The organism is Alteromonas sp. V450 (assembly GCF_001885075.1).
In the GTDB taxonomy this organism is placed as follows: domain Bacteria; phylum Pseudomonadota; class Gammaproteobacteria; order Enterobacterales; family Alteromonadaceae; genus Alteromonas.
Map to the genome: position 1 here is coordinate 2825903 of NZ_MODU01000004.1, position 115343 is coordinate 2941245.

98 protein-coding genes and 2 pseudogenes (2 of these 100 running past the window's edge) are annotated in these 115343 nt (G+C 44.5%); 47 read left to right on the top strand and 53 right to left on the bottom strand.

Annotated features, from left to right (window positions below; translation table 11 throughout):
• The 12 genes from rplR to rnr form a co-directional block, all read right to left on the bottom strand.
• On the bottom strand, positions 1-310 hold the 5' portion of the coding sequence (gene rplR / locus BK026_RS12305) for a 50S ribosomal protein L18 (RefSeq protein ID WP_071817630.1). Its footprint begins 44 nt before the window's first position; only the first 310 of its 354 coding nucleotides appear in the window; its start codon is at positions 308-310; the stop codon falls past the left edge of the window.
• Between the two features lie 12 nt (positions 311-322).
• Positions 323-856, bottom strand: a complete 534-nt coding sequence (gene rplF / locus BK026_RS12310) for a 50S ribosomal protein L6 (RefSeq protein ID WP_071816101.1) — start codon at positions 854-856, stop codon at positions 323-325.
• 13 nt (positions 857-869) lie between these two features.
• On the bottom strand, positions 870-1262 hold the full coding sequence (rpsH, locus tag BK026_RS12315) for a 30S ribosomal protein S8 (protein ID WP_012519224.1): 393 nt from the start codon (positions 1260-1262) through the stop codon (positions 870-872).
• 13 nt (positions 1263-1275) lie between these two features.
• Entirely contained in the window at positions 1276-1581 is a 306-nt protein-coding gene (rpsN, locus tag BK026_RS12320) for a 30S ribosomal protein S14 (protein ID WP_012519225.1), read from the bottom strand.
• Between the two features lie 12 nt (positions 1582-1593).
• On the bottom strand, positions 1594-2133 hold the full coding sequence (gene rplE, locus BK026_RS12325; RefSeq protein ID WP_071816102.1) for a 50S ribosomal protein L5: 540 nt from the start codon (positions 2131-2133) through the stop codon (positions 1594-1596).
• Positions 2134-2150: 17 nt separating this feature from the next.
• The gene (gene rplX, locus BK026_RS12330) at positions 2151-2465 is read right to left on the bottom strand and encodes a 50S ribosomal protein L24 (protein WP_012519227.1); all 315 of its coding nucleotides are present in this window, start codon (positions 2463-2465) and stop codon (positions 2151-2153) included.
• A 12-nt stretch (positions 2466-2477) separates the two neighbouring features.
• The gene (rplN, locus tag BK026_RS12335) at positions 2478-2846 is read right to left on the bottom strand and encodes a 50S ribosomal protein L14 (protein WP_012519228.1); all 369 of its coding nucleotides are present in this window, start codon (positions 2844-2846) and stop codon (positions 2478-2480) included.
• Positions 2847-3068: 222 nt separating this feature from the next.
• On the bottom strand, positions 3069-5165 hold the full coding sequence (locus BK026_RS12340; protein ID WP_071816103.1) for a PAS domain-containing hybrid sensor histidine kinase/response regulator: 2097 nt from the start codon (positions 5163-5165) through the stop codon (positions 3069-3071).
• 143 nt (positions 5166-5308) lie between these two features.
• Positions 5309-6706 carry a DUF4397 domain-containing protein gene (locus BK026_RS12345; protein ID WP_071817631.1) on the bottom strand — a complete coding sequence of 466 codons (1398 nt, stop codon included), beginning with the start codon at positions 6704-6706 and terminating at the stop codon, positions 5309-5311.
• A 223-nt stretch (positions 6707-6929) separates the two neighbouring features.
• Positions 6930-8657 carry a S8 family serine peptidase gene (locus tag BK026_RS12350; protein ID WP_071816104.1) on the bottom strand — a complete coding sequence of 576 codons (1728 nt, stop codon included), beginning with the start codon at positions 8655-8657 and terminating at the stop codon, positions 6930-6932.
• 603 nt (positions 8658-9260) lie between these two features.
• Positions 9261-10001, bottom strand: coding sequence for a 23S rRNA (guanosine(2251)-2'-O)-methyltransferase RlmB (rlmB, locus tag BK026_RS12355; RefSeq protein ID WP_071816105.1), 741 nt, complete (start codon positions 9999-10001; stop codon positions 9261-9263).
• Positions 10002-12419: a ribonuclease R gene (gene rnr / locus BK026_RS12360; RefSeq protein ID WP_071817632.1), complete on the bottom strand. Its 2418-nt coding sequence runs from the start codon at positions 12417-12419 to the stop codon at positions 10002-10004. It abuts the gene before it with no gap.
• Between the two features lie 307 nt (positions 12420-12726).
• Between rnr and BK026_RS12365 the strand changes: the two genes are divergently transcribed.
• Positions 12727-14427 carry an alkaline phosphatase gene (locus BK026_RS12365; RefSeq protein ID WP_071816106.1) on the top strand — a complete coding sequence of 567 codons (1701 nt, stop codon included), beginning with the start codon at positions 12727-12729 and terminating at the stop codon, positions 14425-14427.
• A 121-nt stretch (positions 14428-14548) separates the two neighbouring features.
• Here BK026_RS12365 and BK026_RS12370 read toward each other — a convergent pair whose 3' ends face one another.
• Positions 14549-16912 carry a TonB-dependent receptor gene (locus tag BK026_RS12370; RefSeq protein WP_071816107.1) on the bottom strand — a complete coding sequence of 788 codons (2364 nt, stop codon included), beginning with the start codon at positions 16910-16912 and terminating at the stop codon, positions 14549-14551.
• Positions 16913-17231: 319 nt separating this feature from the next.
• On the opposite strand from BK026_RS12370, the gene BK026_RS12375 reads away from it, so the two are divergent.
• A complete protein-coding gene (locus BK026_RS12375; protein ID WP_014950922.1) occupies positions 17232-17513 on the top strand; it encodes a PepSY domain-containing protein in 282 nt (93 codons plus the stop codon).
• A 100-nt stretch (positions 17514-17613) separates the two neighbouring features.
• Positions 17614-18183 carry a cytochrome b/b6 domain-containing protein gene (locus BK026_RS12380; RefSeq protein ID WP_071816108.1) on the top strand — a complete coding sequence of 190 codons (570 nt, stop codon included), beginning with the start codon at positions 17614-17616 and terminating at the stop codon, positions 18181-18183.
• Between the two features lie 140 nt (positions 18184-18323).
• On the opposite strand, the gene BK026_RS12385 is transcribed toward BK026_RS12380, so the two are convergent.
• Positions 18324-18968 carry a tetratricopeptide repeat protein gene (locus BK026_RS12385; protein ID WP_071816109.1) on the bottom strand — a complete coding sequence of 215 codons (645 nt, stop codon included), beginning with the start codon at positions 18966-18968 and terminating at the stop codon, positions 18324-18326.
• Positions 18969-19131: 163 nt separating this feature from the next.
• Positions 19132-19383, bottom strand: coding sequence for a TIGR02647 family protein (locus BK026_RS12390; RefSeq protein ID WP_071816110.1), 252 nt, complete (start codon positions 19381-19383; stop codon positions 19132-19134).
• A gap of 296 nt (positions 19384-19679) precedes the next feature.
• Here BK026_RS12390 and ubiD point away from each other — a divergent pair, with 296 nt between their 5' ends.
• The 4 genes from ubiD (at position 19680) to BK026_RS12410 (ending at position 24810) form a co-directional block, all read left to right on the top strand.
• Positions 19680-21146: a 4-hydroxy-3-polyprenylbenzoate decarboxylase gene (gene ubiD / locus BK026_RS12395; protein ID WP_071817633.1), complete on the top strand. Its 1467-nt coding sequence runs from the start codon at positions 19680-19682 to the stop codon at positions 21144-21146.
• Between the two features lie 98 nt (positions 21147-21244).
• Positions 21245-21940 (top strand): NAD(P)H-flavin reductase, encoded by a 696-nt coding sequence (gene fre, locus BK026_RS12400; RefSeq protein ID WP_071816111.1) that lies wholly within the window; start codon positions 21245-21247, stop codon positions 21938-21940.
• Positions 21941-22138: 198 nt separating this feature from the next.
• Positions 22139-23551: a M28 family metallopeptidase gene (locus tag BK026_RS12405; RefSeq protein WP_083575082.1), complete on the top strand. Its 1413-nt coding sequence runs from the start codon at positions 22139-22141 to the stop codon at positions 23549-23551.
• A gap of 242 nt (positions 23552-23793) precedes the next feature.
• Complete coding sequence (locus BK026_RS12410) at positions 23794-24810, top strand: transporter substrate-binding domain-containing protein (RefSeq protein ID WP_071816112.1); 1017 nt, start codon at positions 23794-23796, stop codon at positions 24808-24810.
• Between the two features lie 14 nt (positions 24811-24824).
• Here the strand turns inward: BK026_RS12410 and BK026_RS12415 are convergent, their stop codons facing one another.
• Complete coding sequence (locus BK026_RS12415; protein ID WP_071816113.1) at positions 24825-27539, bottom strand: ATP-binding protein; 2715 nt, start codon at positions 27537-27539, stop codon at positions 24825-24827.
• A 238-nt stretch (positions 27540-27777) separates the two neighbouring features.
• Between BK026_RS12415 and BK026_RS12420 the strand changes: the two genes are divergently transcribed.
• From BK026_RS12420 to BK026_RS12430, 3 genes are read left to right on the top strand one after another with little or no spacing between them, the layout of a single operon-like run.
• Complete coding sequence (locus BK026_RS12420) at positions 27778-28335, top strand: GbsR/MarR family transcriptional regulator (protein ID WP_071816114.1); 558 nt, start codon at positions 27778-27780, stop codon at positions 28333-28335.
• An 11-nt stretch (positions 28336-28346) separates the two neighbouring features.
• Positions 28347-29720: a cytochrome ubiquinol oxidase subunit I gene (locus tag BK026_RS12425; protein WP_071816115.1), complete on the top strand. Its 1374-nt coding sequence runs from the start codon at positions 28347-28349 to the stop codon at positions 29718-29720.
• 11 nt (positions 29721-29731) lie between these two features.
• Positions 29732-30739: a cytochrome d ubiquinol oxidase subunit II gene (locus BK026_RS12430; RefSeq protein ID WP_071816116.1), complete on the top strand. Its 1008-nt coding sequence runs from the start codon at positions 29732-29734 to the stop codon at positions 30737-30739.
• A gap of 592 nt (positions 30740-31331) precedes the next feature.
• Here the strand turns inward: BK026_RS12430 and BK026_RS12435 are convergent.
• From BK026_RS12435 to prlC, 8 genes are all read right to left on the bottom strand, one after another.
• Complete coding sequence (locus BK026_RS12435) at positions 31332-31814, bottom strand: Lrp/AsnC family transcriptional regulator (protein WP_083575083.1); 483 nt, start codon at positions 31812-31814, stop codon at positions 31332-31334.
• Positions 31815-31928: 114 nt separating this feature from the next.
• Complete coding sequence (locus BK026_RS12440) at positions 31929-32555, bottom strand: hypothetical protein (RefSeq protein ID WP_071816117.1); 627 nt, start codon at positions 32553-32555, stop codon at positions 31929-31931.
• A gap of 196 nt (positions 32556-32751) precedes the next feature.
• Entirely contained in the window at positions 32752-32961 is a 210-nt protein-coding gene (locus BK026_RS12445) for a cold-shock protein (RefSeq protein WP_012519905.1), read from the bottom strand.
• Positions 32962-33254: 293 nt separating this feature from the next.
• Positions 33255-34883: a ubiquinone biosynthesis regulatory protein kinase UbiB gene (ubiB, locus tag BK026_RS12450; RefSeq protein WP_071816118.1), complete on the bottom strand. Its 1629-nt coding sequence runs from the start codon at positions 34881-34883 to the stop codon at positions 33255-33257.
• A gap of 17 nt (positions 34884-34900) precedes the next feature.
• The gene (locus BK026_RS12455; RefSeq protein ID WP_071816119.1) at positions 34901-35542 is read right to left on the bottom strand and encodes an SCP2 domain-containing protein; all 642 of its coding nucleotides are present in this window, start codon (positions 35540-35542) and stop codon (positions 34901-34903) included.
• On the bottom strand, positions 35542-36339 hold the full coding sequence (gene ubiE / locus BK026_RS12460) for a bifunctional demethylmenaquinone methyltransferase/2-methoxy-6-polyprenyl-1,4-benzoquinol methylase UbiE (protein WP_014950941.1): 798 nt from the start codon (positions 36337-36339) through the stop codon (positions 35542-35544). The genes BK026_RS12455 and ubiE overlap by 1 nt, the downstream gene beginning before the upstream one ends.
• A gap of 161 nt (positions 36340-36500) precedes the next feature.
• Entirely contained in the window at positions 36501-37202 is a 702-nt protein-coding gene (locus tag BK026_RS12465) for a DNA-3-methyladenine glycosylase I (RefSeq protein WP_071816120.1), read from the bottom strand.
• A gap of 6 nt (positions 37203-37208) precedes the next feature.
• Entirely contained in the window at positions 37209-39245 is a 2037-nt protein-coding gene (gene prlC / locus BK026_RS12470; protein ID WP_071816121.1) for an oligopeptidase A, read from the bottom strand.
• Positions 39246-39517: 272 nt separating this feature from the next.
• Here prlC and BK026_RS12475 point away from each other — a divergent pair, with 272 nt between their 5' ends.
• The 5 genes from BK026_RS12475 to gorA all read left to right on the top strand — a co-directional run bounded on the left by BK026_RS12475 (position 39518) and on the right by gorA (position 45546).
• Positions 39518-40078 carry a response regulator gene (locus tag BK026_RS12475; RefSeq protein WP_071816122.1) on the top strand — a complete coding sequence of 187 codons (561 nt, stop codon included), beginning with the start codon at positions 39518-39520 and terminating at the stop codon, positions 40076-40078.
• A 24-nt stretch (positions 40079-40102) separates the two neighbouring features.
• The gene (locus BK026_RS12480) at positions 40103-40927 is read left to right on the top strand and encodes a phosphate/phosphite/phosphonate ABC transporter substrate-binding protein (protein ID WP_071816123.1); all 825 of its coding nucleotides are present in this window, start codon (positions 40103-40105) and stop codon (positions 40925-40927) included.
• 12 nt (positions 40928-40939) lie between these two features.
• A complete protein-coding gene (locus BK026_RS12485; RefSeq protein ID WP_071817636.1) occupies positions 40940-42598 on the top strand; it encodes an ATP-binding protein in 1659 nt (552 codons plus the stop codon).
• 32 nt (positions 42599-42630) lie between these two features.
• Positions 42631-43938 (top strand): response regulator, encoded by a 1308-nt coding sequence (locus BK026_RS12490; protein WP_071816124.1) that lies wholly within the window; start codon positions 42631-42633, stop codon positions 43936-43938.
• Positions 43939-44196: 258 nt separating this feature from the next.
• The gene (gene gorA / locus BK026_RS12495) at positions 44197-45546 is read left to right on the top strand and encodes a glutathione-disulfide reductase (protein ID WP_071816125.1); all 1350 of its coding nucleotides are present in this window, start codon (positions 44197-44199) and stop codon (positions 45544-45546) included.
• An 83-nt stretch (positions 45547-45629) separates the two neighbouring features.
• Here gorA and BK026_RS12500 read toward each other — a convergent pair whose 3' ends face one another.
• Complete coding sequence (locus tag BK026_RS12500; RefSeq protein WP_071817637.1) at positions 45630-47861, bottom strand: molybdopterin oxidoreductase family protein; 2232 nt, start codon at positions 47859-47861, stop codon at positions 45630-45632.
• 257 nt (positions 47862-48118) lie between these two features.
• On the opposite strand from BK026_RS12500, the gene BK026_RS12505 reads away from it, so the two are divergent.
• Entirely contained in the window at positions 48119-51454 is a 3336-nt protein-coding gene (locus tag BK026_RS12505) for an amidohydrolase family protein (protein ID WP_071816126.1), read from the top strand.
• Positions 51455-51530: 76 nt separating this feature from the next.
• Here the strand turns inward: BK026_RS12505 and BK026_RS12510 are convergent, their stop codons facing one another.
• Positions 51531-52670 carry a hydroxymethylglutaryl-CoA reductase gene (locus BK026_RS12510; RefSeq protein WP_256253936.1) on the bottom strand — a complete coding sequence of 380 codons (1140 nt, stop codon included), beginning with the start codon at positions 52668-52670 and terminating at the stop codon, positions 51531-51533.
• Between the two features lie 811 nt (positions 52671-53481).
• On the opposite strand from BK026_RS12510, the gene BK026_RS12515 reads away from it, so the two are divergent.
• The 3 genes from BK026_RS12515 to BK026_RS12525 are packed head-to-tail and all read left to right on the top strand — an operon-like array spanning position 53482 to position 57220.
• Positions 53482-54732, top strand: coding sequence for an HlyD family secretion protein (locus tag BK026_RS12515; RefSeq protein ID WP_071816128.1), 1251 nt, complete (start codon positions 53482-53484; stop codon positions 54730-54732).
• Positions 54729-56918, top strand: a complete 2190-nt coding sequence (locus tag BK026_RS12520) for a peptidase domain-containing ABC transporter (protein WP_071816129.1) — start codon at positions 54729-54731, stop codon at positions 56916-56918. The genes BK026_RS12515 and BK026_RS12520 overlap by 4 nt, the downstream gene beginning before the upstream one ends.
• On the top strand, positions 56915-57220 hold the full coding sequence (locus BK026_RS12525) for a LuxR C-terminal-related transcriptional regulator (RefSeq protein WP_071816130.1): 306 nt from the start codon (positions 56915-56917) through the stop codon (positions 57218-57220). Before BK026_RS12520 ends, BK026_RS12525 begins: the two co-directional genes overlap by 4 nt.
• A gap of 97 nt (positions 57221-57317) precedes the next feature.
• On the opposite strand, the gene hslU is transcribed toward BK026_RS12525, so the two are convergent.
• The 4 genes and pseudogenes from hslU to priA form a co-directional block, all read right to left on the bottom strand.
• Positions 57318-58646 (bottom strand): HslU--HslV peptidase ATPase subunit, encoded by a 1329-nt coding sequence (hslU, locus tag BK026_RS12530; protein WP_071816131.1) that lies wholly within the window; start codon positions 58644-58646, stop codon positions 57318-57320.
• A gap of 82 nt (positions 58647-58728) precedes the next feature.
• Positions 58729-59253: an ATP-dependent protease subunit HslV gene (gene hslV / locus BK026_RS12535; RefSeq protein ID WP_014950969.1), complete on the bottom strand. Its 525-nt coding sequence runs from the start codon at positions 59251-59253 to the stop codon at positions 58729-58731.
• A gap of 496 nt (positions 59254-59749) precedes the next feature.
• The gene (locus BK026_RS12540) at positions 59750-60328 is read right to left on the bottom strand and encodes an SPOR domain-containing protein (RefSeq protein WP_071816132.1); all 579 of its coding nucleotides are present in this window, start codon (positions 60326-60328) and stop codon (positions 59750-59752) included.
• 85 nt (positions 60329-60413) lie between these two features.
• Positions 60414-62583: pseudogene (gene priA / locus BK026_RS12545) on the bottom strand (primosomal protein N').
• Positions 62584-62870: 287 nt separating this feature from the next.
• Between priA and rpmE the strand changes: the two are divergent.
• Positions 62871-63083 carry a 50S ribosomal protein L31 gene (gene rpmE, locus BK026_RS12550; protein ID WP_071816133.1) on the top strand — a complete coding sequence of 71 codons (213 nt, stop codon included), beginning with the start codon at positions 62871-62873 and terminating at the stop codon, positions 63081-63083.
• 64 nt (positions 63084-63147) lie between these two features.
• Here the strand turns inward: rpmE and BK026_RS12555 are convergent, their stop codons facing one another.
• Complete coding sequence (locus BK026_RS12555; RefSeq protein WP_256253796.1) at positions 63148-63531, bottom strand: hypothetical protein; 384 nt, start codon at positions 63529-63531, stop codon at positions 63148-63150.
• Between the two features lie 371 nt (positions 63532-63902).
• On the opposite strand from BK026_RS12555, the gene BK026_RS12560 reads away from it, so the two are divergent.
• Positions 63903-65141: a malic enzyme-like NAD(P)-binding protein gene (locus BK026_RS12560; protein ID WP_071816134.1), complete on the top strand. Its 1239-nt coding sequence runs from the start codon at positions 63903-63905 to the stop codon at positions 65139-65141.
• Between the two features lie 78 nt (positions 65142-65219).
• Here BK026_RS12560 and metJ read toward each other — a convergent pair whose 3' ends face one another.
• The gene (gene metJ / locus BK026_RS12565) at positions 65220-65549 is read right to left on the bottom strand and encodes a met regulon transcriptional regulator MetJ (protein WP_071816135.1); all 330 of its coding nucleotides are present in this window, start codon (positions 65547-65549) and stop codon (positions 65220-65222) included.
• A 167-nt stretch (positions 65550-65716) separates the two neighbouring features.
• Here metJ and metF point away from each other — a divergent pair, with 167 nt between their 5' ends.
• Both metF and BK026_RS12575 read left to right on the top strand, forming a co-directional pair.
• On the top strand, positions 65717-66601 hold the full coding sequence (gene metF, locus BK026_RS12570) for a methylenetetrahydrofolate reductase (protein WP_071816136.1): 885 nt from the start codon (positions 65717-65719) through the stop codon (positions 66599-66601).
• Between the two features lie 232 nt (positions 66602-66833).
• Positions 66834-67718 (top strand): virulence factor BrkB family protein, encoded by an 885-nt coding sequence (locus tag BK026_RS12575; RefSeq protein ID WP_071816137.1) that lies wholly within the window; start codon positions 66834-66836, stop codon positions 67716-67718.
• Between the two features lie 80 nt (positions 67719-67798).
• Here BK026_RS12575 and BK026_RS12580 read toward each other — a convergent pair whose 3' ends face one another.
• Both BK026_RS12580 and BK026_RS12585 read right to left on the bottom strand, forming a co-directional pair.
• The gene (locus tag BK026_RS12580) at positions 67799-68437 is read right to left on the bottom strand and encodes a DUF2959 domain-containing protein (protein WP_071816138.1); all 639 of its coding nucleotides are present in this window, start codon (positions 68435-68437) and stop codon (positions 67799-67801) included.
• Positions 68434-68676, bottom strand: coding sequence for a hypothetical protein (locus BK026_RS12585; RefSeq protein WP_071816139.1), 243 nt, complete (start codon positions 68674-68676; stop codon positions 68434-68436). The genes BK026_RS12580 and BK026_RS12585 overlap by 4 nt, the downstream gene beginning before the upstream one ends.
• Positions 68677-68864: 188 nt before the next feature.
• On the opposite strand from BK026_RS12585, the gene pip reads away from it, so the two are divergent.
• The 3 genes from pip (at position 68865) to BK026_RS12600 (ending at position 71275) form a co-directional block, all read left to right on the top strand.
• Positions 68865-69842 carry a prolyl aminopeptidase gene (gene pip, locus BK026_RS12590; protein ID WP_071816140.1) on the top strand — a complete coding sequence of 326 codons (978 nt, stop codon included), beginning with the start codon at positions 68865-68867 and terminating at the stop codon, positions 69840-69842.
• Positions 69839-70276: a D-aminoacyl-tRNA deacylase gene (gene dtd, locus BK026_RS12595; RefSeq protein WP_071816141.1), complete on the top strand. Its 438-nt coding sequence runs from the start codon at positions 69839-69841 to the stop codon at positions 70274-70276. Before pip ends, dtd begins: the two co-directional genes overlap by 4 nt.
• An 84-nt stretch (positions 70277-70360) precedes the next feature.
• Entirely contained in the window at positions 70361-71275 is a 915-nt protein-coding gene (locus tag BK026_RS12600) for a bifunctional GNAT family N-acetyltransferase/hotdog fold thioesterase (protein WP_071816142.1), read from the top strand.
• Positions 71276-71320: 45 nt separating this feature from the next.
• Here the strand turns inward: BK026_RS12600 and BK026_RS12605 are convergent.
• Both BK026_RS12605 and rpoH read right to left on the bottom strand, forming a co-directional pair.
• A protein-coding gene (locus BK026_RS12605; protein WP_143142110.1) for an IS3 family transposase occupies positions 71321-72525 on the bottom strand; the annotation gives its coding sequence in 2 pieces (ribosomal slippage) (positions 71321-72153 and positions 72153-72525; 1206 coding nt in all).
• Positions 72526-72629: 104 nt separating this feature from the next.
• Positions 72630-73484 carry an RNA polymerase sigma factor RpoH gene (gene rpoH, locus BK026_RS12615; RefSeq protein WP_071816143.1) on the bottom strand — a complete coding sequence of 285 codons (855 nt, stop codon included), beginning with the start codon at positions 73482-73484 and terminating at the stop codon, positions 72630-72632.
• Between the two features lie 458 nt (positions 73485-73942).
• On the opposite strand from rpoH, the gene BK026_RS12620 reads away from it, so the two are divergent.
• Complete coding sequence (locus tag BK026_RS12620) at positions 73943-75166, top strand: EAL and HDOD domain-containing protein (protein ID WP_071816144.1); 1224 nt, start codon at positions 73943-73945, stop codon at positions 75164-75166.
• Positions 75167-75296: 130 nt separating this feature from the next.
• Positions 75297-76532 (top strand): EAL and HDOD domain-containing protein, encoded by a 1236-nt coding sequence (locus BK026_RS12625; protein ID WP_071816145.1) that lies wholly within the window; start codon positions 75297-75299, stop codon positions 76530-76532.
• An 11-nt stretch (positions 76533-76543) separates the two neighbouring features.
• On the opposite strand, the gene ftsX is transcribed toward BK026_RS12625, so the two are convergent.
• The 3 genes and pseudogenes from ftsX to ftsY all read right to left on the bottom strand — a co-directional run.
• Positions 76544-77524, bottom strand: a complete 981-nt coding sequence (gene ftsX / locus BK026_RS12630) for a permease-like cell division protein FtsX (RefSeq protein WP_071816146.1) — start codon at positions 77522-77524, stop codon at positions 76544-76546.
• 2 nt (positions 77525-77526) lie between these two features.
• The gene (ftsE, locus tag BK026_RS12635) at positions 77527-78216 is read right to left on the bottom strand and encodes a cell division ATP-binding protein FtsE (protein ID WP_071816147.1); all 690 of its coding nucleotides are present in this window, start codon (positions 78214-78216) and stop codon (positions 77527-77529) included.
• A gap of 26 nt (positions 78217-78242) precedes the next feature.
• A pseudogene (gene ftsY, locus BK026_RS12640) lies at positions 78243-79436 on the bottom strand (signal recognition particle-docking protein FtsY); the annotation flags it as partial.
• 102 nt (positions 79437-79538) lie between these two features.
• Here ftsY and rsmD point away from each other — a divergent pair.
• Positions 79539-80210 (top strand): 16S rRNA (guanine(966)-N(2))-methyltransferase RsmD, encoded by a 672-nt coding sequence (gene rsmD / locus BK026_RS12645; protein ID WP_083575084.1) that lies wholly within the window; start codon positions 79539-79541, stop codon positions 80208-80210.
• A 154-nt stretch (positions 80211-80364) separates the two neighbouring features.
• On the opposite strand, the gene BK026_RS12650 is transcribed toward rsmD, so the two are convergent.
• Positions 80365-80946: a YjaG family protein gene (locus BK026_RS12650; RefSeq protein WP_071816150.1), complete on the bottom strand. Its 582-nt coding sequence runs from the start codon at positions 80944-80946 to the stop codon at positions 80365-80367.
• Positions 80947-81549, bottom strand: a complete 603-nt coding sequence (locus BK026_RS12655; protein ID WP_025257557.1) for a YhgN family NAAT transporter — start codon at positions 81547-81549, stop codon at positions 80947-80949. It lies immediately after the preceding gene.
• 486 nt (positions 81550-82035) lie between these two features.
• Between BK026_RS12655 and BK026_RS12660 the strand changes: the two genes are divergently transcribed.
• Entirely contained in the window at positions 82036-82218 is a 183-nt protein-coding gene (locus BK026_RS12660) for a helix-turn-helix domain-containing protein (RefSeq protein ID WP_071816151.1), read from the top strand.
• A gap of 91 nt (positions 82219-82309) precedes the next feature.
• Here BK026_RS12660 and pepB read toward each other — a convergent pair whose 3' ends face one another.
• Entirely contained in the window at positions 82310-83593 is a 1284-nt protein-coding gene (gene pepB, locus BK026_RS12665; protein WP_071816152.1) for an aminopeptidase PepB, read from the bottom strand.
• A 202-nt stretch (positions 83594-83795) separates the two neighbouring features.
• On the opposite strand from pepB, the gene sfsA reads away from it, so the two are divergent.
• From sfsA to panC, 7 genes are all read left to right on the top strand, one after another.
• Positions 83796-84512, top strand: coding sequence for a DNA/RNA nuclease SfsA (gene sfsA / locus BK026_RS12670; RefSeq protein ID WP_071816153.1), 717 nt, complete (start codon positions 83796-83798; stop codon positions 84510-84512).
• Between the two features lie 240 nt (positions 84513-84752).
• On the top strand, positions 84753-85202 hold the full coding sequence (gene dksA, locus BK026_RS12675) for an RNA polymerase-binding protein DksA (protein ID WP_025257553.1): 450 nt from the start codon (positions 84753-84755) through the stop codon (positions 85200-85202).
• Positions 85203-85274: 72 nt separating this feature from the next.
• Positions 85275-86198, top strand: a complete 924-nt coding sequence (gene gluQRS, locus BK026_RS12680; RefSeq protein WP_071816154.1) for a tRNA glutamyl-Q(34) synthetase GluQRS — start codon at positions 85275-85277, stop codon at positions 86196-86198.
• Positions 86199-86296: 98 nt separating this feature from the next.
• Positions 86297-87613 carry a polynucleotide adenylyltransferase PcnB gene (gene pcnB / locus BK026_RS12685; RefSeq protein WP_071816155.1) on the top strand — a complete coding sequence of 439 codons (1317 nt, stop codon included), beginning with the start codon at positions 86297-86299 and terminating at the stop codon, positions 87611-87613.
• Entirely contained in the window at positions 87606-88103 is a 498-nt protein-coding gene (gene folK, locus BK026_RS12690) for a 2-amino-4-hydroxy-6-hydroxymethyldihydropteridine diphosphokinase (protein ID WP_014951000.1), read from the top strand. Before pcnB ends, folK begins: the two co-directional genes overlap by 8 nt.
• A 57-nt stretch (positions 88104-88160) precedes the next feature.
• The gene (gene panB / locus BK026_RS12695; RefSeq protein WP_071816156.1) at positions 88161-88955 is read left to right on the top strand and encodes a 3-methyl-2-oxobutanoate hydroxymethyltransferase; all 795 of its coding nucleotides are present in this window, start codon (positions 88161-88163) and stop codon (positions 88953-88955) included.
• Positions 88956-88966: 11 nt separating this feature from the next.
• Entirely contained in the window at positions 88967-89818 is an 852-nt protein-coding gene (gene panC, locus BK026_RS12700) for a pantoate--beta-alanine ligase (RefSeq protein ID WP_071816157.1), read from the top strand.
• 108 nt (positions 89819-89926) lie between these two features.
• Here panC and panP read toward each other — a convergent pair whose 3' ends face one another.
• Positions 89927-91570 carry a pyridoxal-dependent aspartate 1-decarboxylase PanP gene (gene panP / locus BK026_RS12705; RefSeq protein WP_071816158.1) on the bottom strand — a complete coding sequence of 548 codons (1644 nt, stop codon included), beginning with the start codon at positions 91568-91570 and terminating at the stop codon, positions 89927-89929.
• A gap of 524 nt (positions 91571-92094) precedes the next feature.
• Between panP and BK026_RS12710 the strand changes: the two genes are divergently transcribed.
• Positions 92095-92823: an EAL domain-containing protein gene (locus tag BK026_RS12710; protein WP_071816159.1), complete on the top strand. Its 729-nt coding sequence runs from the start codon at positions 92095-92097 to the stop codon at positions 92821-92823.
• A gap of 41 nt (positions 92824-92864) precedes the next feature.
• Here BK026_RS12710 and BK026_RS12715 read toward each other — a convergent pair whose 3' ends face one another.
• The 3 genes from BK026_RS12715 to BK026_RS12725 are packed head-to-tail and all read right to left on the bottom strand — an operon-like array spanning position 92865 to position 95316.
• The gene (locus BK026_RS12715) at positions 92865-93542 is read right to left on the bottom strand and encodes a tRNA (guanosine(46)-N(7))-methyltransferase TrmB (RefSeq protein ID WP_071816160.1); all 678 of its coding nucleotides are present in this window, start codon (positions 93540-93542) and stop codon (positions 92865-92867) included.
• Complete coding sequence (locus BK026_RS12720; RefSeq protein WP_177247912.1) at positions 93542-94357, bottom strand: ABC transporter permease; 816 nt, start codon at positions 94355-94357, stop codon at positions 93542-93544. The genes BK026_RS12715 and BK026_RS12720 overlap by 1 nt, the downstream gene beginning before the upstream one ends.
• A gap of 26 nt (positions 94358-94383) precedes the next feature.
• Positions 94384-95316, bottom strand: a complete 933-nt coding sequence (locus BK026_RS12725) for an ABC transporter ATP-binding protein (protein WP_071816161.1) — start codon at positions 95314-95316, stop codon at positions 94384-94386.
• Positions 95317-96039: 723 nt separating this feature from the next.
• On the opposite strand from BK026_RS12725, the gene pdsR reads away from it, so the two are divergent.
• From pdsR to BK026_RS12755, 6 genes are all read left to right on the top strand, one after another.
• Positions 96040-96729: a proteobacterial dedicated sortase system response regulator gene (pdsR, locus tag BK026_RS12730; protein ID WP_071816162.1), complete on the top strand. Its 690-nt coding sequence runs from the start codon at positions 96040-96042 to the stop codon at positions 96727-96729.
• Positions 96730-96790: 61 nt separating this feature from the next.
• Complete coding sequence (pdsS, locus tag BK026_RS12735; protein ID WP_071816163.1) at positions 96791-98977, top strand: proteobacterial dedicated sortase system histidine kinase; 2187 nt, start codon at positions 96791-96793, stop codon at positions 98975-98977.
• A 116-nt stretch (positions 98978-99093) separates the two neighbouring features.
• Entirely contained in the window at positions 99094-101400 is a 2307-nt protein-coding gene (locus tag BK026_RS12740; RefSeq protein WP_071816164.1) for a TonB-dependent siderophore receptor, read from the top strand.
• Positions 101401-101472: 72 nt separating this feature from the next.
• Positions 101473-102153: a Fe2+-dependent dioxygenase gene (locus BK026_RS12745; protein ID WP_071816165.1), complete on the top strand. Its 681-nt coding sequence runs from the start codon at positions 101473-101475 to the stop codon at positions 102151-102153.
• A 167-nt stretch (positions 102154-102320) separates the two neighbouring features.
• Positions 102321-102977, top strand: a complete 657-nt coding sequence (locus tag BK026_RS12750; protein ID WP_083575085.1) for a methylamine utilization protein — start codon at positions 102321-102323, stop codon at positions 102975-102977.
• Complete coding sequence (locus BK026_RS12755) at positions 102977-104203, top strand: hypothetical protein (protein WP_071816166.1); 1227 nt, start codon at positions 102977-102979, stop codon at positions 104201-104203. Before BK026_RS12750 ends, BK026_RS12755 begins: the two co-directional genes overlap by 1 nt.
• Position 104204: 1 nt before the next feature.
• On the opposite strand, the gene BK026_RS12760 is transcribed toward BK026_RS12755, so the two are convergent.
• The 4 genes from BK026_RS12760 to BK026_RS12775 form a co-directional block, all read right to left on the bottom strand.
• On the bottom strand, positions 104205-105341 hold the full coding sequence (locus BK026_RS12760; RefSeq protein WP_083575086.1) for an energy transducer TonB: 1137 nt from the start codon (positions 105339-105341) through the stop codon (positions 104205-104207).
• Between the two features lie 129 nt (positions 105342-105470).
• Positions 105471-106550: a CNNM domain-containing protein gene (locus BK026_RS12765; protein ID WP_071816167.1), complete on the bottom strand. Its 1080-nt coding sequence runs from the start codon at positions 106548-106550 to the stop codon at positions 105471-105473.
• 148 nt (positions 106551-106698) lie between these two features.
• Positions 106699-107868 (bottom strand): SO_0444 family Cu/Zn efflux transporter, encoded by a 1170-nt coding sequence (locus BK026_RS12770; RefSeq protein ID WP_071816168.1) that lies wholly within the window; start codon positions 107866-107868, stop codon positions 106699-106701.
• 396 nt (positions 107869-108264) lie between these two features.
• Complete coding sequence (locus BK026_RS12775) at positions 108265-109941, bottom strand: carbon starvation protein A (RefSeq protein WP_071816169.1); 1677 nt, start codon at positions 109939-109941, stop codon at positions 108265-108267.
• A gap of 286 nt (positions 109942-110227) precedes the next feature.
• On the opposite strand from BK026_RS12775, the gene BK026_RS12780 reads away from it, so the two are divergent.
• Positions 110228-110746: a hypothetical protein gene (locus BK026_RS12780; protein ID WP_071816170.1), complete on the top strand. Its 519-nt coding sequence runs from the start codon at positions 110228-110230 to the stop codon at positions 110744-110746.
• A 53-nt stretch (positions 110747-110799) separates the two neighbouring features.
• On the opposite strand, the gene BK026_RS12785 is transcribed toward BK026_RS12780, so the two are convergent.
• Positions 110800-111774: an alpha/beta hydrolase fold domain-containing protein gene (locus BK026_RS12785; protein ID WP_071816171.1), complete on the bottom strand. Its 975-nt coding sequence runs from the start codon at positions 111772-111774 to the stop codon at positions 110800-110802.
• A 292-nt stretch (positions 111775-112066) separates the two neighbouring features.
• Between BK026_RS12785 and BK026_RS12790 the strand changes: the two genes are divergently transcribed.
• Together BK026_RS12790 and BK026_RS12795 are read left to right on the top strand one after the other, a co-directional pair.
• Positions 112067-112339 (top strand): hypothetical protein, encoded by a 273-nt coding sequence (locus tag BK026_RS12790; RefSeq protein ID WP_071816172.1) that lies wholly within the window; start codon positions 112067-112069, stop codon positions 112337-112339.
• 27 nt (positions 112340-112366) lie between these two features.
• A complete protein-coding gene (locus BK026_RS12795; protein WP_071816173.1) occupies positions 112367-113257 on the top strand; it encodes a TraB/GumN family protein in 891 nt (296 codons plus the stop codon).
• 474 nt (positions 113258-113731) lie between these two features.
• Here BK026_RS12795 and tuf read toward each other — a convergent pair whose 3' ends face one another.
• Positions 113732-114916 (bottom strand): elongation factor Tu, encoded by a 1185-nt coding sequence (gene tuf / locus BK026_RS12805; protein WP_071816175.1) that lies wholly within the window; start codon positions 114914-114916, stop codon positions 113732-113734.
• Between the two features lie 63 nt (positions 114917-114979).
• A protein-coding gene (gene fusA / locus BK026_RS12810) for an elongation factor G (RefSeq protein WP_071816176.1) crosses the window boundary here: on the bottom strand, positions 114980-115343 show its final stretch. The gene runs 1739 nt beyond the window's last position; 364 of the gene's 2103 nt are visible here — the last part of the coding sequence; the start codon falls outside the window, past its right edge; it ends in the stop codon at positions 114980-114982.

Sequence of the window (115343 nt, forward strand, 5' to 3'; positions counted from 1 at the left end):
TAACGCGACCGTGGTATTGGAAACCACTACGATCGAAAGCCACTGCTTTAATGCCTTTCTCAAGTGCGCGCTCTGCGATTGCTTTACCGACTACCGTCGCTGCTTCAGCGTTACCTGTAGACTTAAGATCTTTTGCAAGATCTTTCTCAACAGTTGAAGCTGCAGCCAACACTTCAGAACCGCAAGGAGCGATTAACTGAGCGTAGATGTGGCGAGGTGTACGGTTTACTACCAAGCGATGCGCGGCCAGTTCACGAATTTTTGCACGTGCGCGAGTAGCGCGACGAATGCGAGCTGTTTTCTTATCCATCGTATCACCCACCTACTTTTTCTTAGCTTCTTTACGACGTACGTTTTCGTCAGCATAACGTACACCTTTGCCTTTGTAAGGCTCTGGTGGACGGTAACCGCGAATGTTCGCCGCAACCTGACCAACCACCTGCTTATCGGCGCCTTTAACGACGATTTCAGTTTGGCTAGGAGTTTCAACCGTAATGCCTTCAGGCATTTCGTATACTACAGGGTGAGAGAAACCTAGTGTAAGGTTTAGTTTGGCACCTTGTGCTTGTGCACGGTAACCAACACCTAACAATGTAAGCTTTTTCTCGAAACCTTGTGAAACACCTTGAACCATTGCATTTAGGATAGAACGAGCAGTACCTGCTTGTGCCCAGTTGTTTGCAAAGCCTTCACGTGGAAGTGCTTTCAACTGGTTATCTTCCTGTGCAATTTCAACAGCGTCATTGAAAACGCGAGTCAAAGTGCCTTTACTACCTTTAACAGTAACTTCTTGACCAGAAATAGAAACTTCTACGCCTGATACAACGTCTACTGGGGCTTTTGCTATACGTGACATTTCAACTCCTCCGTTATGCTACATAACCGATGATCTCACCGCCCATGCCAGCGTTACGCGCTGCACGGTCAGTCATCACACCTTTAGAAGTCGACACGATAGCTACGCCTAAACCACCCATTACTTTTGGAAGCTCATCTTTTTTCTTATAGATGCGCAGACCAGGACGGCTTACACGTTCGATAGTGTCAATTACTTGCTTGCCTTCGAAGTACTTAAGCGTAACTTCTAAAACAGGCTTAACGTCACCAGAAGCAGCGAAGTCAGTAATATAACCTTCAGCTTTCAATACTTCACAGATTGCAACGCGAAGTTTTGAAGAAGGCATAGTTACAGAAACTTTCTGTGCCATCTGGCCGTTACGGATGCGGGTAAACATATCCGCGATAGGATCTTGCATGCTCATTATCAGCTACTCCTTACCAGCTGGCTTTCTTAAGGCCAGGGACTTCACCGCGCATCGCAGCTTCACGAAGCTTGATACGGCTAAGACCGAATTTGCGTAGGTAACCATGTGGACGACCAGTTACACGGCAACGGTTACGTTGACGTGAAGAACTTGAGTCACGTGGCAGTTGTTGTAGCTTCAGAACAGCGTCCCAACGCTCTTCTTCAGAAACGTTAACATCGCTGATAATCGCTTTAAGTGCGGCGCGCTTTTCAGCATACTTAGCTACTAGCTTAGTACGCTTAGCTTCACGTGCCTTCATTGATTCTTTTGCCATAACCCTACACCCTTACTTTTTGAATGGGAAGTTAAACGCGTCCAGCAGAGCACGTGCTTCTTCATTAGAGCTCGCACTGGTAGTGATAGTAATATCCATACCACGAACTTTATCCACTTTATCGAAATCGATTTCAGGGAAAATGATTTGTTCACGCACGCCCATGCTGTAGTTACCACGACCGTCGAATGATTTTGGGTTCAAACCACGGAAATCGCGGATACGCGGGATAGCGATTGAAATCAAACGCTCTAGGAATTCCCACATACGCTCGCCACGTAGGGTTACTTTACAGCCAATCGGATAACCTTCACGGATTTTAAAACCCGCTACTGATTTTCTTGCAACTGTAACAACAGGCTTCTGACCGGCGATAGCCGTCATGTCAGCTTGAGCATTCTCAAGTACCTTTTTGTCAGCAACTGCTTCACCTAAACCCATGTTTAGAGTGATTTTTTCAATCCGAGGGACTTGCATGACGCTTTTGTATCCGAACTGCTTAGCAAGTTCAGCTACTACTGTTTCTTTATAGAAATCATGCAGTTTCGCCATCGTACTCTCCAATATAATTAAACAAGTTCGCCGTTAGACTTGAAGAAACGTACTTTCTTCTCATCTTCGAAACGGAAACCAACGCGATCTGCTTTGCCCGTTGCCGGGTTAACAATCGCAACATTAGAAACGTGAATAGAAGCTTCTTTCTCAACAATGCCACCAGCTACGCCCAATTGTGGGTTTGGCTTAGTGTGCTTCTTGACAAGATTAACACCTTCTACAATTACACGGTTATCAGCAATAAGCACGCGAAGGACTTTACCTTGCTTGCCTTTGTCTTTACCCGCTAATACGACTACTTCATCATCACGACGAATTTTATTAGCCATTATCGTGACTCCTTATAGTACCTCTGGGGCCAATGAGATGATTTTCATGAAGTTTTCACTTCTCAACTCACGGGTAACCGGGCCAAAGATACGCGTACCAATTGGTTGCTTGTTTGCATTAAGCATAACAGCCGCGTTACCGTCAAAACGGATGGTAGAACCATCTGCACGACGAACGCCTTTTCTAGTACGCACCACCACTGCGTTCAGTACGTCACCTTTTTTAACTTTACCGCGAGGAATTGCTTCCTTAACAGTAACTTTGATGATGTCACCGATACCTGCATAACGGCGATGCGAGCCACCAAGAACCTTAATACACTGAACCCTGCGAGCGCCGCTGTTGTCTGCAACGTCCAGGTTAGTTTGCATTTGGATCATGTTAGTGCTCCGCTCTTAAAAATTAAGACTCTCCCGAGTCGTTAGTGCTGCTAAAAACAACTGGATGTCGTTGCTTTTATGTACATACCCCCATAAAAAGGGCGCGAAATAATAACAGAAAACTTTTTGAAGTGATAGCGGTAAATTGAATTATTTTTAAACTATGTGGGTAGTAAAAAAGCCCCGGCTAAATGCCGGGGCTGATAACCACGTCAAAGGTTATCAAGCAGGATCTTTTAGCGCGAAGTTATCATTGCCAAACTGTCTGCTCAGATGTCTAAAAACGCATTCTTTCAAACGACTTACACCAACAGGTTTTGATATGAAGTCATCCATCCCTGATTTCAAGCACTTTTCTTTATCTGAAGACAACGCATTAGCCGTTAGTGCGATAATTGGTGTATTGCGTGCCACCTCTCCCATTTCTCTTATTACCCGTGTGGCCTCGTAGCCATCTCTCACAGGCATATGGCAATCCATCAGGACAAGCGTGTACGGACTTTTACTCGCAAGAGCTTTTTCAAATTTCTCACACGCAGCCAGACCATCTTCAGCTAAATCAGCCTGTAGCCCGATTTCTTTAAGTTGTTCTCGGATCACTACCTGATTGATTTCGTTATCTTCAACTATCAATATCCTACATTTCTGAAGATAAACTGCGTCTAACTCAATGAATTCGTTGTCCCTATCAGCGATCTTTTCATTTTGCACTGCCAAAGCATCATCTAAACTTAACGTAACCGTTAAACGTGTTCCTACGCCTACATGACTGCTTATCTCTATCTTTCCGTTGTAGTGTTCAGCAATCTGGCTAACGATGCTTAAACCAAGTCCCGTTCCATTGTACTTTCGTTCGCTGGAACTTTCGCCTTGCGTAAAGGGAGCGAAAGCATTGCGCTGTTGCGCTTCAGTCATCCCGATTCCTGTATCGGTAACAATAAATTTTACTTTGTAATGATTTTTCCCATAACGCACGTGGCTCGTCTCAACGTTGACTTCACCGTGATCAGTAAACTTTATTGCATTATTCAGCACATTAATTATTAGCTGCCCAAACCTTAACCGGTCCCCCATGTAAAGATGGCCTTCAAGTGGTTTGGTATTTACACTAAACGCTAGTCCTTTTTCGCGCGCGTTACGCTCAAACATGGGGACTTGTTCGTTTATAACATTCGCAATATCAACCGCTTCGCGAGCAAAGCACAGTGTTCCCGCGTCAATTTTGGTAAAGTCTATGATATCATTCACGGTGTTTAGCAGTGTATCGGCACTTAGCATTGCTAAATTGACATGCCTTCGTTGCGCCTCACTAAGACCAGAATTAAGAACCGCTTCCAACATTCCTTGTACACCATGTATTGGCGTACGTATTTCATGACTCATATTAGCCATGAACTCACTTCTGGCTTTTAGTGCACTTTGTGCCTGTTCAGTCTTATGACTGAGTACGGCTTTATCTTTGTGCTGTTGCGTAATATCTACCGTTGCACCTATAACCTTCACGCACCTCCCACCTTCGTATATGGGATGTGCGCGGCTTTCTAGCCACCTGGTTTCTCCTACATCGGTAAGGACCTCTAGCTCGTAAGCAAAGTCATTTCCGTTTTTTATCATGTCTTTGAACTTCGTAATGTATTCAGCTTTTTGCTTCTCAGATACGATGTATTGCGCGACCTCCTCAGGCGTAACACGTTTTTCAGTGTGCAAATGCAACATCCTTTTCAACGCTCCAGACCAAATTAAGGCGCCTGTTTCTACGTCAAGCTCCCACGTGCCAACACCTGCGAGGTTTGTTATTTGCTCGAGTAATAAATTGCGCTCTTCAAGAATTGTTTTCTGTGCATTTAAATTATCGATGGATATTTGTTTTTCTAGTTCTGAACCCACCCAAGTTGATACAAGCAGTAAGTAATCATGTTCTATCTCACTGAAAGGAGACTGTCGGGGAGAAAAGTCGCTAAAACTTACTGTGCCAAAACATTCGCCGTACACATAAATAGGTGCCGCGATATAACTTTTAACAGCTTGGTTGTTAATGCTGAGATGTGGAGTGCCAGAGGCGATATCAATGTTGTGGTAGGCAACCACGCCATTTGCAGCGCAGTAGTTATCTGGTAGCTGCAAGGTGCCACCTACGCTAATGTCGCTAGATACAGGGCTTACCGCGTATATTTCATGTGTATCAGCTTTGATTGAACTGACAATGCCCGATTCTAAATTCAACATGTCCTTGCCAATGTCCAAAAGCTGTTCAAGCTTTTGATCAAAAGGCATCTCGATATCATTTGAAATCGTGTGTAACTGCTTGAATATACTCATGAGGATTTAGGCCCTCCAGAACAACATTGAAAAAAGGTTAGCCGTAAACAACTAACCTTTTAAACTTACTCCAATGCAACAGAGATGAAAGCGATTTTGCCTCATCAATTAGTATAATATTTAAGCTACGCCACTTTTTGTTATCAATAAAGAATATTAATTTTGTAGCCGGTAGAGGTATCTGCAGGCTCGACTGAAACAATGTAGTTTTTCTCTTCTACGAAGCCGAATAGCGTTGTACGGTCTAACAGAACTTGTTCATTGTTGTCATCTTCGTACACCGCAATAACTTCATAGTAATCTGATGGAAGCACAATATCTTCATTTTCAGCAAACTCTAGGTTCTGTAGATCATACTCTGCGGTATCAATCGTCTCGTCATTCCTTACCAAATAAAAATCAACGTCGTCATACTCGCTAACAAGGTTAATGAAGTTTACGGTTTTATCGTAAGCTTGCGGAAGACCACTTTCTACAAATGTTGCTGCACCTATCTTGTTGTTACTATTGTAAATAAGTATCGCTTTACTTTCGCCTTGATTAAGTGTGACAAGCTTATTTGTTAGCGGCAACGCACTCCCTGTCTCGTCCGTCACGGTAACACGGTAGTCACCGTAGCGTATTGCATTGAAACTAGAAAGCTCACCTGCGGCTAAACTGAACGTTACGTCTTCTTCATCGGTATTGCCACCAAACGTTACCTGTAGCGAAGCATCAATATTAGTCGAGTTGTATACACGATATTGGGAATCAGCCTCGACATCGGTGAGGGCTGATACTGTCGAAGAGTTCAATATCGTATCAACAATTAATCCTTCTTGGATCGCACCACTTACATCACGAAGCGCCATCACATATTCGGTTTCATACACAAAATTTAGGGTTTGTGATTCAAAGATAACAGCATCGCTTCCTGGCTCTGTCAGATAAATGGTATATTCACCTTCATCAAAATAGTCGCTATCTTCGTCTGCATCCCAGTAAACCGGCTCGGTCATTTCTCCATTTACGATGGTACCTAAATAATGCGCCGCCTCGAAAGGATCTCCGGCGTCACTCATATAAAAGTCATAAGATGCACCGTCTACCGCCACTGATAATAGAAATAGCCGAAAATGATCTTCTAGCGATGCTCTTTCAAATTGGTAGACAGAAAATTCAGGGTTACTAAAATCACCACTCATGACAACAATTGTTTTGTAGCCCTCTTTTAAATCAACCGTTAGTTCTTCTATGAAAACTTCTTGATCGTTAGCATCTGTGCGAATGAACTCAATCTCTATATCACCATCAACTAGCGAGTACATTGAGGTTGTGTCGCCGAATTGTGCAGCACCAAAACTGTCTCCATCAACCTCACGCATTTCTACATTGGCACCGTTGGGTGACGCATTATAAAATTGTAGGTAGGCGTAGGAGTAGTCCGAACTACTGCTATCATCTGAGTCACTGCACGCAGAAACTCCCATCAATAAAAAGCTGCTCACCACGACCATCTTTAACCCAGATATTACACGTCGAGCCTGTAGAATGTTTTGCATAAGTTGCAAGTCCTTAGTTTTTGTTTTCATTTGCTTGGAAAAGAATGCAAATGCGCACCTGAATGCTATTTTTTCATGCGCATTGCCTCGTTAAGGACGTGTAAATGCAGCCAAGTTCATTGCTTTACAATTTCTTTGCAAAGCTGACATTTCTTGAAGAAATTTGACGATAATGTGACAAAAAAAAGCCTGCGTCAGCAGGCTTTAAAGGGAGGGAGCAATTTTACTCGTAAGAATATGAAAGCGTCACTCGGCTATATGAAGAATAACCGCGCAAGCCAATGTGCCATGTACCAGACGCAGGCGCATCAAACGTACATACCTCGTTGTTTCCATTTTGGTACGGACGACAATCGTAGCTGTTTGTTTCAGGCTGGGATCCAAATTTGACATACAAATCTGCATCACCTGAACCGCCCGATGTTCTAATGGTCATTTGTTTCACGCCTTCAGGGATATTCCAAGTATAACGATCCCAGCTGCGACGCGAACCAGATAATCCTGTTAATTGACCCGACACAGGTTCAACACCAGGTTCTGTTACGCCACCACCATTTCCGCTACCGTCACAACCGTTATTATTTAGGTAGTTATATGCATCAGCTAGCTGCATTAAACCGTAGCCGTAAAAGTTATCACGCCCTGCACTACCTTTGTCCTCTGCAGTTGCATTCAATGCATTACGAATTTGATTGTTCGAACACTGAGGGAAATAACTCCAAACTAACGCTGCACCACCAGCTACGTGGGGCGTAGCCATCGATGTACCGCTCAATGCTGCGTACGTGTTAGTCGGATACGTAGATTGAACCGCGCTTCCTGGTGCAGCTATCTCAACTTGGTCATTGTACTGACTATAACTTGCTCGATTCTCATTTGAATCTACCGCTGCAACTGACATAACAGCGTCATAAGATGCAGGGTAAGACTTCGCGCTGTTGCCGTCGTTACCTGCCGCTGCTACCAACAGCATGCCAGCGTCGGTGAAGCTCTGCATAGCGTTGCGCTCTGTAGTTGAAGAGCTTCCGCCACCCAAACTCATATTCACAACATTAGAACCGGCATCCTGACACTGTGAAATTGCGTCAATTAGATCTGATGCATAGGTCCACTGACCGTTGTCGTTAAAGATTTTCACAATGTGTAAGTCTACACCCGGGTATACACCTACTACACCTTCATTGTTATCGTATGCTGCTATTGTGCCTGCAACGTGTGTTCCGTGACCATTACCGTCATTGTACCAGTTGCCTACCGCTGAATTGTTTGCTTGGCCGGTTACACCGTCATTAATACCGGGTAAATCAGGGTGACCTAAATTATAGCCTGTATCAATGACACACACTTTACGCGCTGTAGTGTCAGACTGGCCAAATTGATTAGCTTGAACCATGGTATAGCCGTATGGCGTCGTTTGCGCCATAGGTTTTCTGATTGCATCTATCTCGATGCTTTCAACATTTGGGTTATTGCGTAATTCGTTGAGCGCAGCTTTGTTCAATCGTGCTGCTACCATGCGTTGCTTTTTCAGCTCTTTCCTGATTTTGCCGTTTACTTTGCGAAGCTCAGCACGCGCAGAATCCATATTAAACGCACGCTTTTTAAGACGTTTTTTCAAACGTTTTTTAAGGCGTTTTTCTGCTTTTCTGTTTCTCTTTTTTTCTTTTCTTAGTGCAGCGCTATTCTCTTCTTCCTCTACTTCTGAGAATACGCCTTCTTCGACCATTTCTTCTTTAAATTTAACGATGTATCTGTCTTCGGCATCATCTGAAGCACGCCCCTGTGCTACGCGTTTACCAAATGCATTAGCAAATGCTACAGAAGGAGCCTCTTCTGCCGCTTTTACCAAACCCTCACTAGCTGCTAATGCTGAACCATTCACTAAGCCAAGTGATACTGCTAATGCTGCAGCAGTTAGACATGTATGTTTCTTATTTAATTTAGAGTTCACTATTTATTTCCTGTTTAACAGTCTTTGTCGTTTTAGTACTGTTTTTTATCCGTACTTTTAAAACGTATAGTTATAATTTGACATACAGGTAACACTATTACCTCATGTGATTTGCCCTCCTTTGCTTCCGGCACAACTTCGTTGCAACGTATCACCCGCTTGTCGGGAGTTGTGCGTATTATTGAATTTTCAATGCAAGCACACTGTCTATATTAATAGGTTATTCAACACGTTAAGTATAAAACCGCAATATTGGTATAAATAAATATACGCTAACTATTTGCGTTAAAATGCTTAGAAAATGAGGATAACCGGTCGTATCAACGTATACAGACCAATTCATGTTAGGAATAAAAATCTATAATTAACAATTATTTCACACGAAACAAATGTAACAAAATATTAAAAGACTTATAAATTTAACTTAAAAAATGCCGTTTTCTGCATACTTCAACGTACACGTGAGCGCCTAAAAACGAGAGCAGAGCAAGATGGGAAGATAGGGATTTTTGTTCATGCGCAATTTAGCTTGCGCTCATCAACAAAGAAGGCAAAGCTTGTCGGCTTAACTTTGCTAACAAGCTTTGGCTGAAATGAAAGCTACTAAAGCCCTCGCTGTCGAACTATTTCATACAAACACACGCCGGTTGCCACCGACACATTCAAGCTTGTCACGCTGCCAGCCATAGGAAGCTTCACCAGCTCGTCACAGGTTTCTTTGGTAAGCCTACGCATGCCTTTGCCTTCAGCCCCCATTACCAGTGCAGTTGGACCTTTTAAGTCAACATCGTAAAGGGTTTTATCGGTTTCACCGGCTGTGCCTACAATCCATAGCCCTTTGTCTTGTAGATGCTTCAAGGTTCTAGCAAGGTTGGTAATTTGAATTAGCGGCATAACTTCAGCTGCGCCACAAGCCACTTTTCTTACCGTGCCGTTTAAACTTGCTGACTTATCTTTAGGAACAACGACAGCGTGCACACCCGCACCATCAGCCGTACGTAAGCACGCGCCTAAGTTATGCGGGTCAGTAATACCGTCTAATACCAAGATTAGCGGCTGCGACTCTCGCTCAAGTATTTTATCAAGGTCAGCTTCATCCAACACACGAGCAGGTTTCGCTCTCGCAACTACCCCTTGATGCTGTTCGCCGTTCACTTTATCGTCTAACGCTTTACGTTGACTGAACTGAACCGAAATTCCAAAACGGCGAGCCTGGTTAACAATGTTGGTTAAGCGCTCATCGTTACGCCCTTTTAAAACCCACACTTCCATTACACGCTCTGGTTCCTTTTCAAGTACCGACTGCATGGCATGTAAACCGTATAACCATTCTTGCTGCGCCATTTAACGCTTACCTCTTTTATTCAATGACAGTGTTTTGCCGCTGCTGCCGCCTTTTGCGCTGCCGCGACTTGACGATTTTCCACCACTACGACTAGACGAACTTGAGCCGCCTTTACCTTTGTTGCCTTTTTTGTTGGAACGCGAGTTTTTGTCAGTACGTGGTTTGTTATCAAAGCGAGTCGGAGTTCCTGAAGCCTTCTTAACAGTCTTCACTTTTACCTTCTTGCCCTTGGTGCCGCGCAGCATAGACTTATCGAGTAATAAATCAATCTTTCTTTCATCAAGATTTACGGCCGCAACGGTCACTTCTACCGTATCGCCCAGCCTAAACTGGCGATGGCCCGACTCGCCTACCAATGCCTGTTTTACATCGTCATAGTGATAATAGTCATCATCTAGCGATGTAATGTGTACTAGGCCGTCGATGTGGTATTCGGTAAGGCGTATAAATAAACCAAAGTTAGTGACCGAGCTGACCACACCTTCAAAGGTATCGCCGACGTGGTCGAGCATAAACTCGCATTTCAGCCAGTCGGCTACATCGCGGGTGGCATCATCGGCGCGGCGCTCTGTCATTGAACACTGTTCACCAAGCTGTTCAATTTCTTCAACGGTGTAGTTTTTCGCGCCACTGACTGCTTTTTTGCCCTGCTGTTTAGCAATAATGCCTTTTAGCGCACGGTGCACGACCAAGTCTGGGTAGCGACGGATAGGTGACGTGAAGTGCGCGTAAGCTTCTAGCGCCAACCCAAAGTGACCTACGTTGTCACCGTCGTAAACCGCTTGCTTCATTGAGCGCAGCAGCATGGTTTGAATTAGTTCTTCGTCTACCCGACCGCGGGTTTTCAGTACAACATCCGTAAATGCAGCGGGCTCTGCATCTTCTACAATGGCATGAGGGATACCAATTTCACTTAAGTAACTGGTAAATGCGGTAAGCCTGTCTGCGTCTGGTTTGTCGTGCACACGGTATAGCGCAGGCGCCTCATGTTTTTCAAGCATAAGAGCTGCACTCACGTTTGCCATGATCATGCACTCTTCAATTAGCTTGTGCGCGTCGTTACGCACAAGCGGCACAATATTTTCAATCTTGCGCTGGGCGTTGAATACAAACTTCACTTCTTGGGTTTCAAATTCAATCGCCCCGCGCTTAGCACGGGCTTTTTTGAGCGCACGGTACAAGTCGTGAAGATTACGTAAATGAGGTACATGTGGCTCGTAGCGCTGATGAAGTTCTTTGTCGCCCTGAAGAATATTCCACACTTTGGTGTAGGTTAAACGAGCGTGTGAGTTCATGACCGCTTCGTAAAACTGGAATTCTTCCAGTTTACCATTTGCGCTAATGGTCATTTCACACACCATACACAGGCGGTCGACTTCAGGGTTTAATGAACACAAGCCGTTTGAAAGGACTTCTGGCAACATGGGAATAACTTGGTCGGGGAAATACACCGAGTTACCGCGCTGCTGTGCTTCATCGTCAAGGGCTGAGCCTGTTCTTACATAGTGACTTACGTCGGCAATGGCTACCCACAGCTGCCAGCCGCCGTCGTCAAGCGGTTCGCAATATACCGCGTCATCGAAGTCGCGGGCGTCTTCACCATCGATGGTGACCAACGGAAGCTGGCGCAAATCGATGCGACCTTCTTTGGCTTCATCGGGCACCTGATCGGTAAGCTTTTCCACTTGCTTGGTTACGCCATTTGGCCACTGGTGCGGGATATCAAACGTGCGAAGTGCCATTTCTATTTCCATACCTGGCGCCATATGTTCACCAAGTACTTCAACAATTTTGCCCACCGGACTCATTTTGCGGCGTGGACGCTGGGTAAGCTCTACCACGACCACCTGCCCCATTCGTGCACCGTGTGTGCTCTCTGGTGGAATAACAATTTCGTGCTGCAACCGACTGTCATCTGGCACTACCATGCCAAAACCTTGTTCAACAAAATAACGGCCAACAATAGGCTCGCTGCGCGGTTCAATGACTTGCGTTACAAACGCTTCTTTTCTTCCACGACGATCGGTTCCACTAATGCGTGCTTCTACCACATCGTCGTGAAGGAACAGATTCATTTGCCCAGCACTGATAAATAAATCACCGCTTTTATCTTCAGGACGCAAAAAGCCGTAGCCATCACGGTGACCAATAATTCTGCCTTTAATGAGTTCATCACGGTTTTGGAGAATGTATTTTTTCTGCTTGGTAAATTGCACCTGCCCTTCACGCTCCATGGCACGCAGTCGGCGCTGAATTCCAATTCGCGCTTCTTCGTCGAAGGCGTTCACCAAGTTACAGATATCAAGAAACGACAACGGCTTGTCGTGCTCTTTTAATAAACTCATTAAATATTCGCGGCTGGCTACCGGATTTTCGTACTTCTCTTTCTCGCGCTGATAATGCGGATCATCACTCATGTATTTTAAATTTACCTTTCGTATTTTGTTCAACGTGTTTTCGTTTTTTGGCTTTGTTCTTAAAAGCGCTGTAGAAAACATAAATATGATTGTTTAGACACACAAACCATTTTTGGTTCATGTGGTTATTTGCTGCACAGTATAACAGTATTTGCAGTAAAACATTGACTGTTATTATGGATTCTCAGCCTGACATCTGTATGTCACAAACACTCAGTATAAAAATGGGTTTTCGTTTTTGTTGCATGAGCGTTCAACAAAACAATGACATCACCAGTTACCTTACAAACCTATAAAGAGCAGGCATATGGATAGAAGATCGTTTATAAAGCTGTCGTCATTCGCAGGTGCGAGCGTGGCAGTGTCTACAGGGCTAGCAGGCTGTACCGTTAGCACTTCAGCAAACAGCCAACCGCAAACCAACGCTACCTTTACCCATGGTGTGGCCAGTGGAGACCCATTAAAAGACGCCGTGATTATTTGGACGCGCGCCGTTCCGACAACAGATTCAGGCTCGGATTTAGCCAAAGCCGACATTTTGTGGGAAATGGCGAGCGATGCCGACTTTACTGACATAGTAAGCAGCGGGATAGTTGAAGCGAAAGCAACCCATGATTTTACCGTAAAAGTAGACGTAACAGGCCTTAATCCCGCTCGCCGCTATTTCTACCGTTTTAAAAGCGCTGATAATACAAGCCCTGTGGGCGAAACCCGCACGCTACCTGAAGCCGATGTGTCCAGTGTTACGTTCGGCATATTTTCCTGTTCCAACTACCCCGCAGGCTTTTTCACGCCTTACATGGAAGCAGCGCAAGACGACACCATCGACTATGTATTGCATCTTGGTGACTACATTTATGAGTACGATGGCGAAGGTTACGCAACTGAGCACGCCAAGGAAATTGGCAGAACCTATGCGCCTGATAACGACACCGAGCTTTACACTCTCACTGACTATCGCAAGCGCTATGCGCTATACCGCACAGATGATGGTTTATTGGCGTTACATAAAAATAAGCCGTTTATCGTTGTATGGGATGACCATGAAATTACAAACGATACCTACAAAGATGGTGCTGAAAATCACCAAGCGGATGAAGGCGATTTTTATGAGCGTCGTGCGGCGGCCGTTCAAGCCTATTATGAATGGCTACCCATTCGCCCACCTTTTGGCACCGAGCGCTTAGAAATTTATCGTCAATTTACCTTTGGTAAACTTCTTGATTTATACATGCTCGACACCCGCGTTCTTGCACGCGACAAACAGCTTGAGTACGGCGACTATCGCAATGCTGAAACTAAAGCGTTTGACCAAGCACGCTTTATGAAAGACATCGGTAACCCGAACCGCGGTTTACTCGGTGAAACCCAACGCAACTGGCTCCATTCGTCTATGCAGCAAAGCCAGGCTAAATGGCAGGTGTTAGGGCAACAGCTATTAATTGGCCGCATGCTTTTCCCTGTATCGATATTTAACGGCGTTGAACGCAAAGCAATACCTGCTCATGTACATAGGCTCGCGAATATCAAACGCAAACAAAAGCAAGGTGGCGCACTTAGTGAGCAAGAGCTTGCGCTCATCAATACCGTCATGCCTTACAACTTAGACGCATGGGACGGCTACCCTATTGAACGGGAACAGCTTCTGATGCAGCTAAAATCTATCGGCAAGCCAGTTATTACCCTTGCAGGTGATACCCATAACGCTTGGCATAACAAATTAACCCTTAAAGATGGCACAGAAGTGGGGGTTGAACTTGCTACACCAGGCGTAACATCACCTGGTATGGAACATTACTTAAGCATGGATGGTGAAATGGCAGAAACCCTTGCCGACGATCTTCCGCTTCTTATTGACGACTTACAGTACTGTAATCTTCACCAGCGCGGTTTTATGACATTGACCGTTAGCCAAGATAGCGCAAAAGCCACTTGGCATTATGTGGATGCGATTTTGACCAAAGCAGGCAAAGTGGTTAATACGCATAGCTACGAGATAAACGCTTGATAAAGGCTATTTATTAAGACGGAATAAGCCGCATGCTTGCGGCTTTACTTTATGAAGTCATTTTTTAATTAAATAAGTAAACGCGCTTAATTGAATGCAGCGCGTTTACTCCTTGCCAACCTTAAAACTCGTAATAAACACGCACCCCGGCAATACGAGGCATACCTCGTACGAAGGTAGGAATACCTAGACCGCCGCCTGTATTACCTGCATCAATTAAGAACTCTTTATCAAACAGGTTGTTCACGTAAAACTCGTAGGCAAACTTGCTGTTGTCTTGAAGCAGCTTCACCGATACATCGGTCAGTGAGTAAGTATCTTGAGAAAGACCTGGGTAATTACTGCTCTCAAAGAATACTTCAGACTGGAAGCTAGTTAGCCAGTTAACATCAATGTCAAAGCTATTCATGTTAAACACTTTATTAATGTTTATCGCGCCGCTAACTTCTGGCGCTAAGCGGAACTTGTTGCCGCCGTACTGGAACTCAGAACCATCAGCAGTATTATCAGCAAATTCAGCATCAAGGAAACCAAGGCTTGCGGTTAACGTCAGCGTTTCGCTGTAATTATAGGTAGCCATACCTTCAATACCCGACATGGTCGAGTCGCCTACCGTTACAGTAATCGACTGTAACGTTTCTGCATCCGTAAAGCTTTGCTGATAATCGCTATATTCGTAGGTAAAAATGGCACCTGAGAACAGGAAGTTGGCGCTTTGGTATTTAATACCTAAATCGTAACTGTCTACTATTTCAGGTTTAGTCACATTAACGCCACCCGCGTTTGCATCCACAACCGGTGAACGACGGCCTTTAGCGTAGTTCGCATATAAGTTCCAGTTGTTGTTCACATCGTAACTCACCGCAAAGCGTGGCAACGTATCGTTGAAGTCGCGCTCGGCATCGAAAGTGAACGCACCGTCTGCAGTGGCAAAGGTATTTCGCGTATAGCGGGTTTCGTCAATGTAGCGAACACCAGCAGTAACATTAATATCGTCAGTCACATCATAAGATACTTCAGCAACATAAGATGCAATGTCTAGCTCAGCTTCAAATGTAAACGGTCCTTGTATCAAAATAGGTGGCAAAGCAGGGTTTGAAATAGGCGAACCATCTTCGTTAAATAGCTGAGACACCAATATTGCACGCAGGGCTTCTATTTCCTCTAGCGAGGCGTTGGTCGCTATATTTTGATTAAGCGGAATATTGGAATTAGCCTCTAGCTGTGCTTTTACTGCATCGAAAGTTCCGCGAATAAAGGGGTCTACCATTACATAGTAAGGCAAAATAGAATCGTCTTGAGTAATGGATGCACCTACAAACGCAGCCAGCTTATCACCCGAGTCATACACTAAACGCATCGATGCACCTTGCAGCGTAGCATCGTTATCAAAGTAAGCATCTTGGATCCTAAGTGCAGATCCATCAGCATCGAAGCCTTCACTTACTTCTACATCCTTATAGTATGCATCGGCGTGTAGGCTAAGCATTTGGTTGAAATCATAGTTTACGGTTAAATCATAAGCTTGAAGCGTACGCTCAATACCTAACTCACTGCCCAAACTGAACTCAGCAGCGGTATAAGGACTAGTATCTCCACCATTTGGTGCAATAGAGCCAGATTTGAAAGCGATGCCCGGCTGGTCGTTGTATTCCATGGCTGCGCGCGCAATAATTTCAAACTTCTCATAGCTTGCAAGCCAAGTTGCACGAAGTGCTTGAACCGATACACCCTGAAGATCTTCGCCATTACAAGGCACTTCTTCACCCAGGTGGTTGAACATATTTGCATTGCCATAGTATGAATCAGCACTACAGGCATTATTTTCTACAATACCGTCCATCTCTCGGTAAAGCCCAGCAATACGAAAACTGTGATTATCATTAATAGGCTGGTTATACATAAATTCAACTTCTTGGCCTTGCTCTGAGTTATAGCCAACCTGCACTTTTCCCTCTTGCTCAAAGGTAGGAAGATTAGAGTGAATGCTTACCGCGCCATTCGCTGCCGCCACGCCAAATAGGGTTGGCTGTGGGCCTTTTAAAACCTCTACGCGGGCAATATCGTAAAGCGCCACACTGGCTACGGTTTTTTTACTGATATCAAAACCGTCTTGATAGACCGAGATACGAGGTGTTGCCGACACCGAAGACACATCATCGGTGACGCCGCGAATGTTGAAAGACGGTAAGCTTACGGCCTGTTCCTGAATTTGAACGTTAGGCAAAATACGAGATAGCTCATCAAGCTCCATAATATTGGTGCGTTCTAGAAACTCGCTGCCTATAACATCCATAGTAACGGGCACATCCATTACGGACTGCTCTCGCATTTGAGCGGTTACCGTTATCTCTTCTATATAGTCAGTTTCGTTTTCTGTGTCGGGCGCCACTTCTTGTGCAATGGCTGCGCTTGATAAAGCAAGCGCAATTGTTGTCGCAAGCAAAGAGCGTGAATAAACCGGTCGTGGGTACAGAGGGCGCATCAAATCATTCCTTTCGTGTGCTTATTGAGTACTTTATGTGTTTTTATAAGCATTTCGCCGATAGATTGGCGACATTACTTACTGTTTAGAAATAGCAAAGCACAAAAATGTAGAGCGCTTTTGAGACGGTTCAATGAACTATCTGTGACATGTCGAAGGCAGTTTTATGACAAATATTTTGCACCTCGTAAAGAAACCAAACAGAACCCAATTCTGTACAACAAAGCTGTGTAAGCTCTATGCATGACAGAACAATGTCAGTACACTATTTAAGTAGGACAGAAATAACATTTAACCAAAAAGCGAAATGGAGACTGCAATGAAAAAACTAATGATGGCTACGGCTATTGGCGCTGCAACCCTTTTAAGTGCATGTAGTGCTGAGCACGGTACTACGCAGTGTACGACTGCACCTGAAGCTGAATGGCAGAACCAAGATGCGTTTCAGGCCCAGCTGTTAGCGCAAGGCTACAAAATTAACGAGTTTAAAGTGACAGGCGGCAATTGCTACGAAATCTACGGCTTCGACAAAGAAGAAAACAAAGTAGAAATTTACTTCAACCCTGTTGATGGCAGCATTGTTAAGAAAGAAATGCACTAAGTCTGTTATAGCGAGCCGTATATGAATGCTTGCTTTAATACTTGATAAAAACGCTGCAAACTATTGCAGCGTTTTTGTTTTACCTTAAGAAAGTGATGTAATGTACAGACCTAATAATACGCCTTCGGATATTTACATTTGGGACTGGGTAGTGCGCGTGTGCCACTGGGGCCTTGTCGTTACCTTTGTGACCAACTATTTTATTGTAGAGCCAGGTCGCCTTAATCATGAAATAGCCGGTTATATCGCGGTAGCGCTCATATCTGTTCGTATTGGCTGGGGCGTTTTATCGACCAAATTCGACAGGTGTAGAAGGGTTGCTACTGAATACGCAAGCTTTTCTAATGTAGCATTACACCGACAAGCTTTCGCTGAACATATTCAGCACGTAAGACAAAAGAAAATTCCCACTCACCATGGCCACAACCCTTTCGGCTGGCTAATGATAATAATTGTTATAACGCTACTGCTGGGTTTAGGTATTACCGGTTTTATGATGGAAGAAATAGATGCCATGTTTGGTAATAGTGCGCTGGAATGGATACACAGCATTATGGCTGATGTGCTTTACGCATGTGTGCTAATACATGTCGCTGCCGTGTTTGTTGTGCAATATATGGGAAATATTCAGTTAATTCGCCCTATGCTCACAGGCTGGCGGAAGCGCTAACCCCTTGTAAGTACGCAAAGTGCTCGCTATCGCTGAAGGGCCTTTTGGGATTGGCTAGCTTGTGTTTACCGTAGGCTTTATTCACCTGCAAACTCTCTTAATCATCTAAGCGTTTGCTATCGGTTACCTACCACTGAAATCTAGCTATCTAAAGGTCGCTTTGCTTCACGCACCGCCTTGGGATGCATAAGCTTTTCCAAGCGAGCGAGGTATGACGCTATTTGCTGGTGCTGTTTTTTGTCGTTGGTCACCGAATTATAAAGCCAGTGGTAGGCATCTTCATAGTCGTAAGGGCTACCATGACCTTCTAAAAACAACTCAACCAAGCGAATTTGCGCTTTCAGGTTTTTAAGTGCAGCCGCTTCTCGCAAATACACCACTGCACGCGCTTTATCTTGCTGCACAAGCGTGCCTTTTGCGTAATATCGTCCAAGTTGCTCTAGTGCCGCTGGCAAACCTTGATTTGCGGCATCCTCCATGTAGCCAATTCCACGCGCGGGCTCAGCATCTACACACACACCCCACGCCAGCATATCGCCCCACAAAAATTGGTAGGCTGGAATTTTGAGCACATCGGCGCGAGCTTCAATGTCTTGAACAAGCTGACATCTGTCTTCTACTACTTTATCGAGGTGGGTATTCGCGTTAATCATGTCGATGAGCGCGTCTTGGCTGTAAAGCTGAACTGCGCGAAGCTCTTCTATCGTTTCCCCTTCAAGCGCATAAGCGGAAAACCCCGTTACAGAGGCACTGATTAATAAAGCAGAAGATATAATTCGTTTCATAGCTAAGCAATCAAGGTTGATAACACAAACTTAGTTTAGTTATCGACCTATTATAGATTAACTTAACTAAGAGACGCTTTTCTTTATGTAAAAAATCGCGAGAGGCCAAAGCATTTTTAACTTTGACCTATTCATTTAAAGATATCGCAAAAAAACATATAGGTTAGTGGCTACTTTTTCGCGGACACATGGCGGATTGGATATGACGGGCGTGGTCGGCTAAATCAATACCTAAATCTGTTAAATACCCCCCGTCAGACTGAGTAATTAGCCCTTTAGCGTACAGTCTGGACGCTGCGTTCACCATACTTTGGCTTGCATCGTGATGGATTTTTAGCCCCTGGAGCAGACTGTCTGCAGGAAACTTCAGTAACAAATTTAACTCGTCTAGCATGTCCTGATCGAATGAACTCATGTAACCACCTTAGGCAAAAAAGGGTTATTAAGGTTTTAATACGCGCATTGCTGCGGCGTGTTAACGCAAAGCATCAAAATAGAAGGGCTACAGTAAGAGTTCGCACGCCGTGCGCTAGTGGCCCGTAATTGTTAATTTTCATAACATATTTCTATATCACACCTAAATGGCACCACTGTAAAGGTTATTTTGCCTGTAGAACGTTTAATGTTGGTTTCACAGCGCTTACTGATCGGACTTTGCCGCTAAATAGTATATTCTTGCCATAAATAAAGTTTGTGGATGCACCTGCACTGATGAAGTACAAAGATTTACGCGACTTTATTCGCCAGCTAGAAGCTAAAGGTGAATTGGTACGCATTACCCAGCCCATTGATACCGACCTTGAAATGACGGAAATTGCCGACAGGACGTTGCGTGCCGGCGGCCCAGCGTTGTTATTTGAGAATCCTAAAAACCACGACATGCCCGTTTTGGCTAATTTGTTTGGTACGCCAGAACGCGTAGCCATGGGCATGGGTCAAGAGTCTGTTGAAGCACTTCGCGAAGTAGGCAAGCTACTGGCTTATTTGAAAGAGCCAGAGCCGCCTAAAGGGCTGAAAGATCTTTGGGAGAAGCTGCCAGTATTTAAGCAGGTGCTTAATATGCCTGCCAAAGTCCTTAAAAAAGCCCCTTGTCAGGAAGTGGTGCTTACCGGTGACGACGTAGATTTATCAAAAATTCCGGTACAGCGCTGCTGGCCGGGTGACGCTGCGCCTTTGGTAACATGGGGTTTGAGTGTTACTAAAGGGCCGCATAAAAAGCGTCAGAACTTAGGCATTTACCGTCAGCAGGTTATCGGCAAAAACAAACTTATTATGCGCTGGTTGTCACACCGTGGTGGCGCCCTTGATTTTCGCGAGTGGTGTCAAACCCATCCGGGCGAGCCTTACCCTGTCTCTGTGGCACTTGGTGCGGACCCCGCCACCATACTAGGTGCGGTTACGCCTGTTCCAGATACCCTCTCGGAATATGCTTTTGCAGGTTTACTACGTGGTGATAAAACCGAAGTAGTTAAGTCTATTAGTAACGACTTACAAGTACCTGCCAGTGCCGAGATTGTGCTTGAAGGCTATATTGCACAAGATGAAACAGCACCTGAAGGTCCTTACGGCGATCATACCGGCTATTACAATGAAGTTGACGACTTCCCTGTGTTTACCGTTACCCATATTACCCACCGCAAAGACCCAATCTACCATTCAACCTATACGGGCCGTCCACCAGATGAGCCAGCTATATTAGGTGTTGCGCTAAACGAAGTGTTTGTGCCTATTTTGCAAAAGCAATTCCCTGAAATTGTCGATTTCTACTTGCCGCCTGAAGGGTGCTCTTATCGTATGGCGATAGTTACCATGAAGAAGCAATACCCTGGCCACGCAAAACGGGTGATGATGGGTGTATGGTCGTTCTTGCGCCAGTTCATGTACACCAAATTTGTGATAGTGTGCGATGACGACGTTAATGCCCGTGACTGGAACGACGTTATTTGGGCCATCACTACCCGTATGGACCCTGCCCGCGACACGGTAATGATTGAAAATACGCCTATCGACTACTTGGATTTTGCGTCACCCGTTTCGGGGCTAGGCTCTAAAATGGGAATGGACGCCACAAATAAAATGCCCGGCGAGACCGACCGAGAATGGGGCGTACCTATTGTGATGGACGAAGACGTTAAAAAACGCGTTGATGATATTTGGGACAGTCTTGGTATTATGTAGCAACTCAAAATAGCGCTATTTATTTTGTATTAAAGCTTGCGCTTTTTTAGAGCGCATGAAAAGGCGACACGCTAAGCAAGAAGGTTAGAAGAGAATACATGTCAGAAATTAAGTGTAAGGTTGCAAGCATCATGCCTTTAACCGAAGTGGTACAAAAAGTTGAATTAACGCCAGCAAGCCCTGTTGAGTTTAAAGCGGGTCAGTACGCCATGGTGGTAATGGGCGAAAAAGATATGCGTCCATTTTCTATTGCCAATGCCGCGTTTGACAACACCCGCATTGAATTACACATTGGCGCAGAGCCTGGCAACAGTTACGCTGGTGAAGTGCTAGAGCGCATGCGTGCAGATGGCGAAATTACCGTAAATGTAGGTAATGGCAATGCCTTTTTGCAAAGTAATGGCCTGCCTATGGTGCTTATTGCTGGTGGTACGGGTTTCTCGTATACCTACTCAATTCTGCAAGAGCACCTTAACAGCGGAGACAAAACACCACTTACTCTTTATTGGGGTGGAAAACACGCTGCTGATTTGTATTTAGCTGACAAGCTAACCGAACTCGCTGAAGCGAATGAACACTTCAATTTTGTGCCGGTTGTCGAGTTTGCATGCGACGAGTGGAAAGGCAGAACGGGCTGGGTGCATCACGCGGTAATGGCAGACCATGCTGACTTTGCGAACGTTCAGGTTTATGTTGCAGGTCGTTTTGAAATGGCTAAAGTCGTGCGCGACGACTTTACACAGCGCGGCTTAAAAGTTGAGAACCTGTTTGGCGACGCATTCGCGTTTATTTGAGCGCTAGCGTAAACCTATTTTCTGAAAGCCGGCAAATGCCGGTTTTTTGTTATGTGTTTTAAATCGTTTTTTATGCCAGCATCTTATTCCGATCTTCAGTAGCGCTTCCTTGCGATGACCAACCGTTAAACACGTTTACTCCAATTGTAGCCAAGCCACGTATTGGTTATGGTGAAAAAATAAATACTGGAGAAAACAATGATAAAAAACTTTTCCGCACTCGCTAATATAAACGCAAAAATAAGAAAAAACACCCTACTGGCATCTACGGTTCTATTGAGCGGCACCGTTTCTTTCACTGCTCACGCACAAAGCGAACAGCAGCAAGCTCTTTACGATATTGCCAAAAATGTCTCTGCCGAAAACATTGAAAAAGATATTACTACGCTGGTGAACTTTGGTACACGCCACACTCTTTCTGAAACCGAGTCTAATACCAGAGGTATAGGCGCAGCGAGACGTTGGATAAAGTCTGAGTTTGATAAAATCTCAGAAGAATGCGGTGGCTGCTTAGAGGTATATTATCAATCAGAGGTGATTAGTGGTGAGACGCGTATTCCTGACCCTGTAGAAGTGGTAAGCGTTATTGCTGTTCAACGTGGTTCGACCGATCCAGGTCGCTACGTGATCATGTCGGGCGACATTGACTCACGCGTGTCAGATGTAATGGACTTCACTTCCGATTCACCCGGCGCTAACGACAACGCTTCAGGTGTTGCCGGCACGCTAGAAGCGGCGCGCGTACTATCTAAGTACACATTCAATGGAAGCATTGTTTACGCTGCGTTAGCTGGTGAAGAACAAGGTCTTTTTGGCGGTCGTATTATGGCTAACCAAGCTAAAGAGGATGGCTGGCGGATTAAAGCCGTTCTAAACAACGATATGATCGGCAACATTGAAGGTGTAAATGGAATTATTAACAATACGACAGCGCGAATATTTGCTGAAGGCACTCGTGTAACCGAAACCGAAGATGAAGCACGAGCGCGCAGATTTACCGGTGGCGAAGTTGACTCACCTAGCCGTAATCTAGCCCGCTATATCGATAGAATCGCCGACAAGTACATTGAAAACTTAGACACCATGGTGATTTATCGTCTAGACCGCTTTGGGCGCGGCGGCCATCATCGCCCGTTTAACGACCTGGGGTACCCGGGCATCCGCATTATGGAAACAAACGAAAACTACACCCGTCAGCATCAAGATCTTCGCGTAGAAGACGGTGTGGCCTATGGTGATACCTTAGAAGGTGTAGACTTTGATTATGCTGCTAAGCTTACTGGCCTGAATGCGGTTTCTCTTGCTGCTATGGCGTGGGCACCAAACCCACCTGCAAACGTAGAAATTGCAGGGGCCGTCCAACCTTCGACGTTCTTAAAGTGGGATGCACTAGATGCCGAACAAAACCCGCAGCTTGAAGGCTATAAAGTGTACTGGCGTCGTACTGATGCCCCACAATGGGAATACAGTAAATACGTGGGTAACGTTACTGAAGCCATGCTTGAGAACGTAGTCATTGATAACTACTTTTTTGGCGTTGCTAGTGTAAATAAAAATGGTATTGAAAGTGTAGTTGTTTACCCTGGACCAGCGGGTAGCTTCGGGGAATAACCTTCGGCTAGTTAATAAAAATAAATTAAGGAAGTCGAAATGATAAATGTAGCGGCACAAGGGACTCCCTTTGTCGCTCTTTTTTTGTCATCTCATCCTTAATAACAAAACAGTTCGGCCTTTATGAACGTCGCTTTCCCGAAAAGGTTATCCCGTTCGATTAAGCTTTCATTAATCTCGTTGTTGGATTAAACCGTTGAACTACATTAAAGTGTAATCATTATACAGGGGCAGAAAACTGTATGGAGAGAAATTTGCTAGGCACCCGAATTAGTCACGGTATTAAATATTTATTGTTCATCATAATGGGTTGGTTGTGCTTTTCAATTTCTACCTTAAAAGCGTCCACATTAGGCGCCGCAAACTTTGAAACCTATGTAAGTGACGACGGCGAACCTGCTAGAATAAATGCTTTACTGGAGGACATATTCCAACATGCTGATCTTGATGTCACTCTGCTTGTCATGCGCGATGCATTTTTAGGAAGCGCTGTACTTACGGGAAAAATAGACGGTGAATTTGCTTACATCAACTTAGGTGAAGATAGCGATCAATTTTTATTGTCGCGTGTGTATTTACCTGTAACTCTTTACGCGGTGAGTAAAGATCCGCAAGTAAGCAATGTGAAGTTGTTTCCGCACTTAAAAGGTAGTCGTGTAGCAATTGAAAACCGGTTTGCCAACACCCCTCATTTTCGTTCATTAAAAGACATCAAGTTCTCGCGTAACCCTACTACTTTCGACGCTTTTAAGCAGCTTGCAGATGACAGAGCACCCTATCTTATTACCACAGAGTTACTTGCTCGCGAGTTTAATATAATGCTTGCAAACGATAACGAGGAAACGCTTCACTTTTCAGCTAAACCGCTTGTTAAGACCGGGCTTCAGCTCGCTATTTCTAAAAAAGTATCAAACGCTACACAGCTCATTGAACGGTTCAACAACACCGTCGAAAATATGCAGAATATTGGTAAATTTAACCTGCCTCTCAACCTCGCATGGCTTAGTAAAGATATTAATGGAGATGGCGTAGCAGATTATATTGGACACAGTAGTATAACGCGTTCTAGTGATGACATCGAAAGCGCATTTTCTATAGACCACACGCCTACATCAGAAGCCAGCCTTTTCGTTATCGACGGTATATCGTATTCATCGCTTTCAGAAGCGCAAGCGGCCTTACCCGAAGGCGCACCGCTTGCGGGCCGCGAGTCGATGCTCGATAAAACGACTTATCAGCAGCTGTTGCGGCGTTGGTAAATAATGTTTCAACGTTAGTTTTTATTGGGCATGTACATTTCTAAGATGGTAAGAAGCTCTTCTCCATCGACAGGTTTAGAAACGTAGTTGTTAAAACCTGCCTTTAATGCTTTTACTCTATCAGATGTATAAGCATACGCCGTTAATGCTACTGCGTTTAAAGACGAGATTTCTGGAATTTCGCTAGCGCGAACTTTTAGCATTAAGCCGAGTCCGTCGAGTTCTGGCATGCCAATATCGGATAAGAGTAAATCGAAAGCATCAGGCATATCATTCAGCTCTTTCCAGGCCAATAAGCCATTTTTCACCACATTGACCCTTGCACCATTTGACTCTAAAAATAGCTTAATAAAGTCTCTAGCATCTCGCTCATCTTCTGCCACCAACATGCGCAATCCACTTAATCTTAGAGACTCGGTTAAATCACTGATTTGAGAATGCTTTGATTCAATGACGTCGTCGTGCAAATTTAACGGGGCTATTGGCAAAGAGACAAAGAAAGTCGTACCCGTGTTTGGGCCGTCACTTTCAACATTGATTTCTCCACCGTGCATCTCTATTAAACTTTTAACGATCGATAATCCAAGCCCTAAACCGTGACGATTGTGCTCATTTTTGCCTTGGTAGAAACGTTCAAAAACATGCGACTGTTGCTCTTTTGTCATGCCTTTGCCGTTATCTTTAATTCGGAATAGATAATTCGAGTGCTCTCTTTTTCCGCGAATGTGGACCGTACCGCTTTTTGCAGTGAATTTAAGCGCGTTGCTAAGCAAATTGTTGATAACTTGCTTTATCCGTAAACTGTCACCTAAAATTTGAGTATGCTCATCTTCACAATGAATAGTGAGTTGAATGTTTTTTCCTGCAAACCCTGCTTCAAATGATTTGGCGACTTCTTTAATACAATCAGCAATCTTTAAAGAGTGCGTACTTAGTTTCATCGTACCTGAGATGATGCGCGATAGGTCTAGAATATCGTTAATAAGCGCTGCTTGGGTAGACGCTGCACGTTTTATCACGCCTAGGGCGTCGGTCATGCGATCGACGTTAGCAACATCCATAAGCGCCAAGTCCGTCCAACCTACAATGGAGTTTAACGGGGAGCGTAACTCATGTGAAATACTGGCAAGAAATTGGTCTTTTGCCTTATCGAGCTCTTCCAATTTGCTAATCTGCTTATCTAGCGATGCCTTTAAACTTAAAGCGTAAGGGATAAAGAGATGATCAAAGCCTTCTATTATCAGCTGGTCGTCATCCGTCCATTCGACTGATTCATCTGCCACGCTTTGCAAATACATATCGAATGAATTTCTCGGTGTCAGTGACCTGCCAACGTCTTTACTCGCAGCTTCTCGTCCCGCCCAGCGAATAGTCTTATCTTTCTGTTCTCTGAACCATACCGTGTAATAGCCTAACTTTGCTGATACACACGAAATATACATACCGCGAATACCGTTGAGATTACAGTTTTCAGATACCTCATCACCTAGCCGATTTATCGAAATCGATTGCTCTGACTGAGATACAGCAAATCTTTCTAAGAGCTTTACCAACGTTGGCTCGGATGGCGTTTTACCTACTAAATAATTTCCGGTAGGGGTTATCACCGCCAGACCACACGATTCAGCCACATCTAATAAATCCTGCTCTTTTTCTCCAATCGCCTCTAACGGGTTAGAAAATGTAGTAAGTTTGTGGACAATATTATTAAGCTTTCGCTGTCGTATTTGAAACTGTTCTTTCTTCCTATGCAGTGCTTTTGTATGCAGTTGCCATGCGTAGAGATGACCAAGCGACTCACACACTAAACGCTTTTTCTGGTCGATATACAATGGTGCACTATTGTGGCACGCAAGCAATCCCCAGAGTTTACCTTCAAAGACTAGTGAAACCGAAAACGATGAACGCACTCCCATATTTTTTAAATACCTAATATGAATAGGCGACACCGAGCGCACCATCGACATAGACAAATCAAGTGGAGGTCTGTTATCACTCTGCAAATAAGGTTGTAACCCTATAGGCGTTTCTTCTACATCGTAAACGCATCGTACTCTATTTTTTAAGTAAAGCGCTCTTGCTTGTGATGGGATATCTGAAGCAGGAAATTTAAGCCCTTTAAATGAACGTGCGGCAGGCTCCGTTGACTCACCAATGACTTCTCCGCAATAGGTTTTGTCAAATTGATAAACCATGACCGAATCGAAACCAATGTAGCGCCGAAATACCTCGGCAATAGCATCAGCAACGTCTTGAATGTCATGACAACTATCGACATCAGGCAACAAGGCTCTAATGTCAACGTCCATCGGAACCCATTGCTGGGCGGCTTCATAACTTAGTTGCGGCGTTGGCTCTAACTCGATGACCAACAACCCATTGGAATCAAAAACGACACCGCTGCCTTCTTTATCCCAGTTGTCTAACCACAGTGCATTTTCAGCAAACTTCCACTGGTAAGCGTGGCGCGTTTCTCCACCTTGAACAGCGGCATGTATCGTGTCAAATGTGTGCCCATCAGGAGCCGGAATATCAATTAACGCAGTAACTAAGGTTTCGCCAGGCACCACTTTTACTTTAAACAACTCACCGATATTTTCGCTAACAACGTGGATAATTTTGGTTGTCGGGTCTATCGCTATAACGTAACCAAAGCTCTGCACACTTTCAATTAAGTGAATTGCTTCATCCTCACAGTTTTGAAGCGATGCGTTGTGTATTCCGTTCATGATTTCTACCGTAAGGGAAAATTACGTTAAATGCTTTTTACATTACCACAATTAGATTCTAAAACACTATTTTCTATGATTTTTTGACAACAACACGATGAATTTTAAGGTGATTTTTTTCAGCTTAAACAAATGCTTTTGACTCGTCGATTTTCTTACACTTTTGTTAGTAATCTTGATCTAGCGCAATCTTTTGGTATAAACTTTCAGTAATTTCTGAAACTTCTGGAAAAATATAATGAAAATGACGCCCTTGATTACATCCGCAGTTATGCATTTTGGCGAAATGGGAAGCCGCTGGGGCTTCAATAGGACAGTTGGGCAGATTCTAGCCGTAATCGTACTCAATGATGAGCCTATCTCAGCGCAAGAAATTGCCGATGCACTTAATATTTCGCGAGGAAACACCAGCATGGGGCTGAAAGAACTTCAGTCATGGCGCCTTGTTAAACAGCACCATGTTCCTGGTGAGAGAAAAGAGTTTTTTATTCCTGCTGGTGATATTTGGACGCTAGCAAACAGAGTATTTGAAGAGCGCAGAAAGAGGGAAATAGACCCAACTATGAGCCTTTTACGTGACTTATTACTCGATGCGCCCGCTAACGAAAAAGAGGCAAATGCACAACATAAACTGAACGAAATTCACGATTTACTCGAATCAATTACGGCATGGTCTGAAGAGCTTCAAAATCTTGGGCCTGAAAAGTTAAACACGTTGATGAAGTTGGGTTCTGGCGTGGGCCGTATGCTTGAGCTTAAGGACAAGCTACTTCCGGGGAAAAACAGCGTTAACTAAGGGGGCCTTCTGTGGATGCATTCTTGCTGTCTCGTTTACAATTTGCGTTAAATATTAGTTTTCATATTTTGTTTCCAACCATAACCATGGCGATGGGCTGGTTTCTATTTTATTTTAAGCTGCGCTCTAATACTTCAGGCCACCCTGTGTGGATGCGTATGTATCGCTTTTGGGTGCGAGTCTTTGCCCTAAGCTTCGCGTTAGGTGTGGTAAGCGGCGTCACCATGTCATTCCAATTTGGCACCAACTGGCCTGGCTTTATGGAAAAAGTAGGTAATGTAGCAGGGCCTCTGCTCGGCTACGAGGTACTCACCGCCTTCTTTTTAGAGGCCACATTTTTAGGCATCATGCTATTTGGCATACGTCGAGTACCTAACTGGCTGCATACGGCTTCAACCCTTATTGTTGCGCTTGGTACCACAACCTCAGCGTTCTGGATATTAGCCTTAAATAGCTGGATGCAAACCCCACAGGGCTTTGAAGTGGTCGACGGTGTGGTGTATGCCACAAACTGGAAAGAAATTATCTTTAACCCATCTTTCCCTTACCGCTTTGTACATATGATGTTAGCGTCTGGACTGACAGCCAGCTTCCTGATAGCTGGGCTTTCGGCCTACCGCATGCTGAAAGGCGACGACAAGCTAGCGCCCAAACTCGCTTTAAAAACAGCCACCTATACGGCGGCAGTGTTAATTCCTTTGCAAATTTTTGCCGGCGACATGCATGGTCTAAATAGCCTTGAGCATCAGCCTCAGAAAGTAGCGGCAATGGAAGGACTTTGGGAAACCACTGAAGGCGCACCTTTGTTGCTTTTTGCAATTCCTGACGAAGAAAGCAAAGAAAATCATTTTGAAATTCCTATCCCTTATGGTGCAAGTTTAATTCTTACTCACGAGCTTAAGGGGGAGATTAAAGGGTTAAATGAGTTTGAAGGAGAGCATCCGCCCGTCGCACCTGTTTTCTTCGGTTTTAGGGTTATGGTAGGAATGGGCATGTTAATGCTTGCTGTGTCGTGGCTTGGCAGTCTCTATCTTATACGAAGCAAAGACTTCCCTGTTTGGCTTAAACGCACGTTTGCAGGCATGGCATTTAGTGGCTGGATTGCAACGCTAGCAGGCTGGTACGTAACGGAAATAGGCCGTCAGCCCTATTTGGTAAGCGGCGTATTAAGAACCGCTGATGCCGTTACTCAATTGCCACCGGCCAATATTGCTCTGTCGTTCACGCTCTACCTTGTTATCTATACGGTGCTTCTAATTGCATATATGGGAACACTTATGTTGATGTGCAGAAGAGCAGTTGAAATTGAAGAGATAACGACAGAAGAGCGGGAAGTTGCAAAGGCAAAAATGCAACCTACTGATCCAGACCCAAGCACGGTTTAAGGAGAGCAAACATGTTTGAAAACGTATCAGCAGAAATGCTCGGCAATATTTATGTAGGCTTACTTGGTCTATCTGTATTGTTGTACGCCATTTTAGATGGGTACGACTTGGGTGTAGGTGTACTTATTCCGCCAAGAACAGAAGCGTTTCGCGATGACATGATAGCCTCCATAGGGCCTTACTGGGACGCTAATGAGACGTGGCTTGTGCTCGCCATAGGTCTACTGCTCATTGCTTTCCCTGAAGCTCATAGTGAGTTTTTACAAACCTTGTACTTGCCTGCAACCTTCATGTTGCTAGGGCTTATTCTGCGGGGCGTCGCGTTCGACTTTCGTGCCAAGGTTGTACAGGTGAAAAAGCGTAAGTGGGATTTGGTATTTAAGTACGGTTCGCTTTTGACTACCTTGGCGCAAGGTTACATGCTGGGTATCTATGTGACGGGACTTCGCACAGATATTTGGGCGCAGGGCTTTGCACTACTCGCAGCATTTGGTGTTACGGCAGCCTATGCGTTTATAGGTTCGTGCTGGTTAATACTTAAAGGCGAAGGTGAGCTTCAACAAAAAGCGTACTACTGGGCCAGAAGAGGTTTGGGAGTGCTAGCTGTAGGGATTGTCGCGGTAAGTATCGCAAACCTAACCCTACATGATGACGTGCGAGACTTATGGTTATCTGCGCCTTGGGGCTATGTGCTTTTTGCTATTCCAGTAGCGTGTTTTGCGCTCTTAGCACTATGTGGTGTGTTGCTTAAAAAACTGCCTGATGCACAAGGGAAAGGCGAATGGCTTCCGTTCCTTATTGCCCTTCTAGTATTTTTACTTTGTTTCACCGCATTTGGCATAAGCTACTATCCGTTTATCATCCCTGGACAGATGACGGTGATGGATGCGCTTAGTGATGCAAGTTCTCTACGCTTCTTGCTCGTTGGCGTAGTTATTGTTGTACCTATTATTTTGGCTTATACGGCCATGGTATATAAGATATTCTCCGGTAAATCAGAGAAGCTTTCTTACTACTAGCCTTCGTCGATGGGATCGCAGCAGATCTCAATTACTTGAAACAATAGTGAACATCATTGAAATTCAATGGTGTTCACTTTCTATTCAGCGCTATACTAGATGCTATACATTGCGAGTTTCTTGCGGTTCCCGACGTCTTTCCTGTGCTTGGGGCATTTGCGGCGACCAGTATCCCCAATCCACGAACTCGATCTGAAAACCTGCGATCAAAGTATGATCCTTTTCCTCGAACAATGTATACCAATGAGTAGAGGACGTTTAGCGTTCGCTAGTCTACCCTTAAAGTGTGATCAAAATTTAAACGTTACTTACCGTTAAATATTTTGTTGACATCAAACTGTAATATTACTATATTTTATTTGGGGCAATTTTTAGTAGAAGGAGCCAATACCATGGAAAATGTATTCCATTCGTTCTCACGGTTCTTCAAGCGCGCGCACCCCTACACAGTCGCTCACTATATCGGCCGTAAAAATGCGCAGCGTATCTTAGGATGTAAAATCAAAAAGAAATCCAAGATATTCGCCGACCAGCACGTTGAAGACCAAAATCATTAATTTATATGGGGCCCGTCAAACCGGCCCCATTTTTTTTACATATGATTAAGCGGAACAGAGGTTGTGTACTTTATCTGCTCCATCGCAAAACTAGACGTGACGTCCGAAAATTCTATACCGTTAACCAATCGCTTATAGAAGTGATCAAAGCAATCCATATCGGTGACGAGTACTTTTAACAAGTAATCGTATTCCCCTGACATACGATAACATTCAACAACCTCATCAAATGACGCCGCGTGTTTGGCAAAGTTTGCCAACCACTTCCCATCGTGTCTTCCAGCTTTCACCTGAACGAATACTGTCATCGCAAGGCCCAGCTGTTTTCCTTGCAATAATGCCACACGCTTAGAAATCACGCCCTTTTCTTCTAGCTTTTGAATTCGGCGCCAGCAAGGTGTAACCGTAAGCCCGACTTGCTCGGCAATTTCCGCGACAGGCGTGTCAGCGTTATTCTGTAGCATGGCCAAAATGGCTTTATCTATTGTGTCTATGCCGTTTGTTTTTTCACTACGCATAGTGAACTGCTACCCTTTTTTAATATATTACGTTTTCGGGAAATTGCGTTAGGTCACTTACTTTTAGCGTTGCGATTTAAAAGCGCTTTTAGTTCTGCTAGCTAACACTATGGCCTAAAGCCACCAAGGCTGGTTAAAATCTACATTTTCCGGTGCAATTTCGTATTGAAAGGGAGGTGTAAATGCATCCCAAAAAGCATCGCGTAAGTCTTCATCTAATATAGTCAGATTGCCGGCGTCGCGATAACGAGATAACACTTTATTATAAGCGTCAATCGGCATTTGAGGGTTAGACTGGCGGAAGATAACACGGCCTCCAAACTCTTCATACATCGCTTTTTCCGTTTGAAATTGTATAACTTGCTTGGTCGCTATCTCTTCAATGGGTTTCGTTGCAGTTTTACTTGAAACCTGATCTTCAAACTTCTCAATAAACTTGCCTACTAGTGCTTGATTTACAGTAATGCCCTTTTGCTTTGCGTAGTCTTCTAATACAAGTTCATAGATTCTGTTAGACGCATTTACACGGGCTACGTAATTAAGCATATCCGTGTAATTATCTTTCGCTTGCTGCTTTAAGTTTTTACGCTCTTCATCGCTGGGCATAATATCTGTCATACGGATTTCGGTATTTAGTACCTTCGCCAGAACACCTTGATCATTTACTTGAGCCGCAAAAATTAGGTTTGAACACAGAAAAAATAGTGCAGTAGTCAATAGAGTTCGAATAGTTAATGTCATGCGTAAATAGCACTCCCTGAAGACGTATTCATATCAGTCGATGTTAAGAGTAAAGCACTAAATGCCATGACATCGCAATAGGGTAACAAACGGATAGGAGGAGAAATATATGTGTATAAAACACAGACAAGTAGAGCGGGTAGTTGTAGACAATAGAAAGAAAAACGGCGGTCAAATGACCGCCGTTTTTGAATTCTTAGATAGCTTGCACGTTAGCAGCTTGAAGACCTTTTTGACCTTCTTCAACTTCAAATTCTACTCGCTGACCTTCTGGAAGCGTTTTGTAACCGTCAGAGATGATCGCACGGAAATGAACGAATACGTCCTTACCGCCGTTATCTTGAGTTAGGAAACCGTAACCTTTATCAGCGTTGAACCACTTAACTGTGCCTGTAACTTTAGACATGTCGTATAGACCTCAAATATCGTATTAAATTGCGCATAAGCGCGTGTAACAAAGTTCTTTAGAGTCTTTAAATTGGCGGAGTATTGGGTCTTACTTACGAATGGACAAACAACTTACAACAAATTACCGGGTAACTCGAGTGGTTTAACATATAGCAAATAATACAAAATCGCGTCTATTTAAAGACTTTGGCTTAAAGCCACAGCCACTATAACACTCTTCGGGACGATTAATATACAAATTAATTGATAAACTACGGATTTCATAAATATTTCACCGTAGCGTAACAAAAATCAAAGCCCTTTTCTCCACGCCGCATACCAACAAATCGCGCCGATCAGGCCGGAAAATGTTGGGAAATACCATGATAGTTCATACATTGGCAGTATCGCAGTCATTAACACAAAGGTCGCTCCAACTACACTCAGATGAGTGGTCTGAGTTGTTTTCTTTTGCTCCTGAAGTATAGCCAAGTGCGCTCGTTGCTGCTGAAGTGGTTGACGTTTCATCTGCTGTAAACCGTCGTAAAGCAGGTCTGGCATTTCGGGAAGCTTTTCCGACCAAAAGGGTAAATTGTCTTTTACTTTTCCTATCATGGCAGTGAAGCCAATCTGCTCTTTCATCCAGTTTTCAAGAAACGGCTTAGCGGTCTTCCATAAATCAAGCTGAGGATACAGCTGACGCCCTAAGCCTTCGATATACAACAGCGTTTTCTGCAGAAGTACGAGCTGGGGTTGTACCACCATATTGAAGCGTCGTGCTGTATTAAATAGCTGCAGCAGCACGTTACCAAAGGATATTTCTGCTAGTGGCTTTTGGAAAATAGGCTCGCAGACCGTACGAATGGCCATTTCGAACTCATCAATATTAGTATCTTGCGGCACCCAGCCTGAATCGGCATGAAGCTGTGCAACTTTGCGGTAGTCGCGATTAAAAAAGGCGATAAAATTTTCCGCCAAATAGCGCTTATCTTCGCGATTGAGTGTACCCACAATACCAAAATCGATGGCGATATATTTTGGATTTTCAGGGTGTTCGGTTGATACAAAAATATTGCCCGGGTGCATGTCTGCATGGAAAAAACTGTCGCGAAATACCTGAGTGAAGAATACTTCAACACCGCGCTCAGCCAGTTTTTTCATGTTGGTATTTTGGGTAAGTAAAGCGTCGATATTCGAAATTGGCAAACCATAAATACGCTCCATTACCAATACATTACTGCGACAATAGTCACTGTAAATTTTAGGTACGTACAAGGCGTCTGAGCCCTCAAAGTTACGACCTAGCTGGATACCATTTGCAGACTCACGCAGCAGATCGAGTTCATCCACTATGGTCTTTCGGTATTCCACAACCACTTCAACAGGGCGCAGCCGTTTACCATCCGGAAGCCAACGTTGAAGCACATTAGCCAAGCTAAATAGCAGCTCCATATCCGCCACAATGGTATCGCGAATGTCGGGACGCAGTACCTTTACCACAACGTCTTCGTTGTTGTGTTTTAGTTTTGCGGCATGAACTTGAGCAATAGACGCTGACGCTAGCGGCGCTTTTTCAAATTCGCTGAATAAATCGCTTAAATCAGAAAGCCCCAACGCTTGCTTGATAATGCCTTGTGCTGCGTCTGACGAAAACGGCGGAACTTTGTCTTGTAAACGGGCCAGTTCGTTTGCAATGGCAGGGGGAAGCAAGTCGCGGCGGGTAGAGAGCATCTGTCCGAACTTAATAAAAACAGGCCCCAGGTTTTGTAGTGCAAGGGTAATACGCTCGCCGGCTGACTTGCCCTTGTGCTTGTTCCGCACCCAGAAAATGGTATGGCGCATAGCCCGCGCATACCAGGGTAACCACTTTGCTGGAATAAGTTCGTCTAAGCCGTGTTCCAACAATACCTTGTTAATTCGGTATAACCTAACAATACGCATTTATGAGCCTGTTTCTCTCAATTTTCTTTAAGTGTTTCTTCTAAGCGGCGCAGTCTCGCATCAGCATTTTCTGCTCGATCGCGAAGCGCATTTACTTCGTCGCTAAAGTGCATAACCGCCAGCTTGTGTGCAGCTAGCTGTTTTTCCTCTATTACAGCGTTGCCGAATACTTTCGCTATGGACGCGAGTGCTGACATCGATTTCTCATGCGCGTTTTTCACCATTTTCACGGTTTGATGGGCAATAACATCATTCGTCTTTTGTGCCAGTAACTCTTCAATGTCGATGTCGAGCTGCTGAAACAAGGCGCTGACTTGCTGAGCAACATTTAGCTCTCCTTCTAAAAAGAGGGCTTTTTGCTGAATAAGGCGAGTCAACTGGCTGGTTTCTTTTAACTCTGGCAAGGTTTGTAGCGACGTTTTAATACAACAGTCTTTTGGCCCAAGGGCCGCGACAGCATCTTCAAACGAGCCTTGTTCGCTAAGCACATCGACTCGGTCAGAAAACGACAGCGTGATCCCATAGGGAAGCGGCGAGATAAAAGCGGTAAGCCTAGCGCCAGCAAGCGCTTTTAGCCTTGTTTCGCTGTCTTCGTCTAAAGACAGCAACTTGTTAAAAACCGATTCGGCCGTTGCGGTTACCAGCGCAGAAGTAGGCATTAAAACTTATAACCTCTGTGCAGCGCTACAATACCGCCAGTCAGGTTTTGATAATCGCATTGCTCAAAGCCCGCCTGCTCAAACATCCCCTTCAAAGTTTCTTGATCAGGGTGCATGCGAATGCTTTCTGCTAGGTATTGGTAGCTTTCTGCATCGTTCGCCACCAGTTGCCCCATTTTTGGCAAGATGTGAAACGAGTACATATCGTATAGTTTGCTGAGCTGCTCTGACGTAGGCTTAGAAAATTCTAAAACCAGTAAACGGCCGCCTGGTTTTAACACGCGAAAAATAGAATTAAGTGCGTTTTGCTTTTCTGTCACGTTTCGAAGGCCGAATGCCATAGTCACGACATCAAAATGGTTGTCGGGGAAAGGCAATGCTTCTGCGTCAGCTTGCACATAATCGATGTTGCTTACCAAGCCTCGGTCGCGAAGCTTGTCACGGCCAACTTTCAGCATAGACAAATTGATATCGGCAAGGGTTACGCGCCCTGTTGGGCCTACCAAGCGAGAAAACTTAGCGGTTAGATCACCAGTACCACCGGCAATATCCAATACTTTGTTGCCAGCGCGAACACCGCTGCAGTCTATTGTGAAACGCTTCCATAAACGATGCACTCCCATCGACATAAGGTCGTTCATTACGTCGTACTTTGCTGCAACAGAGTCAAAAACATTAGCAACTAAAGAGGCTTTTTGCCCTTTATCCACCTGTTTAAAACCAAAGTGCGTTGTATGCTCGGTAGCATTGTCGATTGCAGAGTCTGCTTGCGTAGCGGGAGTTTGATTGTCGCTCATGACAGTCCTGTAATTTGAATATTTTTATTAATGCCGAAGTGTATAGGATTGTGTGCTCAAGCAAAAGCTTTATGCCTGCCTCTCTGCTGATGTAACTTAGGCTCCTGCCCAGTCAAAAAGCAGAGCCTGTAAGGTACAGGCTCACCAGTTTAGAACTTGCTTTAGACTACCCTGTTATTCGTACCCCAGCTGAAGGCAACGATGGCGCTTATCTCTTGCAAGGAACGACCGCTTTCCTTATGCCATTGAGCAAACGCTGCATTGGCCGCCGACAGAGACTTTTTCGAGGTTAATCCACCGTCAACAATGTCATTCTTGCGCAAGTAATCTTCCACGTCACGAGAGAATAAAAACGTATCTATGCCTAGTGCTCGAAGCATGTAAGGGCCGGTGTTGCCACCTAATCGCGCACCGCGTTTTTTCAAAAACGCCCAAAGTTCGGTGATATTGCCTTTTTCAAAGCCCGCTACGAACCTACCAAAGCTACCGTGTTCAAGCGCCACGTCTTTGATCATCATGGCGTTGTCGCGCACTGTCATCACTTTTTTATAATTTCGAACAATGCGCTTGTCTGACGCTTTCTGCTCTAGCATTTCATCGGGCATCAGCAACACTTTATCTATGTCGAAACCGAAAAATACGGTCTCAAAATCGGGCCACTTTTGCTCGATGACTCGCCACACAAAACCCGACTGAAACACCTTTTTGGTCATCGCCGCTAGAAAGCGATCGTCAGAAATGGCTTCAATCTGTGCTTTAGAAAGCGGTGCTTGGAGCATAGCTTCAAGCACCTTTTCACCGCCTTTGCGTTCGCACGCTCGCCGGTAAATAGATTGAAAAGACTCTACCTTAGGCTCCTTCATGAATGCTTAGCCTTTTATACCGCTGTGGCGAAGCAAAGCGTCAACTTGCGGCTCGCGCCCTCTAAAGGCTATAAACAAGTCCATAGGAGGCTTACTGCCGCCCATTTCTAAAATGTTCTCTAAGAACGCTTTGCCCGTGTCGCGATTAAAGATGCCATCTTCCTCAAACTTGCTGTACGCGTCGGCAGAAAGTACCTCAGCCCACTTGTAGCTGTAGTAGCCCGCTGCATAGCCACCAGCGAATATGTGACCAAAGCCGTTTTGGAAACGGTTAAACGATGGGGGAATAACTACCGCCACTTCTTTACGCACTTTATCTAATGTGCCCTGTACATCTACCACACTGCCTTTTTCGCTATGCAGTAAGAAATCAAAAAGACTAAATTCAAGCTGGCGTACCATCTGCATCGCAGACTGGTAATCCCGTGCAGCAAGCATACGGTCAAGTAAATCAGCAGGGAGTGGTTCACCGGTTTCATAGTGACCAGAGATAAAGTTAAGTGCGTCTTCTTCCCAGCACCAGTTTTCTAAAAACTGGCTTGGCAATTCAACCGCATCCCACGGTACACCGTTAATACCCGACACACCCGCTACGCGCATCTTCGTGAGCATGTGGTGAATGCCGTGGCCAAACTCATGGAACAAGGTTACTACCTCATCGTGGGTAAATAGCGCAGGCTTATCACCCACAGGCGCGTTGAAGTTACAGGTAAGGTACGCCACGGGCAGCTGTAATTCGCCATCCATTTTTTCACGACGAACTCGACATTCATCCATCCACGCGCCGCCACGTTTTTTCGCACGTGCGTACAAGTCTAGGTAAAAACTGCCGCGCATCACATCGGCATCGTCAGTAATGGTGAAGTAGCGCACATCCTTATGCCAAGTGTCGATACCAGGCTGCTCGATAATCTTTAAGCCATACAAACGGTGCACCACCTCAAACAGGCCAGACAACACTTTATCTTCAGGGAAATAAGGACGCAGCATTTCATCAGAAATTGTGTACTTTTCCTGCTTCAGCTTCTCGCTGTAATACGGTAAATCCCATGCCGCTAGCTCAGTAACACCGTGCTTATCTTTTGCGTACGTTTTTACTTCTTCAAGCTCTTTTTCTGCCTGAGGCTTAGACTTCGCCGCCAAATCACGTAAGAACCCGATAACCTGATCGGTAGAGTCTGCCATTTTGGTCGCCAGGGAACGCTCTGCATAACTTGAAAAGCCAAGCAATTCAGCCAGTTCAGTACGCAGCATTAGCGTTTCTTTAATAATGTCGGTGTTGTCCCACTTACCCGCATTTGGACCTTGATCAGACGCTTTTGTGGCATAGGCACGATACATTTCTTCGCGAAGTTCGCGATTATCCGCGTAAAGCATTACAGGTAAATAAGACGGAATGTCTAACGTAAACAACCAGCCCTGCAAGTCTTTTTGGTGCGCAGCTTGTGCCGCCGCTTCAAGGGCTGATTCTGGCATACCGGCAAGTTCAGCTTCATCGGTAATGTGTTTAGTCCAGCCCATGGTGGCGTCCATGACATTGTTGGAAAAGGTTGATGATAGCTCGCTAAGCTTTGCCTGAATCTCTGCAAAACGCTTCTTTTGCTCTACGGGAAGCGCTACACCTGACAAGGTAAAATCGCGAACCGCGTTTTCAATCACTTTCTGTTGCTCTTCGCTTAACGTGGCAAATTCGTCCGACGCTTTGAGAGAGGCATAAGCATTGTAAAGGCCTTCATGCTGGCCTACCCATGTTCCGTATTCAGATAATAGTGGCAAACACGCATCGTGGGCTTCACGCAATTCATCGCTGCTCACCACGCTATTCATATGAGACACCGGCGAGAACATTTTGCTTAAACGATCATCGACCTCTTCAAGGCGCAGCACTAGATTTTTGTAAGAGTAATCTTTCGACGCCACGACCTCTTCTATTTCGCTTTTGCACGCCGCAATGGCTTTTTCAATTGCAGGCTTAATAGAGGCAGGTTCAATAGCAGAAAAAATTGGTAGACCATCTACCATTTCAATTGCAGGGGTTGTCATAATCTTTTTCACTCTTAACAAACAATAGAATAATGATGGGGCTTTAGCCGGTAAAAGCAAGCGCAGTTGTGGTTTTGACTCAGGCTTGTTTTACTTTTACGCTTTAGAGGTAGATCATCTCTTGTTGTGATGAGTGGCATTGCTTTAGTTACTCGTTCGCGTCATCGGCATTAAGATACCTGTCGCAAATGTCACATTTCATCCTTTTGTCTACTTTGTCCATTATTTATTAGCAAGCTATACTTTGTTTAATTTTTCTTCAAGGGTTTGCTATGAAAACTCTCACATCGGGCGAGATCGCAACATATTGCGACGTTAATTTAAGAACAGTAATACGCTGGATAGAAAGTGGAAAGCTAAAAGGCTTTAAGTTACCTGGGCGTGGCAACAACCGTGTATTGGTTGAGGATTTTATTGAGTTCTTAGAGCGTCATGACATGCCAATTCCTGATGTTCTGAAAGGAACGGCAACGCCGTCTATACTGATAGTTGACGATGAAATGCCCGTTGCAAAGTCTATTCAACGCGTGGCGCGAAGGGCTGGTTATGATTCATTTATCGCTACTGGTGGGTTTCAAGCTGGTATAATGCTTAGCCAATATGAACCCAAGGTGATGACACTCGACTTAAGCATGCCCGGTATGGACGGTTATAGTGTTATCGACTTCACACGGCAGCAAAATAAATATAAAAACCTAAAAATTGTCGTTATTTCTGCACTCGATGACACTAGCTTAGAGCGCGCGTTGGAAATTGGCGCGGACGCGACGCTGCAAAAACCCTTTTCTAACCACGATTTGACACAAGTATTAGAACAATTTATGTCTATGTGAAGAACAGATTAGGGAGCAGTTTTCATGAAGGCTTTTCGTGCTTTTTTTGTTGCTTGGTGTTTTAGTATAGCAATACCGACGTTCAGCTTAGCTAAACCACTGACTTTTGCGGTTGTTCCGCAGCAATCACCCAAAAAAATGGCCGAGAAATGGCAGCCACTCATTCACTACATTGCGCAATATACTGGTCTTGATATCGAGTTCCGCACGGCAAAAGACATTCCAACGTTCGAGGAAAACCTAGTTAACGGCGAGTACGATATTGCCTATATGAATCCTTATCATTACACGGTTTTCAGCGCTAATCCAGGTTACCAAGCCCTTGTGCGAGAAAGTGATAAATCGATTAAGGGATTAATTGTGGTGAATAAATCAAGTGGCATCACGTCAATTGAACAGCTTAATGGAATGGAAATGGTATTCCCGGCCCCGGCTGCGTTTGCTGCAACCATAATCACTTCCGCGCACTTGAAAGCAAACAGCGTTACAATCATCCCTAGATATGTTAACTCTCACGACTCGGTTTATTTCGCTGTACACCAAGATTTTTTTAACGCTGGCGGTGGTATTTACAGAACTTTGAAGAGTATACCGAGCGACGTAAGGGAGGACCTTCATATTCTATGGGAAAGTAAAGGCTTCACGCCTCACGCTATCGCAACTCACCCAGCAATGGCGGATGTCAAAAGACAGGCTATTCTTAAAGCATTCCTCGCAATAAACAATGATTCGGGCGAATCTTATATTTTGGATGGACTTAATTTCAATGGATTTGTTGCGTCTGAAGATGGTGATTGGGATGACGTCAGAGCGCTGGGAATAGCGTCTATTTCACGACCTCATATGTAGAGTATGTTGAGCATGCGATTGTCTTTACGAACGAAAACAATTACAGGTATAGCATCGATAGCAGCGCTTTTGCTACTGGTACTTATTGTTACCGTATTTCAACTGTTAAATGACTTAGTTGACAGTAGCGTTAAAAAATCGGCGGATACCACTGTCGCACTTTTCGTCTCCACTACAAAAAATGCGTTTCTTAGCTACGATTTGGCCTCGCTCGATGCAGACGTGTCGGAAATACTCACTAACCCAAATATTGCCTACGTAAAAGTGCTCGACAAAACGGGCAGTATTTTCGTACAAAAAGGCAACAAAGATGCATTAGACCGACCATTCAAAGCAGATAAAACAGTGTCTGAATCAGATGATGGGGTGTTTGATGCGCGAGCGCCTATTATGGTTAACAACACATTGTATGGCTATGTAGAAATTGGGTTGAATATTGCGTCAGTCACCGAATCTGTATCCAGAGTAAAACAATGGACTATCACCCTCGCTTTACTCGAGTTTGTGTTAGTTGGTCTTTGTTCTTATTTACTCGGCTCGTATTTAATGTCTCAGCTGCAACAGCTACGGGAAGGGGCAAAACACTTAGGCGAAGCAATAGAAAATAATAACTATAGAGATGTATTCGTACCGGTAAGAGGCAAGGATGAACTAAGCGAACTCGCGGAAGCATTCAATCATTTAGTAGAACGTTTAAAAGAAGAGTACGGGCAGCGTCAGCGAGTACAAGATGAACTTCAAGAACTTAACGTTTTGTTGGAAGAGAAAGTACAAGACAGAACGGCGCTGTTGAACAAAAAGAATTTCCAGTTAGAAGAAACAAACAAAGATTTAAAAGAGACCCAAGTACAGTTACTGCAGGCAGAAAAAATGGCATCAGTCGGTCAGTTAGCGGCGGGGGTTGCGCACGAGATAAATAACCCGGTTGGTTTTGTTGGCAGCAACATATCTACCCTTAGTGACTATGTCGCCACATACCAGATGATTTTTTCTCAAATAGACGTGGTGCTTAAAAGCCAAACAGATAAGGGGAAAGAAACAGCGCTTGAAGACTTGAGAAATATGTTATCTAACCAAGACATGGCATTCATCAATGAGGATATTAGTGATTTGCTAAACGACTCAAAAGAAGGGCTTAATCGCGTGGCAAAAATTGTCAAAGGCCTAAAGCTCTTTTCTAGAGTAGATAGTGATGAAATGCAAAATCACAATATTAATGATTGTGTACGAACTACACTCGCTATGGTTAATAACCAATTGAAATATATTTGTACTGTAGAAACACATTTAGGTAACGTACCCGATGTAACTATTAATGTAGGCAAAATATCGCAAGTAATTACCAACCTACTTATCAATGCAGGTCAGGCCATTGAAAGTACAGGAAAAAATGGAAAAATAATAATCACTACTTGCACAGTAAATGGATTCGTTGAGTTGCGTATTGAAGACACTGGCTGCGGTATTCCCGCCAGTCATTTAGACAAGCTTTTTAATCCATTTTTTACAACTAAACCTGAAGGGCAAGGCACGGGGTTGGGCTTGTCTATATCTTTTGGTATTGCTCAAGAACATGGTGGTAACCTGACCGCAACAAGCAGAGAAGGGGAAGGTAGCTGTTTTACTTTAGCAATCCCTCTCAAAAACGACGATGTTGAACAACAGCCTTAAGATAACTAAATAGCGCGCAAGGATCACAGTTTATGGCAGAAATTACTACAGAGAATAATACCACCTACACGGTGCTATTCGTTGACGATGAGCCAAATATTCTGCGCGCTATAAAACGCGCACTCTTCACGATGGACATAACGTTATTGCTTGCCGATAGTGGCGCAAAAGCCTTAGAGTTGATGGCGAATAATGAGGTACATGTTGTCATTTCCGATATGAAGATGCCGCAGATGTCTGGTGCAGAACTGCTCGAGCAAGTAGCAACAAAATACCCCGAAACGTTTCGGGTTGTGCTAACAGGATACGCCGACATTGAATCGACAATACAAGCAGTTAATCAGGGTAAAATCCATCGCTATCTTCAAAAACCATGGGAGAACCAAGAACTCATTTCCGTTGTTGAAGAAGGTTTAGAGCGCGTTAAACTGAAAGCAGAAAATTTGCGTTTGCAAAAACTGACTAAACTACAAAACAAAAAACTTAAAGACGTAAATACATCATTAGAACAAATGGTGCAGAAGCGCACCCGGCAAATCAAAGCGGCATTGAACAAAATTGAGAAGCATAACACTGCAATGGAGCAGGTGCTTTTTAACGTTATCAGTATTAATCCCAATATCAACGGCAAATTTGCCATTGAAGTCAGTGAACTGGCTTCGAAGCTCGCACGCATTGCCAGGCTGGACAAACAAGAAATTAAACAAATTCGTTACGCGGGACTGATTTGTGAGCTAGGTTTACTAGGTCTTGAAACCGACGACTTTTTAGCGCCTTTTTCAAAACTAAAATATCAGCAGCAACAAAACTACTTATCACAAACCAAGCAGGCTTCACTTATACTCGCTCCGGCCCATGAATTACAGCATGTGTCGGATATCATAGAGTTTCAGTTTGAGCATTACAACGGCTCTGGTTTGTACAACAAAGTCGCCAAAGAAATTCCTGTTGGTGCACGAATACTTGCGATTTCAAGAGACTATTGGCGTTTAGTTACCGGACGTATGAGTGGTGTAGAACTTAGCCCAAGAGATGCGAAGTTTGAAATGAAGAAACATCGCAACACTCGATATGACGGAGAGTTTTTAGATCTACTACTTGAAGCAGAAGATGTCACAACATCTAAACTATTGTCTACTTCGTTAAAAGCCACCCAGTTGAAAGCTGGAATGGTACTCGCACAGAATCTCTATAATGATAGTCATATTTTGATCCTGCCCGAGGGGCATGTGCTTAACGAGGCAACCATACAGAAACTCGTTCAGTTTGAAGAAGAGCGTGGCAAAGCATTCAGCATTCAAATAGAACCAGAAGATTTAGCGAATATAACGAATACATAAACTTTTTCCTCCTAACATCGGTATAGCAACGGTCCGCATAGATAACAAACTAGCCTTCGCTGCCTGAGGGTTGGTTTGCTTTTTAGTGCCCCCATTACATAACAACGAGTAAAAAAAAGCATCATCTTCTAGAGCGTGTTGGATAATTAGAAGAGCATATTAATTTGTTGGTAATTCGCAGAAGAAAAGTAAACGTTGCCGTAGTAAGCTGTTTGTACGCAACTCAAATTTCGTCTAATGACAAACAAGGTTTTTTGTATGACACATTTTGATTATATCTGTATTGGTGGCGGAAGCGGCGGCATTGCATCGGCAAACCGCGCCGCAAAACACGGAAAAAAAGCTGCCATTATTGAAGCAAAAGACATTGGTGGTACTTGTGTAAACGTTGGGTGCGTGCCTAAGAAAGCCATGTGGTATGGCGCTCAGGTTGCTGAAGCAATCCATCGCTATGCCCCTGAGTATGGGTTTGACTTGTCGGTAAATCACTTTAGCTGGGACAGCCTTATTGCCAGCCGTCAGGCTTATATTGAACGTATTCACGCGTCTTACGACCGCGTTCTTACTGCGAACGACGTGACCTTAATTCGCGGTTTCGCGAAGTTTATCGATAACAACACGGTAGAAGTTAACGGCGAAAAATACACGGCTGATCATATTACGATTGCTGTTGGCGGTCGTCCAATCATCCCCGATATTGAAGGTGCCGAATACGGCATTGATTCTGATGGTTTCTTTGCGCTTAAAGAGCAACCTAAGCGCGCTGTTGTGGTGGGTGCTGGTTACATTGGGGTTGAGCTGGCCGGCGTACTTCACGCCCTTGGCACAGAATCGCACCTGATAGTTCGCAAGCATGCGCCACTGAGAAATTTCGACCCGCTCATTCACGAAACCTTAGTGGACATGATCCACGCGGAGGGTTGTAAATTACATAATCACGCAAGCGTTGAAAAAGTAGAAAAAGTTGATGATGGAGAGCTATCAGTACACTTAACCAATGGTGAAGTACTAAAAACTGACTGTCTTATTTGGGCCATTGGCCGTAAGCCCTCTACTGACAAAATTGATATTGAAAACACCGATGTTGAACTAAGTGATGACGGTACAGTTAAGGTAGATAAATACCAAAACACCACAGCGAAAAACGTGTACGCGGTAGGCGATATTACTGGTGAAGCAGAGCTCACTCCAGTGGCGGTAAAAGCCGGCCGTTTGCTTAGCGAGCGTTTGTTCAACGGCCAAAAAGAAGCGCATATGGATTACTCACTGATCCCTACTGTCGTGTTTAGTCACCCTCCTATTGGCACAATTGGCCTTACTGAGCCAGAAGCCGCTGAGGAATATGGTGAGGACAACATTAAAGTATATACCTCTAGTTTTGCGTCTATGTACACGGCGGTAACGCGCCATCGTCAAATGACTAAAATGAAGCTGGTATGCGCCGGAAAAGACGAAAAAGTAGTAGGCCTTCACGGTATCGGCCACGGCATGGATGAAATTCTGCAAGGTTTTGCTGTTGCCATTAAAATGGGCGCAACAAAGGCTGACTTTGACGCCTGTGTCGCTATTCACCCTACCAGTGCTGAAGAGTTCGTTACTATGACCTAAGACCTAAGAATAGGTGCTTAATTGAGTGCTTTCTTACAAAAACCGGCATTTACTAGCAAGTAAATGCCGGTTTTTTTATGTGCTTAACTTACTTTTTCCAGTTCAACAGGCACGCCGTTTAGCACCGCATTGCCCGACAGTTCGTCTATTTGTAAATCGTCAGTAAGTATGTTGGTGTTAACCCCAGGGTGCTGACTTGCCACAGATAACTTTATACCCTTTTTGTCATGTCCCCATCCATGCGGGATAGACACCACACCGGGCATAATTGCATCTGTAATCTCAGCCTCAATAGTTAGCTGGCCCACTCGCGATTTCACGCTTACGCTGTCACCATCTTCAATGCCGTATTTAACCCCGTCGTCAGGGTGCAGCTGCAGCGTACAACGGTTATTACCTTTCACCATACGCGGGCTGTTATGCAGCCACGAATTATTGGTTTTAATGTGCCGGCGCCCTATCAAAACAACGGACTGATTTTGTTGCGTAGCATGGTTCGCATTTCCAAAAAAATGCGTATTAACCCTGTCTAAATCAGCCATGAAGTAATCAAAGTCTAAGTGGATCTTCTTATCCTCATGGAACAAAGCATGAGGCAAGGAACGCTGTAGCGGCCCTAAGTCAATTCCGTGAGGGTGTGCTTTAAGCATTTCAATCGACAGTCCTTCTGCGGGAATGTCGGGTGAAGTTTGATTTGAGTTAGCCTGAACATCTCTGTTTTCGTTTGCTCTTCGACCATACAGCCCAGCTTGCAATAAATCGTCAACCACGCCTCTAGGCTGCTTATCCCAAAGTGCCGCATAGTGAGTGGTACCTTTGCCGTTTAGCGCGTCGAGTCTTTCAGCCAAAGACAAATAAATTTGCCAATCGGTAAGCTGATCTTCATCAATGTCCACGACGGCTTCCGAATACTTAGCAAAATTACGCACCGCAAAATTATGAAAAACAATATCGTAGTGGTCGCGCTCTAGCGCAGTTACTGGCGGAAGAATGACATCAGCATGACGTGAGGTTTCGGTAACATAGAAATCTACTGCAACCATAAAGTCGAGTTGAGAAAAGGCTTCATCAAGTTGTTCTGCATTTGGCGTAGTGACCACGGGATTACCAGCACCAATTACCATGGCCTTAATTTGCCCTTCTCCTGGGGTTAAGATTTCTTCAGCTAAACATGCTACCGGGTATTCACCCGCAAACGCCGGGAGCCCTCTTACACGAGAGGTAAAATCGCCCATGCTGCCTCTACCCGAAACTGGCAGTACATCGGCAGCTGGCTGAGTAAACATCATGCCACCTTGCTTATCCAAATTCCCAGTAAGCATGTTAAACAGCATGATGAGATACTGAGTAAGCGTGCCAAACGCCTGCACGCTAGCTCCCATTCTGCCGTAACAAACCGCAGACTCAGCATTACAGAAATCCAAAACAAGCTGAGTAATATGCGAAGCCGAAATTCCTGTGAACTCACTCACCTTTTGTGGTGAATACTCGCGTACGTATTTTTCAACCTCCTTAATATCCTCAGCATAAGGTAAAATTTCATCCACTTTGAATAGCTGCTTTTCAAACAGTACATGCAGCATAGCAAGTAGCAACAGCACATCACTGCCTGGACGTATAAAGTAGTGCTCACAGCTGATATCGGCAGTTTCACTGCGCTTTGGATCGATAACGATGACTTTACCACCGCGGTTTTGAATGCCCTTCAACCGCTTTTTCACGTTTGGCACCGTCATAATGCTGCCATTTGAAGCCAGCGGATTTCCGCCAATGATCATGAAATGCTGCGTGTGGTCGATGTCAGGAATGGGGATTTGAGAGATATGCCCAAACAGCCGTCTACTTACAATGTGATGCGGCAGTTGGTCAACAGATGTAGCGGAATAACGGTTGTGCGACTTAAGAGCTCGATAAAAATAAGGTCCGAACAGTATTGAGCCCATATTGTGCGCATTAGGGTTTCCCAAATATACACCCACTGCGTTATTGCCGTGCGCGTTCTGGATGTGATGCAACTTGCTTGCGACCAAGTCAAAGGCTTCGTCCCACGAAATCTCTTCCCAGGTGCAGTCTTCCCAGGCGCTGTCTTCTCCGTCAATTTTTACTCTTTTAACTGGGCGCTTCAAGCGATCAGGGTCGTCGTACAAATCTTTTAACGCACTGGCTTTTGGGCAAATATGGCCTTGGCTAAATGGGTTATCTTTATCCCCTTTTACTGACAATATTTGACGGCCTTTCGTTACAACCTCAATACCACACATCGCTTCACAAAGCGTACAGGTAGAGTAATGCAATTGATGTTCAGCGTTGCTCACGATAATTCCCACACAATCATTGTTAATAACTTGTTATGAAATTAGCGATTATTACTGTAATACACAAGCATCACTGAAAATGATGGTGTGTTTGTTAAACGTTAAATTTGTAGAGGCAGTCGCATTAGCTGAATGAACTTTTTGCGTTTTGCAGTAGACTTAACGCCAAGTTTACAATTTGAGAGTGCACGTCTGAAGTTAACTCATGTACTCTGATGTAGACAGAAAATAAATAACAAGCGGTTGGAAACATAATTATGATAACGACAAAGAAAAGTTTACTGGCCATCACGCTAGTAAGCGCCCTGGGCTTGGGCGTCGCACCTACTCTATACGCCCACAACGACAGTGAAGAAAAAACAGAATCCGAAGTCGAAAAGTGGGACGTTAATAACCCACCTTATGCACTAAACGAAGTCACCATTAAGACAAACGAAACCACCTGGTCGAGCTTAGACGTTGCTCCAAACGGCAAATTTATGGTTTTTGACATGCTGGGCGACTTGTACAAAGTGAGTATGAGTGGCGGCGATGCGACGCCGCTAACACAAGACTTCGCCTGGAATATTCATCCGTCGATTTCTCCCGACGGCAAGCAAATCGCATTTATCTCAGATAAAGATGGGTTAAGCAATGTATGGGTTATGGACATTGATGGCAGTAATCTTCGTCAGGTAACAAGAGAGAAAAGCAATCTTATCCACTCTCCAAAGTGGAGCCCCGACGGCGAATACTTAGTGGTTACCAAAGGCATTATGTCTAGCCGTAGTATTCCGGCGGGCGAGATTTGGATGTACCACAAATCAGGTGGTGACGGCCTACAAATTAAAGCCCGTAAAAGCGGAAAGCGCGACCAACAAAACATTGCGGACCCTGTATTTTCTCATGACGGCAAATACATTTACTTTACCGAAAATACCGTTCCGGGCGCACGCTTTGAATATAACCGCGACCCACTAGAAGGCATTTTTGCTATCACTCGCTACGACCGCGAAACCGGCGAAGAGAGCCGCTATATCAGCGGTACAGGCGGTGCGGTAGTCCCTACCCCTTCACCGGACGGTAAATACATTGCTTTTGTTCGTCGCGTTAAAGATAGAACCGCGCTTTTCATTAAAGACATTAAGACAGGCGTTGAAACACCGCTGACGTTGGAACTAGAGCGAGATATGCAGGAAGGCTTTGGTTCGGAAGGCTACTTTGCCTACTTCGACTGGATGCCGGACAGCAGCAAAATCGTATATTGGACAGGCGGTAAGTTCCACACTATCAACGTGAAAGATAAAACCACCAGCACCATGGACGTAACTGTTGAAGGTACGGTGAAATTCGCAGATGCGCTGCGCTTTGACGTTGATGTAGCCCCTGATGAATTTGACGTTCGCATGATCCGCTGGTCTCAAATGTCGCCTAATGGTAAGACCGTACTTTTCCAAGCATTAGGTAAACTTTATGTGCGCGACGTTAAATCTGGCAAAATTAAGCGTTTAACGAAACAAAACGACCATGACGAGTACTATCCGCGCTTTTCTAACGACGGAAAGTCGATTGTTTATACCACCTGGAATGACCAAGACCTAGGTACCGTTCGCGTAGTTTCTGCACGAGGCGGCAAAGGAAAGGTGATTACCCAGCAGCCAGGTCACTACATTGAACCTTCGTTCTCTGCCGATGGCGAAAAAGTGGTGTTCCGAAAATTTACCGGCGGCTACTTGCTAGACCCTAAGTACTCGGTTGAACCAGGTATTTATGTCGCAGACCTTGAAGAAGATACGGTAGAAAAAGTGTCTGATGGCGGATACAACGCGCATTTCGCGGGAAGCGATGACCGAGTTTATTTCACCGAATCAGCGGGCGGCGAGGCGTACTACGAAACTCAGCTTTCTAGCGTCAACCTTAAGGGTAACGACAAGCGAACCCACCTTTACGGTGCAAATAAGGTAAGTGAGTACAAACTTTCACACGACAAGAAATGGGTTGCGTTTGTTTACCAATTCAAAACTTATGTAGCGCCATTTGTTGAAAATGGTAAGCGTATTACCATAGGTCCGAATATGACCTCACTGCCAGTAACCCAGCTTTCAAGCCGCGCGGGTGAATACCTAACCTGGTCGCCTGACAACAAAACTCTTAGCTGGTTTAACGGTCCTACGCTATTTAGCCGTTCACTCGATGAAGCCTTTGCTTTTGTTGAGGGCGCGTCTGAAACCTTGCCTGAACCGGTAGCTGAAGGTATGGACTTGTCGTTTACCACCAAAGCTGACAAACCATCGGGTTACAAAGCCTTGGTTGGCGGCAAAATAGTAACCATGCGCGATGCCGACAATACCCAAGAAGTCATAGAAGATGGTGTTGTGCTAATAAAAGACAATCGCATTGAAGCAGTGGGTAAACGCGGCGACATAAGCATTCCTGACGGTGCGTTAGAAATTGATACCACCGGTAAAACGATTATTCCTGGGCTGGTAGACGCGCACGCTCACGGCTCGCAAGGCCGTAACGAGATTATTCCGCAGCAGAACTGGAGTCAGTACTCGAATGTGTCATTCGGCGTAACAACAATTCACGACCCATCAAACGACACAACGGAAATATTTGCTGCGGCTGAACTACAGCGTAAAGGCGATATTGTTGCGCCGCGAATTTACTCCACCGGCACTATTTTATACGGTGCAGAAGGGCTGGGTTACAAAGCAATCATCAATAATTATGAAGATGCTTATTTCCACGTAGAGCGCCTAAAAGAAGCCGGGGCTATTTCGGTGAAAAGCTACAACCAGCCGCGTCGTGATCAGCGTCAACAGGTACTGTGGGCGGCAAAGAACCAAGAGATGATGGTTGTGCCTGAAGGGGGCGGTAAGCTTCAACAGAATCTGACCATGCTGGTAGATGGGCACACTGGTCTTGAGCACAGCATTCCTGTAGAAAAAGGCTACAGCGATGTCACGCAGCTATGGAAAGCCACCGAGTTCGGTTATACGCCAACCTTTGTTGTATCCTACGGCGGCATGATGGGTGAAGAGTACTGGTACGATAAAACAGAAGTGTGGAAGAACCCACGTCTTCTTCGTTATACCCCATCGACTATTCTAGATAGTCGCGCTATTCGCAGGCCTACTGCACCAGAAAATCAATACAATCACCAAAACGTAGCAAGCTACGCCAAAGAACTTCGAGATAATGGCGTTAGTGTACATATAGGTGCGCACGGACAGCGTGAAGGCTTAGCTGCTCACTGGGAGCTGTGGATCATGGAGCAAGGTGGCTTCACGCCTTGGGAAGCGCTACGCGGTGGTACTATAGATGGCGCTAAACATTTAGGTATGGGCAAAGATCTTGGCAGTATCGAAAAAGGTAAACTTGCAGATCTAGTAGTCATTGATGGCGACGTACTTAGCGACATTAGAAAAAGTGAATTCGTCGAATACACCGTACTTAATGGTCGCGTTTATGAGTCGGCGACCATGAACGAAGTGGGCAGCAAAGAAAAACGCAAGCCGTTCTTCTTTGAAAAAGATAATGCCACCTTTATGCCGCAACAAACGGCAGATGAAGTGGAAGCGAAAGCGCACCACTATCATTGGGAGCATTAATCCAACAAGCGCTAAACCAACAGGGGCTTCACATTATGTGAAGCCCCTTTGCTTTTAGTTAGGAAATCTATTCTTTTTATCGGTTTCGCCCGTATTGCTCGTGTGACGATACCCAATCTGATGAACTAATTGCCGATGCTAGCGATAATTCGCCAGCCAGTACCACCGAGGCAACGATTTCAGCAAACTTGTAAACGCGATCACGGCCATAACAGTCTAGCAATTCCAAGCACTCCCGCTGCGTACCAATACCTGTACCACCGCCGTATGTAGCGACAATAAGCGAGGGGATAGTGATTGAAACATACAGATCCCCTTCTTCAGTTAATTCGGAATACATCATACCGGCTGAGGACTCAGACACATTTGCCACATCTTGGCCTGTAGCTATAAACATGGCGGTAATGCCATTGGGTGAATGCAGACCCGTGTTGTTTACCCCCGATAAAAACGAGCCAACACCGGCAACTCGGCCATGATAATCTATTTGTTTAGGGTCGACGCGCATAACTTCTAGAAGATGCTCTCGCTTAATTGTCGCTTCAGCGGTAACGCGTTTACCCCGTGTTCGCATAATATTTATTTGCGACGCTTTTTTATCTGTCGCAAAGTTAGACTCTAAATAGAAGTTTTCAATACCTTGGTAATTATCCAGTATCCATCCGCACGCGGCGAACGTTGCTCGGCCTACCATGTTTTGCCCAGCGGCATCACCAGTTTTATAGTTGAACCTGAGGAAAGCAAATTTATTTGAAAGAAAATGATCAATATATGTGAGTTTAGCGATACTTGACGTTGCTTCTGCTTCCTCTTTTATTTTTTCAAAGTTATCTTTAACCCACTTAACAAAGTCACGTGCTCCACGGGCGTTTTCAAATATAAATACAGGTGCACGTTGCATCGCATCATCAACCACCGTAGCAGTTACACCGCCACTCATATTTAGCAGTTTCATTCCTCGATTATAAGATGCGACCAACGTGCCTTCGGTAGTCGCAAGTGGAACAACAAACTCCCCTTGTGCGTGCTCACCATTAATCTTCAACGGCCCTGCTACGCCAATAGGCACTTGTGCTACGCCAATAAAATGCTCGATATTCCCTTGAAGGGTAGTGGGGTCGATAGAATACTTACCAACGTGATTCACCTTTTTCCCAGTCGCACTTTCAAAATATGCCTGACGTGTTTTTATAATTTCTTCAGCATAGTCATCCATATCATCACGAGGAATACTGGCGCTTCGTTGACCGGGTGGGGAAATATTATCCTCAACCTCAAACTTTAGTTTCCCAAAAGGCGAAGCAGAAAAGCATATACCCAGCTTTCTTTTCTCAGGACAAGGCGCTTTATCAATATCCAAATGAACCGTAATGGTTTGTCGTAGACCGAAGGCTTTGCCTTCAGAGGCATTTAATGCTTCTGCGGAAATACTGTCATCCGCAGTTAACTGAAGCGTGACTTTTTCATTCGGTATCTTTTCCCCATCTAACGAAATCCACTTTACCTCTTTAATTGTGGCATCTTTCAAACGATTTTTAAGCGAAAAGGAAAGCCCTTTATCTGTTTTAGTTAAGCTTGCACGTGTGTAGAGTTGTTTTAAGAGTATGCTGGGTACGAACATAGTACGTCCTTCTTATTGCTGTTATCGCCATTAATTACATATTTCTCTCACTTTTATAGCACACTCTTTGTGCAGTTCTATGACTTAATGCACCTATTTGCAGACTTATTTGTGTCAAATCAATTCTAATTTTGGGTCAATTCTTTCCAAAACTGAGCCATTGATAGACTTTTACGCTCAGCGTATTAGAAATGGGCGCCTTCTTATCTCCACCTTCCGTTCGTAATCAATAAATTACTATTTGTCACCGCAGTTTTGATGACCACAAGGTATCTGATCGTAGCAAAGGAGGTGTCAGGGATAACGATGCCAAGGATGACGAGCTCACAAGGAATGAGCGTCAGATACCTTAATTCAAGATCGTAATTTACGGCTGATCTTTTCAACAAACGATAGGGACGCACAAATGAGAAAAGGATTATTTAGAACGGAGGTGGTAAACAGACCGACAAGTAATAGTCATGGGAATATTTTGCTTTCGCCCTCCCCTATATATTCACTGCTTACAGGAATGTTTGTGGTTTGGCTTGCGGCAGCAATTATTTACATTAGTGTCGGTCAATATCCTCGTAAAACGTCTGTACAAGGATGGTTAGAACCTAAAACAGGCATGTTTAAGTTGTTCTCACATTCACAGCGAGGAGAAGTAACAGCCGTACATGTGGAAAATGGAGCAAAGGTTAGCAAAGGCGACCCACTTGTTACTATCAGCTATCGAGATAAAGATACAAACGGTTCAGCCAATACCTTTGTATTTGAGGAATTAAAAGCGACAGAAGCACGAACAATGCAAAGCTTAATGCGTCTTCGAGAGCTGCATACACTAGAAAGGATGCAGCTCTCATCCGAACGCAGTAATGCGAAAAGCGTACTTGAGGAACTAGACACGCTTGTTCAACTTGCGCAGCAGCAATGGTCACTTGCTAACCGTCGCTTGGATCAGCAGACTCGCCTTAAGAAAGCCGGCTTTGCAAGCCAAAAAAATATTGACGATGAAGAATTCAGGGTTCTTTCACTGACACATCAGTTAAAGCGTGCCGAACAAGAGCGAGAGAAAGCGCGCCTACACCTGAAGTCGTTATCTCAAAAGGTTTCATCTCTTCCCCAGCGGCATGCAAATGAGCTCAGCGACATTGAAAATAAACTGAGTGATATCCGCAGGCGCATCATCATTCAAAAAAACGCGGAAGAAAAAACGATTTACGCATCGCATGGTGGAGTGGTGTCGGGTTTGAATGTCAAAGTAGGCTATATCGTAGATGGTAAACGTCCTTTGTTGACGGTACTCCCGCAAAACGCGGCAATGTTTGCAAGAATCGTAATACCCGTCAGTAATGCTGGATTTATTGATGTAGGGCAATCGTTAAAAATTCGCTACGACGCGTTTCCTTATCAGAAATTTGGCACTCATTTGGGCGAGGTTGTTAGTGTCTCACCCACAATGATGTTACCTGGGGAACTCGTCGATGCACCCATCTTAATTCAAGAACCATCCTACGTTGTAACGGCAAAACTCAATACCAATGAAATATCTGCGTACGGTAAAGCTTTAACACTTAAAGCCGGGATGACCTTTTCAGCAGATGTCCTTTTGAGCCAAAGAACCTTAATCGAATGGCTACTTGAGCCACTGTATAGTATACGGGGCAAATTGTGACAACAATTAACGCACAAAATACTCTTGCAAGAGACATTTTTTCAACGTTCAAGCGCGTGCCCTGTATTTTACAAAGCGAGGCTGCAGAGTGCGGGCTAGCATGTATTACTATGATCGCACAGTTTTATGGTGACAAACGCGACCTCAACATGATGCGGCAGATATCGCCGGTAAGCATACGTGGTACTACGCTAAAAGACATCATAACGGTGGCACATCATCTAGGCTTTCGTAGCCGAGCGATTAAAGTCGAGTTGGAAGATTTATCCCAGATCACGCTGCCTGCAATCATTCATTGGGATTTAAACCATTTTGTTGTTCTAGCGGCAGTAAGCAATGACCAGATTGAGATCAATGATCCCGCTCAAGGGAAAAGAGTGCTGTCGTTTGAAGAAGCTTCTCGACATGTTACCGGTATCGCTCTAGAAGTATGCCCTACAACTGACTTTGCTCCCCGCCCCGCTGGGAGGAAGATTAGCTTTTCCAGTTTTTTAAACAACAGTGCCGGAATGAAGCACAGTTTAATTGTATTGCTCTCGCTTTCAATTGTACTTCAAGTACTAGCCATTGCCTCACCCTACTACTTGCAAACTGTGGTAGATGATGTCTTGATTTACAACAATGACGCACTACTACACACTCTTGCTATTGGCTTTGGGCTGCTTCTCATTATTGAATGTGCTACCGCGGCACTGAGAAAAATCATCATTTTGTCGGTATCGACTCGACTTCAACTACACTTGTCGTCATCAGTATTCAAACATTTGCTCTCACTTCCTTTAGACTATTTTAGCAATCGCCATGTAGGTGATGTTGTTTCGCGATTTAGCTCGCTAAGCCATATTCGAGAGTTTCTTACCACTGGGGTCGTTTCTGCTATATTAGATGGAATAATGGCCGTGTTAACAATCACAGTCATGGCGATTTATTCCATCAAGCTTACTCTTGTCGTTTTGGCACTCATTGTCGTAAGTTTGTGCATAAAGTCGGTAATACTGCCGTTTATGCAGCGGATAACCACTGAGCGTATTGCTCTATCGGCGAATGAACAAAGCTACTTTATGGAGACCGTTAGAGCGGTCATGCCTGTAAGGGTATATCAACAAGAGGCGCATCGGTTAAGCCATTGGCAAAATAAGCTTGTTGCTATGCTTAACAAAGATGTTCTGCTGGGCAAAATTAATATTGGCAGCAGCATAGCGAATCAGTTTTTATTCGCTGTTGAGAACCTTTTAGTTGTGTATATTGGCGCGCTGCTTACCATGGAACACACTTTGACCATCGGTATGCTACTCGCCTTTATTGCTTATAAAACCCGCTTCGTTAACGCTATCAATGGCGTTATCAACAGCCTTATCTCTTACAAGATGCTCAACGTTCACTTTGACCGTGTCAGCGACATTCTTCTCACCAAGCAAGCAAAAAATAGGCTCGTAACACGTAAATTAGGCCTTTCCAATTGCCATAGTGCTCTGGTACCAGCGCATACTGATGCGCATCCCATTCTCATTGCTGAACAAATAAGCTTCAAATTTAGCGTTGCCAATGAGTTGGTTGTTGACGCGCTGAATTTATCTGTTAAGCGCGGGGAAAGTATTGCAATAGTAGGTGCAAGTGGCACGGGTAAAAGCACGTTACTGAAATGCTTAATGGGACTGTATACCCTGACGAGCGGCAGCATAACAATGTTCTATAACGAAAAACGTCCACCGAAAGTTGCAGCCGTGTTACAAGACGACTCATGTCTTAGTGGCACAATCGCAGAAAATATTTGCTGCTTTGACAGTGCACCTGACTTAGAAAAAATAGTGACCGCTGCGCAGTTAGCCTGTATTCATGAAGAAATCATAGCGATGCCTATGCAATACCACTCTTTGGTAGGAGATATGGGAAGCAGCTTAAGTGGAGGGCAACGCCAGCGTATTTTACTAGCCCGCGCTTTATACCAGTCGCCTGACATTTTGTTCTTAGACGAAGCGAGCAGTCATTTAGATACTGTTAACGAAACTCGCATAAATCAGCATCTAAACACATTGAAAATCACACGAATTATTGTGGCTCACCGTCCACAGACAATCGCCGTTGCAGACAAAGTTTATCACTTAAAAAACGGCAAACTTTACTTTAACTCACCCACGGAAGTACAAGGGCAAATTACCACTGAACCATACGGAGAATACCAATGACCACACATGAAATACGTGAAAATACGAGCTTAATGACCGCTCAAGAACGTGAGCGAATTGGCACACTTGGCATAACGCCGAGCTTAGAGGCTGTTCCAATAACCTGTTTGTCGAAGCGGGAATTACAGGTTGTCTATAAAATTATGGAAGGAAGCTCAAATAAAGTTATTGCTAATGAGCTTTTTATAAGCGAACGAACCGTTAAATTTCACTGTGCCAACATTTACAAAAAACTTAATGTTGACAGTCGCTCAGCACTTATAGCAGGTTGCTTTCGAACGCTTTATCAAGACTTGTTGTAAAGCAAGCACAACAGCAGGGTATTACCGCAGATTATTAGCTTTTCACAAAAACACCCAGCAAACCGCTGGGTGTTTCACATTGCAAAAAAGCTTAAAATTAAAGGATGAAACGCGAAAGATCTTCGTTATCCACCAGCGTTTCCAGATGGCTGTTAACGTAGTCTGCATCAATAACGAACGACTCCCCGCTTTTCTCTGAGGCGTCAAACGAGATATCTTCCATGAGGCGCTCAAGTACGGTGTGCAAACGGCGAGCCCCAATGTTTTCGGTGCGCTCGTTTACCTGCCACGCTGCTTCAGCAATGCGCTGAATGCCGGAGTCATCGAAACTAATATCCACGCCTTCTGTTTTCATTAGCGCAATGTACTGATGGGTTAACGATGCATTTGGCTCGGTAAGAATGCGCTTGAAGTCACCGACTTTAAGGGCAGATAGCTCAACGCGGATAGGAAGACGACCCTGAAGCTCTGGAATAAGGTCTGACGGCTTACTCATTTGGAATGCGCCCGAAGCGATAAACAAGATATGGTCGGTTTTAACCATGCCGTGTTTTGTTGATACCGTTGAACCTTCCACAAGTGGAAGCAGGTCACGCTGAACACCTTCGCGAGACACATCGGCCGATGAGTTACCCTCGCGCTTACAGATTTTGTCAATTTCGTCGATAAATACAATACCGTGCTGCTCAACCGACTCAATGGCTTTTTCTTTCAAATCTTCTTGATTCACAAGGCGTGCCGCCTCTTCTTCAATAAGCAGTTTGAACGCTTCTTTAATTTTCAGCTTCTTCTTTTTCTTTTGCGAGCCCGACAAGTTCTGGAACATGCCTTGAAGCTGATTAGTCATTTCTTCCATACCTGGAGGCGCCATAATTTCTACGCCCACCTGCGGCAGTGCTACATCAATTTCGATCTCTTTGTCGTCCAGCTCGCCTTGACGAAGCTTTTTGCGGAATGCTTGGCGCGTGCCGCGATCTTCAACGTTTTCTTTATTGCCCCATGCATCTTCTGGTGGAGGGAGCAAAACGTCTAAAATGCGCTCTTCCGCAGCTTCTTCTGCGCGGAATTTCACTTTTTTCATTTCGTTTTCTTTCGTCATCTTCACCGCAATATCAGCAAGATCACGAATAATCGTTTCTACTTCTTTACCTACATAGCCCACCTCAGTGAACTTTGTTGCTTCAACTTTGATGAATGGCGCATTCGCAAGTTTTGCTAAACGGCGAGCAATTTCAGTTTTACCTACACCCGTAGGGCCAATCATCAAAATATTTTTTGGTGTAACTTCTTGGCGCAGCTCAGGTTCTAGCTGCATACGACGCCAGCGATTTCGAAGTGCAATAGATACAGCGCGCTTGGCATCTTGTTGACCGATAATATGACGGTCTAACTCGTGAACAATTTCTCTTGGTGTCATTTCAGACATGAATAAACCCTTTTCTAACAGCGCTTGCCGTACTCGTATTCCTATGAGCGACAGCAAGCAGATAACAGCATTCAGCTATTACTTAGTAATCTAGTACATCAACCGTTTGGCTATGGTTAGTGAATACGCAAATATCACCCGCTATGGTCAACGCTTTTTCAGCGATTTCTTTCGCGCTCAACTCTGTATTTTCAAGAAGTGCTGTAGCTGCGGCTTGCGCGTAGTTACCACCAGAGCCAATCGCGATAAGATCCTGTTCTGGCTGCACAACATCACCGTTTCCGGTGATAATAAACGATGCGGTTTCGTCGGCTACGGCAAGCAATGCCTCCAGTTTACGAAGTGCTCTATCAGTTCGCCAGTCTTTGGCGAGCTCTACCGCCGCCTTGGTTAAATGGCCTTGATGCGCTTCAAGCTTTGCTTCAAAACGCTCAAATAGCGTAAATGCATCGGCCGTTCCACCAGCGAAGCCTGCTAAAATTTTGTCGTGGTACAAACGGCGCACTTTGCGTGCGTTACCTTTCATTACGGTGTTGCCCAGTGATACCTGTCCGTCACCAGCCATTACCACCTGATTCCCACGTCGTACTGATACAATCGTTGTCACGTTAATTCCCCGTTCTGCTGGGCGCTGCTGCGTTATAAGTATAGCCTTTGACGTAACTAAGGCAGCAACGTAATAATTCAATAACAAATAAGTGGGGGAAGGCTTTTTAATTTCAAGGGTAAAATACAATAATGTGCCCTTTACACTAACGTACGTAAAGGCTTGAGGGGCTATGCACACACCATGTCGCAGCTTTGCTTTAGATATTGGCTTCTACGTGTTTTACCGCCGAATAAAACATGTGCAATTGAATAAAGAAAGTGACAACCATTGTTACAAACCTAGGTTGCCATGAATTGGAACTTATCGCGTGATAATAGCAATTAATACCCTGTTTACGCGTAAGCCCCCCATTCCTTGAGGTTGCTGTAGGTATTACAGGAGTGCTCCCCCTGAATTTAAGGGCACTCTTTGTTGCTAGGTTACCTATATCTAAAAGCCTCATGTACTGCACTCGTCCTTACTTTTCTGTCAACGAACGATGTAGCAACAATGTCTACAAGTTCCAGTACCAGATTTGGCAAGTCGCAATGTTCACTTTGCGCAGGCTATGCTTAGCTTTTTCAGCATCTCGTTTAGACTCATAAGGACCCAAAATTACTCTGAACCAATCGCCATTGCTACCAGAGCTATGCCTTATAAGGGCTTCTAAACCTTGAAACGCAATCTTCGCTTTCATTTCTTCTGCTTGCGCGCGAGTTCTGAACGAAGCGCATTGCATAAGATACCGCTTGTCAGATTTTTCCTGTGCTTTTACGTCTACTTCAACTTCATAACCAGGCAACGTTTTAATGTATTCCCACTCTTCTTCAGGAAGCTCTGGAAGTGCCTCTTCACTCGGCGCTACTGGCCTTGCAGTTTGGACGTCGACATTTTCTTCAACATTGTCCTTAATCGACCATAGAAATACTCCGAACCCAACAACAAGCGCAAACACTCCTACTAATCGAACAACAGGTAGCTTGCCCGAAGGGGATGCGTTAGCTTGATTATTTCCAGATGGTTTATTCCCTCTAGTGGCATTTTTTTTCTTTTGGGGAGAGCGTCCACGAGAGACATAATCGCGTTGGGCCATACTAAGCAATATTCCTACTTTTTATGATTGTTTGTGAGGAGACATCATTTCACGCGTAAATGTTAACGCATTGCTTCACAACAAGCTAACTGAAATCCGTCGGATCTATATCTATTGACCAGCGAACCTTGGGCGCCTGCTTTAACGCCTGTATGAAAGGCAAAGACTGCCGCAATGCACCGTGTAAAGGTGCGCGCTTTGCGTGGCTACAGATGAGCATATAGCGAAAACGTCCCTGGCGCTTTTCTATCAAGCAAGGAAAAGGCCCAGAAATACTGACAGACTCATCATTAGCAAATATACCTTTGCAATCCTGCAAAAAGTTAAATGCCAATCGGCTTTCTGTCGCCTCTGCACGAATAACGAACTGACTAATGTATGGAGGTAACCCTGCTGCTTTTCTTTCAAGCAACGCATGTCGTGCAAAATGACCGTATCCATTATTGACTAAATCTTGTAGTAGCGGATGTTGAGGGTTGTGCGTTTGTAGCCACATTTCTCCAGGCTTACTCGCACGGCCGGCTCTTCCCGCCAATTGTGTTACAAGCTGGGCAAGCTTCTCTGACGCACGAAAATCTGCGCTAAAAAGTGCACCGTCACAATCAAGTACCGCAACCAAGGTAACATGAGGGAAATGATGCCCTTTTGAGAGAATTTGCGTACCTACGAGCAGCTGATATTCCTGTCTGTTTATCGCGTCAAGTGTATTGTTCAGCTTATCTTTTCCTCGCACAGAATCACTATCAATACGTACTTGCTTTACACCTGGAAATAGCGCGGCCAACCCTTCTTCTACTTGCTCAGTTCCCGTACCTGCAGTAACCAGTTCGTTACTACAGCAAGACTCGCACTGACGCGGTATGGCTCGCATACTGCCGCAGTGGTGGCACTGTAACCGATTCATTGTTTTATGTACGGTGTAGGGTTTATCACATCGCTGACACGTGGCAGTGTGTCCACAGTGATGGCACAGCAGTGCAGGCGCGTAACCTCTTCGATTCACAAACACCAGTACCTGATTGCCAACATCCAGATGTTGGCGCATTATCTTGAGTAACCCTTGCGAAATGCCATGGTGGAGAGGTTGATCTCTTGCGTCTAAAATGTGCTGATGTGTGCTTTGCGCCCCCCCTGCCCGTTTTGTTAGCTGTAAATGCGTATAACGTTGGCACAAGGCATTATTGAGTGTCTCAAGTGATGGTGTAGCACTTCCCAATAACAGGGGTATGTTGTGTTCTTTAGCGCGCATTGAAGCAAGATCTCTTGCGTGGTAGCGCAAGCCATCCTGCTGTTTAAAAGACTCGTCATGCTCTTCATCAACAATGATCATGCCCGGGTTCTTCAACGGCGTAAATATTGCTGATCGCGTACCGATGATAATACCTAATTCGCCTGCACTTGCGCGTTGCCACACGCGAAATCGAGCCTTGTCGGAAAGCTGAGAATGCAACACCCCCACCTCAATTGCAAAGCGCGTTTCGAAGCGAGACACTGTTTGAGGCGTAAGGCCAATCTCAGGTACCAAGATAAGAATTTGCTTGAAGGTACACTTCCGTTTTGCCGCTTCCGGTCACGCCCTCTAGCAAGCTGACGGCAAAGCCGCCGTGCTGCCGGTTTATAGTGGCTATAGCAATTGCTTGCTCGGTATCAGGGACTGGTTTATCGCCTATGGTCAGCGTTGATAACCAGCCAGATTCTGAAAACTCGGGAGCATCCGCACGTATGTAGGCTAACCCTTTTTCTTGAAGCGCCTTTACCGCGGGGGCACCATAAAGTTTACGCGCGTTTGACGCAATCAAGGACGTTGACAACAGTGCGATAAAGCATGCTTGTTGCTTAGGTGCTCTAGCAAGGTCTGCCTCATGGGCCGCTTGTCCCTTCTCAGTAAGCGCCAACACGTCTTCCTTTATTGGCTGGGCCGATTCACCTTTTCTCAATAAAACAGGAAGCATCGCATGCACAACTTCACCGGGTGCATGATGATAGTATTGCCACAACCATTTGGCCATTTTCAAAAGACTGTTATCTAATACCGGAGAAGTATCTAATACATCGACAATCGATTTTAACTTTAACCTTTGTTCCGCTGTCATATTGAGTGTTGATTCTGACGCCTGACCGTCTATCACAACACCAACAAGCTGCCTTGGCCCAAACGGCACAGTTACCCTCACCCCAGCCATTAATGGCGTTGGGTGGGTGTAGGTAAAAAGCTGTCTTAGTGGTGCAGGAACAGCAACAAGAATCAGGGTCATGAATTCATATCTCTTCGCAACTCGGTGGCAAAATAATGTGTGTTTTTGCTATGATAATTAAAACCTCACTGTAATCACACCTTTCATGCTTACCCTTGTAGGTTAATCAGCATTTTGCGCGTTCTGTGTACACAAAGCGCTTGATCGCCGGGCACGCATACATTATTATGCGCCGCTCTTTTGCGATAGGTTGTTATTTAAACCACTTATCATTTGAATATTAAGTAACGTATGGTGTGCAACTTCGGGTTGTATAGCGATACGGCCTTATAATGTGAGGTAATCCCATGAAACAAGGTATCCACCCTGATTACGCTGAAATTACAGCAACGTGCTCTTGCGGCAACGTAATGAAGATCCGCTCTACTATGGGTAAAGACATCAACCTAGACGTATGTTCTTCATGCCACCCATTCTACACTGGTAAGCAACGTAACGTTGACACTGGTGGTCGTGTTGACCGCTTCAAGAAGCGTTTTGGTGCGTTGGGTAAAAAGTAAGCCTGATATCATCAAAAACGAAAAAAGCGCCTATATGGCGCTTTTTTTGGTTCTAAAGCCATAATCAATGCCTTACAACACGTACACTATCAAAGTGCCTTTCCCAATCGCCTTTGCTTTGTTTTTTACACGCTTCTTCGCTGGTAAAAGAAATCGATTGAGGTATCGCTTTAATACTTTCAACTGCAATATTCACTTTATTTATGAAGTCTATATTCCATTTATTTGTACTAGCGTTCAATTTATCCGACTCACGACTAAATACCGCAATAACTTCTGGTGAACGCCAGTGACCAAAATGTGTTAGCCATATAAACCCGACATCATCGTTTTTGGCTTCTTCACATACTTCTGTTAACACTTCGATAAGCCTTCGCTCGGTCAATAGCAATTCCTCTTCATAATTTGCATCGCATCGAAATTCATTCAGTTGATTTTGCGCTAACATTAAATCAAATACACAATTCGTATGTATGAAATAAAACTCATCATTTTAATGAATGACAATTATAGCGTTTATTTACTGGTCTAATCAGCACTGCTCACCTACATTGAATACTAAAGATTCTGATCAGATATGTACACGATGATAGGCTGTGATAGAGTTACAATCAGTAAGTTAATAGCCACTATCACTTTTATGAATAATACTGATTTTTCAGAAGCACTTTGCAGCAAGTGGTACAAATTTAACACACAACAGCAGCGTTTAAGCCAGTAATTTGCGTTAATTAAGACTCAAAAATAAAAGCAACAAGATGCAGATGCGTGGCACAAACAGCAAACCAATGAACCCTACTTCAAAGGATACGATATTTCATGTCAGACTTTAGACAACGCGCACTCGACTATCACGCTAAGCCTACTCCAGGAAAAATCCGCGTTGAACTTTCTACGCCAGCTGACAGTGTGGATGACCTTGCACTTGCCTACAGCCCAGGAGTTGCTGAACCCGTAAGAGAAATTGCCGAAGACCCAGATAATGCATATAAATATACCGCCAAAGGCAATATGGTTGCTGTTATCAGTAATGGTACTGCAATATTAGGGCTTGGTAATCTAGGCCCCTTGGCATCTAAACCTGTGATGGAAGGGAAGGCACTTTTATTTAAGCGCTTTGCTGGATTAGACGCGATAGACATAGAGGTCAAACATAGAACGACAGAGGAATTTATTAATACTGTCGCAAATATAGCGGATACATTTGGCGGCATTAATCTTGAAGATATTAAAGCGCCAGAGTGTTTTGAAATAGAACAAGAGTTGATTAAGCGCTGCAGCATTCCGGTTTTTCATGATGACCAGCACGGCACGGCCATTGTTACCGCGGCGGGTATGCTAAATGCGTTAGAAATTCAGGGAAAAAACATCGAAAGCGCGAAAATAGTTTGCATGGGAGCGGGTGCAGCAGCGGTAGCTTGCATGGAGTTACTTATAAAATGCGGTGCGCAACGCGAAAGAATATACATGCTAGATAGAAAAGGGGTTATTCATACTCGTCGCGATGATTTGACCGAACACAAAAAGCTGTTTGCTAATAATACAGATAAACGCACACTAGAAGATGTTATGGAAGGTGCGGATATTTTTGTAGGTGTGTCTGGTCCAGATTTACTTCCGCCAGAAACATTGGCCTTAATGGCCGATAACCCTATTGTTTTTGCTTGCTCAAACCCCGACCCTGAGATTAAACCAGAGCTTGCGCATGAGGTACGAAAAGATTTAATTATGGCGACAGGCCGCTCAGATTACCCTAATCAAGTCAACAATGTATTGTGTTTCCCCTTTATTTTCCGCGGGGCGTTAGACGTACGGGCGACCGCTATTAATGATGAGATGAAAGTGGCAGCTGTTGAAGCGTTGCGTGCAATTACGAAAGAAGAGGTGCCCGCAGAAGTACTGGCCGCGAGTAAGAGTGACAGCTTATGCTTCGGCAAAGATTACATCATTCCGAAACCAATGGATCCTCGTTTGTGTGAACGTATAGCTAGCGCTGTATCAAAAGCGGCAATAGCGTCTGGAGTAGCCCGTATACCGGAGTCACCAGAACCGCAATAAACTTCATTAATTACGGTGGAAAAGGGCGCGTTTTAATACCTTAATTCGCGCCCTTTTTTTGACAGAATTTAATGATTGCTATTCGTCACTCACGTCATTTTCAAAGCTAGGATCAATGCCCATTTCTTCCATTATGCGTCGCGCTTCAGCAGGCACACGATTAGGATTGTCTTTGCGAAGGTCATCATCGTTTGGCAAAGGCTGTCCGGTAAACGCATGTAAAAAAGCTTCGCATAACAATTCTGAATTGGTTGCGTGACGCAGGTTATTTATTTGGCGACGAGTACGCTCATCTGTTAATGCCTTCAACACGTTAATTGGGATAGAAACCGTGACCTTTTTAACTTGCTCACTTTTTTTACCATGCTCCGCGTAGGGGTGTATGTATTTACCGTTCCATTCTGCCATTTTGCTAACTCGGTCTACTCTTATTTATGTTATGACTGGAAATTCTAAACAAGTTGACGAAAAGGTCAATTGAGCAGTGTAAACCTCTTGACGTCTAGACATATATTATTTAATTTAGACGTCTAAACGTCTATAAAGACATTACCTCATCAGAGTAGAGAAAAAACATGGTTTCATACGCACAAGGTATCGACGCTTTAAATCAGTCCCTATCGGAACTGCGTGATATAGATGTCTCTTTTGAATTCTTTCCACCAAAATCTGAAGCAATGGAAAAAACGCTTTGGAAATCGGTTGAGCGTCTTGCACCTTTGAAACCAAGTTATATGTCGGTCACCTACGGTGCCAATAGCGGAGAGCGAGATAGAACGCACGACGTTGTAAAACGCATTCAGCAACAAACTGGTGTAGCGGCAGTGCCTCATCTTACATGCGTAGACGCTAGCCGCGAGGAGTTGAAGCAAATAGCGCAAGACTACTGGGATTCTGGCATTCGTCGTATTGTCGCGTTACGCGGCGATTTACCACAAGGCGTTGATAAAACCGAGATGTATGCCTCTGACTTAGTGACATTGCTCAAAGACGTTGCCGACTTTGATATTTCGGTAGCAGCTTATCCAGAAAAGCACCCAGAAGCACCAAACGCACAGTTCGATTTACTTAACTTAAAAAGAAAAGCAGAAGCTGGCGCAACAGAAGCAATTACGCAGTTTTTCTTTGATACCAGTGTTTATTTACGCTTCAGAGATCGCGCGGCAGCTGCAGGCGTTGATTTAGATATTGTGCCAGGCATACTACCTGTCACTAATTACCAAACGCTAGTGAAATTTGCGGGTTTTACCAACGTTCATGTACCTGGCTGGTTGCATAAAATGTTTGATGGTTTAGACGAAGACGACCAAGCGACACGTAACCTTATTGGCGCCAATATTGCGATGGATCAGGTAAAAGTACTGGCCAAAGAGGGCGTTAAGCATTTTCATTTTTATACCCTTAACCGCTGTGAGCTGAGCTACGCTATATGTCACATGTTAGGCGTTAAAGGCAATTAACAATAATTTGCTGCTTATCCATCTGACTCACCGGTAACGTTCGCCGGTGTTTGCAGACAGCGTGCCAATGGCGACGAGTCGTTAGCACAGTTGATCATTATTCTTTGCTTAGTCTAATAAGCCCAGTTACCATTTCTTAAATAATTTTTTCTACTGCACGTGGTAACAATGGTACCCTCCAATGTTCAAATCGATAAGCATTAGTCAACGTGGATTCAACGGGAGTGATCAGGTGAATTTAGAAAAGGCAAAGGTTATTTATCACAACGTAGCCCCTCAGCTTCGTGACCTTTTCAATATTTTTATTAAGCGCTGCCGCGAAGATACCATCACTATTTCGGCAGGTCACCTTGCTTACGTTACTCTGCTGTCTCTCGTTCCTTTTATTATGGTGACCTTCACTATAATGTCAGCGTTTCCAGCATTTGCATCGGTTAGAAGCAAACTCGAACATTTTATTTTTAATAATTTTGTACCGACAGCAAGTGACGTTGTACACAAGTACATGTCTGACTTTGTTAGTAACGCATCACAGATGAGCGCTATCGGCATTTTGTCTCTACTGGTAGTTGCGCTTCTGCTTATCTCTAACGTTGACAAAACGCTTAACCGTATTTGGCGGACGCAAAGCGACCGTCCCATTGTTTATACCTTTGCTATTTATTGGATGGTTATCACACTGGGCCCTATGCTGATGGGTTCCAGTGTGGTAGTAAGTTCATATCTAACTGGCTTGGCAGCATTTACAGAAGAATATACGCCGGGACTTGGAACATTTTTATTGAGCTTAGTACCAAGTGGGGCCGCAATGCTCGCGTTTACCATTTTATATATGGTAGTCCCCAACCGCCGTGTTTATGCGCGTCACGCCCTGGCAGGTGCGTTAGTTGCTACTATTGCATTTGAGATAACTAAATCTGGTTTTGCCTTATATGTAACAAACTTTCCCTCATACGAACTGATATATGGTGCACTTGCTGTAATACCCATCTTGTTTTTCTGGGTCTACCTGTCTTGGATAATCGTATTATTCGGCGCTGAATTTACCTGCAGCTTAGGTGAAGCTTTTGAGAACAAAAAAGCAGAAAACGAACCACGCAAGGTACCGAAAGAATAAAGTATCAGAAGAAAAAAGAATCTAAAGATTAAGGCATACAAAAAAGGGAGCCAACGGCTCCCTTTGTGCGTGTCTCGCCGCTAATTTTTCATTGAAGCAATAAAAGCGTCTGACTCGGCAATGGCCGAATTCATCTGACGAATAAGTTGAGCCACGTTTGTTTCAATTGTGGATAATTCACCCTGCAGTGCCCCTATCGCACTGGCGTTTAAATTATGCTTGAGATACAGCACATTGTCTTGTAGTGCATTTAATACGGGCGGCATTTTACTCTCTGCCTTACGCATCGCTTTCATAAGAGAGGTATATCTTTGTTGCGTTACTCGTAATTTTGCGGCGCTGTCGCGTTTAAGCTTAGCGTTTTGATATTTATCAAGCTCTTCTTGCCACTCGTCGAATAAGGCTTCAGCGACCCCCTCTACTTTATTTATACGCGCGGTTACTTCTTCAGAAGCAGCCACGCTGTCTTCGTACTGCCCATTAAGACGGTCATAAACGTCTTCTAGCTCTCCGCCATCGAACGCCACTGCTGCGCTGAAAGCTTCAAGTGCTGAGCTAAATTGCTCTTGCGCATCTTCTTGCGACTCTTTTGCATTCTCCACTCTATCAACTAGGATATCGCGTTTCTCAACGCCCACTTTCTCCCACGCTGCATAATATGCAGATTGGCATCCGGAAAGCGCGAGCATCGCAATGAATGCTGATGCGATTAATTTCATGCTGTTACTCCACCTCTATAGCGCGCTGCACTAATAATACAAATCAGATGTAAGATAACCCCTAAAGGCCAGAATACAATAGCTAGAATGACTGTAGCCGCTAGTGCATAACAAACGCCAACCGCGACAAAATAAAACAACGCACCTAAAATTCTCCCTTGCACCAAGTGCCCGAGTCCCGGAAAAAAACAATTACAAATAGCGGCAATTACGTTACCGCCCGATCCTTGACCTGCCATATAAACATCCTCGCATTTATGACTATAATATGATTAGCTAGCACGTAATGACACTTGTTCTATAGTATAAACATGCAACTGTTTTGCTTGTTTTTAGAACATAAATAGCGTTGAAACCGTCAACACGCCTAAGTTTTATAACAACAAATTAAACCAAAACAGACACTCACACAACGCGCAGAAACAAAATGAAACGACTTTACCCAGACGTGACCTGCTATAGAAACGGATTTATTGAAGTCGGAAACGGTCATGCACTTTATTATGAGCAAAGCGGCAATCCCGACGGTATTCCCGTACTGTTCATACATGGCGGGCCGGGCGCCGGTCTTCCCTCAAACTACAAATGTTTTTTCGATAGCAATAAGTATCATATTATTGGCTATGAACAACGAGGGTGCGGTCGCTCAAAGCCGCTAGCTGACATTGCTAATAACGACACGTGGCTAAACGTTGATGATATAGAGACACTGCGTGAGCATCTTGGAATCAATAAATTTTTGCTTTTTGGCGGCTCATGGGGCTCTACGCTGGCACTAGTATATGCGTTACAACACCCTTCCCGAGTTAGCGGATTAATCCTACGCGGCGTATTTCTTGCTCGCCAAGAAGATAGAGAGTGGTTTCTCTCACCTCACGGTTGTGCAGCGCAGCTCTTTCCAGAGTACTATCAAAAATTTGTCAAAGGCGTGCCGAGTCCGGTCACTGCCAACTCCGTATGTGACTATTACACTAAAATGGTTCGTTCAACGAACGAGTTACAGCGTCATGGCGCATTAAAACGATGGTATCAGTGGGAAGAACGCTTATCGCGCTTAACTCTACCTCCTGGTATCGGCGATTGTACAACGAACTACCCTATGCATTTGGTCACATGCCTTGCAACATTAGAGTGCCATTTTCTGTCTAATAAGTGCTTTTTAGAAGAAAACTATATCCTTGAAAATATTCAAAAAATCAGCCATATTCCAGGCACTATAATCCATGGTCGCTACGATATGATTTGTAAAACAGAAGCCGCTGAGGCGTTACATAAACAATGGCCCCAAAGCCAACTTCAAATCATTCCAGATGCGGGCCATAGTACATCTGAACCCAGTATAGGTTATGCCCTATGTAGGGCGACACGCGATATGTCTCGCTTTCTTCAGGAGTGTTCATCGTGATTGCAGTTATACAACGTGTTATTAATGCAAACGTGAGTATTAAAGGCGAAATTGTAGGCGAAATAGGCAAGGGCATGCTGGTACTTTTAGGCGTTGAAAAAAACGATGGCGACGCTGAAATTGAAAAACTGGCAAACAAACTATGCCGCTACCGAATTTTCAATGATGAAAACGGGAAAATGAATCTCAATATAGAGCAAGTGGGTGGTGATATGTTAGTGGTATCACAGTTTACGTTGGTGGCGGATACACAAAAGGGTAATCGCCCTGGTTTTTCTCATGGTGCAAGCCCTGAACACGGTGAAGCGATTTATCAGAAATTCGTAGCGGCACTTAAAAAGAAAGACGTAAACGTGGCGACAGGCAGATTTGGTGCTGACATGCAAGTAGGTCTAATAAACGACGGTCCGGTGACGTTTCAATTTCAGGTGTAGAATTCGCAAAGCAGAATTAAACTTGTGCCCTCATTATAGTTACGTTTAAATACCCATTCACTTTTTAAGAAAGGCTGGAACATTGTGTACAAGGTAGTCACACCAAAAAGCGATGCCGAATTTGAAGCTTATTTCCATTTTCGATGGCAGTACCTCCGCCAGCCTTGGAATTTTCCACCGGGATCTGAAAAGGACGAATACGAGCAGGTCGCTGAGCACCGTATGGTCACTAATCGCAAGGGCGAAATAGTTGCCTGTGGCAGAGTGCATTTAAATACTGCTGAAGAGGCACAAATTAGGCACATTGCGGTTCATGCTGAACATCAGCGAAAAGGGTTAGGCCAAATGATAATGGCGGCGCTAGAAAATGTCGCTAAAGATTTAGGTGCCGAACGTGCAGTCACAAATAGTCGCGAAATTTCAATCGACTTCTTTAGTGCGTGTGGCTTTGAAATTGAGCGAGAAGCACCCAACGAATTAGGCATGCTGAAGCGCCAACAGATGGTGAAGAAGTTCACCGAAAGTAACACGCTTGTTTTACATCCTAAGTGGTGTAAAGCCCTACAAGATACATGGACCGAAACCATCCCTATTACTGAGCATATGGGGATAAAGTTATACCAGTACACTGGTCGCACGCTTGAAACCCGCGCCTCATTAAACAAAAATATCAATATACACGGCAGCATGTTCGCCGGAAGTATTTTTTCTCTTGCAACACTTACTGGCTGGGGCATGATTTACCTTCAGTTGAGAGAACGGGGATTAGATGGAGATATTGTTTTGGGAGATGGTGATATCCATTACCATAAACCAATTACGATGAAGCCAAGAGCGCTATGCAACATCGAAACCTTATCGGGTAAGTTCTCACCGCTCGAGCAGGACAAAAAAGCACGTTTCGAATTAAGCGTTGCTATCCTAGACGGCGATACACCTGTTGCAGAGTTTGAGGGCGTGTTCTACGTACTTCCCCCAACTAAACGCGAAGAAGCGTAATACTAAACCATGACTAGTCCTGAAATAGGTTGACACTTATTTCGGTTAAAACGCCCGATGTATTTCATCGGGCGTTTTGTATTTAAGGGCCTGATGTGGCCGCCTACCATTATAGATTGCTATTGACTCTGCAACCATCTTTCTCGCTTCTTCTAAATCTCGTGGCTTATGGAGTAAGTATTCATTTTTAAGAATACCGTTTATTCGCTCTGCAAGGGCGTTTTGATAGCAGTCGTAGCCATCTGTCATCGAGCACTGTACATCATGTTTTCTATGGAGTTTTTGATACTCTTCTGAACAATACTGTATACCTCTGTCTGAGTGATGCACGAGCTTTTCTTTTGTACTTTTTTGTTTAAGCGCTCGAGTAAATGCTTGCTTTACTGACTGCGTTCGCATGTTATCGTCAACCTGATAGCCCACAATCTTCCGCGAATAAGCATCTGTAATGAGACTTACATAACTCTCTCCACTTCGCGTCGGTAAGTACGTGATATCCGCTACCCAAAGCTGATTGGGCTTCTCTGCTTTGAAACCCGCTTTAATGAGATTAGGGTGACGACGGAACCGATGATGGCTGTTGGTTGTTTTGTGATACGCGCGCTTTGTCGGCACCAATAGCCGCTTTTCTCTCAGTAAATTAAAGAGATGGTCTCTCCCGATATCCATTTTTTCGAGCGCAAGCAGATACTGTAGTTTCCGAGTGCCGATGCGAGGTTGCATCATTCGCTCCTGACGGACGAACTGAATGACTTGACCTTCAAGCGCTTCGCGCTTGAGTGAGCGAGCGCAGTATTGGTAGTAAGCCTGACGAGAAATCTTCAGGTAACGACAGGCTTTGGCAACGGACACTCCGCCTATCACTTTTTCTTGGATGACTTTCTTTTGCGCTTTTTTACAACGCTTACTCCATAGTCACTTTCAAGGACATTTACAACGGCTTCAAAGAAATCAGCTTTCATTTTTGTATCAGCAAGCTCTTTCTCTAGCGCTTTAATTCGCTGTTCGGGGGTGAGTTCTGCTTTGGGTTTATCCACGACGTGGCCTCGCGTTAGAAACTTCGGTGTTCCATCCGTCCAATCTAAACGACCGTGCTTACGAAGCCAAACTAAAACAGTTGAGCAACCTTGTATTCCGTAGTGATCTTGAGCCTGCCTGTAGGTGAACTCGCCTTTTTCAACTTGGTCTACAACAGCCAATTTAAAAGCGAGGGAATAATCACGTTGAGTTCTTCTGCTATTTGATTTCATTACACTCTCCAAAATAAGTTTGAAAAGTGTCAACGCTATTTAGGATGGGTCACCACATAGAAAAAAAGCGCCTTATAGGCGCTTTTTTTGAATCTAAGGCAGTGCTAGGCAATCATAGCCGCTTGCAGCTTTTTCATCGCGTTCTTTTCGATCTGACGAACACGCTCTGCTGAGACTTGATACTTATCAGCCAAGTCTTGCAAAGTGATCTTGTTGTCAGCTAACCAACGCGTTTCAATTATATCTTGACTGCGTTCATCTAACGTCTTTATTGCTGAATACAGGCGCTTACTCGCCGCCGTATCCCAATCATTGTTAATGACATCTGTTTCGACATCTGAAGACTTATCTTCAAGGTATTGAACCGGTGCAAAATTGCCTGTTTCGTCTTCATCGGCAGTCAAATCAAATGCTTGGTCCTGCGAACTCATACGGGCTTCCATCTGAAGCACCTCTTTTGTGCTCACACCCAATTCGTTAGCCACCGTTTGCACTTCATCATGGGTAAACCAACCAAGACGCTTTTTGGCCTTACGCAGATTAAAGAAAAGTTTACGCTGCGCTTTTGTTGTAGCAACTTTAACTATACGCCAATTCTTTAGCACGAACTCGTGTATTTCGGCTTTGATCCAATGCACTGCGAAAGAAACTAAGCGAACCCCTACTGTAGGGTCAAAACGCTTTACCGCTTTCATCAGACCAATGTTGCCTTCTTGAATTAAATCAGCTTGTGGAAGACCATATCCTGAGTAAGACTTTGCAATGTGCACAACAAAGCGAAGGTGTGACATTACCAGCTTTCTAGCGGCCTGTAAGTCTTCGTCTTCGCGAAGGCGCACTGCCAACTCACGCTCTTCCTCAGCGCTAAGCATATCAATGCTGCTTACAGCTTGAATGTAGCCTTCGATGCTACCGCTGTGTGGCACTGACAGGGCCATCGATTGCAAATTATTGCTCATTATTCACCTCTTTAATTACGACTTCATGTTATCAAATTAACACAAGCCGCGCGAGACCAAATTAAGATGTTAGGAACCAACCAATATGTAGGTATAGTGACATTTTCCACAATATCAAGACTACAGCAAATAAAAAAAGTTCAAATTCTTACGTAGCTGTAGCATAACGCTGAAATGCCAATACCCAAAATAATAACGTAAAAGTTTACACCAACTGTCGATTGTTGGCCTCCAACTAATCGCACAGAGATGAAGCTTAGCGCTTATCCACTCTCTATTCGTGATATAGCGTAACTTTATACCTTGCTTTTGTGACAGAAAACTGAAATATATAGATTAAATCAATCGATTTTTGCATTACATCTTTCAACTTTTAATTTTACCCTACAACGTGAAAGTTCGGCCTAGACAAAAAGTTAAGAAGTAAAGCAAAGGAATGCGTAGCAATGAGGTCATAAATGTTTGCTTATGTCGCACGACAACCTATTTTTGATATAAATAAGAGCGTTTATGCTTACGAATTACTCTTCAGAGCTGGTGAAGAAAACTGCTTTCCAAACATTCCTCCTGATGAAGCAACGTCCAAAATCCTGACCTCTACACACCTAAGTCTTGGCATTGATGAGATAACGGGCGATAAGAAAGCCTTCATAAACTTTCATCGTGATACATTGATGTTTCGATTTCCCACTTCACTTGATGCGTCTAAAGTCATTATTGAAATCGTAGAAACTGTAGACGTAGATGACGCACTAGTCGCCGCGTGCAAACATATTCGTGGTCTTGGCTACCCCATCGCACTTGATGATTACGACATGAACGGCAAGTGGGAGGCATTCATACCTTTTACCAGTGTTGTAAAAATTGACATAACCGAAATTCCACACGAAAAAATCCCTGCGTTGGTTGAACGATTCAAGTCTTACAAAATAAAGCTCGTCGCTGAGAAGATAGAAACGCATGCTGAATTCACTAAGTTTAAAGAGATGGGGTTCGACTTTTTCCAAGGTTACTTCTTAGCTAAACCAGAAATTGTAAGGCATAGAAAGCTAGGCCCTAGCCAGCTAACAATGTTGCAGTTGCTAAGTCTCAGTAACCAACCCAAATTGAATTATGACGAGGTCAATAAGATTATTGAGCGCGATCCTTCGTTAACCTACTTACTTTTGCGATTTATCAATAACCCAATGGTAAACAAACGCAACAAGATAACCTCACTCAAACATGCCTTGGCGTTTATGGGAGAAATAGAGGTAAAAAAATTTATTTCGCTACTCGCGCTAGCTAATTTAAGTGAGAATAAGCCAACTGAAATTATGCAAATGGCCTTAGTAAGAGCTAAGTTTTGCGAGCTTGTTTACAGTCAACTGTATGCAGATAAAGATCCTTTAACCGGTTTTCTCACCGGGCTCTTATCCTTGCTTGATGCAATGATGGAACAAAATATCGACGAGCTTGTACGCAAAGTACCCATTAGCGATGAAGTAAAAAATGCATTATGCGGTGTACCAAGCGCACTTCGGCACTGTTTAACGCTTTCGCAATTTTTTGAACGCGCAAAATGGACTGGTGTGCGAGCATTTGCCGTTAAATATAATGTGAAACAAAACCTGCTCCATAGTTATTACAGCGACGCTATGAAATGGGCAATGCAAGTTCATAATGCCGCGCTAGAAAGTTAAGACAAAGATGGATAAGGCTCGAAGAGCAGTAATTTTTTTAGGAAAAGTTGTTAGATTGCTTTTAGTTATCATAAACTACAATATCAGACTTAAAATCAGATACTCATTTTTGTGGTAACGGGAAGGTCCTATGTTCGCGTTTATTGCTCGCCAACCTATTTTAGATAAAAGCAAAAGCGTATTTGCTTATGAATTGCTTTTCAGAGACGGCAAATCCGGTGCCTTTCCTGAACACAGTGAGCAAAAATCAAAATTTATAAACGAACACTTTCATCCTTTAGGTCTTGATGACATCAGTGGCGAAAAAGCGTCGTTTATAACTTTTTCTACCGACACACTCGTTTCTCGTTTCCCTACATCACTCAACCCTGAATCTGTAGTGGTAGAGTTGGCAGATCCGGCCGATACAACGAGCGGGTTATTTGAAGCGTGCCAGCATATTAAACAGATGGGATTCAAACTGGCTATCGACGACCCTATGATGGTAGGCATCAAGCACAGTATTTTTCCCTTGATTGATATTGTAAAAGTTGATGTGTCAAAAACACGCTTTGAAACAATTGAAAAGCATATACCACAATATCACGATGCGAGCGTTCAGCTTGTCGCTGAACAGGTTAATACACAAGACAACTTTTCTACTTGTGTTGAGCTGGGATTTGACCTTTTTCAGGGGTACTTTTTCTCTCAACCAGAAGCCCGAATATTGCGACAGCTCCCTGCGTCCAAAATGAACATTGTCGACTTAATGGGTGAGAGTTCTAGTAGTCAGTTCGATATTAATCGTATCAGCCAAATTATTGAGCGCGATGCTACGCTAAGCTTTTTGCTGCTTAAATTTATCAACAACCCAATGATAAACAAACGCTTTAAAATCACATCATTAAAGCATGCACTCAATTACATGGGCGAAGTGGAAATAAAGAAATTTATTGCGCTTCTCAGCCTGACTAACCTCGGTGACGAAAAGCCGTTAGAAATAATTCATATGTCACTTGTGCGAGCAAAATTTTTCGATTTATTGGCGGAAAAAAGAGGGATTAAAAACAATCCTCCTATCGCTTTTTTAGTCGGCCTGTTTTCTTTACTTGAAGGTTTACTTGATCAATCAATGACGGATATTGTTAATCAGTTGCCGTTATCTGATGAAGTCAATGAGGCCTTGTTGGGCAAAAATTTGGAAATAAACAATTACATGACATTGGTTCGCGCGTTTGAAAGCGCGTTATGGATGAATGTAATCAAGCAAGCTAAATTGCTTAACACCGACCAGAAACAACTTCACATGCTCTACAACCAAGCAATCGTTTGGGGCAATGGTGTGCGAAGCGCGATATCACACCACTACCCAAAAGCGACGGCTTAACATTGCTGTCGCTAGCTGGGCTCAATTTGTCTTACATGACGTTGCACTGAAATTAATGACCCCAACAGACCTAGTAGTATCGACAACCCCAACATGATTAGCAGTGCGCTACCAGTTAACCCCGTTATATTGAAGTCTTTTTGATACATTGCGGCAAAATTACTGATACTGGAGTCCATCCACCACAATATTAGGATAACGGCAAACCACGCTATCAGGCCACCTAACAATCCAAACCAGAAACCGGTGTATAGGAAAGGGCGATGGATAAAAGCATCGGTTGCACCTACTAGCTTCATTACCACTATTTCATCGTATTTATTCAATATGTTTAATCGGATCGTGTTACCAATTATGAGCACGACAGCGATAAAAAGCAGTAAGCCAATAAGTGTAACAAGGTCTTGCGCAATACTTATGACCGCATATAAGCGTTCCAACCACTCAATGTCTAGCTTGCCGATATCAACCTCTCGCTGTTGGCGAAGTCTATCAAGTAGGGCTTTAGCAGCCGTAGGTGACGCATGTTTTTCTACTGGCGTTACTAAAACCACGTCGGGTAATGGATTTTTTTCTAAGTAAGCTATGGCATCGCCCAGCCCTGACAACAACTGAAATTCCTTTAGCGCCTCATCAGCAGGTATGTAGACTACCTTATCTATCTCTTGCCACGTATTAAGCCTGGCAACGAGCTGTTGCGAGCTAGCGGCATCAATATTAGGTTTAAGAAACAGTGAAATCTCTGACGCTTGGTCCCAACCCGCGGTAATCTTTTCTGTATTTTTTACCATTATATAGAGCGTGCTTGGTAAAGTGATGCTCAACCCAAGAACACCGATTGTCATCAGTGACGCGATGGGCTGACGCCATAACTCTCCTAAGCTTGCAAGTGCTTGCCTAACGTGACTAACGAAGAACATAAATATGAGCTGTAGAGCACCAATTTTTGCCGACATTGCGCCTCGTTTTCGGCCTTGAAATAAGATACTCATGATCACTCTCCCGTTGTTTCTGACGAACTAGAGAGGCCGTCTGTAATCATCTGCCCATTTTTCAACGTCAACGTGCGATAACGCATGCGGGCAATCAATCCTAAGTCGTGCGTTGCAATTAGTACCGACACACCTGCTTGATTGAAATCTTCGAAAAGGCGAATTATTTCCATAGACAGTTTAGGATCGAGGTTTCCTGTAGGCTCATCAGCAAGTAACAGCGGCGGTTTATTAACCACTGCTCGCGCTATACCTACTCTTTGCTGCTCACCGCCCGACAACGTAATAGGTAAACTTCGCGCTTTACTGCGAAGTCCAACCATTTCCAACGCTGCCTCTACACGTTTACGCGTTTCTTTGTGCGTGTAACCCTCTATAACAAGTGGAAGAGCTACATTGTCAAAGACACTTTTTTCCATCAGCAGGTGATGATTTTGGAAAATCATTCCTATATCGCGCCTGATGTAGGCGATATCTCGACGCGTGATACTGTTTAAGTCGTGGCCGTTAATAAGAACGCGCCCTACTGTTGGGCGCTCCATAATACTGATAAGTTTAAGCAGCGTACTTTTCCCGGCACCAGAGTGCCCAGTTAGAAAGGCCATTTCGCCGGGCGCAATGTGAAAGTTCACCTTGCTAAGGGCGCGTTGCCCGCCTGGATAGGTTTTGCTTACCTGCTCAAACTTTATCATTGTTTTTCCCTACCGCTTTGCTGGTTTTAGCTTTCAGGTGTGTCCATTTCGCTAAACAACGCATCTATAAATTCTTGTCCGTTGAACTGGCGTAAGTCATCGATACTTTCGCCAACACCTATATACCTTATAGGAATTTTAAACTTATCGGCAATAGAGAATATAACACCGCCTTTTGCTGTGCCGTCTAGTTTGGTAAGCGTGATACCTGTTAAGCCTACCGCTTCGTTAAACAAGTTGGCTTGGCTAATGGCGTTTTGACCAGTACCAGCGTCTAGTGTAAGCATTACTTCGTGAGGCGCATTCGGATTGAGCTTCTTCATTACGCGAACCACTTTCTTAAGCTCTTCCATCAGGTTGCTCTTATTCTGCAAGCGCCCTGCCGTGTCAGCAATGAGGATATCGGTGCCGCGCGACTTCGCCGCTTCCAGCGCATCATAAAGTACCGACGCACTATCAGCGCCCGTGTGCTGTGCAATAACCGGAATATCGTTGCGCTCGCCCCACACTTGAAGCTGTTCAACTGCAGCAGCCCTAAATGTATCACCCGCAGCAAGCATCACTTTCTTTCCTTCTTGCTGGAACTGCTTTGCTAGCTTACCAATAGTTGTGGTTTTACCCACACCATTTACGCCGACCATTAAGATAACGAACGGACCTTCACTTGAATCATGCGCCTGCATCACGTCTGATAGAGGCTGATTCACTTGAGACAACATGCCCGACATTTGCTGCTTCATGATCTCCAGCAAGGCTTCGGCATCTTTCAAATCTTTTCGAGAGGCGCTGTCCGTTAGGTGATCGATGATTTTTTGCGTGGTATCCATACCAACATCAGCGACTAAAAGCTGTGTTTCAAGGTCTTCATACAGCTCGTCATCGATGGTTTTACCTTTAAACAGGCTAACTATACCGCTGCCTAAGTTCTCTTTTGTACGAGATAAGCTTTCTTTCAAACGCGCAAATAGCGATTTCTTTTCTTTCGGCTTTTCCTCAACCTCTGCCTTAGCGCGGGCCTCCTCTTCCGCTTGCGCTTTTGCCTGCGCTTCAGCCTCTGCCTTAGCGCGAGCTTCTTCTTCCGCTTGCGCTTTTGCCTGAGCTTCAGCCTCTGCCTTTAAGCGAGCATCTTCTTCTGCTTGAGCCTTCGCCTGTGCTTCAGCTTCAGCCTCTGCCTTTAGGCGGGCTTCTTCTTCCGCTTGGGCTTTTTGTTTCTCTGCTTTCTTGTTCTTATTGAACCAGCCAAAAAGTTTCGACATCGTTAGGACAAATCCTTATAAATTCTTATCAAATTCGGCTACACTTGCCGCCTAATGTATGAACGCATGATACCATTGTCAGCCACTATGAAGCGAGTTTCTCGCCCTACTCGGGCACCATCTTCTGCAAAAAAACGTCTTTCACCAAAAAATGGGAAAGTAAAAGGCGCAAATAGCGCTGGCCAAGTACGCATTATTGGTGGTCGATGGCGTGGTAGAAAGTTACCCGTGCTTAATGCTGAAGGGTTACGGCCAACCACAGATAGAAATAAAGAAACCTTATTCAACTGGTTGATGCCTTTTATCAACGATGCACGCTGCCTAGATGTATTTGCGGGTTCTGGTGGGTTGGGCTTAGAAGCATTGTCTCGCTATGCTGCACATTGCGATTTTATAGAACTCGATAAACAAGCGGCAAGTCAACTTAAGAGCAACCTTACGTTGCTAAAAGCAAACGACCAGGCATCGGCTGCTGTCCATCAAGGTGATGCACTCGGTATTCTAAGCGGTATTAGCACAACACCTTACGACATTGTCTTCGTCGACCCGCCATTTGCAAAATCATTAGTCGCGCCTACGCTAGCTGCGTTAGAAGACAACAAACTTGTTCAAAGCGGTAGCGTGGTATACATAGAGCACGAGAGTACGCTGACAACACCCGCTCTCCCTGCCCATTGGAAAATTATTAAAGACAAGCAAACAAGTGCGCTTCGCTATATGTTAATTGAGGTAAGCTGATTGACGTAGCGCAGTTGAGCTTGAATTTGCTGTGAGTTTTGGCTAAACACTCGGCATTCAAAACAAAAGACGCCAGAAGAAAAAGCGCATGAACTACACGTACATGCACGAAGCCTAGCAATGGTTTTAGCTAGGCTAATCTCACATCGTACATTTATTGAAGTTCAAGACCAATATTTGAGATACCAGCTTCCAAGGCAAGGGCTTTCATCTCGTCTGCCGCTTTCGCTGGGTACTTAGCTTGCTCAACATAATCAAGCAGTTCGTTTTGTACCTCAACTTCAAATGCCATCAACGGGTGCTCTTTTACGGTCTCGTCGTCCGCCTCTTCACTTTCTAGTAAAAAGGCTTCAACACTGCCTTGAGACAATTTACTGATCACCACGGCACCTTGTGGATCATCTCCAGCCATCAAGTTAAGAAGCCCGGCTAGCCCAATCGCCGCATCAATGGCCGGATAAACGCCGTAATTGTCGTGTTCGCTGGTGTCGGGCGTAGCAACTTCCACTTTCTCTAGCTGCACGGCAATATTAAATTTACTCTTAGGAGACTTCAGCGTTTCCCACACTAAGTTTAAACAGTTGCGCAGTGCACTTGCGTCGCCGCTTTCTGTCAATTCGCAAAAAAGCATGTAGTTGGGCAACATTCGTTCTAGTAACGCCGCACCAAATGCAACGGCTTTCCAGCCTTCCAAGGCGCGAACACGCCCAAAGGTATTTAGTTTTTGCTTTGCCATTTAAAGGGCTCCAGTGGCATGCATGAAATATTTGGTAACGCCATCAAGAAGCATTTGGATGGCGATCATAACAAGGATCATACCCATTAATCGCTCCATCGCAACTAGGCCACGTTCCCCTAAAATTTTATGGAATACATTTGAGAATAATAAAATCACTGCGCTAATTGACCACGACGCAGCAAGCGCAATCGACCAGTCCACCATTCTGTCTGGTGCTTGATTAGCTAGCAGAATTAGTGCTGCTAGCGTTGAAGGCCCAGCAATCATAGGAATAGCGAGCGGCACTAAAAAAGGCTCTTCCCCTACCGCGAGTCCGCTTGGGTTACCAGAAGACGGAAATATCATCTTCAGCGCGATAAGAAATAAAATTATACCTCCAGCAATGCTCACGGTTTCTTGCTCCACATTTAAAAAGTTGAGCACCGATTGACCGCTAAATAGAAATAGAAATAAGATGCCAAGGGCGAATAATAACTCACGAATGAGAATAAACTGACGTCGTTTCGGCTCAATCGATTTTAGCACCGACATGAAAACCGGCAGGTTACCGAGAGGATCCATGATCAGAAAGAGCATAACGGCAGCGGACCAAGTATCCATTTATTTTCTGTCTCCGATTAAGAGCGTGAACTCAATTTAAGCACAAACTCAAGAGTATAACTCAAGATATATGCTGAATGATGGCTTTGGCGCGCAATGGTAAACCAAGCGGTGAGAGTTAAAAACACCTTTTAACATTCTGTGGCGATTCTTTGATAACGGTTAAATCATTCCGCACAGATAGTTACACAAACAGCGAGACTTAAAATGCTTGTAATTGCGGCGTTTTGCTGAAGATATAATGGTTCTATACCAAGGTAACACAACAAAAGAATCGCTAAAAAGACTCGAAAAAAAGAGAAAATGCGCTTAACTAAGACAATAGGAATCAACACACGGTAGTCGCTCGGAGTTTTTTCGCCTTTTAGGTAATGTCTAAAGAATAGCGCCTCTGATGTAATAATAGAAAATGGTTGGCTTCGCCTAGAGCAGAGGCTTTGTTTATACAAAACAATAACGATAACAATCAAAATAGGAATAATTGCAATGAGTTTGATGACAGTTAAAGAAGTAGCTGCATTTTTAGGCGTTCAAGAGGTACGTGTAGAGCGTCTTGAGCGTGAAAGCCTTTTAGTATCTAAAGACAAAGATGCTGATGGCAATCCACTTTTCGATAGTGGCGATGTCGAGCGTTATAAAACATTGGCCGAACGCTTAGGCGGCATCTGATTCACAAAATAAAGGCGATGTGAAATGTCGTAAAAGTTGAAGAAAAAAGCAGCGTTCGGCGGCCATTCACGCCGCCGAGTGCTGTTTTAGTTTATGCACTATAGTCTTTAAGCATTCTCGCAATGGAGCGAATGCCTTTCGCTGTAGCCCCTACCGGCATTTCAGAGGTTGCCCCGCCATGGTAGGCCGCAGCTAAATCTAAATGCACCCAGCCTTCAGGCTTAACAAAGCGTGATAAAAAGCCCGCAGCGTTTGACGCACCGCCACCGCCGCCGCCTTTCATTGGGCGACTGTTTGCTGTATCAGCGAACGCAGATGGACAACGCTCTGCGTGAAAATCTTCAAGAGGGAGTGGCCAGAAACGTTCGTTTTCTGCCTTTGCTGCTTTAAGCATTTGTTCGCGGGCATTGTCATCTAACGAGAATACGCCATGGTAGTCAGAACCCAGTGCGACCACCGCAGCACCGGTTAGTGTTGCCGCATCAATGATTAACGGTGCGCCCGTCTCTGTCGCCGCCATAAGGCCATCAGCTAACACTAAACGTCCTTCGGCATCGGTATTAACCACTTCAACGGTTACCCCATTTTTATAGGTAAGCACATCACCCAATTTATAAGCATGACCGCTAATAAGGTTTTCTGCACAGCACAAAATAAGCTGAATACGCTTTTCACTGCCTTGAGAAATAGATAACCCTAATGCGCCTGTTACCGTCGCTGCGCCGCCCATGTCACATTTCATATCTAACATGCCTTCGCTAGATTTTATGCTGTAGCCACCGCTGTCGAACGTGATGCCTTTTCCTACGAGTACGGCATCAACCGGCGCATCCGTATTACCTGTTGGGTTGTAATCAAGTACCAGCATTGCAGGGGGACGTTCACTACCGCGGCCCACATTATAAATGCCAATCCAGCCCTGCTCTTTTAGATCTTCACCTACCGTCATTGAGTAAGTGACCTTGTCACCACCTAGTGACTTAAGCCACTGTGCTGCGCGGGTTGCTAAGGTTTCAGGGCTTAAGTCTTCCGGCGTTTCATTTACTAGCTGACGGGTAAATAGTAACGCCGCGTATTCTTGCTCTAGCGCTTCTTTGTCAGCCGTTTCGGCCCATTTTATTGACGCTGGCTTACGCGCACGCGTAAAGCTTAGTGCAAAAGCCCACTGCTGCTCTTTATGCCAGTCACCGCTTAGCGTAACTGCTGGCAGGCTTAAGCCATCTAGCTTTCTTGCCGCTTGCTGAATTAAACGCTCATTAAGCTTGTCGTCAGGCAGGTGAATAACTGCACCTGATTCAGTGAAAGAAAGCTTAGCACTCTCGCCCCACACTGCTTCAGCATTGTTTCTAGAAAGGCTAACGGTAAATTCTGCCATTGCGTTTTATTCCTTATTACATCGTTATATTATTGCAAAGCGCTTTTTGCGCGTGCACAAATGTTTGTTACTCTCTGGCGCCTTGTTTACTGCGCTTGTTGTTCGCTACGCGCATACGCTATGCGTGCACGTTCAAAAGCACACATATCAATTAGCTAAACACACTAACGTGTTTTCACCTAGATTCTAAAAAAGGCAACACATGAAGTTTTCACCTTCCTTATTACGCGGCACCCTTATAAAAAGGTACAAGCGATTTCTTGCCGATGTTGAGCTAGACGACGGCACTATTGTAACCGCACATTGCCCAAATACTGGCGCTATGACTGGCTGCGCTGTTCCTGGATACACTGTTTTTTTAAGTGAGTCCACCAACCCAAATCGAAAACTCAAGTATACATGGGAGCTAGCCCAAACCTTCGACGGTCACTTCATCGGCATTAATACGCACAATGCTAATAAACTGGTGGCGGAAGCGCTAGATAACAAGGTGCTAAGCGAATTTTCAGACATCACAGATTGGAAAGCAGAAGTAACACCTCCAACCGCCAATAGCCGGTTCGACTTTGCATTAAGTCGAAAAAATGCTGAACATCAGAGTGTTATTCAGTATATGGAAGTTAAATCCGTTACCTTAGCAGATGAAAACAAAGGGTTCTTCCCCGATGCTGTTACCCAGCGCGGCGCGAAGCACTGTTTAGAACTTGCTCGTTTAGCTGAAAGTGGTATTAAAACCAGTCTATTATTCTGCGTACAACACACCGCTATCGAAAGTGTACAAGTGGCAGGGCATATTGATCCAACTTATGCAGAAAGCGTAAAGATTGCCGCAAACGCTGGTGTAACGATTTTGGCTGCGAGCTGTATAATAGACGAACAAAAAATCCTATTAAATCAAACACTCCCTTTGATTTTATAAAAAATAGGTTGATTTTTTTCATTTCGCCTTCATATTTGCGCCTTGTTTTAGTGGGAGAACGCACTAATGCGTTTGCTGGTAGCCAGCAGGTCAAATGACAAAAACCTGGCTAATTTATAAATGCAATACACCAGCATAATAATTACATAGACACGATTGATTGCCTGAAGCTGTCGAGTCTGATATAGATATCGGTCCAATCAGGACAAGATGGATGTCGTAGTGTAGGAGATGTGGCAGATGCCAACAGGAAAAGAAACAAAATCCCTAGGACTATTAGCGCTGGCAGGTTTACAGCCGTACGAGCCAAAAGCTGACGAAGAATACATGGGCGAGCCCCAAATGGAGCACTTTCGTCTATTGCTTAAAGCATGGCGTAACCAGCTTCGTGAAGAAGTTGACCGTACGGTAACGCATATGAAGGATGAAGCAGCAAACTTCCCTGACCCTGTAGACCGTGCAGCCCAAGAAGAAGAGTTCAGTCTTGAGTTACGTACACGAGACCGTGAGCGTAAGCTGATAAAGAAAATTGAAAAAACGCTTAAGCGAATTGAAGAAGATGATTTCGGCTTCTGCGATTCATGCGGTATCGAAATTGGTATTCGTCGCTTAGAAGCGCGTCCTACAGCAGATTTGTGTATCGACTGTAAGACCATGGCTGAAATAAAAGAAAAGCAACTTCAAGGTTAAGTTACACACCTAGATTAGTTGATATAGAAAGCCTCATCCCGAAAAGATGGGGCTTTTTGTTAAGTCTTTATTATGCATAACCACTATGTAGGGCGTTTTGCTCCCTCTCCATCCGGCCAACTCCATTTCGGTTCGTTAGTTACTGCTGTTGCCAGCTACCTGGATGCTAAAAGCCATAGCGGAAAATGGCTACTTCGCATGGAAGATATAGACGAGCCTCGGTGTATTGCAGGTGTCGATAAAGACATACTCACCACATTAGAAGCCCACGGCCTGTATTGGGACGGCGACGTCATCTATCAAAGCCAACAACATGCCCGCTATCAAGCGGTACTCGATGACTTGCTTACACAAGAAAAAGCCTATTTTTGTACCTGCACACGTAAGCAAATTAAAGCCATGGGCGGTATTTATAACGGCCACTGTCGGACTGAGCCGGTGCACTCAGCTACACAGGACTGTGCCGTCCGTTTAAAAATAGACACGCAACTTGAACCCTTTGATGACGCGCTCATGGGCAAAGTTATGCCCTCTAGTTCAAACGCTGATTTAATAGCCGAAGACGTAGTGCTGAAACGACGAGATGGCTTGTTTTCATATAACCTTGTGGTCATTTTAGATGACGTATTTCAACAAGTTAACCATGTCATTAGAGGCTGTGATTTAATTGACGTGACGCCTTTACAGCGCGCCGTGTACCACGCGCTGGGTTACACTTCCCCTAAGTATGGTCACGTGCCGGTAGCGGCCGTGGCGCCAGGCAGAAAACTAAGTAAACAAAACCGTGCAGCGCCTGTTAAAAACGAAACAGCGCTTAGCAATATTGTGCGTGTGATGCACTTTTTGGGCTTTTCCTTTCCAAATGCGTCAGAATTTGGTGATATTGATTCAGCGCTTAAGACGGCTATTTCAATGTGGGATAGGAAAAAAGTAGTGAAAACGCCCGAAATTATTGTTCCACAGCATGAATCCACTTATTATAGCGAACCTTTATAGTCTGCGGAGATACCATCATCATTCATCGTGTTTTTAAATCTGTTAAGCGCGCTTTTTCAAAAGAGAGTTCGTCTCCTAACGCTTTGAAGCCAAGGACTATGACCCGTGGAGAACACGGTATATCTCGCGAAGACGTAAGCGCAAATGCATTGAAAGTAATGTATCGCCTTAATGGAGCTGGCTTCGAATCCTATTTGGTAGGGGGCTGTGTACGCGACATTTTGATGGGTCACGAACCAAAAGATTTCGATGTGGTGACGAACGCCACACCTGAACAGATTAAAGGCTTGTTCAGAAATTGCCGCCTTATAGGCAGGCGCTTTCGCTTAGCCCATATTGTATTTGGCCGCGAAATTATTGAAGTTGCTACTTTTCGTGGGCATCACCAAGAGTCCGACGAAGACGAAGATCTGCCTAAAGGCAAAGCTATTGCAAAGCGTGACGCACATGGTCAGTTAGTTCGCGACAACGTATTTGGCACCATTGAAGAAGATGCTGAGCGCCGTGATTTTACCTTTAATGCCATGTATTACAGTGTGGCCGACTTTACGGTAAAAGACTTCGCGAATGGCCTAGCCGCTATAGAAAAACGAGAAGTTGAGCTTATTGGCGACCCGGAAACACGCTACCGTGAAGATCCAGTACGCATGCTGCGTGCGGTGCGCTTTGCCGTTAAACTTGGCATGCGTATAGAAGCGAAAACCGCTGCGCCAATTAAATCTCTGGCCAACCTTTTACAGAACATTCCACCTGCGCGCTTGTTTGAAGAAACCCTTAAACTGTTTTTATCGGGTAAGGGTGAAGAAACTTTCTTAATGCTGCACGAATACGGCTTAATAGAGCCATTATTCCCTCAGCTAACGCCGTTTTTAAAAGATGAAAACAGCCGAGAAATGCAGTTTGTACGTCGCGTACTTGCTAATACCGATGAACGCATTAACAACGATCAGCGTGTCACTCCAGCTTTCTTATATGCAGCCTTGTTGTGGTATCCGGTCGAAGAGCAGTCACAACGCTTACAAAGCGAATCTGGCTTAAACGCTCACGATGCATTTAATATCGCTTCAGGCGAGGTTATCGCTCGTCAAACGCAACGTATTATGATCCCGAAACGGTTTTCTACCGTGGTTCGAGATATCTGGATTTTACAGCAACGCCTACCAAAACGCTTTGGTCGTCGCGCGTTTCAATTGCTTACTCACCCTAAATTTAGAGCAGGCTATGACTTTTTGCTTGCCCGCGGCCAAATTGAAGGTGGCGATCTGCTTGAGCTAGCTCAGTGGTGGACGCACTTCCAGCACGCTGACAACGGTAAGCAGAAAGGCATGCTTAACGCACTTCGCAAAAGCGAAGGCGCAAAAGGAGCCCCGCGTAAGCGCAGGCGTAAACCAGCGAAACGAGGTCCTGATGCATAAAGAGCATGTGTACATTGGTGTAGGTAGCAACCTTGGCGATAGCCAAGGAAAAGCACAGCGCGCGTTTGATGCTATTGGCCAAATAGAAGACACCCGCGTACTTAAAACCTCTTCACTTTATTCTAGTAAACCGATGGGGCCGCAAGACCAACCTGACTATATTAACGCGGTATGCTTAATAGAAACTTCGTTAAAACCGCACGGCTTATTGAAACAGCTGCAGCGCATTGAGCTGGAAGAAGGTCGCGAGCGCAAAGGTGAGCGCTGGGGCCCACGCACCTTGGATTTGGATATATTGTTGTACGGTAGCGAAACCATCGACACCGCAGACTTAATCATTCCCCACTACGGCATGGCTGAACGCGAATTCGTTATGGTTCCGCTGTTTGAAATTGCGCCCAATATGGTTATGCACGACGGTAAACCCATATCAGCATGGGTTGCTAATTGCTCCCTAGACGGACTTCGTCGTCTACGCTCTTCCAATTAGCGGTAAAATCCGTATAGTTCGCCACACGATACCAACAATATCAATCTGAGACATGTCATGAAGAAAGTAACTGTATCGGGCTTGCTTAAGAAAAAGCAGGCCGGGGAAAAGATCACCTCTTTAACCGCTTACGACGCCAGCTTCGCCAAAATGTTCGACGAACAAGGCGTTGACGCCCTGCTTATTGGCGACTCTTTAGGCATGGTTCTTCAAGGTGAAGATGACACCTTACCGGTAACCATCGATGACATTGCCTACCACACGAAAAGTGTGCGTCGCGGCACTGAACGCGCCTTCGTGTTGGCCGATATGCCGTTTATGTCTTATGCCACGCCGGAGCAAACCTACACCAATGCAGCAAAACTCATGGCTGCAGGTGCAAGCATGGTTAAGATGGAAGGCGGAAGCTGGTTATGCGACACCATAAAAGGCTTGAACTTACGCGGCGTACCTGTGTGCGGCCATTTAGGCTTAACGCCTCAGTCAGTACACGTATTTGGTGGTTTTAAAGTACAAGGCCGCGAAGCGAGCCAAGCTGAAAAGCTGCTAAGTGAAGCGAAAGCGCTGGAAGAAGCGGGCATTCAGTTATTGGTGCTTGAGTGCGTGCCTTCATCGCTAGGCAAAGCGGTTAGCGAAGCGCTAACCATACCGGTAATCGGTATTGGGGCAGGCAAAGATACCGACGGTCAAATTCTAGTGATGCACGACATGTTTGGCATCAGCGCGAACTATATGCCGAAGTTCTCAAAGAACTACCTAGTGGAAACTGGCGATATGCGCAAAGCCGTATCAAAATATATTGAAGATGTGCAAAGCGGTGCGTTTCCATCGACTGAACACAGCTTCGAGTAACGAGGTTAATTATGAAGGTGGTTGATAGTATTTCGGCATTGCGCGACACCGTAAATACGTGGCGACGCAATGGTGAAACCGTAGGTTTTGTTCCGACTATGGGCAACCTGCATGATGGTCATCTCAAACTAGTAAAAAAAGCGAAAGCGCATAACGACAAAGTGGTAGTTAGCATTTTTGTTAATCCTATGCAGTTTGGCGCAAACGAAGACTTAGACGCTTATCCACGCACTATTGAAGAAGACAAAGCTAAGCTGATTTCTGTGGGTGTAGACGCGGTGTTTTTACCTAGCGTTGCGGAAATGTATCCGGCAGGTCTCGAGGCACAGACATTCGTTGAAGTACCCGGCATTTCCGACTCTCATTGCGGGGCAAGTCGTCCAGGCCACTTTCGCGGCGTCGCTACCGTAGTCACCAAGCTTTTCAACATGGTACAGCCAGACGATGCGTTTTTTGGTGAAAAGGACTTCCAACAGCTACAAGTTATTCGCGCTTTGGCTCGTGATTTGTCGATGGCTGTAAAGGTCCATGGTGTGCCTACTGAGCGCGAAACGTCAGGCCTGGCAATGAGCTCTAGAAATGGCTACCTCACAGACGAAGAAAAAGCGACCGCGAGTGCTATTTTTGCAGAAATGCAGCGTATAAAAGCGGGTATAGAAAGCGGAAACACCAACTTTGTTGAGCTTGAAAACATCATGGTTAGTAATCTTGAAGCGAAAGGCTTTAAGAAAGACTACTGTCAGGTAGTTAACGCCGCCACCTTTGAACCGGCTAGCGACAGCGACAAAGAGTTAGTTTTACTGGTTGCTATGTTTATGGGTAAAACCCGTTTAATCGATAATATGCAAATTACACGACGTTAAGCGAAAGCCGCTTACAACGAAAAAACGCCCGATGCATTACTCCTAAACAGAGCCTGCATCGGGCGTTTTTTGTGTGTTGCTGTTACCGTCAGCTATTAGAGTCCGCTGTTAAGAAGCAACGGTTTCTGTTTCTTCTGTTTCGCGAACAAAATCCATTAGTTCTTTCCAAGCCTGAGTCTCTTTCGCAATTAAGTGCTGCTCAGCCAAAATTGCAGCCAAGTCGTTATGGCTAGTCAGCGGATTCGCTAACACTACGCGAAATACCGTAATACACTGGGAAGGGTAATCAGGCGCTTCTAGGCGAGTACGAGACACAAAAGACTTACCTGCTTCACGCTGCTGCTTTTGTACCGCAACAACAAGAGCATCAACCTTTTCATTAATGGCATTGCGGGTTTTAGCATTCACATGCTTCAGCTTTTCCTGCACTTCAGCGGGACAAACGCGATAAGTCAACAGTGATAGAATAGGTGTAGTCGTCAATTCAAAGTCTTGGGCTTTATCAATCATCTGCGCAAAGTCTTTGGCTTTATCAATGCTGCGATCAATAAGCAGTTCATACCCTTTGCGACCGAATATATGCAGTGCCGAATACACCATCATAGCCATGCCGTTACGAGAGCCTTCTAGCGTGGTAGCCCCTAAGTCTTTAGAGCCTGCACGCAAAATATATTGGGCGTGATGCCTTACCGCGTTGGCATTTTGTGGATCTTTGAAAAGCGCCATGCCCGCGCCCATAGGTACGTACATTTGCTTGTGTGCATCAATGGTGACTGAGTCTGCTCGCTCAATACCTTTTAGTCTGTCGCGATAACGCGCCGAGAATAACGTAGCTCCGCCCCATGCTGCATCCACATGGAACCAGCACCCTAATTCTTCGGCTACGTCAGCAAGCTCATCTAGCGGGTCTACGTGCCCTGTTTCGGTGGTGCCGCCCACGCCAACGATAGCAAGAAGCTTATTGCCTTCCTCTTGATAGCGTTTACCAATGCGAAGCGCTTTAGCTGGATCAAGGGTTTGTTTCGGTGCAGGCACCGTTAACAGTTGCTCGCGACCTAACCCCAATACATCCACAGCCTTTGACAGTGAATAGTGCCCCCGTTTACTGCACATCACGCCTAAGTTGTTGATACCATAGTGACGATATGCAGCAGCAAGACCTGCTTTGGCCACACCTGAAAACCCTTTTTGTGGGCCAAGTAATTTATTGCGAGCCACCCATAGGGCAGTGATGTTGGCAATGGTGCCGCCAGAGCAAAAAGCGCCTAATGAATGGGCAGCACTATGTAGGTGTTCGTCATAAAACCCTTGAGGCTGGTCGTACACAAGGTTGTGCATCATTCCCAGTACTTGACGCTCTAGTGGAGTGAACGCTTTAGATGTTTCAATCTTAACCAGGTTCTGATTAAGCCCTACCATTAACTTTGAAAGCGGCAGGTGAAAATAAGGCAGCGCAGAGGTCATGTGACCAATAAACGTAGGCGAGTAAGTATTTACAGAGTGCGCAACGAGCTTATCGAGTAAGCTTTCAGCATGGGTAGAAACAAACTCAGGTGACTCAGGTACTTTGGAGTCTGAAAAGTCTTTTTCAACTTCTTCTAACGATGTCTTTTTTGTCACCACGTGCTGCGACAAAAAATCTAAGATATTGTCAGATAAATGCTGCTCTATTTGAGCAAGCTTTGAGTCTTTGTGCTCAGGCTTGGTAAAGACCCTAAACAGGTGCTCTAAACTAACTTGCGCTTCACCCACTCAACACACCTCATATAAAAACTATCACACATTTCGCTACGGTTTCTGTGCGAAATAAACAGGCGCTTTGGTAGGATACCGGCCCGACACTTACTTTCCCTTAATGCTAGTTACCCACTATTTAACATAGCTAGGCGTTAAATAGTCGCTACACCTTGTTTATCGATATAGCGCTGGCGAACATCTATGACTTGGTCCTTTCGTTGTCAAACCTGAAAACTTAACACAACACTTTCAGGGTCACGCACTTTACATCAGATTATTATCACCGCCAAGTAGTAGACACGCGCAATTGATAGAAATTATTGAAGGAAGCTTATGTAGAGCGCTTTGCTTTTTACTCGTTAAAGCGCTGTAAAGCTACATGCGTAACCACACAATACCTTTATAAAATTAGTACCGCAAAGTTTACCGCTGTCTACTATATTTAATTTATGAATAATTAAGAAAAAGTAAATCAGGGGTTTCACTTAAGTACTAATAACCTTTGACGTAGTTTTACGTGGGATTGCGGAGTTAAGTTTATGCCGATAAGAGAAATATCAGAGGACTTTTCAATCGAAGATATTGTGCCTTATTTCCAACCCATTGTTGACCTAAGTAGCCATGGCGTTTGGCGATATGAATGCTTAGCGAGGCTTATTACACGAAGCGATAGAACTTTTTTACCTAGTGAATTCTTATACTTAATTGATAGAGAGCAACATGTAAAAACACTCGCTGCGAGTATGTTTGAACAGTGCGCCAGCTATTTTCACGACACTAACGTTCCGTGGAATATTAACATTACCGAAAAAGATCTGGACGACGAACTACTCACTAACACGCTCCTAACACACCTAGCCAGCTACCCTACCCCGGAAAGAGTGAGTATTGAGGTTAGTGCATCTGCAGCGCTTTCTAACCCAAAACGTTTGAATCGATTCATTGATAGAAGCCTTCACGCAGGTCTAGGTGTTTTTATCGACAACGTAGGCTCTTGCCCTGGCAATATTCGCGCGCTGATGAATTTACCTATCAGGGGAATAAAACTAGCGGGAGGGCTAGTGAAGCACTACGAGCAGCAAGAAGCGGTTCGAGAATACGTTGACTATTTACTTTCACTTTGCGAAAGACACGGTGTAAGCACTATTGCAGAACAAGTAGAAGATGAACAGCACCTAGAGAAAGTTAAGCGCCTCTCTATTAAATACGCACAAGGGTACGTTTTTAGTCCGCCCGTTGCCAACGTTAAAAAGGCGCAGAAGCACTGATACAGCATGAACCACTAGATTATCAACTGCTCAATAAAATGTCAGCTTTCTTCACTACGGCAGTTAAGCTGCCAGCACGCCTGACCGCTACCTCGGTACTTTCGCTCAAACGGCGTCATGTGATCATCGCCAGTGACTTCAGATAAATCAGATACCATGCCGTAATGTTTAGCCGCTTGCGCAAATTCCATTAGATAAATGAGCCAATTGCTACGCACCTCAATATTGGGGGTGATGGCCATCAGGTCAACCATAGCCGCGCTACCATGCCAGCGCTTTTGAACCTGGGTCTTTTTAGGGTACGGATTGGGGTATAGCAAAAAGTGCTGCGTTACGTTCCAACTTGACTGCTTTACTAAGCGCCAAAAATCATTTACATCGGCACGAATTACCCGATAGTTGTCTTGCTGTGCGCTGTAATGCTCGTGTTTATCCACCCGCAGCGCCGACTTATCAATGCCGATAACGCGCGCATTGGGGTTAGCTCTTGCAATATTCGCCGTACTTTCGCCAACGCCGCAGCATGAGTCTAAAATGATCTCGCTACTAGCGTCGTTAAAGCCTTCAAGCCACGCGCTAACATCATCAAAAGCGGCTTGTGTATGGTCGCTAATAGGTCGCTTATTTTCACTCGCTTGGTATTTTTTCACTAAGTCGTCTAACTTATCGTGAATGCCTACCTGTGATGTTGTGATTTCTCTAGAATTACCACTGGCCATTAGCTACGAATACCTTTACCGGTTTTAAGCAAATAGTACGCAACACTGAATAACAGCGCGTTAAAGCCTACTAATAATGTAAGCGATAAGGTTACGTTTACGTCAGAGACCCCCAAGAAGCCATAACGAAACCCGTTAACCATATACACAACAGGGTTTGCCTTACTTACCCATTGCCAGAACTCAGGCAGTAGCGATAGGGAATAAAACACGCCACCTAAGTAGGTTAACGGTGTTAATACAAATGTTGGCACCACGCTAATATCATCAAAGGTTTTCGCAAATACCGCGTTAATTAAGCCTGCAGTTGCAAACAGGGTAGAAGTAAGTAACAGCGTGAGCGCAATAATGCCCAAATTATGTATTTGTACATCAACGAAAAACAGCGACACCAAGGTAACGATAATACCTATGAGAATAGCCCGGGCTACGCCGCCGCCAACATACCCCAGAATAATGACCGAGGTGGGTACTGGTGACACCAATAGCTCTTCAATATTGCGCTGAAATTTGGCGCTAAAAAATGAAGATGACACGTTGGCGTAGGAGTTTGTGATCACCGACATCATAATAAGGCCAGGCACAATAAATTCCATATAAGTAAAGCCGCCCATCTCGCCAATTCGGTTACCAATGAGGCTGCCGAATATCACGAAGTACAAGCTCATTGTAATAGCTGGCGGCACAAGGGTTTGTACCCATATGCGCAAAAAGCGCGTGCATTCCTTTATCCAAATAGTGGTTAACGCCACATAGTTTTGTTTAAACCAACCCACGTTTTCTTCTGTGTTCATGTGTGTACTTTCAGTTTTCATGTTCTTCACCTTTACCTGCTATGGGTTTAGCCAGCTTGCTTCGCTGATTCAACTAAACGCACAAATAGCTCTTCAAGGCGATTTGATTTATTGCGCATGCTCATTACCTGAATACCCTTTTCACTTAGCTGAGTGAAAACCGGGTTCAACCCTTCCGTTTTTTCAACATCTACTTCAAGGGTATGGTCGTCAATCAAACGCTGTTCAAAGCCCGTTAGTAGGTTATCTGTGTTCGACACACCTTCTGGAATTTTGATATCCAACACAAAGGTTTCTAGGCTTAACTTAGATAGTAAAGCTTTCATGCTGGTGTTCTCGACAATGGTGCCCTTGTTAATAATAGCGATATTGCGACACAGCATTTCTGCTTCTTCAAGATAGTGGGTAGTGAGGATGATGGTAATCCCCTGACGGTTAATCTCTTCTAAGAAACCCCACATTGAGCGACGAATCTCAATATCTACGCCCGCGGTTGGCTCATCTAAAATAAGTAATTTCGGCTCATGCATGAGTGCCCGAGCAATCATCAGCCTTCGCTTCATACCGCCGGATAACTCCCGCGCGCGGGCATCGCGTTTTTCCCACAAATCAAGCTGAGCAAGGTATTTTTTAGCGCGCTCTTTAGCAATGCTGCGAGGCACGCCGTAGTAACCTGCCTGATTCAACACAATTTGCAGTACAGTTTCAAACTGGTTGAAGTTGAACTCTTGTGGCACCAGACCAATGCAGGCTTTAGCTTGCTCTTTTTGCGTTGTAAGGTCGTAACCAAACACCGAAACATTGCCTGTCGTTTGATTAACGAGTGAACTGATAATACCAATAGTGGTAGATTTGCCTGCCCCATTTGGGCCAAGTAGTGCAAAGAAGTCTCCTTCTTGTACTGTAAGGTCGACGCCTTTTAGTGCCTGTACGCCACCTTTGTAGGTTTTGGTTAACCCTTTAATGTCCAACGCTTTCATGATTTGCCCGTCGTGAGAATGTGATCACTAAGACGTATTGACCTTTGATGCAAACCAAAGGTCAGCACGCCCTAATTAACTTTAGTGAGATGCAGTTATCTGTCGCTAACAACGCTCAACTAACGAAGTGTAACCTAGTTCATGCTATTAAATGAATACACTCGCGTTTAGTGGTTGCTTTAAACAGTTTAAACTTTCGTCTTTTAAATGAGAGCGGAAACACCGTTTTTCAACCCCCAAAAAAAAGCGCCGCGTACCGTTGGGGTAGCACGCAGCGCAAAGGGTAGCTTAATACCGGTCTGCATAGATAATTGCCCGCTTAGAAGGCGCTGGCAGGTTTCCTAGCAAAGCGTGGGAATGCAGAAATGGCTCTACAGAGCAATCCGCCTCGCTTGCTTAGCACTTAAAAAAAGCCGTGCACTAAACTCGACGGACAAATGCTATTAAACCCGTTATTCATGGCAGAAAAAGCGCGTAATTGTGGAAATGTGATGGTGATTTAGCGTGCCCATAGATTTAGCACGTTAAGCTGCTCGCCGAGCCTTATATTAATCCGCGCTCCGGGACATTGTGGGTGACTGTCCCAAGGTTAAAGTTCACGATGCGCCCCTCAAATATGGCGTAAATGAGGCAGGCTTGAGGATTTTATGCCGAACTTAGGCAATCGCTGCTAATCATAGGTATAGTGTGCGCATTATCTGAATAATATTTGCGGGTTAATGAATGCCAAAGACAATTGCATTAGTGGAAGATGACGCGGCCATTCGCGAGAACTACATTATGGCGCTTAAAGCGCAGGGTTACAGTGTGAATGCCTATGAGGACAGGCCTTCTGCTGCTGAAGCGTTTAACCATACCCTTCCCGACCTAGCCATTATCGATATTGGTTTAAAAGATGAAATTGAGGGTGGCTTTATGCTGTGTCAGCAACTGCGAGGCCTATCCCAAACCCTTCCCATCATCTTTTTTACAGCACGAGATAACGATGTGGACACTATCAGCGGACTTAGAATGGGCGCTGACGACTACCTCACCAAAGATATAAGCATGGCCCACTTACTTGCGCGCATTGCGGCTTTGTTTAGACGTACCGACTTACTTGCTGCACCCACAGAGCAAAAAGATGAGCTAAAAGTGGGCGACTTAAAAGTAGATGTGTCAAGAATGACGGTAAGCTGGCAAAACCAGTCCGTTTTATTAACGGTAACTGAGTTTTGGATGCTGCATGCGCTCATCAAGCGCCCCGGTCATGTGAAAAGTCGCCAACAGCTCATGGATGAGTCTAGAATGGTGGTAGACGACACTACGATTACTTCTCATATAAAACGTATGCGTAAGAAGTTTGTTCAACTTGACTCAAACTTCGACCATATCGACACCGTGTACGGCATGGGTTATCGCTGGCAGCTTTAACCGGCTTGAAATTGTGAGCACATTTCATCCATTTAAAAGATAAAGGCAAACAACTAAAAACATGGGATTTCGCTTTTCTATTCGTTTGCAGCTTATGGTGCTGTCGCTGTTCTTATTCACCATTCCCTACTTGGGTTATAACTATGTGTGGGAACTCGAGCAGTATCTGCGAAACGGTCAAGAGCAAACCATGATTGGCACTGCGCGGGCTGTGGCCACTGCACTTCATGAGCGTCCCGCTTTATTTGATAGCCAATCGGCGTATCTTCAAGACGTACGCCCTGGCACAGATCTTTACGCGCCACCTATCCCGTCCCCTATTCGACTGGATGGCGAACTCAACGACTGGCAGCAAATCAGTGAGTTAATGAGTGAGTATGGCAGTGGCGAAGTTATTGAGTATTACAATGGCTATGCGGGAGAACCCACCAGCTTGTCGTTTAAGCATATGGTAGGGCGCTACGGTCAATTTCTATATGCCATGTTTGAAGTGAGCGATGACGTGCTGCTTTGGCGGCAGCCCAATAGTTTAAGCGTGGAGACAGGCGACCACTTACTTGTGGGCATGGAAACCCCACAGGGTGAATTAGCAAGATATGTTGTTGCACCGTACGAAAGTGGCTGGGTAAATGCGTACAAGCTCGCAGACAACACATCTACAACGCGGGCAATAGAGAACGCGCTCTCTATTCAAGGCCGCTGGCAAGAGACAGCCACGGGCTACAATATTGAACTGCGCTTTCCGCTATCAATGACCACAGGCGGCTTAGCATTTTCAATTGTCGATGTAGACGATAAGGCAAGTCGATTGAAGCAGTACGCGCTAGGAACGGCAAACACGAATGATCTCGCTGAATTAGGTACTGTTATTACCCCTTCCCCCGAAATTGAGCGTATTTTGGCAGGTTTAAAATATGCCGATTCCAGGGTGTGGGTCGTAGATAAGCACATGCGAGTACTTGCTCGCGCGGGTGATATTCAATCGGCCACCGGTATTGAAGTAGACGAGAAAGAAACGTCTTCTAATGCTGTTTGGAATTGGATAGAAAGTGAGTGGTTACTACCACTTTACTATCAAATTCTAACACAACCACCTGCCGACTTTATTGACGAGTTAGACGATGCCTATGCATTAGTAGGGCAGGATTTAGGCACGGCGCTTAACGGCCAACCCGATTCACTATGGCGCTTGTCTCCCGATAACAAGGCCATTGTGCTTTCCGCTGCCTATCCCATTTTCATTGAAGGGGGCGTAATGGGGGCGGTTGTTGTAGAACAAACGACGAATGGTATTCGAACATTGCGAAATCGAGCATTAGAACAGCTCTTTCACGTTATTTTAGCTGTAATGACGTTGGGAACATTAGGTCTGCTGCTGTTCGCAACGCGAATTTCAAACCGTATTCGCTCCCTTCGCGATAACACCGAAGCCGTAATTGATGATAATGGAAAAATTATAGGCACTTTGCCGACATCAAATCAACGTGATGAAATTGGCGACTTATCGCGTTCGTTCGCCGATGTACTCTCTCGACTGCAGCAATATAACTCTTATTTAGAAAACATGGCGTCTCGACTGTCTCATGAACTAAGGACACCTATCGCTGTGGTGAAATCGTCTTTAGATATGCTGTTACACGATAATGACTCCGAGCAACAAGCGGTTTTTGTTGAAAGGGCTCAGTCGGGCGTAAATCGTCTAAGCACCATATTAAACAGCATGAGTGAAGCAACCCGATTAGAACAGGCAATAGAGCAAGAAGACTTAGAAACGTTCAATATCGTGCAAGTCATCAAAGGGTGCGTAGAAGGTTATCAACACACCTACGCGCTGAGAAAGTGGACCTTAACTGCAACAGACAGTAGCTTGCTTATTGACGGGTCGCCTGAGCTTATTGCTCAACTGTTCGATAAAGTCGTGTCGAATGCTGTCGACTTTAGCCAGAACAATGATGAAATAGTCATTAAGCTGGAAAAGCATGACAAGTCAGTAACATTGACCGTAAGTAACCCAGGCCCATTACTTCCCCGAGGGATGAAAAATCAACTTACTCAATCAATGGTTTCGGTAAGAAAAGAAAACGACGTACAAAACGCTGCACAATCTCCGCATTTAGGTCTAGGGCTATACATTGCCAATATGATCGCTCAATTTCACAAGGGCCGACTATTCTTAAACGATAGGGAAGATGCATCTGGCGTCGTCGTAACAGCTACATTTCCCACCTCTTCTGATACAAAGCGTTAAGATTTATTTAAAACACTTTACAAACAATTCAAATGAGAATGTTTATCATTTATGTTTACATGACGATTTTTATTAAATAGACTTCGTCCTCCTTACACACACTCAAGGAAAACAGGATGAAAAACACTAAACTAACAATGGGCGCACAGACCATTGCCGCAGCTTTGGCATTTGGCAGTAGCGCTGTAATGGCCCAAGAAGAAGTAGAAGCGTGTAGCGACACGACGTCGGCTGAATGCAAAGCAGTATCTGACGAAGCCATAGAACTCATTAAAATTCACGGCGTACAGCAGTCTATCTACCGCTATAATAAATCTGGCGATCCTCGTCGTTTAGCCGATTTAGTTGACACACCACAAACCATTAGCGTTCTTACGCAAGACCAAATTCAAGAAAGTGGTAGAACAGACCTAAAGGATATACTGCAAGCACAGGCTGGCGTAACCTTAGGTACAGGTGAGAATGGTAATGCTTTTGGTGACCGCTATATTATTCGCGGCCACGAAGCACGCAGTGATGTATTTGTTGATGGCCTGCGCGATCCAGGTATGACAACCCGTGAAAGCTTCGCAACCGAACGTGTTGAAATTACCAAGGGTCCAAGCTCTACGTTTGCCGGACGTGGGTCTTCAGGTGGTGCGGTGAACTCTATCACCAAAAAAGCGTCTACTGCATACAACTTTGGCCGTGTTGATGCTGCGGTTGGCACCGATGAGCACACACGTTTAACTGTCGATTTAAATAAAACGTTAACTGAGACCAGCGCGGTGCGCTTAAACGGCCTTTATTCATCTGAAGATAAGCCTGGGCGCGAAGGTATTGAGCGTGATCGTGAAGGGGTTCAGCTTTCTTATGTCAATCAACCTACCGATCGCTTGTCGTTCACTGGGGATATTTATTACCTAAACGCTGAAGACATTCCTGACTTAGGTAGCTATTACGACAGGGATGCAGGCTACCCGCTTGAAGATATTCCCGTATATGCACAAGACGAAGACTTCCAGAATTCAGAAGTAACCACATTCACGTTGCGTACAGAGTACGACATTAGCGATAACCTACGTTTTTATAACGCAACGCGCGTAGGTAAAACGGAAAACGAATATATTACCACCGGTATGCGTGGCACTAACCGTGACGCCACCGACCCTACTGCACCAGGTGCATACACACTATCGTTAAGCAACCACCAAGGTTGGCAGGAAGTTGATTACGTAACTACACAGTTTAACCTTTTCTGGGATACTGCCTTTGCAGGCGTTGATCACCGCTTTGTATTCGGTTTTGAATATACCGACGAGTCGGTAGACAACGGCGTATTTAATATGGACTACGCTAATCCATCAAACTGCTTAACCAGCGGGCGTCGTGGCGTATCTGAAAGCTATTGCTTGCTAGATGGCAGTGGCAATGAAGTTGACAACATTAGCGGATTAATGGGCAAAACCTACACCCGTGGTGATGCTGACGCTTTGTTCGACATTGAAACCTACTCACTGTACGTTATGGATACTTTCGAACTTACCGATAATCTTAACGTTTTCGCAGGCTTGCGTGTAGATAGCTACGACTACACCAATGCGACGTCAGGCCGTGATGGTGAGCAAGTGTATGCTTTCGAAGATGAGCTTTACAACGGCCATTTAGGACTAGTTTACGATGTGACCGAAAACGGCAACATCTACGCTTCTTATAGCACGGCAACCAACATAAACGGCGGTGAATCAGATCTTGGTGCTAACTGTGGTTATGGCGGTATTTGTGGTACGCCAGAGCAAGCGTCTCAAGCTGACCCTGAGCAAGTAGAAAATATTGAGCTTGGTACTAAGTGGTCGCTGTTTGATGAGAAACTTGTAGCAAACGCGGCACTATTTCGCATTACTAAAAGTGATGTACACGAGAGTGTAGGTGATGCTTATTCAACGCTAGGTACATTAAATACCGGTGAAAACCGTGTAGAAGGTATTGAGTTTGGTTTAAGCGGTGATATCACAGATAAGCTTAGCATTCAGGCGTCTGCTGCATTTATGGATTCTGAAATTCTTGAGTCTTACAGCGAAGATAATATCGGTCTTGCGCTAAGTAACTTCGCAGACGAAAGCTTCTACGTTCAAATGCGCTACCAGCCTAATGAGAAGTTCGCCTTTGGTGGAGACTACAGCTATCAGTCAGAAATGTATGGTGGTCAACCAGATACTGCAGCGGGCTATAACGCTGAAACCGGTGAGTACTCCATCGTAGTTCCTGACTATCAAGTGGTTAACCTGTTCGCTAACTACTACCACTCAGAGTCACTGACTTTCCGTGTTAACATTGGAAACGTATTTGACGAAGAATACTGGACGGCAGCCTACCGTTCTGGCGCCTTCATGTATATCGGTGATGGTCGCAACATTACAGGTACCGTTAGCTACGAATTTTAATGCTAGCATGACCTAGGCAGACAACTGCCTAGGTCTTTTTATATTAAAAACACTCTTACAAGCGTTGAAAACATGATTATTATTGATGACTTATTGACGAAGAATGAAGTTGCTCAGTTTCGTCAGCAGCTTTCTAACGTTCCTTTTGTTGATGGCAAGAACACAGCGATGGGCATGGCTGCAGGCGTCAAAAATAATGGCCAAGCGGACGCACAAGACAAGCGTGTTCAACAGCTTGCTAACCTATTGCTGAGTAAGTTGGGCAATCATCCCAAAGTTATCTCTGCTGCCCTACCCCAACGTATTTTTCCACCTTGCTTTAATCGCTACAGCGAGTCACAAACCTATGGCTATCATGTAGACGCCGCCATCATGCGTATCCCTAATACGCCCGATGTTTTACGCAGCGATATGTCGATGACTATCTTTCTTACTGACAAAGACCAGTACGAAGGCGGTGAGCTTGTTATACAAACAGGATTTGGCGAGCAAAAAGTTAAATGCGATGCGGGAAGCGCTATTCTCTACCCCTCTTCAAGCCTTCACAAAGTCACACCTGTGACCAAAGGTGAACGTGTTGCCGCTATCACCTGGCTACAAAGTATGGTGAGTGACCAACAAATGCGTGAAACCCTTTTCCAGCTTGACCAAAGCATTCAGTCATTGGTTAACGACGGCACCGCTGAGCGAGAGCAGCTTGATGGACTACATCATGTTTATCACAACCTGGTAAGAAAGTTCGCTCAGGTTTAACCGCTGTCAAACACAAGCACTAGCGCGAAAGTTTTCTTAAAAGCGAAATAAAGTCGAAGCCAATAAGGTCTTATACTAAAGGTGTAACGCAGTTGTATATTACTGGGTTTATTCTATGGTTAAGTCAACAGACGTCTTCTTTGAATACTTTGTGCCGTGGTACTTGAATGAAACACAAAACAGTTTTTAGCGCCCTTCTTATTATGGCTTGTTCAAGTATGGCATTAGGGCAAGATGAGCGCACCGCAAGTTTTTCTATAACGCTGAATAATAGCGATGGCACCCCCGTCGACAATGGCGTGTTTCTTTTTGAGCCTCAGTTCGAGGTAGAGGCGCATCAGATGCCGCATCAAGAACCTGCCGTAATGAATCAAATAGACAAACAGTTTGTTCCTCACGTGCTTGTCGTAAAAGCGGGTACTGAAGTGACCTTTCCTAATGCAGATAACTTGTTTCATCATGTCTATTCATTTTCTTCGACAAAGCAATTCGAACTAAAGCTTTATAAAGAATTTACCGCAGAGCCTTTACGCTTTGAAAATGCTGGTATTGTCGATATTGGCTGTAATATTCACGATTGGATGCTGGGCTACATTGTTGTTGCGGACACGCCTTATTATGGAAAGACCGATATACAGGGGCAGGGTTTAGTTTCGCTACCTCATGGTGAATACACTGTAAGTTTTTGGCACCCACAAGTAGAAGGTGAAAAGGCTTTCCCTCCACAGTCCATTTCTGTGTCTGCCGATACTCAAGTAACCTGGATGCTTAATACAAACATAATCAGAGATGACGGATTCGATTCTGGTTTCGGCGACTATTGATGCGGTTTGGTACTCAACTATTAACGCTATTGTCACTAGCGTTTTCGTTAGCTAGTTACGCAGAAACAGATTTTTTATTGCGTGGAACGTGGGCGCTAAAAGAAAATACGCAAAGTTTCCAAGACTTTGGCCAAAACCACCAGCGATTTGAAGATGATGGCTTACACCTCTCTCAAGCCGTTATCTCAACCAACCTGCGTTTGTTTGATGATTGGACATTATCTGGTGTTTTAAATGCTTACAGCGACGGCGAAGAGCGGCTCAACTTTTCTCAGCTATATCTCAAGTATCGGCCACTTAGTGCTTCCTCGATAAAACCTGAAGTAAAAGTGGGTGCCTTTTACCCTGCTATATCTGCTGAAAACACAGACTTTGGCTGGCTATCTCCTCACTTCCTCACTAACTCAGCCATAAACAGCTGGATCGGTGAAGAACTCAGAATCGGAGGCATTGAAGTTAGCCTTAGGCAAAATGGCAGACAAGTGCAGAGCAACTGGTCATGGAAAATATTAGGTAGCTTATTTAAGGGTAACGATACGACCGGAACACTGCTCTCATGGCGTGGTTTTGCGCTTCACGACAGACAATCACTTTATAATGATCAGATAAATTTTCTGCCTATACCGGGTGTTGTTGATGAAGACAAGCTAAATGCCCCTGCATGGACCGAGCCGTTTAGAGAGATAGACAACCGCTTTGGATATTACTTCGGTGCGCACTTGGCATATAAACGTAAAGCAGATATGCGCTACTACTACTATGATAATAACGCCAACGCTAACGTCGTCGATCCTGATCGCATTTATGCGTGGCATACACGCTTCCATTCGTTGACTGTGCGTTATCTACCCCGCCGCGAGTTAACGCTGTTTTCTCAACTTCTTTATGGCAATACATTAATGGGGGAACATATTGTTGAGAACGACTTTGCGAGCGCTTATGTTGCCGCAGCCTTAGACATGAGCGTTTTTGGCTGGCAATCGTTAACGCTCGCCGTGCGCGCTGACTGGTTCCAAGTGAAGGACGAAGATGAAAATATCTACGATCCAAATGCTAGCCGAGGAAGTGCGCTGACAATTAGCACGCGGTACAACCTAAACCCGCGCTTTTTCATCACTTCAGAATGGCAGCTAAATAGAGGACACCAACAAAATCTAAGTTTTTTTCAACAGAGTGAGCGCTTTTCGGAGCACATTTTTCAAATTGCGCTGACAACAACTTTTTAAATTAGCTTTGTGCTACTTCGATTAAATCAAACGTGGTTGTACTATCACCTTCCACCATAACGCGGCATTGCCCCCAGCTTGGGGGAATTCGCCAAATATGATTTTCAGCTACTGTGAATTTCTCTCGGTGTGTATCACAGCGTACTTCAACCGTGTCGAGTTCTCCCTCAACATTGTTAAACGCAAATTGATTGCGTACTAACGTATGAAACCAACTTCCTTGTTTGCCAATCGTTACAGGCACAGTTAAATTTTGTTCGGATTCAATTACCGATTTTATCCTCTCAACCAGCGGAGCAATTTGGCTTATGCGAGCCTGTTGGCTTTCCATTTTGCTAAGCGAATCAAACGATGAAAGGGCATCTGCGTAAAGGCCACGTTGACTGTCTAGCATGGTTTTTCTTTGCAATGCATATGCGACATAATCTTCGTCAAACACCATGTTGCCATTGCTCTTACTTCCGTTGCTTGCTAACACACGAGTCAAACTCCTCGCCTCTCTTTCAACATTTTCCAGTGAGCGAGCAATCTGCCAATCCATATTCAAAAGCCAAGTGTTTTCGTATCGATTTAACGTGTCCCATTCTTTTAACTCGCTTAGCGCTTTATCAGCCGCATCTATATCACCGGCTTGAAACAGTGCATCAACATCTTTATAGGCTTTGATAAACTTTCTCGACGCGCCAGTTTGATTCGCAATGGCAAAATCCATCTGTACGCTTTGGTGACATTGCTGTGTGGGCTGACCGTCTTTGATAGCAGGTTCAAACTTCCATTTTTTAACTGCACTGAGCGCACTTCGTTTAAACGCTTTATGGCCAAAGAAATCATCAATGACAGGATCTTTAACCCTTCCTTCTTCATCAATAACATAGCTCAGTTTTACCCAGCCTTCTCGCCCACGCATAACCGCCTGAGATGGATACTTTGGACTAACGCGTTCTAGTGGCTTGGCAGGCGTGAACCCGGTAATGCGAGTAACTTTATCTTTTTCTGACTCAGCAAGCACTTTTTCCTCAAGTTCATCACAAGGGATACTCAGTTCCTGTGCAGATAACTCGGCAGTTAAGAGAGGAGTGAAAAGAAGTGTTAGAAAGAGGGCGTGCGCGCGGTTCACAAAACTATGCGTGTTGTACATGTAAATCTTCCTTAATAATGACGCATATCAGTTAACAGAGTATCTAAACCCGCCAACCAAAAAAGACGATATTTGGCACTGAACAAATTATCTACATCCTGTCGTTCAGTACCACCAATATTTAGACTATTATTTTTTCGACGATTGCTCAAGTGAGGCATCGGGCACATTTTTTATCATCATCTGCTCTTTACGCTTCGTCATCATTTTAGCAAGTCTTCTCATACTTACCGTTGTATCTTTCTCATCTATAATATCCACACCTAGCAAGCGTTCCAGCAAGTCTTCTAACGTGAGCACGCCTTCAAGACCACCGTATTCATCAACTACGAGTAACATGTGCACATGCTTATTAATGAAATGCTCAAACGTCACCGACAATGGCATTGTATTGAGGACTGTGACCATATCTTTCGCATACTCAGATAAAGGCTTATCCGTATTACCTCGAGCCTGCGCAACTAGCAAATCAGAGCGCATAACAAATCCAGTAATGTTTTCTGAATCGCTGTCTTCAAACACGGGGATACGAGAGAATTCTATATTAGCGTGCTTGTGAAAAAAGCCTTCTACCGTCATCGATTCAGATACTTTAAATAACGCTGTACGGTGGGTAATCGCGTCTTTGACTTTCAGTTCGTGCAAACTTAACAGGCTTTGGAGAAACGCTGCTTCGTGATTAGCTAGCTGGCCTTCTTGGCCTGACAACTCTGCCATGGCGTGAAGCTCACTGCGACTCAATCCGCGAAGTGGGCTGTCTTCTTTAAAGCCTTTTGTCATTAATTCAGACATTTTTACGAACGGCATGAGAACAATTGATAGGTATTTAAGAAAATATGCGGTTGCTGGTGCTAACGTTCGCCAATAGGTTGCGCCAAGGGTTTTAGGAATGATTTCAGAAAAAATAAGGATAAGTAACGTAAGCACTGCCGAAATAACGCCCAAGTATGCATCGCCGAACACGGCCGCTGCTTGTGCACCTGCACCTGCTGCACCCATAGTGTGGGCAATAGTATTCAGCGTTAATATGGCAGATAACGGTGTATTGATGTTATCGGTTTGCTTACGTAACAGCACGCCACTGGCTTTACCGTCTTTTTCCAGCACAGAAATGTACGCAGACGAAACACTCAAAATGACTGCCTCAGCAATCGAGCACAAAAAAGAAAAGCCCAATGCAATGAAGACGTACACAATAAGTAAAAACATGAAGTTATTCCAAGCGTCCTTGTAGGTTGAAACGCATTTTAATTTTAATAAGTTGAGCGACTATTATGGATAATAGAGCAGGATATACAAGCGCTCTGTAAATATCATTCGAGCGCTTGAATGAGGAGAAGCAACTGCTGCGTTAAACCTAACCACAGCATGCCGAGTGCTGTTCGTGATTATGGCGATATTGCTGAAGCTTTTTCACACCCAGCCTGACCATCAATCCCGCCAGCAAAATTGCACATAAACCATAAATTATTTGAACACCTGCGCCGTGCTCATGAACGTGGCTGGCTGTTTTGATCATCGATGATAAAGAAAACGAGGACACTAGGTAGTTTAGTGCATACCCAAAGCCTAAGCTTGCCGAGATAACGCTGAATAAATAAAGTGCAAGTGTTCGCGCCCCCATCTCTTGTTTTATCATGCCCATAGTAGACACGTTAGTGGCCGGGCCTGCCATTAAAAACACTAAAACAGCACCAGGCGAGAGCCCGGCCGCGAGAAAGCCAACCGCAAGCGGCGTTGACGCAGTAGCGCATATGTACATAGGAATACCAATAAGTGCCATCACAAGCATAGCAACAACACCATCTCCCCACTGAGTTAGAAAGTCGGTAGGCACCCAAGTTTTAATAGCGGCGGCAAGTGCTAAACCGATAAGTAGCCACACCACAATGTCTTCAAGTAACTTGCCACTGGCGTAGGAGAGCACGCTTTTGACTTTCGAAGGCGAAGATTCGTGTTGAGCTTTGTCTGTGCTCTCGTGATTATGAACATGTGTTTTTTCGCTTGCACAACAGGACGTGTTGGCCTGTATTTGCGTTTCTGGTTTAGGGACTTGCTTTGGCCCACAGCACGATGACTGCGTCATGTCGGGTTGTCTTCGTTGAGCTTCTTCTGCTTCTGCGAAAAAACGTACCATCACACCCGCATAAATGGCACTTGTAATAGCAGCGATAGGCCTCACTATTGCGTAAAGGGGGCCAAGTAGTGCGTAAGATACAGAAACGCTATCCACACCCGTTTCGGGGGTAGAAACTAAAAAAGAGACAGTAGAAGCTTTAGAAGCGCCACTGCGTCTCAATCCTAGGGCAGCAGGAATAACGCCACATGAACAAAGTGGTAAAGGCGCACCGATAATAGCTGCTTTGCTAATAGAGCCAAAAGATGCACTTCCCATATGCTTTTCAAGAAAAGAGACAGGCACTAGCTCATGCATCACTCCTGCGACCAGTAAACCCAAAAGCAACCATGGCGCTGATTCCATGAACAGCGCTAAAAAGTTTTGCCCTAGTAAAATGATATCTGACACATAGCCTCTCTAGTTATCTTGCATAAAGCACTACTTAAAGAAGTAGCTACCGATGCTTGAGTAACGATGATGTTTACAATGTCATATTAACAGATACAGGCGAAGACAGAAAATGAGCAAAACCGATTAACACGATTTACACTAATTTGAAGACTCAACTCTGGGTAATACCAATCCGCATAGATCATTACCCTCTCAGCGAGAGTTAAAATGTTCATAATCGCCACGTGTTACCGCAGATATAGTGGTTCTAAATCAAGGTTACACAACAAAGTATCAGGCAAACAAAATAAAAATGGCCAGTACAAATGTACTGGCCGAATGTTGACTGTCTCGGAGCGTGATAGCAACCACGAGGTCAACCATGAAGAACCTTAACTATTTAGTGATGCTCTGCTAGCTATCGTGCTGCGACGCCTTTTTCAACTTAGAAACTACAGAGAAAGCTTCAAGCATTACGAGTACTGAAACCACCAGCACTACTGCGTCTAGGAAGACCAACAAATAATTTCCTTCAACGTAGTACTCTTTAAGCTTTATCAGACCAGCAAAGAAAGCCATGATTAATACAAATACCATGGGTATTAGCGTGTACCTTGCAGGACGGCCAAGCTTGATCAGCATAACCGATATAACTAATAGGGTAAGACTCGCTAGGATTTGGTTAGTAGAGCCAAATAGCGGCCAAATGATCATACCGCCACTGCCTGACGCGCCACCTGCTCCGAACGCCAATAACAAACAGCATCCAACTGCGACGAGTGTGGCAATTACACCGTTTTTGAGGGCACCAATTGAGTAAATATCCCCCCATTCTTGTATGATGTAGCGCTGTAAGCGTACACCGGAGTCCATAGTCGTACCTGCAAACAGGACAACCATTACTGCAAGAATCGTTGAAGAAAAATCTACTGGCAGCCCCCACCCCTGTTGAATAAGGTTCGCACCACCGGTGATAAATGCGCCGACACTGCCAGCGCCTAAGTGACTATATACTTCGTGCCATTCTTCAGGTGAAGCAGCGAACGCTACACCGCTTACCGCCACAATAGTAATAAGCGCAAGCGAACCTTCGCCCACAGCGCCGAGGTAACCTACAAAGCGTGCATCTGTTTCTTTGTCTAGTTGCTTAGAGCTTGTACCAGAAGACACTATTCCGTGGAAACCTGAAACCGCACCGCATGCTATCGTTACAAACAGTAATGGGATGAGACTAGGAGTATCTAACGCTGTTTGGGTGTTAAACGCCGGCGCGGTGATGTCTGGCATGGCAAAGAAAACGGCGCCATAAAGTAAGAATAAACCAACCAGTAACTGCATCCCGTTGATAAAGTCACGAGGCTGTAACAGCATCCAAACGGGTAGTAACGACGCAATGGCTGCATAAACAAAGAGAATAATGATCCAGTTGGCTTTATCTGCCAAGCCGAACATTGTTTCAGGCAAACTTAGCGGAATATAACTTCCAGCATATACTGACGCGTATAAAACGATAATTCCGACAATACAAAGCGGTATCAAGCTGAAATTTCGTTTCAACAGCTGCCCGATAACGAGGGCTACTACGATGGCTGTCCAGGCGGGAAACACAGCGTTAGGCTGTGAAACAAAAGAGTTCGCAATGACCACGCCAAACACTGCGTTCACCATAAGCAATACCAAGAATATGACTATCATGAACAACGCGCGTGAGCGCTTGCCAATGACCGACTCTGACAATGCGCCCATTGACTTACCCTTATGACGGGCGCTAGCCCATAGCGCACCCATATCGTGTACACCGGCAAACAATATAGTACCAAATACCACCCAAAGAACGGCCGGTACCCAACCCCAATAAACGGCTATAGCAGGGCCTACAATAGGCGCGGCCCCAGCTACGGACGTAAAGTGGTGCCCCCACAACACCACTTTGTTTGTCGGCACAAAATCTACTCCGTCTTGCATAGTATGTGCGGGAGTGACAAAACTATCATCTAGCTTGAATACACGGCTTGCAATAAATTTAGAGTATACAAACCAACCGAACAACATGCCGATGATGCCCAGTATGACGATGGCAATAGACTGCATTTTTAAAATCCTACTGTCGTTTTTATGTATATTGGTTACGGTCGCGCGACCAATTAAACCATGTGTAGCTTCTCGTAGGTTATAGTGTAAGACTAAAGTATAAGCACAATACAATCATTTCACACTCTTCATACCACTTAGCTATCAATACAAGAGCTACTACATCAAATAGCATTTAAAAAAGTATTTTACCTAATTTTTACGCATATTCTTCGCGAAGCTACTTTAAATAATATTCATTCTCGTTTATAAGTACGCCCCATCACTTTCAACAGACAAAAATAATATGGCATCTCCTAAATTACACATGGCTTTTCGCAAATATCATAGATGGCTAGGTTTTTTCTTAGCGGGAATTATGGGCGTCTATGCTATTAGCGGTATATTACTTATTTTCCGCCCTACTGATTTATTAAAATACGAACAGACTGAATTAAGGCAATACGATGCAAGTTTATCTGGTGTTGAGCTACTCCCCTTACTGAAAGTACGCGGCAGTAAAATAACAGCCGAAAACAGTGAGGAAGTTGTGCTCAATATTGGCCAGTACAATAAACTAACGGGCGAGGCAACTATCGTTAGGAAAGACTATCCTCTCGTACTTTCTAAAATGGTAAAACTTCATAAAGCGACAAATAATAGTCCGCTTTTTTGGCTTAATATCGCGTTTGGGGTTGGCTTACTGTTTTTCGTGATATCTGCATTTTTGATGTTCGTGCCTAAATTACCCATGTATAAAAATGGGCTTAAGATTGCAGGCGTTGGCGCGATATTAACAATATTGGTTGTTGCGTTTGGCTCCTAATGCCTTGGAACAGCGCTGCACGAAGGGGCGCCTTACGAAGCGCTCCTTCGTTTTTAAATGCTATTTACTTTTGAAGAAAAGAACGATTTAAGCTCCGCGTAAATCGCGTTGGACTCAGGTGTATTATCGAAAATAAGGTATTCAGCGTGTGACATTCCTTCGAGCACTTCAAGTTGCGTAGTCCCGCCCGCGGCTTTAATACAGCGATTAACTCGGACAGTATCGCTAAGAAATAAATCTCTAGTGCCCGTCACTAAAAACGTTGGAGGGAAACTTTCGAAGCTACCATAAAGGGGAGATACAGTTGGGCTGTTAAGCTTATGCTTACCCGCATAAAGAAGCGCTGCAGCGCTCAATAGGCCATCATAACTCACTAAAATGCTGTCTTTCCCTTCGTTAACAAAAAGACTATCGCTAGTTTTTGAGAGATCAGCCCAAGGCGTGCCCACATAAATGGCGTGAGGCAGTGTAACGCACTGGCGTATGAGAGATTGTACAAGTGCTAAAGTAAGGCCGCCTCCTGCTGACGTCCCCCCAACAAATAGGGTAAGCTCAGGTTGGCGTTCCATTAAGGCTCTGTAAACAGCCTCTACATCTTCTACTGCAGCAGGACAAGGGTAAGAAGGAGGCATTCTGTAATCAACGCTATACACCACAATGCCCAACCTCGCTGCGACTAAAATGCCCTCTTCTATACTAGCTAGGCCGCTATGTAACACATAAGCTCCACCATGGATGTCTAGATATGCACAATCCCTATATTCTGAGGAAACGGACTGAGGAGTTATCTTTCGCACTGCAACGTCGTTAATACGCATCAATTCTACTTGTACACCGTAGTGCTTACGCATATTTTTAATTTTCTTTTTCAAAATGTTGTTACGATTTTGAATTAGTGACAGCCATTGACGAGCAGTACAAGGAGCTGTCATGGCAATGCGCGTTATCTCCTCCACCGGAAGCGAAGAGATTGCCTTTTGCAATGCCAAGCTTACCGTTTTTGGGGGCGTTATCTGTTCGTTGGGCATGTGTCGGTCTCTGATTCATTTATACAAAAGTTAAAATGGTATGTGTAAGCGCATTATTGAGTTAAAGGCGACATTATCTAGCTAAGCAGTGCTATAGCAATGTATTTTTTTATCATAAGGTTTCCATAAGATTTCAATTTATTATTATATTTCAATACCTTGAGAAATTTAATTTAGCATTTTTCTTATAAATAAAAGTATAAGGCTTTCATAAGAGAACATTTTGTTTCGAGTCGCTATTGTTTAAATCGTTCTCAAACGACAACGTAAATACACAGCCAGGAGACACCACATGAAACAAGTAAATATTAAAGCGTTTTCTTTTTGCTTATTACTTTTATCTGCGAGTAGCTACGCCGGAGTAAATAGCGAAGGAAAAATGTCAGCAGCCGTAAATAACCATCAAGAAGATCAGTCTTTAATACAACAAAGCTCTGATATTATTGAAAAGCTAGATACAAAATTGAACCAAGAAATAAAAGTGCATGTTCAAAACATTGAAGACAGCTTAACAGACGCGTTATCGAATACTATTGCCCAATTAGCAAAGGCACTTACTAACTAATACCGGAATACATAAAGGAACCACACCATGAAAAATTTCTCATTACGTAAACTAGCTCTTGCTTTTGGATTTGCTGCAGCGACGTCATTTACCCAACATGCGTCGGCAGACGATGCACAAACTTCAGTATGGAAAGTGTCTAAAGGAGAAGACATTGTGTATGTAGGTGGAACCATCCACATTTTGCCAATATCTGAATTTCCACTCCCTGCCGATTTCACTGAAGTATATGAAAAAAGCGACACCCTAGTATTTGAGGTTAAATTGCCAGACCCTACGGATATTGCTGCTCAGCAGAAAATGATGTCTAAAGTTTCTTATAAAGAGGGAAAGACGCTAAAAGACGATGTATCAGAGGAAACGTATAATGCTCTTAACGCCTACCTTAGTAACTTTGGTGCAACCGCAGACCAACTCGCGCGCTTTAAACCTGGCATGATTGCGTCGATGCTAGTTTCAATGGAGGCGCAGCGGGTACAACTGGCAGGCGAAGGGGTTGATGCATACTTTGCGCAATTGGCAACACGAGATAGCAAACATACCGAATACCTTGAAACATTAGATTTTCAAATAGAAATGATGAGCAAGTTAGGTGAAGGCGAAGAGGACCGACTAATATCAGAAACGCTCCGTACACTACCCGAACTTAAGTCTATGCTTAGATCTACCATTGATGCATGGCGAAATGGTAATACCAAAAAGCTTGATGAGCTCGTTATCGATACATTTAAACGCGAGTCACCCACTTCATTCGAAGAAGTGTTTACTAAAAGAAATCACAATTGGGTACCACAAATAGAAGCTATGTTCGGCGATGACGATGCTGAGTTTGTACTCGTTGGTGCAGGACACCTTGTAGGCGAAGACAACGTATTAGCGCTGTTAGCTGAAAAAGGTTACACCATAGAACAGCTATAGCGATAAGTTTCCTTGGATGTTTTGGGCCGGTTTCACCGGCCTTTTTTATTTGTGGTATTTATTACTCAATCCATAAATAGAGCCTACGTTCATTTTTTGTCTCATCTTTTTTTAGTAAGCAGAAAAAGGGGCCAATATAAGCCGGTTATTCAACGAAGAACACGCAGAATAATGTATGCCGTTGCAAAGTCACTGATGGTCACAAGGGATGTAGTCGCTGTACCATTTCTTGAAAGCAGTAATGAGTTTACAGCGTGTTACCCCCCTCTCACCAAGCTTTAAAGAAGCCAAAGGGGTGGCGCTTATTCAATCTAGAACTCTCAGCTGCATGGATGCAGCTGCGAAGCCGCTAATACAAAAGCACAGATGGGTTTACGGCGTGTTTCGGAGGGCATACACTCACTCCCTTTCCAAAAGGCATAAAAAAAGCGCACCTAAGTGCGCTTTTTTGTACCTTATGTTGCTAAGTCTAGATTAGTCTAGGATCTTAGATACAACACCAGCACCTACTGTACGACCACCTTCACGGATTGCGAAACGAAGACCTTCTTCCATCGCGATCGGAGCAATTAGCTCAACTTTGAATTTAAGGTTGTCACCAGGCATTACCATTTCTACGCCTTCTGGAAGCTCTACAGCACCAGTTACGTCAGTTGTACGGAAGTAGAACTGTGGACGGTAGCCTTTGAAGAATGGAGTATGACGGCCACCTTCATCTTTAGATAGTACGTATACTTCTGCTTCGAAGTTAACGTGTGGCGTGATTGAACCAGGCTTAGCTAGTACTTGACCACGCTCAACTTCGTCACGCTTAGTACCACGTAGAAGAACACCAACGTTCTCACCCGCGCGGCCTTCGTCAAGAAGCTTACGGAACATCTCAACACCAGTACAAGTAGTCTTAGTAGTTTCTTTGATACCTACGATTTCTACTTCTTCACCAACTTTAACGATACCTTGCTCAACACGACCCGTTACAACAGTACCACGGCCTGAGATTGAGAATACGTCTTCGATTGGAAGAATGAACGGCTTGTCGATTGCACGCTCTGGCTCTGGGATGTATGAATCAAGCGCTTCACCAAGCTCGATGATTTTCTTTTCCCACTCTGCGTCGCCTTCAAGCGCTTTAAGAGCTGAACCTTGGATAACTGGTAGGTCATCACCTGGGAATTCGTATTCGTTAAGAAGTTCACGAACTTCCATTTCTACTAGCTCTAGAAGCTCTTCATCGTCAACCATGTCACACTTGTTCATGAATACGATAATGTAAGGAATACCAACCTGACGACCAAGTAGGATGTGCTCACGAGTCTGTGGCATAGGACCGTCAGTCGCAGCAACTACTAGGATACCACCGTCCATCTGAGCAGCACCAGTGATCATGTTTTTAACGTAATCAGCGTGTCCTGGGCAGTCTACGTGTGCGTAGTGACGAGTAGGAGTATCGTATTCTACGTGTGAAGTAGAGATGGTGATACCACGTGCTTTTTCTTCAGGCGCGTTATCGATTTGATCGAAAGCCTGAGCGTTACCACCGTAAGTCTTTGAAAGAACTGTAGTGATAGCTGCAGTTAGCGTAGTTTTACCGTGGTCAACGTGGCCGATTGTACCCACGTTTACGTGGGGTTTCGTACGTTCAAACTTTTCTTTTGCCATTTTTCTCGTTTCCTAAGTTAAAAGTCCGACCCACCAATAGACCGGACCGAACCTTCATTTAGATTAAATTCTAGATTCAATAATAGCCTGCGCCACATTGTTCGGCGCCTCAGAATAATTGAAGAACTCCATTGAGTATGAAGCACGACCTTGTGTTTGTGAACGCAAATCAGTTGCGTAGCCAAACATTTCTGAAAGCGGCACTTTTGCACGTATTATTTTAACACCTGCTACGCCATCTTCCATACCTTCGATCATGCCGCGGCGACGATTAATGTCACCAACAACATCACCCATCCAGTCTTCTGGAGTAGTCACTTCAACTTTCATTGTGGGTTCAAGTAACACCGGATTTGCTTCTGCGGCGCCTTTTTTGAAACCCATAGAGCCGGCGATCTTAAACGCCATTTCAGAAGAGTCAACATCA

Excerpts from the sequence above, each read along its gene's own strand:
- rplF (WP_071816101.1), bottom strand. The coding sequence starts at position 856 with ATGTCACGTATAGCAAAAGCCCCAGTAGACGTTGTATCAGGCGTAGAA.
- rpsH (WP_012519224.1), bottom strand. The coding sequence starts at position 1,262 with ATGAGCATGCAAGATCCTATCGCGGATATGTTTACCCGCATCCGTAAC.
- rpsN (WP_012519225.1), bottom strand. The coding sequence starts at position 1,581 with ATGGCAAAAGAATCAATGAAGGCACGTGAAGCTAAGCGTACTAAGCTA.
- rplE (WP_071816102.1), bottom strand. The coding sequence starts at position 2,133 with ATGGCGAAACTGCATGATTTCTATAAAGAAACAGTAGTAGCTGAACTT.
- rplX (WP_012519227.1), bottom strand. The coding sequence starts at position 2,465 with ATGGCTAATAAAATTCGTCGTGATGATGAAGTAGTCGTATTAGCGGGT.
- rplN (WP_012519228.1), bottom strand. The coding sequence starts at position 2,846 with ATGATCCAAATGCAAACTAACCTGGACGTTGCAGACAACAGCGGCGCT.
- BK026_RS12340 (WP_071816103.1), bottom strand. The coding sequence starts at position 5,165 with ATGAGTATATTCAAGCAGTTACACACGATTTCAAATGATATCGAGATG.
- BK026_RS12345 (WP_071817631.1), bottom strand. The coding sequence starts at position 6,706 with ATGCAAAACATTCTACAGGCTCGACGTGTAATATCTGGGTTAAAGATG.
- rlmB (WP_071816105.1), bottom strand. The coding sequence starts at position 10,001 with ATGGCGCAGCAAGAATGGTTATACGGTTTACATGCCATGCAGTCGGTA.
- rnr (WP_071817632.1), bottom strand. The coding sequence starts at position 12,419 with ATGAGTGATGATCCGCATTATCAGCGCGAGAAAGAGAAGTACGAAAAT.
- BK026_RS12365 (WP_071816106.1), top strand. The coding sequence starts at position 12,727 with ATGGATAGAAGATCGTTTATAAAGCTGTCGTCATTCGCAGGTGCGAGC.
- BK026_RS12370 (WP_071816107.1), bottom strand. The coding sequence starts at position 16,912 with ATGCGCCCTCTGTACCCACGACCGGTTTATTCACGCTCTTTGCTTGCG.
- BK026_RS12375 (WP_014950922.1), top strand. The coding sequence starts at position 17,232 with ATGAAAAAACTAATGATGGCTACGGCTATTGGCGCTGCAACCCTTTTA.
- BK026_RS12380 (WP_071816108.1), top strand. The coding sequence starts at position 17,614 with ATGTACAGACCTAATAATACGCCTTCGGATATTTACATTTGGGACTGG.
- BK026_RS12385 (WP_071816109.1), bottom strand. The coding sequence starts at position 18,968 with ATGAAACGAATTATATCTTCTGCTTTATTAATCAGTGCCTCTGTAACG.
- BK026_RS12390 (WP_071816110.1), bottom strand. The coding sequence starts at position 19,383 with ATGAGTTCATTCGATCAGGACATGCTAGACGAGTTAAATTTGTTACTG.
- ubiD (WP_071817633.1), top strand. The coding sequence starts at position 19,680 with ATGAAGTACAAAGATTTACGCGACTTTATTCGCCAGCTAGAAGCTAAA.
- fre (WP_071816111.1), top strand. The coding sequence starts at position 21,245 with ATGTCAGAAATTAAGTGTAAGGTTGCAAGCATCATGCCTTTAACCGAA.
- BK026_RS12405 (WP_083575082.1), top strand. The coding sequence starts at position 22,139 with ATGATAAAAAACTTTTCCGCACTCGCTAATATAAACGCAAAAATAAGA.
- BK026_RS12410 (WP_071816112.1), top strand. The coding sequence starts at position 23,794 with ATGGAGAGAAATTTGCTAGGCACCCGAATTAGTCACGGTATTAAATAT.
- BK026_RS12415 (WP_071816113.1), bottom strand. The coding sequence starts at position 27,539 with ATGAACGGAATACACAACGCATCGCTTCAAAACTGTGAGGATGAAGCA.
- BK026_RS12420 (WP_071816114.1), top strand. The coding sequence starts at position 27,778 with ATGAAAATGACGCCCTTGATTACATCCGCAGTTATGCATTTTGGCGAA.
- BK026_RS12430 (WP_071816116.1), top strand. The coding sequence starts at position 29,732 with ATGTTTGAAAACGTATCAGCAGAAATGCTCGGCAATATTTATGTAGGC.
- BK026_RS12435 (WP_083575083.1), bottom strand. The coding sequence starts at position 31,814 with ATGCGTAGTGAAAAAACAAACGGCATAGACACAATAGATAAAGCCATT.
- BK026_RS12440 (WP_071816117.1), bottom strand. The coding sequence starts at position 32,555 with ATGACATTAACTATTCGAACTCTATTGACTACTGCACTATTTTTTCTG.
- BK026_RS12445 (WP_012519905.1), bottom strand. The coding sequence starts at position 32,961 with ATGTCTAAAGTTACAGGCACAGTTAAGTGGTTCAACGCTGATAAAGGT.
- ubiB (WP_071816118.1), bottom strand. The coding sequence starts at position 34,883 with ATGCGTATTGTTAGGTTATACCGAATTAACAAGGTATTGTTGGAACAC.
- BK026_RS12455 (WP_071816119.1), bottom strand. The coding sequence starts at position 35,542 with ATGCCTACTTCTGCGCTGGTAACCGCAACGGCCGAATCGGTTTTTAAC.
- ubiE (WP_014950941.1), bottom strand. The coding sequence starts at position 36,339 with ATGAGCGACAATCAAACTCCCGCTACGCAAGCAGACTCTGCAATCGAC.
- BK026_RS12465 (WP_071816120.1), bottom strand. The coding sequence starts at position 37,202 with ATGAAGGAGCCTAAGGTAGAGTCTTTTCAATCTATTTACCGGCGAGCG.
- prlC (WP_071816121.1), bottom strand. The coding sequence starts at position 39,245 with ATGACAACCCCTGCAATTGAAATGGTAGATGGTCTACCAATTTTTTCT.
- BK026_RS12475 (WP_071816122.1), top strand. The coding sequence starts at position 39,518 with ATGAAAACTCTCACATCGGGCGAGATCGCAACATATTGCGACGTTAAT.
- BK026_RS12480 (WP_071816123.1), top strand. The coding sequence starts at position 40,103 with ATGAAGGCTTTTCGTGCTTTTTTTGTTGCTTGGTGTTTTAGTATAGCA.
- BK026_RS12485 (WP_071817636.1), top strand. The coding sequence starts at position 40,940 with ATGCGATTGTCTTTACGAACGAAAACAATTACAGGTATAGCATCGATA.
- BK026_RS12490 (WP_071816124.1), top strand. The coding sequence starts at position 42,631 with ATGGCAGAAATTACTACAGAGAATAATACCACCTACACGGTGCTATTC.
- gorA (WP_071816125.1), top strand. The coding sequence starts at position 44,197 with ATGACACATTTTGATTATATCTGTATTGGTGGCGGAAGCGGCGGCATT.
- BK026_RS12505 (WP_071816126.1), top strand. The coding sequence starts at position 48,119 with ATGATAACGACAAAGAAAAGTTTACTGGCCATCACGCTAGTAAGCGCC.
- BK026_RS12510 (WP_256253936.1), bottom strand. The coding sequence starts at position 52,670 with ATGGATGACTATGCTGAAGAAATTATAAAAACACGTCAGGCATATTTT.
- BK026_RS12515 (WP_071816128.1), top strand. The coding sequence starts at position 53,482 with ATGAGAAAAGGATTATTTAGAACGGAGGTGGTAAACAGACCGACAAGT.
- BK026_RS12525 (WP_071816130.1), top strand. The coding sequence starts at position 56,915 with ATGACCACACATGAAATACGTGAAAATACGAGCTTAATGACCGCTCAA.
- hslU (WP_071816131.1), bottom strand. The coding sequence starts at position 58,646 with ATGTCTGAAATGACACCAAGAGAAATTGTTCACGAGTTAGACCGTCAT.
- BK026_RS12540 (WP_071816132.1), bottom strand. The coding sequence starts at position 60,328 with ATGGCCCAACGCGATTATGTCTCTCGTGGACGCTCTCCCCAAAAGAAA.
- rpmE (WP_071816133.1), top strand. The coding sequence starts at position 62,871 with ATGAAACAAGGTATCCACCCTGATTACGCTGAAATTACAGCAACGTGC.
- BK026_RS12555 (WP_256253796.1), bottom strand. The coding sequence starts at position 63,531 with ATGTTAGCGCAAAATCAACTGAATGAATTTCGATGCGATGCAAATTAT.
- BK026_RS12560 (WP_071816134.1), top strand. The coding sequence starts at position 63,903 with ATGTCAGACTTTAGACAACGCGCACTCGACTATCACGCTAAGCCTACT.
- metJ (WP_071816135.1), bottom strand. The coding sequence starts at position 65,549 with ATGGCAGAATGGAACGGTAAATACATACACCCCTACGCGGAGCATGGT.
- metF (WP_071816136.1), top strand. The coding sequence starts at position 65,717 with ATGGTTTCATACGCACAAGGTATCGACGCTTTAAATCAGTCCCTATCG.
- BK026_RS12580 (WP_071816138.1), bottom strand. The coding sequence starts at position 68,437 with ATGAAATTAATCGCATCAGCATTCATTGCGATGCTCGCGCTTTCCGGA.
- BK026_RS12585 (WP_071816139.1), bottom strand. The coding sequence starts at position 68,676 with ATGGCAGGTCAAGGATCGGGCGGTAACGTAATTGCCGCTATTTGTAAT.
- pip (WP_071816140.1), top strand. The coding sequence starts at position 68,865 with ATGAAACGACTTTACCCAGACGTGACCTGCTATAGAAACGGATTTATT.
- rpoH (WP_071816143.1), bottom strand. The coding sequence starts at position 73,484 with ATGAGCAATAATTTGCAATCGATGGCCCTGTCAGTGCCACACAGCGGT.
- BK026_RS12620 (WP_071816144.1), top strand. The coding sequence starts at position 73,943 with ATGTTTGCTTATGTCGCACGACAACCTATTTTTGATATAAATAAGAGC.
- BK026_RS12625 (WP_071816145.1), top strand. The coding sequence starts at position 75,297 with ATGTTCGCGTTTATTGCTCGCCAACCTATTTTAGATAAAAGCAAAAGC.
- ftsX (WP_071816146.1), bottom strand. The coding sequence starts at position 77,524 with ATGAGTATCTTATTTCAAGGCCGAAAACGAGGCGCAATGTCGGCAAAA.
- ftsE (WP_071816147.1), bottom strand. The coding sequence starts at position 78,216 with ATGATAAAGTTTGAGCAGGTAAGCAAAACCTATCCAGGCGGGCAACGC.
- rsmD (WP_083575084.1), top strand. The coding sequence starts at position 79,539 with ATGATACCATTGTCAGCCACTATGAAGCGAGTTTCTCGCCCTACTCGG.
- BK026_RS12650 (WP_071816150.1), bottom strand. The coding sequence starts at position 80,946 with ATGGCAAAGCAAAAACTAAATACCTTTGGGCGTGTTCGCGCCTTGGAA.
- BK026_RS12655 (WP_025257557.1), bottom strand. The coding sequence starts at position 81,549 with ATGGATACTTGGTCCGCTGCCGTTATGCTCTTTCTGATCATGGATCCT.
- BK026_RS12660 (WP_071816151.1), top strand. The coding sequence starts at position 82,036 with ATGAGTTTGATGACAGTTAAAGAAGTAGCTGCATTTTTAGGCGTTCAA.
- pepB (WP_071816152.1), bottom strand. The coding sequence starts at position 83,593 with ATGGCAGAATTTACCGTTAGCCTTTCTAGAAACAATGCTGAAGCAGTG.
- sfsA (WP_071816153.1), top strand. The coding sequence starts at position 83,796 with ATGAAGTTTTCACCTTCCTTATTACGCGGCACCCTTATAAAAAGGTAC.
- dksA (WP_025257553.1), top strand. The coding sequence starts at position 84,753 with ATGCCAACAGGAAAAGAAACAAAATCCCTAGGACTATTAGCGCTGGCA.
- gluQRS (WP_071816154.1), top strand. The coding sequence starts at position 85,275 with ATGCATAACCACTATGTAGGGCGTTTTGCTCCCTCTCCATCCGGCCAA.
- pcnB (WP_071816155.1), top strand. The coding sequence starts at position 86,297 with ATGACCCGTGGAGAACACGGTATATCTCGCGAAGACGTAAGCGCAAAT.
- folK (WP_014951000.1), top strand. The coding sequence starts at position 87,606 with ATGCATAAAGAGCATGTGTACATTGGTGTAGGTAGCAACCTTGGCGAT.
- panB (WP_071816156.1), top strand. The coding sequence starts at position 88,161 with ATGAAGAAAGTAACTGTATCGGGCTTGCTTAAGAAAAAGCAGGCCGGG.
- panC (WP_071816157.1), top strand. The coding sequence starts at position 88,967 with ATGAAGGTGGTTGATAGTATTTCGGCATTGCGCGACACCGTAAATACG.
- BK026_RS12710 (WP_071816159.1), top strand. The coding sequence starts at position 92,095 with ATGCCGATAAGAGAAATATCAGAGGACTTTTCAATCGAAGATATTGTG.
- BK026_RS12715 (WP_071816160.1), bottom strand. The coding sequence starts at position 93,542 with ATGGCCAGTGGTAATTCTAGAGAAATCACAACATCACAGGTAGGCATT.
- BK026_RS12720 (WP_177247912.1), bottom strand. The coding sequence starts at position 94,357 with ATGAAAACTGAAAGTACACACATGAACACAGAAGAAAACGTGGGTTGG.
- BK026_RS12725 (WP_071816161.1), bottom strand. The coding sequence starts at position 95,316 with ATGAAAGCGTTGGACATTAAAGGGTTAACCAAAACCTACAAAGGTGGC.
- pdsR (WP_071816162.1), top strand. The coding sequence starts at position 96,040 with ATGCCAAAGACAATTGCATTAGTGGAAGATGACGCGGCCATTCGCGAG.
- pdsS (WP_071816163.1), top strand. The coding sequence starts at position 96,791 with ATGGGATTTCGCTTTTCTATTCGTTTGCAGCTTATGGTGCTGTCGCTG.
- BK026_RS12740 (WP_071816164.1), top strand. The coding sequence starts at position 99,094 with ATGAAAAACACTAAACTAACAATGGGCGCACAGACCATTGCCGCAGCT.
- BK026_RS12745 (WP_071816165.1), top strand. The coding sequence starts at position 101,473 with ATGATTATTATTGATGACTTATTGACGAAGAATGAAGTTGCTCAGTTT.
- BK026_RS12750 (WP_083575085.1), top strand. The coding sequence starts at position 102,321 with ATGAAACACAAAACAGTTTTTAGCGCCCTTCTTATTATGGCTTGTTCA.
- BK026_RS12755 (WP_071816166.1), top strand. The coding sequence starts at position 102,977 with ATGCGGTTTGGTACTCAACTATTAACGCTATTGTCACTAGCGTTTTCG.
- BK026_RS12760 (WP_083575086.1), bottom strand. The coding sequence starts at position 105,341 with ATGTACAACACGCATAGTTTTGTGAACCGCGCGCACGCCCTCTTTCTA.
- BK026_RS12765 (WP_071816167.1), bottom strand. The coding sequence starts at position 106,550 with ATGTTTTTACTTATTGTGTACGTCTTCATTGCATTGGGCTTTTCTTTT.
- BK026_RS12775 (WP_071816169.1), bottom strand. The coding sequence starts at position 109,941 with ATGCAGTCTATTGCCATCGTCATACTGGGCATCATCGGCATGTTGTTC.
- BK026_RS12780 (WP_071816170.1), top strand. The coding sequence starts at position 110,228 with ATGGCATCTCCTAAATTACACATGGCTTTTCGCAAATATCATAGATGG.
- BK026_RS12785 (WP_071816171.1), bottom strand. The coding sequence starts at position 111,774 with ATGCCCAACGAACAGATAACGCCCCCAAAAACGGTAAGCTTGGCATTG.
- BK026_RS12790 (WP_071816172.1), top strand. The coding sequence starts at position 112,067 with ATGAAACAAGTAAATATTAAAGCGTTTTCTTTTTGCTTATTACTTTTA.
- BK026_RS12795 (WP_071816173.1), top strand. The coding sequence starts at position 112,367 with ATGAAAAATTTCTCATTACGTAAACTAGCTCTTGCTTTTGGATTTGCT.
- tuf (WP_071816175.1), bottom strand. The coding sequence starts at position 114,916 with ATGGCAAAAGAAAAGTTTGAACGTACGAAACCCCACGTAAACGTGGGT.